This is a genomic window from Rhodococcus sp. IEGM 1372 (assembly GCF_030056835.1).
GTDB lineage: Bacteria > Actinomycetota > Actinomycetes > Mycobacteriales > Mycobacteriaceae > Rhodococcoides.
The window spans coordinates 1-115,343 of the sequence record NZ_JASHKS010000003.1; the positions used below are offsets into that span (position 1 = coordinate 1).

The 115,343-nt window shown below is 64.6% G+C and carries 92 protein-coding genes, 1 tRNA gene, 1 rRNA gene, 1 pseudogene and 1 riboswitch (1 of these 96 running past the window's edge); of the genes and pseudogenes, 54 read left to right on the plus strand and 41 right to left on the minus strand.

The genetic code is table 11. The annotated features are described in order from the left end of the window. Positions 1-146 precede the first annotated feature (146 nt). From rrf to QM590_RS04770, 20 genes are all read left to right on the plus strand, one after another. Positions 147-263 (plus strand): 5S ribosomal RNA (rrf, locus tag QM590_RS04675). 72 nt (positions 264-335) lie between these two features. Continuing rightward, positions 336-1,217: a tetratricopeptide repeat protein gene (locus QM590_RS04680; RefSeq protein WP_094641563.1), complete on the plus strand. Its 882-nt coding sequence runs from the start codon at positions 336-338 to the stop codon at positions 1,215-1,217. Continuing rightward, entirely contained in the window at positions 1,214-2,203 is a 990-nt protein-coding gene (locus QM590_RS04685) for an HAD-IIA family hydrolase (RefSeq protein ID WP_269594005.1), read from the plus strand. The genes QM590_RS04680 and QM590_RS04685 overlap by 4 nt, the downstream gene beginning before the upstream one ends. A 77-nt stretch (positions 2,204-2,280) precedes the next feature. Next, positions 2,281-2,523, plus strand: a complete 243-nt coding sequence (locus tag QM590_RS04690; RefSeq protein WP_269594006.1) for a hypothetical protein — start codon at positions 2,281-2,283, stop codon at positions 2,521-2,523. 1 nt (position 2,524) lies between these two features. Next, on the plus strand, positions 2,525-3,346 hold the full coding sequence (locus QM590_RS04695; protein WP_269594007.1) for a TlyA family RNA methyltransferase: 822 nt from the start codon (positions 2,525-2,527) through the stop codon (positions 3,344-3,346). Continuing rightward, positions 3,343-4,308: an NAD kinase gene (locus tag QM590_RS04700; RefSeq protein WP_149405664.1), complete on the plus strand. Its 966-nt coding sequence runs from the start codon at positions 3,343-3,345 to the stop codon at positions 4,306-4,308. The genes QM590_RS04695 and QM590_RS04700 overlap by 4 nt, the downstream gene beginning before the upstream one ends. Before the next feature lie 2 nt (positions 4,309-4,310). Further along, positions 4,311-6,080, plus strand: a complete 1,770-nt coding sequence (recN, locus tag QM590_RS04705; RefSeq protein WP_269594008.1) for a DNA repair protein RecN — start codon at positions 4,311-4,313, stop codon at positions 6,078-6,080. Positions 6,081-6,164: 84 nt separating this feature from the next. Further along, entirely contained in the window at positions 6,165-7,349 is a 1,185-nt protein-coding gene (steA, locus tag QM590_RS04710) for a putative cytokinetic ring protein SteA (RefSeq protein WP_149405666.1), read from the plus strand. After that, positions 7,346-8,293, plus strand: coding sequence for a copper transporter (locus QM590_RS04715; protein ID WP_269594009.1), 948 nt, complete (start codon positions 7,346-7,348; stop codon positions 8,291-8,293). Before steA ends, QM590_RS04715 begins: the two co-directional genes overlap by 4 nt. Before the next feature lie 150 nt (positions 8,294-8,443). Next, entirely contained in the window at positions 8,444-10,174 is a 1,731-nt protein-coding gene (gene pyrG / locus QM590_RS04720; protein ID WP_094688575.1) for a CTP synthase, read from the plus strand. Continuing rightward, entirely contained in the window at positions 10,171-10,803 is a 633-nt protein-coding gene (locus QM590_RS04725; RefSeq protein WP_269594010.1) for an NUDIX domain-containing protein, read from the plus strand. The genes pyrG and QM590_RS04725 overlap by 4 nt, the downstream gene beginning before the upstream one ends. 5 nt (positions 10,804-10,808) lie before the next feature. Beyond that, positions 10,809-11,723, plus strand: a complete 915-nt coding sequence (xerD, locus tag QM590_RS04730; protein ID WP_094641577.1) for a site-specific tyrosine recombinase XerD — start codon at positions 10,809-10,811, stop codon at positions 11,721-11,723. Between the two features lie 109 nt (positions 11,724-11,832). Beyond that, positions 11,833-12,795 carry a ParA family protein gene (locus QM590_RS04735; RefSeq protein ID WP_269594011.1) on the plus strand — a complete coding sequence of 321 codons (963 nt, stop codon included), beginning with the start codon at positions 11,833-11,835 and terminating at the stop codon, positions 12,793-12,795. Continuing rightward, positions 12,792-13,628 (plus strand): segregation and condensation protein A, encoded by an 837-nt coding sequence (locus QM590_RS04740; RefSeq protein WP_094668763.1) that lies wholly within the window; start codon positions 12,792-12,794, stop codon positions 13,626-13,628. The genes QM590_RS04735 and QM590_RS04740 overlap by 4 nt, the downstream gene beginning before the upstream one ends. Continuing rightward, positions 13,625-14,308, plus strand: coding sequence for an SMC-Scp complex subunit ScpB (gene scpB / locus QM590_RS04745; protein ID WP_269594012.1), 684 nt, complete (start codon positions 13,625-13,627; stop codon positions 14,306-14,308). The genes QM590_RS04740 and scpB overlap by 4 nt, the downstream gene beginning before the upstream one ends. A gap of 12 nt (positions 14,309-14,320) precedes the next feature. After that, positions 14,321-15,487: a pseudouridine synthase gene (locus tag QM590_RS04750; RefSeq protein WP_269594013.1), complete on the plus strand. Its 1,167-nt coding sequence runs from the start codon at positions 14,321-14,323 to the stop codon at positions 15,485-15,487. After that, complete coding sequence (cmk, locus tag QM590_RS04755) at positions 15,487-16,170, plus strand: (d)CMP kinase (RefSeq protein ID WP_094668760.1); 684 nt, start codon at positions 15,487-15,489, stop codon at positions 16,168-16,170. Before QM590_RS04750 ends, cmk begins: the two co-directional genes overlap by 1 nt. Then, a complete protein-coding gene (der, locus tag QM590_RS04760; protein WP_037189204.1) occupies positions 16,167-17,615 on the plus strand; it encodes a ribosome biogenesis GTPase Der in 1,449 nt (482 codons plus the stop codon). Before cmk ends, der begins: the two co-directional genes overlap by 4 nt. A gap of 85 nt (positions 17,616-17,700) precedes the next feature. Beyond that, a tRNA-Pro gene (locus tag QM590_RS04765) sits at positions 17,701-17,774 on the plus strand. 542 nt (positions 17,775-18,316) lie between these two features. Beyond that, on the plus strand, positions 18,317-18,739 hold the full coding sequence (locus QM590_RS04770; protein ID WP_269594014.1) for a phosphate acetyltransferase: 423 nt from the start codon (positions 18,317-18,319) through the stop codon (positions 18,737-18,739). A gap of 56 nt (positions 18,740-18,795) precedes the next feature. On the opposite strand, the gene hydA is transcribed toward QM590_RS04770, so the two are convergent. Genes hydA through QM590_RS04790 form a run of 4 tightly spaced genes read right to left on the minus strand, consistent with a single transcriptional unit; the run spans position 18,796 to position 22,681 of the window. Beyond that, positions 18,796-20,211: a dihydropyrimidinase gene (hydA, locus tag QM590_RS04775; RefSeq protein WP_269594015.1), complete on the minus strand. Its 1,416-nt coding sequence runs from the start codon at positions 20,209-20,211 to the stop codon at positions 18,796-18,798. Continuing rightward, positions 20,181-20,567 carry an allophanate hydrolase-related protein gene (locus QM590_RS04780; RefSeq protein ID WP_269594016.1) on the minus strand — a complete coding sequence of 129 codons (387 nt, stop codon included), beginning with the start codon at positions 20,565-20,567 and terminating at the stop codon, positions 20,181-20,183. The genes hydA and QM590_RS04780 overlap by 31 nt, the downstream gene beginning before the upstream one ends. 13 nt (positions 20,568-20,580) lie before the next feature. Continuing rightward, positions 20,581-21,729, minus strand: coding sequence for an NAD(P)/FAD-dependent oxidoreductase (locus QM590_RS04785; RefSeq protein WP_269594017.1), 1,149 nt, complete (start codon positions 21,727-21,729; stop codon positions 20,581-20,583). Further along, complete coding sequence (locus tag QM590_RS04790) at positions 21,719-22,681, minus strand: dihydrodipicolinate synthase family protein (protein ID WP_269594018.1); 963 nt, start codon at positions 22,679-22,681, stop codon at positions 21,719-21,721. Before QM590_RS04790 ends, QM590_RS04785 begins: the two co-directional genes overlap by 11 nt. A gap of 172 nt (positions 22,682-22,853) precedes the next feature. On the opposite strand from QM590_RS04790, the gene QM590_RS04795 reads away from it, so the two are divergent. The 6 genes from QM590_RS04795 to QM590_RS04820 all read left to right on the plus strand — a co-directional run bounded on the left by QM590_RS04795 (position 22,854) and on the right by QM590_RS04820 (position 29,758). Continuing rightward, positions 22,854-23,858, plus strand: coding sequence for a LacI family DNA-binding transcriptional regulator (locus QM590_RS04795; protein WP_269594019.1), 1,005 nt, complete (start codon positions 22,854-22,856; stop codon positions 23,856-23,858). Between the two features lie 228 nt (positions 23,859-24,086). Beyond that, positions 24,087-24,947, plus strand: a complete 861-nt coding sequence (locus tag QM590_RS04800; RefSeq protein WP_269594020.1) for an ABC transporter substrate-binding protein — start codon at positions 24,087-24,089, stop codon at positions 24,945-24,947. Positions 24,948-24,977: 30 nt separating this feature from the next. Continuing rightward, positions 24,978-25,718, plus strand: a complete 741-nt coding sequence (locus QM590_RS04805) for an amino acid ABC transporter permease (protein ID WP_269594021.1) — start codon at positions 24,978-24,980, stop codon at positions 25,716-25,718. Next, a complete protein-coding gene (locus QM590_RS04810) occupies positions 25,715-26,503 on the plus strand; it encodes an amino acid ABC transporter ATP-binding protein (protein WP_269594022.1) in 789 nt (262 codons plus the stop codon). Before QM590_RS04805 ends, QM590_RS04810 begins: the two co-directional genes overlap by 4 nt. 132 nt (positions 26,504-26,635) lie before the next feature. Further along, positions 26,636-28,627 carry a TerD family protein gene (locus QM590_RS04815; protein ID WP_269594023.1) on the plus strand — a complete coding sequence of 664 codons (1,992 nt, stop codon included), beginning with the start codon at positions 26,636-26,638 and terminating at the stop codon, positions 28,625-28,627. A 165-nt stretch (positions 28,628-28,792) separates the two neighbouring features. Continuing rightward, entirely contained in the window at positions 28,793-29,758 is a 966-nt protein-coding gene (locus QM590_RS04820) for an ABC transporter substrate-binding protein (RefSeq protein WP_269594216.1), read from the plus strand. Between the two features lie 65 nt (positions 29,759-29,823). On the opposite strand, the gene QM590_RS04825 is transcribed toward QM590_RS04820, so the two are convergent. The 5 genes from QM590_RS04825 to QM590_RS04845 are packed head-to-tail and all read right to left on the minus strand — an operon-like array spanning position 29,824 to position 47,464. Beyond that, a complete protein-coding gene (locus QM590_RS04825; RefSeq protein ID WP_269594024.1) occupies positions 29,824-36,228 on the minus strand; it encodes a non-ribosomal peptide synthetase in 6,405 nt (2,134 codons plus the stop codon). Continuing rightward, positions 36,225-43,028, minus strand: a complete 6,804-nt coding sequence (locus QM590_RS04830) for a non-ribosomal peptide synthetase (protein ID WP_269594025.1) — start codon at positions 43,026-43,028, stop codon at positions 36,225-36,227. The genes QM590_RS04825 and QM590_RS04830 overlap by 4 nt, the downstream gene beginning before the upstream one ends. Before the next feature lie 25 nt (positions 43,029-43,053). After that, positions 43,054-44,814, minus strand: coding sequence for an ABC transporter ATP-binding protein (locus tag QM590_RS04835; protein WP_269594026.1), 1,761 nt, complete (start codon positions 44,812-44,814; stop codon positions 43,054-43,056). Continuing rightward, a complete protein-coding gene (locus tag QM590_RS04840; protein ID WP_411741288.1) occupies positions 44,811-46,523 on the minus strand; it encodes an ABC transporter ATP-binding protein in 1,713 nt (570 codons plus the stop codon). Before QM590_RS04840 ends, QM590_RS04835 begins: the two co-directional genes overlap by 4 nt. After that, positions 46,520-47,464, minus strand: coding sequence for a methionyl-tRNA formyltransferase (locus tag QM590_RS04845; protein ID WP_269594028.1), 945 nt, complete (start codon positions 47,462-47,464; stop codon positions 46,520-46,522). The genes QM590_RS04840 and QM590_RS04845 overlap by 4 nt, the downstream gene beginning before the upstream one ends. 274 nt (positions 47,465-47,738) lie before the next feature. On the opposite strand from QM590_RS04845, the gene QM590_RS04850 reads away from it, so the two are divergent. Next, the gene (locus QM590_RS04850; protein ID WP_068047344.1) at positions 47,739-48,203 is read left to right on the plus strand and encodes an SRPBCC family protein; all 465 of its coding nucleotides are present in this window, start codon (positions 47,739-47,741) and stop codon (positions 48,201-48,203) included. Between the two features lie 480 nt (positions 48,204-48,683). Here the strand turns inward: QM590_RS04850 and QM590_RS04855 are convergent, their stop codons facing one another. The 4 genes from QM590_RS04855 to QM590_RS04870 all read right to left on the minus strand — a co-directional run bounded on the left by QM590_RS04855 (position 48,684) and on the right by QM590_RS04870 (position 51,346). Continuing rightward, positions 48,684-49,316 carry a DNA-formamidopyrimidine glycosylase family protein gene (locus QM590_RS04855; RefSeq protein ID WP_269594029.1) on the minus strand — a complete coding sequence of 211 codons (633 nt, stop codon included), beginning with the start codon at positions 49,314-49,316 and terminating at the stop codon, positions 48,684-48,686. Positions 49,317-49,366: 50 nt separating this feature from the next. Further along, the gene (locus QM590_RS04860) at positions 49,367-49,810 is read right to left on the minus strand and encodes a carboxymuconolactone decarboxylase family protein (RefSeq protein WP_269594030.1); all 444 of its coding nucleotides are present in this window, start codon (positions 49,808-49,810) and stop codon (positions 49,367-49,369) included. 79 nt (positions 49,811-49,889) lie between these two features. Next, on the minus strand, positions 49,890-50,117 hold the full coding sequence (locus QM590_RS04865) for a hypothetical protein (RefSeq protein WP_269594031.1): 228 nt from the start codon (positions 50,115-50,117) through the stop codon (positions 49,890-49,892). A 401-nt stretch (positions 50,118-50,518) separates the two neighbouring features. After that, positions 50,519-51,346: a helix-turn-helix domain-containing protein gene (locus QM590_RS04870; protein WP_269594032.1), complete on the minus strand. Its 828-nt coding sequence runs from the start codon at positions 51,344-51,346 to the stop codon at positions 50,519-50,521. 135 nt (positions 51,347-51,481) lie between these two features. Between QM590_RS04870 and QM590_RS04875 the strand changes: the two genes are divergently transcribed. Then, positions 51,482-52,411, plus strand: coding sequence for an SDR family NAD(P)-dependent oxidoreductase (locus QM590_RS04875; protein WP_269594033.1), 930 nt, complete (start codon positions 51,482-51,484; stop codon positions 52,409-52,411). A gap of 3 nt (positions 52,412-52,414) precedes the next feature. Here QM590_RS04875 and QM590_RS04880 read toward each other — a convergent pair whose 3' ends face one another. From QM590_RS04880 to QM590_RS04905, 5 genes and pseudogenes are all read right to left on the minus strand, one after another. Then, positions 52,415-54,478: an AMP-binding protein gene (locus QM590_RS04880; RefSeq protein WP_269594034.1), complete on the minus strand. Its 2,064-nt coding sequence runs from the start codon at positions 54,476-54,478 to the stop codon at positions 52,415-52,417. Positions 54,479-54,664: 186 nt separating this feature from the next. After that, positions 54,665-56,269: an SLC13 family permease gene (locus tag QM590_RS04885; protein WP_269594035.1), complete on the minus strand. Its 1,605-nt coding sequence runs from the start codon at positions 56,267-56,269 to the stop codon at positions 54,665-54,667. Positions 56,270-56,356: 87 nt separating this feature from the next. Then, positions 56,357-57,822, minus strand: a pseudogene (locus QM590_RS04895) (alanine/glycine:cation symporter family protein). A 111-nt stretch (positions 57,823-57,933) separates the two neighbouring features. Further along, on the minus strand, positions 57,934-59,268 hold the full coding sequence (locus QM590_RS04900; RefSeq protein WP_269594038.1) for a flavin monoamine oxidase family protein: 1,335 nt from the start codon (positions 59,266-59,268) through the stop codon (positions 57,934-57,936). A 30-nt stretch (positions 59,269-59,298) separates the two neighbouring features. Continuing rightward, complete coding sequence (locus QM590_RS04905) at positions 59,299-60,657, minus strand: serine/threonine-protein kinase (protein ID WP_269594039.1); 1,359 nt, start codon at positions 60,655-60,657, stop codon at positions 59,299-59,301. Positions 60,658-60,800: 143 nt separating this feature from the next. Between QM590_RS04905 and QM590_RS04910 the strand changes: the two genes are divergently transcribed. Both QM590_RS04910 and QM590_RS04915 read left to right on the plus strand, forming a co-directional pair. Continuing rightward, positions 60,801-62,054: an EAL domain-containing protein gene (locus QM590_RS04910; RefSeq protein ID WP_269594040.1), complete on the plus strand. Its 1,254-nt coding sequence runs from the start codon at positions 60,801-60,803 to the stop codon at positions 62,052-62,054. Between the two features lie 92 nt (positions 62,055-62,146). Next, positions 62,147-63,691, plus strand: coding sequence for an alanine/glycine:cation symporter family protein (locus QM590_RS04915; RefSeq protein ID WP_269594041.1), 1,545 nt, complete (start codon positions 62,147-62,149; stop codon positions 63,689-63,691). A gap of 18 nt (positions 63,692-63,709) precedes the next feature. On the opposite strand, the gene QM590_RS04920 is transcribed toward QM590_RS04915, so the two are convergent. Then, positions 63,710-65,218, minus strand: a complete 1,509-nt coding sequence (locus QM590_RS04920) for a PucR family transcriptional regulator (protein ID WP_269594042.1) — start codon at positions 65,216-65,218, stop codon at positions 63,710-63,712. 128 nt (positions 65,219-65,346) lie between these two features. On the opposite strand from QM590_RS04920, the gene QM590_RS04925 reads away from it, so the two are divergent. The 4 genes from QM590_RS04925 to QM590_RS04940 are packed head-to-tail and all read left to right on the plus strand — an operon-like array spanning position 65,347 to position 70,306. Continuing rightward, a complete protein-coding gene (locus QM590_RS04925) occupies positions 65,347-66,804 on the plus strand; it encodes a purine-cytosine permease family protein (protein ID WP_269594043.1) in 1,458 nt (485 codons plus the stop codon). A gap of 40 nt (positions 66,805-66,844) precedes the next feature. Further along, positions 66,845-68,365, plus strand: coding sequence for an amidohydrolase family protein (locus QM590_RS04930; protein ID WP_269594044.1), 1,521 nt, complete (start codon positions 66,845-66,847; stop codon positions 68,363-68,365). Positions 68,366-68,388: 23 nt separating this feature from the next. Further along, positions 68,389-69,021 (plus strand): GyrI-like domain-containing protein, encoded by a 633-nt coding sequence (locus tag QM590_RS04935; protein ID WP_269594217.1) that lies wholly within the window; start codon positions 68,389-68,391, stop codon positions 69,019-69,021. 13 nt (positions 69,022-69,034) lie between these two features. After that, positions 69,035-70,306, plus strand: a complete 1,272-nt coding sequence (locus QM590_RS04940) for an MFS transporter (RefSeq protein ID WP_269594045.1) — start codon at positions 69,035-69,037, stop codon at positions 70,304-70,306. 18 nt (positions 70,307-70,324) lie between these two features. On the opposite strand, the gene QM590_RS04945 is transcribed toward QM590_RS04940, so the two are convergent. The 5 genes from QM590_RS04945 to QM590_RS04965 all read right to left on the minus strand — a co-directional run bounded on the left by QM590_RS04945 (position 70,325) and on the right by QM590_RS04965 (position 73,070). Further along, positions 70,325-70,747, minus strand: a complete 423-nt coding sequence (locus QM590_RS04945; protein WP_269594218.1) for a VOC family protein — start codon at positions 70,745-70,747, stop codon at positions 70,325-70,327. Between the two features lie 98 nt (positions 70,748-70,845). Then, positions 70,846-71,142, minus strand: a complete 297-nt coding sequence (locus tag QM590_RS04950; protein WP_149405706.1) for a transcriptional regulator — start codon at positions 71,140-71,142, stop codon at positions 70,846-70,848. Next, the gene (locus QM590_RS04955) at positions 71,139-71,558 is read right to left on the minus strand and encodes a hypothetical protein (protein ID WP_269594046.1); all 420 of its coding nucleotides are present in this window, start codon (positions 71,556-71,558) and stop codon (positions 71,139-71,141) included. The genes QM590_RS04950 and QM590_RS04955 overlap by 4 nt, the downstream gene beginning before the upstream one ends. A 50-nt stretch (positions 71,559-71,608) precedes the next feature. After that, positions 71,609-71,899 (minus strand): hypothetical protein, encoded by a 291-nt coding sequence (locus QM590_RS04960; RefSeq protein WP_068047475.1) that lies wholly within the window; start codon positions 71,897-71,899, stop codon positions 71,609-71,611. Positions 71,900-71,918: 19 nt separating this feature from the next. Continuing rightward, positions 71,919-73,070 carry an NAD(P)/FAD-dependent oxidoreductase gene (locus QM590_RS04965; protein ID WP_269594047.1) on the minus strand — a complete coding sequence of 384 codons (1,152 nt, stop codon included), beginning with the start codon at positions 73,068-73,070 and terminating at the stop codon, positions 71,919-71,921. Between the two features lie 81 nt (positions 73,071-73,151). On the opposite strand from QM590_RS04965, the gene QM590_RS04970 reads away from it, so the two are divergent. After that, the gene (locus QM590_RS04970; protein ID WP_269594048.1) at positions 73,152-73,715 is read left to right on the plus strand and encodes a dihydrofolate reductase family protein; all 564 of its coding nucleotides are present in this window, start codon (positions 73,152-73,154) and stop codon (positions 73,713-73,715) included. 16 nt (positions 73,716-73,731) lie between these two features. Here the strand turns inward: QM590_RS04970 and QM590_RS04975 are convergent, their stop codons facing one another. After that, positions 73,732-74,028: a DUF503 domain-containing protein gene (locus tag QM590_RS04975; protein ID WP_269594049.1), complete on the minus strand. Its 297-nt coding sequence runs from the start codon at positions 74,026-74,028 to the stop codon at positions 73,732-73,734. Positions 74,029-74,131: 103 nt separating this feature from the next. Between QM590_RS04975 and QM590_RS04980 the strand changes: the two genes are divergently transcribed. The 4 genes from QM590_RS04980 to QM590_RS04995 are packed head-to-tail and all read left to right on the plus strand — an operon-like array spanning position 74,132 to position 78,996. Continuing rightward, positions 74,132-74,806 (plus strand): GntR family transcriptional regulator, encoded by a 675-nt coding sequence (locus QM590_RS04980; protein ID WP_269594050.1) that lies wholly within the window; start codon positions 74,132-74,134, stop codon positions 74,804-74,806. Positions 74,807-74,863: 57 nt separating this feature from the next. Then, positions 74,864-76,696 carry an allophanate hydrolase gene (atzF, locus tag QM590_RS04985; protein WP_269594051.1) on the plus strand — a complete coding sequence of 611 codons (1,833 nt, stop codon included), beginning with the start codon at positions 74,864-74,866 and terminating at the stop codon, positions 76,694-76,696. Then, complete coding sequence (locus tag QM590_RS04990) at positions 76,693-77,406, plus strand: cysteine hydrolase family protein (RefSeq protein ID WP_269594052.1); 714 nt, start codon at positions 76,693-76,695, stop codon at positions 77,404-77,406. The genes atzF and QM590_RS04990 overlap by 4 nt, the downstream gene beginning before the upstream one ends. 9 nt (positions 77,407-77,415) lie before the next feature. After that, positions 77,416-78,996, plus strand: a complete 1,581-nt coding sequence (locus QM590_RS04995; RefSeq protein ID WP_269594053.1) for a regulator — start codon at positions 77,416-77,418, stop codon at positions 78,994-78,996. A gap of 42 nt (positions 78,997-79,038) precedes the next feature. Here QM590_RS04995 and car read toward each other — a convergent pair whose 3' ends face one another. Continuing rightward, positions 79,039-82,566, minus strand: coding sequence for a carboxylic acid reductase (gene car / locus QM590_RS05000; RefSeq protein WP_269594054.1), 3,528 nt, complete (start codon positions 82,564-82,566; stop codon positions 79,039-79,041). 316 nt (positions 82,567-82,882) lie between these two features. Here car and QM590_RS05005 point away from each other — a divergent pair, with 316 nt between their 5' ends. Continuing rightward, entirely contained in the window at positions 82,883-84,679 is a 1,797-nt protein-coding gene (locus QM590_RS05005; protein ID WP_269594055.1) for an acyl-CoA dehydrogenase, read from the plus strand. A 26-nt stretch (positions 84,680-84,705) separates the two neighbouring features. Continuing rightward, a complete protein-coding gene (locus QM590_RS05010; RefSeq protein WP_068047438.1) occupies positions 84,706-85,467 on the plus strand; it encodes an SDR family NAD(P)-dependent oxidoreductase in 762 nt (253 codons plus the stop codon). Between the two features lie 3 nt (positions 85,468-85,470). Here the strand turns inward: QM590_RS05010 and QM590_RS05015 are convergent, their stop codons facing one another. The 3 genes from QM590_RS05015 to QM590_RS05025 form a co-directional block, all read right to left on the minus strand. Continuing rightward, positions 85,471-86,733, minus strand: coding sequence for a cupin domain-containing protein (locus tag QM590_RS05015; RefSeq protein WP_269594056.1), 1,263 nt, complete (start codon positions 86,731-86,733; stop codon positions 85,471-85,473). Further along, positions 86,730-86,987, minus strand: coding sequence for a BatC protein (locus QM590_RS05020; protein ID WP_269594057.1), 258 nt, complete (start codon positions 86,985-86,987; stop codon positions 86,730-86,732). Before QM590_RS05020 ends, QM590_RS05015 begins: the two co-directional genes overlap by 4 nt. Positions 86,988-87,089: 102 nt before the next feature. Further along, the gene (locus QM590_RS05025; protein ID WP_176460520.1) at positions 87,090-87,248 is read right to left on the minus strand and encodes a hypothetical protein; all 159 of its coding nucleotides are present in this window, start codon (positions 87,246-87,248) and stop codon (positions 87,090-87,092) included. 44 nt (positions 87,249-87,292) lie between these two features. Between QM590_RS05025 and idi the strand changes: the two genes are divergently transcribed. The 12 genes from idi (at position 87,293) to gcvP (ending at position 97,878) form a co-directional block, all read left to right on the plus strand. Further along, complete coding sequence (gene idi / locus QM590_RS05030; RefSeq protein WP_269594058.1) at positions 87,293-87,901, plus strand: isopentenyl-diphosphate Delta-isomerase; 609 nt, start codon at positions 87,293-87,295, stop codon at positions 87,899-87,901. Between the two features lie 27 nt (positions 87,902-87,928). Further along, positions 87,929-88,564 (plus strand): NUDIX hydrolase, encoded by a 636-nt coding sequence (locus QM590_RS05035; RefSeq protein WP_269594059.1) that lies wholly within the window; start codon positions 87,929-87,931, stop codon positions 88,562-88,564. 61 nt (positions 88,565-88,625) lie between these two features. Continuing rightward, positions 88,626-89,228, plus strand: coding sequence for a CDP-alcohol phosphatidyltransferase family protein (locus QM590_RS05040; RefSeq protein ID WP_068047429.1), 603 nt, complete (start codon positions 88,626-88,628; stop codon positions 89,226-89,228). A gap of 35 nt (positions 89,229-89,263) precedes the next feature. Further along, a complete protein-coding gene (locus QM590_RS05045) occupies positions 89,264-90,133 on the plus strand; it encodes a DUF881 domain-containing protein (RefSeq protein WP_149405721.1) in 870 nt (289 codons plus the stop codon). Next, entirely contained in the window at positions 90,130-90,558 is a 429-nt protein-coding gene (locus QM590_RS05050) for a small basic family protein (protein WP_269594060.1), read from the plus strand. The genes QM590_RS05045 and QM590_RS05050 overlap by 4 nt, the downstream gene beginning before the upstream one ends. Positions 90,559-90,561: 3 nt before the next feature. Then, positions 90,562-91,311, plus strand: a complete 750-nt coding sequence (locus QM590_RS05055) for a DUF881 domain-containing protein (RefSeq protein WP_269594061.1) — start codon at positions 90,562-90,564, stop codon at positions 91,309-91,311. A gap of 41 nt (positions 91,312-91,352) precedes the next feature. Further along, positions 91,353-91,757, plus strand: a complete 405-nt coding sequence (gene gcvH, locus QM590_RS05060; protein WP_068047421.1) for a glycine cleavage system protein GcvH — start codon at positions 91,353-91,355, stop codon at positions 91,755-91,757. A gap of 213 nt (positions 91,758-91,970) precedes the next feature. Further along, positions 91,971-92,468, plus strand: a complete 498-nt coding sequence (gene odhI, locus QM590_RS05065; RefSeq protein WP_032377955.1) for an oxoglutarate dehydrogenase inhibitor Odhl — start codon at positions 91,971-91,973, stop codon at positions 92,466-92,468. Then, entirely contained in the window at positions 92,465-93,202 is a 738-nt protein-coding gene (gene ftsR, locus QM590_RS05070; protein WP_269594062.1) for a transcriptional regulator FtsR, read from the plus strand. Before odhI ends, ftsR begins: the two co-directional genes overlap by 4 nt. Before the next feature lie 100 nt (positions 93,203-93,302). Beyond that, positions 93,303-93,776: a bifunctional nuclease family protein gene (locus QM590_RS05075; RefSeq protein ID WP_149405724.1), complete on the plus strand. Its 474-nt coding sequence runs from the start codon at positions 93,303-93,305 to the stop codon at positions 93,774-93,776. 398 nt (positions 93,777-94,174) lie between these two features. Continuing rightward, the gene (locus tag QM590_RS05080; protein ID WP_269594219.1) at positions 94,175-94,732 is read left to right on the plus strand and encodes a MerR family transcriptional regulator; all 558 of its coding nucleotides are present in this window, start codon (positions 94,175-94,177) and stop codon (positions 94,730-94,732) included. A 12-nt stretch (positions 94,733-94,744) separates the two neighbouring features. Continuing rightward, positions 94,745-94,842, plus strand: a riboswitch (glycine riboswitch). 183 nt (positions 94,843-95,025) lie between these two features. Continuing rightward, positions 95,026-97,878: an aminomethyl-transferring glycine dehydrogenase gene (gcvP, locus tag QM590_RS05085; RefSeq protein WP_411741287.1), complete on the plus strand. Its 2,853-nt coding sequence runs from the start codon at positions 95,026-95,028 to the stop codon at positions 97,876-97,878. 61 nt (positions 97,879-97,939) lie between these two features. Here the strand turns inward: gcvP and QM590_RS05090 are convergent, their stop codons facing one another. The 9 genes from QM590_RS05090 to QM590_RS05130 form a co-directional block, all read right to left on the minus strand. Further along, positions 97,940-99,079: a metallophosphoesterase gene (locus tag QM590_RS05090; RefSeq protein ID WP_269594064.1), complete on the minus strand. Its 1,140-nt coding sequence runs from the start codon at positions 99,077-99,079 to the stop codon at positions 97,940-97,942. Between the two features lie 3 nt (positions 99,080-99,082). Next, entirely contained in the window at positions 99,083-100,741 is a 1,659-nt protein-coding gene (locus tag QM590_RS05095) for a substrate-binding and VWA domain-containing protein (RefSeq protein ID WP_269594065.1), read from the minus strand. A 67-nt stretch (positions 100,742-100,808) separates the two neighbouring features. Further along, positions 100,809-102,983 carry a malate synthase G gene (locus tag QM590_RS05100; protein WP_269594066.1) on the minus strand — a complete coding sequence of 725 codons (2,175 nt, stop codon included), beginning with the start codon at positions 102,981-102,983 and terminating at the stop codon, positions 100,809-100,811. A 65-nt stretch (positions 102,984-103,048) separates the two neighbouring features. Continuing rightward, positions 103,049-103,963, minus strand: a complete 915-nt coding sequence (locus QM590_RS05105) for a 3-methyladenine DNA glycosylase (protein WP_269594067.1) — start codon at positions 103,961-103,963, stop codon at positions 103,049-103,051. Further along, on the minus strand, positions 103,964-105,100 hold the full coding sequence (locus QM590_RS05110; RefSeq protein ID WP_149405728.1) for a hemolysin family protein: 1,137 nt from the start codon (positions 105,098-105,100) through the stop codon (positions 103,964-103,966). Further along, on the minus strand, positions 105,093-106,472 hold the full coding sequence (locus QM590_RS05115; RefSeq protein WP_068047389.1) for a hemolysin family protein: 1,380 nt from the start codon (positions 106,470-106,472) through the stop codon (positions 105,093-105,095). Before QM590_RS05115 ends, QM590_RS05110 begins: the two co-directional genes overlap by 8 nt. A 347-nt stretch (positions 106,473-106,819) precedes the next feature. Next, positions 106,820-108,256, minus strand: a complete 1,437-nt coding sequence (locus QM590_RS05120) for a GuaB1 family IMP dehydrogenase-related protein (protein ID WP_269594068.1) — start codon at positions 108,254-108,256, stop codon at positions 106,820-106,822. Positions 108,257-108,267: 11 nt separating this feature from the next. After that, a complete protein-coding gene (locus QM590_RS05125; RefSeq protein WP_094671513.1) occupies positions 108,268-109,167 on the minus strand; it encodes a DMT family transporter in 900 nt (299 codons plus the stop codon). Further along, complete coding sequence (locus QM590_RS05130) at positions 109,164-110,549, minus strand: DEAD/DEAH box helicase (RefSeq protein ID WP_269594069.1); 1,386 nt, start codon at positions 110,547-110,549, stop codon at positions 109,164-109,166. The genes QM590_RS05125 and QM590_RS05130 overlap by 4 nt, the downstream gene beginning before the upstream one ends. 73 nt (positions 110,550-110,622) lie before the next feature. On the opposite strand from QM590_RS05130, the gene QM590_RS05135 reads away from it, so the two are divergent. Next, positions 110,623-111,084 (plus strand): DUF4262 domain-containing protein, encoded by a 462-nt coding sequence (locus QM590_RS05135; RefSeq protein WP_262498327.1) that lies wholly within the window; start codon positions 110,623-110,625, stop codon positions 111,082-111,084. A 70-nt stretch (positions 111,085-111,154) separates the two neighbouring features. Here the strand turns inward: QM590_RS05135 and gnd are convergent, their stop codons facing one another. The 3 genes from gnd to QM590_RS05150 all read right to left on the minus strand — a co-directional run. After that, complete coding sequence (gene gnd / locus QM590_RS05140; RefSeq protein ID WP_094615060.1) at positions 111,155-112,606, minus strand: NADP-dependent phosphogluconate dehydrogenase; 1,452 nt, start codon at positions 112,604-112,606, stop codon at positions 111,155-111,157. Between the two features lie 166 nt (positions 112,607-112,772). Then, positions 112,773-114,485, minus strand: a complete 1,713-nt coding sequence (locus QM590_RS05145; protein ID WP_442972435.1) for a DEAD/DEAH box helicase — start codon at positions 114,483-114,485, stop codon at positions 112,773-112,775. A 277-nt stretch (positions 114,486-114,762) separates the two neighbouring features. After that, positions 114,763-115,343 carry the 3' portion of a M56 family metallopeptidase gene (locus tag QM590_RS05150; protein ID WP_094641731.1) on the minus strand. The gene runs 376 nt beyond the window's last position, so the window shows 581 of its 957 coding nt (coding positions 377-957); its start codon lies beyond the right edge, outside the window; it ends in the stop codon at positions 114,763-114,765.

Consider the following 115,343-nt stretch of genomic DNA (forward strand, 5'->3'; position numbering starts at 1 on the left):
GGACTTACCACAAAGAAGCTACGCGTCCACTGTGCAATATCTGAAACAACACACGTTTCAGCACAACACAACTGAATGAACCAGCACGTCACCGATCCAGATCAGGTGGCACCGCTGATGTTCCGTGTGACTTTGTTTCGCAGAGTTACGGCGGCCATAGCGGAGGGGAAACGCCCGGTCCCATTCCGAACCCGGAAGCTAAGCCCTCCAGCGCCGATGGTACTGCACTCGACAGGGTGTGGGAGAGTAGGACACCGCCGAACACCCGTTGTAAGAAGGGGACCCACTTGGTGGGTCCCCTTTTTGCGTTTGTACCGAAATCCGAAAGGACGCCCGTGTCGGAAGACAACAACGATCGTCGCCCGTCCCGTGGGGACGGCGGCAACCGCCCGAGCGAGTCCCGAGACCGCAATCCCCGCGCTCAGGATCGCCGCGGAGACCCGCGTCGTTCGGACGGTCCTCCCCGCAGACGTGGCGGTGAAGGTGGGTTCTCCGGCGATCGTCGCGGAAACAGCGCACCGTCCGACCGTCGACCACCACGTCCAGAAGAGCCGGATCTGCCCGACGAGGTCGAGGCCGGACAGCTCGAGCCAGCAGTGCGTCGAGACCTGTTGAGCTTGGACAAGAACAACGCAACCGCCGTCGCGCGTCACCTCGTGATGACCAGCAGGCTGCTCGACGACGATCCGCAGTTGGCGTTGCTGCATGCGCGCGCTGCTCGCCAGCGTGCCGGACGGATCGCCGTAGTGCGTGAGACCGCAGGTATCGCGGCGTACCACGCCGGTGAGTGGGCCGAAGCGTTGTCCGAGCTTCGCGCCGCCCGACGCATGGCTGGCGGACCGGGCCTGATCGCTGTGATGGCCGACTGCGAGCGCGGACTCGGACGCCCCGAGCGCGCCATCGAACTCGGTCGCAGTGACGAGGCTCGTGAGTTGACCGGAGAGGAAGCGTCGGAGCTTCGGATCGTCGTGGCAGGTGCCCGAATGGATCTGAACCAGTACGACCAGGCCGTCGTCACTCTGCAGACCCCTGATCTCGACGCGTCGCGCTCGGGCACGGCTGCCGCTCGCCTGTTCTACGTCTACGCAGATGCGCTGGTTGCGGCGGGTCGCGTCGACGAGGGTGTGAAGTGGTTCCTCAATGCCGCTGCAGCCGATGTCGATGGTGAGACCGACGCAGAAGAGCGGGTCGAGGAGTTGTCCGGGGGCGGTCAGTGACCGCGCTGCGCGACCTCCATGACGTTCTGCTGCTCGACCTCGACGGCACCGTGTACGCAGGCAAGGACCCCATTCCCGGTGCAGTGGAGGCGTTGTCGGGTGGTACGGAAAAGCAGTACTTCGTCACCAACAATGCCAGTCGTGCCCCCGAGGACGTTGCCGAACATCTGCGTGGTCTCGGGTTCGACACCACGGCAGAGTTCGTCGTCACCAGTTCCGAAGCCGGCGCCCGTGTGTTGGCGGACAAGTTGGACCCAGGTTCCCGCGTGCTCGTCGTCGGTACCGACGCGTTGGCGAACGAGATCACCAAGGTAGGTCTCGAGCCGGTCAGATCTGCCGACGACCATCCGGTCGCGGTGGTGCAGGGGCATTCGGTCGATACAGGCTGGAAGATTCTTGCCGAGGCTGTCCTCGCCATCCGTGCAGGTGCTCTGTGGGTGGCAACGAACATCGACGCAACCCTGCCGACCGAGCGGGGACTCGTTCTGGGGAACGGCTCGATGGTCGCAGCGGTTCGCAACGCCACCGAGATCGAGCCGATCGTGGCAGGCAAGCCCGCCGCCCCGATCATGCACGACGCCATCGAGCGCAGCGGAGCACGTTCGGCACTGGTCGTCGGAGACAGACTCGACACCGACATCGCCGGAGCGAACGAAATCGATCTGCCGTCGCTGCTGGTATTGACCGGCGTGAGTACCGCTGCGGAGTTGTTGCATGCTCCTCGGCATTTGCGCCCCACTCACATCGGCCCCGATCTCGGAGTCCTCAACAAGGACGAGATGTCGTCGAGCGTCGGCAGCAAGACCGATTGGACGGTCGGCATCGAGAACGAGGTGCTGTCCGTGCAGTACAGCGGGGACGGTGAGCCTGATGCGTTCGAGGGGGCGCTCGCCACACTGCATGTCGCCTGGTCCGGTTCGACGTTCTCGGATGTTCGCTTCGAGGGAGATCGACTCGGCGATCTGCGTTCGCTCCTCGGCTGTTGACGCTTCGTTCGACAGCAGCGTTCGGCGAGCGGCGGCGATCGGGCGTTCGTCGGACCCATCCGATAGCGTGAGAGGCGATGAGCGCGCCTATTCCACTACCAGGACAGCACCGGCCGAGCGGTGTTGTCGACGAGTCGTCGGCAGATCCGGACACTGTTCGCACCGAGGTCGGTTCGCTGTTGAATCAGCTCACCATCGAGTCGGCGGACGACGAGGGATCCGAGGCCGTGGACTCCGAGGCCTTGGCGCGCGACGCGAATCTGCTCGACCGAGCGCACGAGGTACTCGTTCGTGCCCTGAACACCGTCGACAAGACCTGACATGGCTCGTCGCGCACGTGTCGACGCCGAACTGGTTCGTCGTGGACTCGCCCGATCTCGCGAGCACGCTTCGGAGTTGATCGAAGCGGGTCGGGTGAAGATCGCCGGGACGGTGGCCTCGAAGCCCGCGACCGCGGTGGAGCCGGGCACACCGCTGTTGGTGGCCGAAGAAGACAACGAGATCTCGTGGGCCTCCCGCGGGGCGCACAAGTTGCTCGGTGCCCTCGACGCCTTCGAGCCGCTCGGGTTGACCGTCGAGCGGGCTCGTTGCCTGGACGCCGGTGCATCCACCGGCGGGTTCACCGACGTTCTTCTCAGTCGAGGAGTGCGTGAGGTGGTCGCCGTTGATGTGGGATACGGGCAGCTGGTGTGGCGTCTGCAGTCCGACGACCGCGTTCACGTCATCGACCGCACCAACGTCCGGTCGATCGACGCCGACACGATCGGTGGACCTGTCGACGTCATCGTCGCGGATCTGTCGTTCATCTCGTTGAAGCTGGTTCTTCCCGCGTTCGTCGCATGCTCGAAGCCGGGTACCGACATGGTGTTGATGGTCAAACCGCAGTTCGAGGTCGGCAAGGATCGCGTGGGTTCCGGTGGCGTGGTGCGAGATCCGGCACTGCGAGCCGAGGCCGTGGAGGATGTTGCGAACGCGGCCGTCGGCTTGGATCTGACTGTTCGCGCGGTGGCGGCGAGCCCGCTGCCGGGGCCGTCGGGCAACGTCGAGTACTTTTTGTGGCTGAGGGCAGGTGCAGACGAGGACTCGCCTCGCGCAGACATCACGGAACTCGTCCGGCTCGCGATCGAGGAAGGACCACAGTGACTCCGTCCCACGCAGCACCGGAACGGGAGTCGACTCGAGAGATTCTTCTCGTCGCCCATCCTGGTCGACCGGACATCGCCGAAACCGCGCGCCGCGTGGGCAAGGTGTTCGACGAAGCGGGCATCTGCCTTCGCGTGCTCGTGGACGAGGTCGAGCCGTCGAAGATCGAAGCCTCCGATACAGAGGAACACGATCACGTGTTCGTCGCTGACATGAAACTGAACGTCGTCGAGTTCGGACCGGACGCGGCCGCCGGTTGCGAAATGGTCCTGGTTCTCGGCGGTGACGGGACCTTCCTGCGCGCAGCCGAACTCGCGCGAGGAGCGTCCATACCGGTGCTCGGCATCAACCTCGGCCATGTCGGGTTCCTGGCGGAGGCCGAAGCCGACCATCTCGAAGATGCCCTGGCCCGCGTCATCGCCGGGGACTACCGCATCGAGCAACGCATGACACTGGACATTGCCATTCGCGTCGGCGACCAGGTGGTCGATCGTGGTTGGGCACTGAACGAGGCCAGCATCGAGAACGGGTCACGGCTCGGAGTGCTCGAGGTGGTCCTCGAAGTCGACGGTCGACCGGTGTCGGCTTTCGGGTGCGACGGCGTCCTGGTCTCCACACCTACGGGCTCGACGGCCTACGCGTTCTCGGCCGGAGGGCCTGTGGTCTGGCCCGAGCTCGAAGCGATATTGGTCATTCCGAGCAACGCACATGCTCTGTTCGCACGTCCACTGGTCACCAGTCCCGAGTCGATCGTTGCGATCGAGATCGATGCCGGCGGTCACGCGGGATTCGTATTCTGCGATGGCAGGCGCACATTGAGCCTGCCTGCCGGCGCTCGCGTCGAGGTGGTTCGGGGAGCGTCACCGATCAAGTGGGTTCGGCTCGATTCGGCACCGTTCGCCGATCGCATGGTCAAGAAATTCGAACTGCCCGTGACCGGGTGGCGGGGGAGAGCGAGGTAGGGATGCTCGAAGAGATTCGGATCGACAGCCTCGGAGTCATATCCGGTGCCAGCGCACAGTTTCACGAGGGGCTGACCGTACTCACCGGCGAAACGGGTGCCGGAAAGACCATGGTGGTCACCAGTCTGCACCTGTTGTCGGGTGCCCGCGCCGACGCAGGCCGGGTTCGGCTCGGCGCTCAGCGTGCTGTGGTCGAGGGGCGATTCAGTACCGACACCGCGTCGGAGCAGGTGATCGACGACGTCGACAAGGTGCTCGAGTCCTCGGGAGGTCAACGAGACGAGGACAATTCGATCATCGCCGTGCGTACCGTCAACTCGGACGGTCGTTCTCGTGCGCACCTCGGTGGGCGCAGTGTGCCGGCATCGGTGCTGTCGAACTTCACCGACTCCTTGTTGACGGTGCACGGTCAGAACGATCAGCTGCGTCTGCTGCGTCCCGATCAGCAACTCGGCGCGCTGGATAGATTCGCCGGGGATGCGGTGGCGTCCCTCGTCTCGAAGTACCGCACCGCGCGCAAGACGTGGCTCGACGCGCGCAACGAGCTGATCGACCGGACCGAACGCAGTCGCGAGCTGGCGCAGGAAGCCGATCGACTGCAGTTCGGCCTCCAGGAGATCGACTCCCTGGCCCCCGAGCCGGGTGAGGATCGCTCCGTGGCCGAGGATGTGCGTCGGCTGGGGGATCTCGATTCACTGCGTGAGACCGCGGAAGGTGCCTCGGCGGCGCTCGTCGGGAGTACCGAGGAGGCGTCGGACACGGCGTCCGCGCTGTATCTGCTGGGCGAGGCTCGCTCTCGCCTCGAACATGCCGAGGACGCGGCACTGACCGAGCTGCTGCCGCGTCTGAACGACGCGATGGCGATCGTGGGCGACATCGGGGCAGACCTCACCTCCTACCTGACGGGTCTGCCGTCCGATCCGGGCGCGCTCGACTCGATCCTGAACCGGCAGGCCGAGCTGAAGTCGTTGACACGCAAGTACGCCGCCGATGTCGACGGCGTCATCGCATGGGCGGAGGACGCCCGTGAGCGGCTCTCGCACATCGACACCTCGGCCGATGCGCTCGCCGAGTTGAGCGCCAAGGTCGACGCGGCTGCGGTCGACGTCGCGGCAGCTGCGTCGAAGCTCAGTGCGGCTCGGGCCAAGGCCGCTGTGAAGCTCTCGAAGGCGGTCAGCGTCGAGCTGGCGGGTTTGGCCATGGGAAAAGCCAAGCTGCAGATCGATGTTCGCGCACTTCCCGCCGGTCCGTCCGACACGGCTCCGATCGTCGTGGACGGGGCCGAACTGCATGCGGGCAGCAGTGGCGTCGACGAGGTCGAGTTCAGGCTGTCCGCGCACGACGGTGCCCAGGCTCTTCCGATCAGCAAGAGTGCGTCGGGCGGTGAGCTCTCGCGGGTGATGTTGGCACTCGAAGTGGTGCTGGCGGGTTCGGACAAGGGCGCGACGATGGTGTTCGACGAGGTCGACGCCGGAGTGGGTGGTCGCGCGGCCGTCGAGGTCGGGCGTCGACTCGGCCGGTTGGCGCGCACGCACCAGGTCATCGTGGTCACCCACTTGCCTCAGGTCGCAGCATTCGCCGACACACACCTGGTGGTCGACAAGACCGATGCGAAGAAGGGCGCGGCGAACAGTGGGGTTCGGACGCTGTCGTCGTCGGAACGCGTCGTCGAGCTCGCGAGAATGCTCGCGGGTCTGGACGACACGGAGACCGGTCGCGCGCATGCCGAGGAGCTGCTGGCCACCGCAAACGCCGATCGGGCAGCGTTGTAACTTTTGGTGCTGATGTGATCAGTGTGGTAGTTGTTTCGGCGCGCCTCCGTCGTCGGGCGTGTCGATCGGGTCATCATGGTTCTCATGAAGATGCCGGCTCTGCTGTCACGTAGTCAGGATTCGCTGCCCGGAATCACCGGGATCGCGCGAGTCGATCGCAACACGGCCAAGCTGCTTAAACGGGTCGGCCCCGGTGACATCGTCGTGCTCGACGAGCTCGACCTGGACCGCCTGACCGCTGATGCTCTCGTCGAGGCAGGGGTGCTCGCGGTCGTCAACGCGTCGCCCTCGATCTCCGGGCGCTACCCGAACCTGGGGCCCGAGGCCATCGTGGCCAACGGGATCACCTTGATCGACTCGGCCGGCACCGAGGTCTTCAAGAAGATCAAGGACGGAACCAAGGTTCGGCTCAACGACGGCGGTGTCTACACCGGTGATCGGCGCCTCGCGAAGGGCGACGAGCAGAGCGAAGCCGAGATCTCGGACAAGATGATCGAGGCCAAGACGGGTCTGGTCGACCATCTGGAAGCGTTCTCGGGCAACACGATCGAGTTCATCCGAACCGAAAGTCCGCTGCTCATCGACGGCGTCGGTGTGCCGGACATCGACATCGATCTCAAGGGTCGCCATGTCGTGATCGTCGCCGACGGTCCCGGGCACGCCGAGGATCTGAAGAACCTCAAGCCGTTCATCAAGGAGTACTCGCCCGTCATCATCGGTGTCGGCGCGGGTGCCGACACCGCCATGAAGGCAGGTCATCGCCCCGATCTGATCGTCGGCGATCCCGAGGACGTCACAGCGCAGACGCTCAAATGCGGTGCAGAGGTAGTGCTTCCGGCGGATTCCGACGGCCACGCGCAAGGACTCGAGCGCATTCAGGATCTCGGTATCGGTGCCATGACGTTCCCGGCCACCGGTGCCGCTGCCGATCTCGCGCTGTTGTTGGCCGATCATCACGGGGCCTCACTCATCGTGTCGGTCGGTAGCCCGGCCAGCCTGGACGAGTTCTTCGATCGCGGTCGACGCAACACCAATCCGGCCGCGTTCATGACGCGTCTGAAGGTCGGGGCCAAGCTTGTCGACGCCAAAGCTGTTGCGACGCTGTACCGCAGCCGTGTATCCGGCGGTGCGATCGCGCTGTTGATTCTGGCTGCGCTCGTTGCCGTGATCGTGGCGCTCGCCGTGTCCAACATCGGCGGTGAAGCGTTGGATTGGGCAATCGATCTGTGGAACCGGTTCGCTCTGTGGTTCCAGGGGTTGCTTTCGTGATTTCGCTTCGCCAACATGCCATTTCGCTGGCCGCGGTCTTCGTGGCGCTGGCCATCGGCATCGTGCTCGGTTCTGGTCTGCTCTCGAGCGGGCTGGTATCGGGCCTCCGAGACGACAAGACCGGTCTCGAAACTCAGGTGGACGATCTGCAGGCGACCAACAACCAGCTCGGTGAGCAGCTCAACTCGGCCGACGGATTCGACGCTGCGGTATCGGGCCGGGTGTTGCGAGACACGTTGGTCGATCGCAGCGTCGTGGTCATCACCACTCCGGATGCAGATCCCGGTGACGTGGACGGAGTCACGCGGTCGATCGGGGCTTCGGGTGCCACCGTCACCGGCCGGGTGTCGCTGACCGATTCCTTCGTCTCTGCTGCGAACGGCGACGATCTTCGTACCCGCCTGACCAATGTCATTCCCGCCGGTGTGCAGTTGCGCACCGGAGCAGTGGACCAGGGCAGCCTGGCAGGAGACCTGCTGGGTTCGGTACTGCTGCTCAACGCGGAGACCGCCCAGCCGCAGTCGACTCCCGAGGAGCTCTCACTGGCGCTGGAGACGCTGCGCAGTGGCGGCTTCATCGCATACGACAACGGTGCCGTCGCGCCCGCTCAGTTGGCAGTGGTCGTCACCGGTTCCGGCACCTCGGACGTGGAGGACGGTAACCGCGGTGCCATCGTTGCGCGGTTCGCAGGCGCTCTGGATTCACGTGGTGCAGGGGCGGTACTGGCCGGCCGATCCGGCGCGGCAGAGGGCAACGGTTCCATGGCCGTCGTGCGAGCAGATTCGGCGCTGTCGTCCGCTCTCAGCACAGTCGACAACGTCGACTGTGAAGCAGGGCGAATCACCACGGTTCTCGCTCTGGCGGAGCAACTGGACGGTGCCTCGGGCCGCTACGGCACCGGAGCGAACGCGAACGCCGTGACCGTCGGAGCGCCGGCGAGCTGATCGTCGTCGGAACGAGCGTGTCGTTGGCGGTGAGGTAGGTACTGGTGTTACCGTGAAGTCCCGTGGGTAGCAGGCCCAATTTCCACGCTTCACCTCTCTTATCAGCCCCCTGATAGGAGCAAGCCCTGCAGACTCGTCACGGGAGCCTCATTGTCACGCCTTCAGTCGCGTTCCGACACCAAGCACATTTTCGTCAGTGGGGGCGTCGCGTCCTCACTCGGAAAAGGCCTGACGGCATCCAGCCTCGGCCAGCTACTGACCGCACGCGGATTGCGCGTGACCATGCAGAAGCTCGATCCGTACCTCAATGTCGATCCCGGCACGATGAACCCGTTCCAGCACGGTGAGGTCTTCGTCACCGAGGACGGCTCCGAGACCGACCTCGACGTCGGACACTACGAGCGATTCCTCGACCGCGATCTGTCCGGGTTCGCCAACGTCACCACCGGCCAGGTCTACTCGACGGTCATCGCCAAGGAACGCCGCGGTGAATACCTGGGCGACACCGTTCAGGTCATCCCGCACATCACCGACGAGATCAAGCGTCGCATTCTCGCGATGAACGGTCCGGACCTACAGGGTCATCAGCCGGACGTCGTGATCACCGAAATCGGCGGCACCGTCGGCGATATCGAGTCGCAGCCGTTCCTCGAAGCAGCGCGTCAGGTGCGCCACGACGTCGGCCGCAACAACGTGTTCTTCCTGCACGTGTCGTTGGTTCCGTTCCTGGCTCCGTCCGGTGAACTCAAGACCAAGCCCACCCAGCACTCCGTCGCAGCACTGCGCAGCATCGGTATCCAGCCCGACGCGTTGATCCTCCGTTGCGATCGCGATGTGCCGCCGGGGCTCAAGAACAAGATCGCGCTCATGTGCGACGTCGACGTCGACGGCTGCATCTCCACGCCCGACGCGCCGTCGATCTACGACATTCCCAAGGTGCTGCACAAGGAAGGCCTGGACGCGTATGTCGTCCGTCAGCTCGGTCTCCCGTTCCGCGATGTCGACTGGACCATCTGGGGTGGCCTGCTCGAGCGCGTCCACCAGCCGCGCGAAACCGTGCGCGTCGGCCTGGTCGGCAAGTACGTGGACCTGCCCGACGCGTATCTCTCGGTCACCGAGGCGCTGCGTGCCGGAGGATTCGCCCATCGCGCGAAGGTCGAGATCAAGTGGGTTCCATCCGACGAGTGCTCTACGCCTGCGGGGGCGCAGGCCGCGTTGGGCGACGTCGATGCCGTGCTCATCCCCGGTGGTTTCGGCATCCGCGGTATCGAGGGCAAGCTCGGGGCCATCGAGTTCGCACGTACGCGCAAGATTCCGTTGCTGGGGTTGTGCCTCGGCTTGCAGTGTGTGGTCATCGAGGCGGCTCGTTCGGTCGGTCTGACCGATGCCAATTCCGCCGAGTTCGACCCGGAGACCAAGGATCCGGTGATCTCCACGATGGCCGATCAGGAAGACGCCGTCGCCGGTGACGCCGATCTCGGCGGCACGATGCGCCTCGGTGCCTACCCGGCCACCCTGCAGAAGGGTTCGGTCGTCGCGGCGTCGTACGGCACCGAGAACGTCTCGGAGCGCCACCGTCACCGTTACGAGGTCAACAACGACTACCGGGATCGAATTGCCAAGAGCGGCTTGGTCTTCAGCGGTACTTCTCCGGACGGCCACCTGGTCGAGTTCGTCGAACTGCCTGCGTCGGTGCACCCGTTCTTCGTCGCCACTCAGGCGCATCCGGAGCTCAAGAGCCGGCCGACCCGTCCGCACCCGCTGTTCGCGTCGTTGATCAATGCGGCGCTGAAGTACAAGGCCGCGGAGCGTCTGCCGGTCGACATTCACGGTGACACCGTGGCGGCAGAGGAATCGGACGCGGCCGAGACCGTCGGATGAGCGAGCCTCGGCACGAGTTCACCACTCTCGAATCGTCGGTGCCGTACTCGGGTGCCATTCTCGCCCTCCGGCTCGATCAGGTCGCTATGCCCAACGGCCGCAAGGCCGAGCGTGAGGTGATCGAGCATCACGGCGCGGTCGGGATTCTGGCCGTCGACGAACAGGACCGTGTGGCGATGATCGAGCAGTACCGGCATCCCGTCGGTCGTCGACTGTGGGAGTTGCCCGCCGGTCTGCTGGACGAGCCGGGGGAGCCGCCGGTGCTGGCAGCTCAGCGTGAGCTCGCCGAGGAAACCGGGCTTGCCGCCGGCACATGGTCGGTGCTGGTCGACGTGTTGGCCTCGCCCGGGTTCACCGACGAAGCCGTACGGATCTTTCTGGCACAGGACCTGACGGAAGTGGATCGGCCGGAGGCACACGACGAGGAAGCAGACATCGAACTCTCCTTCGTGCCGATGGACGAGGCCGTCCGGCGGGCGCTGTCGGGTGAGATCGTCAATGCGTCGGCTGTGGCCGGCGTGCTCGCGTTCGCCGCGGCGCGCGCTGCCGGCACCGAACTGCGACCCGCCGATGCCCCGTGGCCCGATCTGCCGACAGCATTCGAGAAGCGGAAGAGTTCACGAAAGTAGTCACCGTGATCGGCCAGCAGATTCAGACCTACCTCGACCATCTGGTGGTCGAACGTGGGTCGGCGCCGAACACGGTGTCGTCCTACCGTCGCGACCTGGTGCGGTACGAGCGGTTCCTCGGCGGCTACGGCATCACCGATCTGGCGAAGGTCTCGGAGAACGACATCACCGAGTTCGTGCTCTATCTGCGGCGCGGTGACGACGAATTCCCTGCTCTCGCAGCAAGTTCGGCGGCTCGGACGCTGATTGCTGTGCGCGGTCTGCACCGGTTCGCGCTCGCGGAAGGGATGGTCGAGCGCAACGTCGCGAGCGAGGTCAAGCCGCCCCAGCCGGCGAAGCGGTTGCCGAAGTCGCTGCCCGTCGATCAGGTGGTGGCGCTACTCGAATCGGCCTCGGTTGCCGGTCCCGATGCCCCGCGCGGACTACGGGATCGAGCCCTGTTGGAGCTGCTGTATTCCACCGGGGCTCGAATTTCCGAGGCAGTGGGGCTCGACGTCGACGACATCGACACCGAAGCTCGCTCGGTGCTGCTGCGCGGCAAAGGCGGCAAGCATCGCATCGTCCCGGTCGGGCGACCCGCGATCGAGGCAGTCGACGCCTACCTGGTGCGTGGACGGCCGGGGCTGGTCTCGCGTTCGAATCCTGCGCTGTTCCTCAACGTCCGAGGCGGCAGGTTGTCTCGGCAGAGTGCGTGGCAGGTGTTGCAGGATTCGGCCGTGCGGGCCGGGATCACCGCGGGGGTCTCACCGCACGTTCTTCGGCATTCTTTCGCTACGCATCTGCTGGACGGTGGTGCCGACGTTCGCGTCGTGCAGGAGCTGTTGGGACATGCGTCGGTGACGACGACGCAGATCTACACCCTCGTCACCGTGAACACGATGCGCGAAGTGTGGGCCGGCGCGCATCCGCGGGCGAGATAGCACGAGGCCGGCGGCCGTGCGTCAGCGTGTCCGATGACGCTGCCGGCGCACCAAGCGGTAGCGTTCTCAGAACTACTCGAAGACGAACGGGACAGGGGAGCGCTGGAACGTGTCGACACCGCAGCCGCCAGCGGCGGAGTCAGCTTTGGATCATCCACATCTCGACGGTGGCCTGTTCCAGACGCGTCAACCGGAATCCAGTCGGGAGACACGCGACATCATTCCTGCTCCGAACGAGCTCGGGCCCACCGGTCGGATGACTCGGACCGTCCCGGATCCGCAACCGTTGGCCAATCACGGCCCGGCCAAGATCATCGCGATGTGCAACCAGAAGGGTGGCGTCGGCAAGACGACGTCGACCATCAATCTCGGTGCCTCGTTGGCCGGCTACGGCCGTCGCGTGCTGCTCGTGGACCTCGACCCACAGGGCGCACTGTCCGCGGGATTGGGCGTTGCACATCACGAGCTCGATCTGACGGTCTACAACCTCCTCGTCGAGGCGAATGTCTCCGCCGACGACATCATCATGCGGACTCGTGTCGAGAATCTCGATCTGATGCCCAGCAACATCGACCTCTCGGCCGCTGAGATTCAGCTGGTCACCGAGGTGGGCCGCGAGCAGACGCTCGGTCGAGTGCTGCATCCGATTCTGGATCGCTACGACTACGTGCTCATCGACTGCCAGCCGTCCCTCGGTCTGTTGACGGTCAATGCGCTCACGTGTGCCGACGAAGTGTTGATCCCGATGGAGTGCGAGTACTTCAGCCTTCGTGGCCTGGCATTGCTCAACGACACCGTCGAGAAGGTGCGCGATCGTCTCAATCCGCGGCTGAAGTTGGCCGGCATCGTGGTGACGATGTTCGACGCCCGCACACTGCACTCGCGTGAGGTGATGACGCGAGTGGTCGAGGTGTTCGGCGACGTCGTCTACGACACGGTGATCACACGCACGGTTCGGTTCCCCGAGACCAGCGTTGCCGGTGAGCCGATCACCACGTGGGCTCCGAAATCCGGCGGCGCACAGGCGTACCGCGCCCTGGCGCGCGAGGTGATCTACCGGTCGGGTCCGTGACCGTCGACGCTGCCGACGAAGCCCCGATCGAGGTTCCCGCCGACGCGGATCCGTCGAAATTCAGGGTGCGTCTGCTCAACTTCGAGGGACCGTTCGATCTGCTGCTGTCACTGATCAGTCAACACCGCATGGACGTCACCGAAGTGGCGTTGCACACCGTCACCGACGATTTCATCTCGTTCACCAAGTCACTCGGTGCCGATGTCGGCCTCGACCAGACGACGGAATTCCTCGTCGTCGCCGCGACTCTGCTCGATCTCAAGGCGGCGCGGTTGCTGCCCTCGGGTGATGTGGAGGACGCCGAGGACCTGGCGCTGCTCGAAGTGCGAGATCTCCTCTTCGCTCGACTCCTCCAGTACCGCGCATACAAGCAGGTCGCTCTGCTGTTCGGTGAGCTGGAAGCTGCTGCGCTGCGGCGTTATCCGCGATCGGTGTCGGTGGAGGACAGGTACGCCGACCTGATTCCCGAGGTGCTGCTCGGCGTCGACCCGGCCACGTTCGCAGACATCGCCGCAGCGGCGTTCAGGCCCAAGCCGATTCCCCAGGTGGGACTCGATCACATTCATCAGCACGCTGTCTCGATTCCCGAGCAGGCGGAATGGCTGCTCGAGAATCTGCAGGGGCGAGGCCTGAACGAGTGGGCCTCGTTCTCGGAGTTGGTGCAGGACTGCGAGGTGCAGGTGGAAATAATCGCGCGATTCCTGGCGTTGCTGGAGCTGTTCCGGCAACAGGTGATCGCGTTCGAGCAGCCCGAGCCACTCGGCGATCTTCGAGTGAGTTGGACCGGTAAGGACGAAGGACCCATCGTGGTCACGGAAGAGGACTACGCATGAGTGCCGACCCCGAACTGGAGCTCGAGGACGTCGACGATTCCGAGGATCTCGACGACACCACTCTCGCGTCGGCTCTCGAAGCTGTGTTGCTGATCGTCGATACACCGGCCTCGGACGAGCAGCTCGCCTCGGCCGTGGGTGCCTCGGTGGCCCGCGTGCGCGCGACCTTGACGGCGATGGCCGCCGAACTGACCGAACGAACCAGCGGAATCGACCTTCGCTACGCCGGCGACGGATGGCGTTTCTACACCCGAACCGCCTATGCGCCGTACGTCGAACGGCTGCTTCTGGACGGCGCTCGGTCCAAGCTCACACGCGCGGCATTGGAAACCCTGGCCGTGATCGCATATCGTCAACCGTTGACCCGCGCACGAGTCAGCGCCGTGCGAGGAGTCAACGTCGATGGAGTGATGCGTACGTTGCTCGCCCGTGGACTGATCTCCGAAGCAGGAACGGACCCGGAGACGAACGGCACGATGTACTGCACCACCGAGCTGTTCCTCGAACGGCTCGGGCTCGCATCGCTCGGTGATCTACCCGAACTGGCACCGCTGTTGCCGGGTGTGGACCTGATCGACGAGATCAGTGACAGCATGGACACCGACCCGAGAATGACCCGCTCCACCAAGAACCGCGGATCGAAACCCGATCCGGCAGCCGAGCTCGACTCGGACGACTGATAGGTAAGACAAGTGAACAAGCCCGCTCGCCGTGATGGCACACCGGACCGTAACAAGAGACAAGACCCACGCAGGAAGCCGACCGCAGGTAGGTCGGACACTCCGCGTGACGCGCGCCGCGGAGATCGCACCCGCGACGCTGCGCCTCGTGACGGCGCTCCCCGCACCGGAGGACCTCGCGCAGGCGCGCCCCGTACCGGAGCTCCTCGCACAGGAGCCCGACCTGCCCCTCGCCGTGGCGTCGAGCAGGACGAATCGACCGATTACACGCCCGTCGAGACCGGCGTCAACGACCGCAGCAACGACGCCGTTCCTCGCAAGAAGCCCTCGCGTCCCAAGCCGCCGAAGCCGCAGAAGAAGCAGGTTCCGTCGACCACGATCAGCAACGCCAAGCCGGCGAAGCATCAGCACACCGATTCCTCACCGCGCAAGCACGTACCCGCCGGTGAAGGTGTTCGGTTGCAGAAGGTGCTCGCACAGGCCGGCGTCGCATCGCGTCGCGCCGCCGAGGAACTGATCGCCGACGGCCGCGTCGAGGTCGACGGACGCATCGTCACCGAACAGGGAATCCGCATCGATCCCAACATCGCCGTGGTCCGTGTCGACGGCACCCGCGTTGTGGTGAAGGAAGAGCTGGTTCATCTCGCGATGAACAAGCCGCGTGGATGGCAGTGCACCATGTCCGACGATCTGGGACGCCCGTGTGTCGGCGACATCGTCTCCGAGCGGGTCCAGGCGGGGCAGCGACTGTTCCACGTCGGCCGTCTCGATGCCGACACCGAGGGACTGTTGCTCTTCACCAACGACGGTGATCTTGCTCACCGCCTGATGCACCCGTCGTTCGAGGTTTCGAAGACCTACCTCGCGACGTTGTCGGGCACCATTCCCCGCACGCTCGGCAAGCAGCTGCGTGAGGGCGTCACCCTCGACGACGGCCCGGTGAAGGTCGACGGCTTCCAGCTGCTCGACATCTCGGACGGCAAGTCGCTCGTCAAGGTGACCCTGCACGAGGGCCGCAAGCACATCGTGCGTCGGTTGTTCGACAAGGTCGGATTCCCGGTCGGGCGCCTCGTGCGAACCGATGTCGGCAATATCGTGCTCGGCGATCAGCGTCCAGGAACACTGCGTGTTCTCGGTCGCGGCGAGATCGGCAAGCTCTACGAATCCGTAGGCCTGTGATGAGTGCGCTCGTCGTGGCGATGGATGGTCCCTCGGGCACCGGTAAGTCGTCGGTATCGCGCAGACTCGCGTCGGCACTGGAAGCCAGCTACCTGGACACCGGTGCGATGTACCGCGTCGCGACGGTATGGGTTCTCCGTTCGGGCGTCGAGCCCACCGATGCGGATGCAGTTGCGAAAGCTGTTGCTGCGCTTCCCCTCGAGATCGGCAAGGACCCGCTGTCCGAGACCGTGTTGCTCGACGGTGAAGACGTCAGCGGCGAAATCCGCGGCGACGCAGTCACCAAGGCCGTCTCGGCCGTGTCCGCAGTGCCTGCGGTGCGCGAGTTGTTGGTGCAGATGCAGCGCGACCTCGCGAGCTCGTCGACGCGAATCGTGGTGGAGGGCCGCGACATCGGCACCGTCGTTCTTCCCGACGCCGACGTGAAGGTGTTCCTGACTGCCTCACCGGAGGCGCGGGCAGAGCGTCGCAACAAACAGAACATCGAACAGGGTCGCGACGACGACTACGAATCCGTGCTCGCGGATGTGCAACGCCGCGATCATGCAGATTCGACGAGAGCAGTGTCACCGCTTCGTCCCGCCGAGGATTCGGTGATCGTCGATACCAGCGAGCTGGATCTCGACGGCGTGATCGAGCGTTTGCTGCTCGTGGTGAACGACAGAAGTGGAGCAGTGCAGTGAGTGAAGAATTCTTCTCCGGCGCAGCGGAAACCGCGGGCGACGGAATATGGAGTGACGAGGGCGAGTGGGAGTACGTCGACCTCAACGAGGGCGAAGACGGCGAAGATGCCGTTGCCGTGCCGACTCTCGCCGTGGTGGGGCGTCCGAACGTCGGTAAGTCGACGCTCGTCAACCGCATCATCGGACGACGCGAAGCCGTCGTCGAGGACGTCCCAGGCGTCACCCGCGACCGGGTGTCGTACGAGGCCAACTGGAGTGGTCGACGCTTCCTGGTGCAGGACACCGGCGGTTGGGAGCCCGACGCCAAGGGCCTGCAGGCATCCGTTGCGCGCCAAGCCGAGTTGGCCATGCACACCGCCGACGCGATCCTGTTGGTCGTCGACGCGCGAGTCGGCTCGACGACGACGGACGAGGCTGTCGCACGAGTACTGCGCCGGTCGAAGACTCCGGTTCTGTTGGTGGCCAACAAGGTCGACGACGGACGCACCGAGTCCGAGGTAGCCGCACTGTGGTCGCTGGGGCTGGGGGAGCCGCTGTCGGTGTCCGCCACCCACGGCCGCGGTACCGGAGATCTGCTGGACCGGGTGCTCGAGGCCTTACCCGAGACCCCGCGCGAAGGAATCCCCGGTGGGGGACCCAGGCGTGTCGCTCTGGTCGGTAAGCCGAACGTGGGCAAATCCTCGCTGATCAACAAGCTCTCGGGTGACGAGCGCTCGGTGGTGCACGATGTTGCCGGAACCACCGTCGATCCCGTCGACTCGTTGGTCGAATTGGGCGGCAAGACATGGCGATTCGTCGACACCGCAGGACTGCGCAAGCGCGTCAGTCATGCCAGTGGTGCCGAGTTCTACGCGTCGCTGCGCACCAAGTCCGCGATCGAGGCCGCCGAGGTCGCGATTCTGCTTCTCGATGCTTCCGAGGTGATCTCGGAACAGGACATGCGTGTGCTCAGCATGGTTGCCGATGCGGGCCGCGCGTTGGTGTTGGCGTTCAACAAGTGGGATCTGGTGGACGACGATCGTCGTCAGCAGCTCGAGAAGGAGATCGATCGCGATCTCGCTCGGGTGCCGTGGGCACAGCGAGTGAACATCTCGGCGCAGACGGGCCGTGCGGTCCAGAAGCTCGTGCCCGCTCTGGAGACGGCTCTGGAGTCGTGGGACAAGCGTGTCCCCACCGGCAGGCTGAACACGTGGCTCAAGGAGGTCGTGGCGGCCACTCCGCCGCCGATGCGAGGCGGACGACTGCCGCGCATCATGTTCGCGACGCAGGCCAGCACCCGGCCGCCGACATTCGTGCTGTTCACCACCGGCTTCCTCGAGGCCGGCTACCGCCGATTCATCGAGCGGCGTCTGCGTGAAGAGTTCAACTTCGACGGCAGCCCCGTCCGTGTTTCGGTACGTATCCGCGAGAAGCGGGAACGGCCGGGCAAGGGCAACAACCGCTGATGTAGCCCGACCCCGCCCCTGAGCAGGCGATTTCCTCTCAGGGGTAGGGCTGGGGTAATCTCAGCAAGCGCCTTTCGAGGCGCGGCGGGCTGTGGCGCAGCTTGGTAGCGCACTTGACTGGGGGTCAAGTGGTCGCAGGTTCAAATCCTGTCAGCCCGACACATTGCAGGTCGAAGACGGTTTCGGAGAAATCCGGGGCCGTCTTTTTAGTCTGCGTTGCCGAGGCGTAGCGACGCGTGAACTCCGGAAAATTCTGATGTCGGTGCCCTGTGCGATTCTCCACGGCATGGCGATCTGCATGGCGTGTGAACTGGAAATGCTCGATTCGGTGGGTTGCACATGGCGGCCCAGTCGAATACCCAATGGACGGAAAAAGTGCCACGACTGCGCTGCACCGCCGGGAGCACTTCACCACCCTGGCTGTGACGGTGAGCGGTGCCGATGTGGCCAGATGCTCTCGTGCGGCAGCGGATGCGCAGTCGACGAGTGCGAACGTGAAGACGGCCACGACTACGTCGGTGGAAGCTGCAGGTGGTGCGGGCAACCGTTCGGACAGCTCCGCCTCGTCAGTGGCCCATGACATTGCCGGCAGGCATCCGGACTGTGCGGTCGGTCAGGTCGATCCCCGAGCTGTACAGGTGTCGATATCTTCCGGTCGGGTGCTGGTTCGCGAGATCACTGCTCTAGGGCATCATGGGCCTATGAGCGATCCCGAATACCTCGCCACTTTGCTTTCTGCGATCGATGGGGAGATCGCGCGAATCTCTGCCGCCGAATCGGGCTCCGACGAATACGCATCGGCGATCGACGATGCCGCCGATGCCGTCTTCCGGTTGCGCGAGAAGGTCAAGGCCGGCTACTCCGGCAAGAAGGCCTACTACCTCGCGGCGTCGACCGATCCGAAGGGGATCAGGGTCGAGGGTATTTCTGCCCTGCACGGTAAGCGTGCCCACGAACTGGTCCGAGACGGTGGTTGGATGCACGCGGATTCCACCACCGTCCTCGAGGCTCTCGATGACGACCGAATCAGTCGGTACCACGCCATCGCGGGGCGCGGGGTCGCACAGACGTTTCGCGACTCACGTGAATACCTGGCGGCGGCAGTAGCTCTCGCCGGTAAGTAGTCCGAAGTAGCACCACGTCGAGGCAGCCGAAGCCGTCGACGGTAGAAGTCCGGGCCTCACATGCTGAATGCCCCGCTGAAGTCGAGGGGTGCCGCTTCGAGATGTCGGCCGCGGGGAGTGGCGTCGACGAGTTCGCCGTCGTGGACGACAATCTCGCCGCCCACGATCACGGTGACCGGCTTTCCTCGAAGTCGGTGTCCCTCGTAGGGGGTGTAGTCGGTCGCCATGTGCAGTGTTTCGGTGGTTACCGTCCATTCCAGTTCGGGATCCCAGATCGCGATGTCGGCGTCGGACCCCGGCATCAGTGATCCCTTGCGGGGATACAAGCCGTTGGTGCGCGCTGGATTCGACGAGGTCAACTCCACGAATCTGCTTGCAGTCAGACCCAATCCGTCGACGTAGTGCGAGTAGATCACGGGAAGACGCGTCTCGACTCCGGGCAGTCCGTTGGGCATGTGCCGCACGTCGTGGCTGTGCACCTGCTTCTGTGCGGTGTCGTAGCAGCAATGGTCGGAACCGATGGTGGTGATGTGCCCGGTGAACAGGTGTCGCCCGAGTTCCTCGACCACCTCGGCCGAGCGCAGCGGTGGGCAGCAGACGAAACGTTCGGGTTGTTCACCCTTGTAGGCCGAGTCGTCGAGGATCAGATGGTGGGCGACCGATTCGGTGAAGGCGACGAGCCCTCGCTTACGAGCGTCCGCGACCAGTTCGACGGCAGCCGGAGTCGACTGATGCACGAAATAGACCGGCGCACTCTGTGATTCGGCGATCGCGAGAATGGCGGCGACCGAGGCAGTCTCGGCGAGCTCCGGCCGCGTCTGCGACATGTGTGCGGCATCGACTCCGTCGGATGCGGCTGCGAGGTTTTGCGCGTCGGTGACGATCGCGTCGGACTCGCAGTGGATGATGACCATTCCGCCGAGATCGCGAGTGCTCTGCATCGTGTTGAGGATGGTGTGTTCGTTCGCCATCGTCTCACCGGCATAGGTGGTGAACATCTTGACCGTCCGAATACCGCCGTCCGCCAGTGTTTTCAGTTGGTCGGCGGTGGTGTCGGTCCACTCGACGACGCAGGCGTGCAGAGCCGAATCGCACAGTCCGCTCGACGCTTTCGCTCGTTGCACCTCGGCGGCGTCCAGCGGCTGTCGACCGGGACGGGGGATAGCGAAGTCAATGATCGTGGTGGTGCCGCCGAACACGGCCGCCGTCGTGCACTCGAGATACGAGTCGAGAGAGGTGAATTCACCGGAGGTGAATCCGACGTGGCAGTGCGGATCGACTCCACCCGGCATGACGAGCTTGCCGGTTGCATCGATGACCTCCGCTGCCGCGTCGACCTCGCTCCCTGGGGTGAGCACCGCAACGACTCTGCCGTCGTCGATGAGCAGGTCTGCCGGAGCGGCCCAATGGGATTCGACAACCGTTCCGCCGCGCACGACCTTCATCGTGTGCTCGCGAGGTAGGTCAGCCATCCGCCGCGGTCACTGATGTCGGTGACGCCCGTGGCGGTCAGATAGCTCTCACGCATTCGCATCGACAGGGAGCCCGAGCCGTCCGCCAACTCGATGACCCCGAGTTCGAGTTCCTTCGGTTCCCTGGGAAGGAGCTCGTCGCGTAGTACGTCGTACTCGACCTCGTACGGCTCGCCCGGTACTACGAATCCATCGGTTGGGACCGGGTGCAAACCGGGGAATTCGTCACGCACGGAAAAGAATCGGTATTTCGGTGCGGTATCGACTTTCCCCACGAATCGCGCCTTGTGCAAGGCGTCGTTCAAAGCGCCGCCGGACATCGCCTGTCCGTTGACGAACATCGTGACCAGTGCCATGCGAAGCCTTCTTTCAGTGGGTAGGGAGGTGGACGAGGCGGTCGGGGGAGAACGCCGAGATATCGAGTTCTGGTTTTCTACCGTGCACCAGCTCGGTGAGGATGTGTCCCCACAACGGTGCGAAGGTGAACGAGTACGTGCCGCCTGCCACGAAGAGTCCCGGGGCTCCGGCGAGTTCGCCGATGACCGGCATTTCGTCGGGCGTGGTGACCACGGGCCCGGTCCAGGTATCGAGAAGCGCATTGTGGCCCAGCGCAGGCAGAAGTCGTCGGACCTGCTCCAGGTTTCCTGTGGTGCTGTCGGATCTGCTCGGGGCCGTCTCGCTGTCGTGGAACGCACCTGCTGGCCAACCGCCGCCGAGGACGAGGCGTCCCGTTCGGTTCTGCTTGATCGACATTCCCTCGCCGACGTGCTGCACCAGCACTTCGAGCGTCCGAGGTGCGGCATCGAGCGAGTGCATCTGCAACGAGGTCGGAACGAGATCGAGCGATACCCCTGCCATAGCCGCGATCGGAGCCATCCACGGACCGGCAACGTCCATCACTACGGGTGCAATCCACGTTCCACCGTTGGTGCGCACTGTCCAGACATCACCGTCGCGGGCCAATCCGGTGACCGGTGTCGACGGATGTACAGACGCTCCTTCGGACACGGCCTGACGTAACAGGGCAGGACCGGCGAGGTCGGGTTCTGCGAATCCGTCCCACGGACACCAGGTTGCGGCCTGAACGCTCGGGCCGAACAGAGGCAGCGCCTGCCGAGCGTCTTCGCCGCTCAGTACCTCCGTCGGGATCCCCGCAGCTCGTTCCCATCGGTGCTTCGCGATGAGGGCGTGGACCTGCTCCTCGGTTTCGGCCACCATGAACCCGCCGCATCGGTTCAGCCCGAGACCGGGCACCGTCTCGTCCAGTGTGTTCCACAGCGAGCTCGTCGACTTCTGCAATGGAAGCAGTTGTTCGACGTCGACGGCTGTGCCCTGCCCGGGCCTGCGCCTATGAATGGTCTGGATGTGCAGGTTGCCCGCAGTCGTACCGGAGCCGGCGGTGTTGGGTAGGGTGCGATCGAGCACAGCAACGCGAGATCCCGCGCGGGTGAGGGCGAGAGCCGTTGCTGCACCGACGATTCCGGCTCCGATGACAACGACGTCGACCTCAGACCGCATGAACAGCTCCAACGGTCGCGTAGGCATCGTCGATACCCGATTCGACGATGGCCGATTGCAGCGCGGCAAGCGTGTCGGCGTCGGTGACCGGCAACAGCGGTTCGCGCACGGTGCCTCCCGGTTGGCCGAGAAGGTTCATCACGGCCTTCAACTGGGGGATGGGGGAGGCGTACACGCCGCTGTAGTCGGACGCGATGAGCCGGCCCGAGAACGCGCGATAGCGATCGACCCACATGCGTGCGGTGTCGGCGTCACGTGCAGCGACCGCCTCGTAGAACGGCACCGCGAAGGGCGCGCCCACCCCACCGCCGTCGATGTTGCCGTCCCCACCCAGTTCGAGCAGCGTGGCAAGGCCGCGTCGATGCAGGAAACTCCCGAAGACACGGACGCGGTCGGACACGGCCTCGACGGTATCGAGCATGGCGAGCCAATCACCGGTGCTGTCCTTGATCGCGACGACGTTCTCCAGGTCGGCCAGTCGAGAGAACAGGTCGGGTGCGGTGCCCATGTCGACCGCAACGCCACGAGGCCAGTTGTAGGCCATGAACGGCAACGATGTTGCGGCACTGACGCTTCGGTAGTACTGGAATGTCTCTTCCGCCGAGGTGTGCACGTACGGCGGAGGTGTCGCCAGTATGCCGTCTGCGCCGACGGAAGCAGCGTGCTTCGCGAGCGCGGAGGACTGCGCAGCTGTGTACGCACTGACACCGATCACGACAGGGAAGCGGCCTGCGACTGCATCGATCGACGCTTCCGCGACGGTCTTTCGTTCGTTGTCGCTCTGACTGAACCATTCGCCTGTGCTGCCGTTCACGAGCACACCGTGAACACCCGTCTGCGCGTAGAGATTCATCAGGTCGAAAATTGCCTCGGTGTCGACGTCACCCGACTGCGTGAACGGTGTGGGAGCAGCGGGCCAGTAACCGGACCACGCGACATCATCGCGATTCATGGGAGTGCCTTTCGGGCTCGGGACGATCGACGACGCGTCGTACCCGCATTTGTGGGATCGATTGCATACACTGCCTTCGGGGTGGTCGAGTCGTCAAGCCGGAAACGTACTTGTAACGCGACCGCGGTCGAATATGTCTGTCCGAGGCGTGAAGCAAGAGAACGGAGAACCGATGGCGGTCACCTTGATCGACGTTGCGAGCGCTGCAGGGGTTTCGCGGAGCACGGCATCACGCGCATTGAGTGGATCGTCACTGATCTCCGCGGAGACCCGCGCAGCGGTCGAGGATGCGGCCCGGGTTCTCGGATACCGACCGAACAGGGCTGCGAGTGCGCTGCGCTCCAACAGATCGCACTTGATCGGTCTGGTCATGAACAACCTGCTCAATGCAACCTTTCACACTGTCGCCGAGGTGGTCCAGAAGAGGGCGGCAGCCAGCGGATTTCAAGTCCTGCTCTGCATCACCGATGCCGATCCGGCGCGTGAGAACGACGTCCTGGCCATGCTCGGCGAACACGGCGTGGACGGCACGATCGTGATCGGCAGTGGACGGAGTGCGGCGGCATCGAATGCGCTCCTGGAACAGGGCCGCGCGGTGGTCAACCTGATCCGTTCGGTCAAGGGGAGTTCGGCGTCGACGGTGCTGGCAGACGACGTCACGGGTGCTCGCGACGCGACGGCGCACCTGGTCGAGCTCGGGCACAGCCGGATCGGCTATATCGGTGGAAACGAGGATGCGACGTCCGGACGTGAGCGCTACGAGGGCTATCGACTGGCGTTGGCCGACGCAGGTATTCCGGTCGTCGAGACGATCGTCCGAAAAGGGCCGTTCACCACCGAATTCGGCGCCGAAGCGATCAACTCGCTACTGGATGCACCCCAGGCGATGACTGCTCTGTACGCAGCCAATCACGAGGCTGTCTTCGGCATCCTGCCCACGCTCGTCGGCAGGGGTGTCTCGGTGCCGGACGAGTTGTCGCTGATCTGCCACGAGGACATGCCGTGGCTCGCGATGTGGCAGCCGGCAATCACAGTCGTCGACAACGGCGCGGCCCAATTGGCCAACGTGGCCATGGACCTGTTGTTCCAGCAGATCAAGGACTCGGTCGAACCCGACGGGCGTACGTATCGAATCGGCGCTCGTCTGGTGGAGCGGGCGTCGTGTGCCGAATTGTGATCGACGTTCTCGGATCGCAGGAATGGGGAGCGCGATCACGTGCGAACGGTTAACAGTTGATGTACCGCGTGTCGGCAGTGTTAACCGCGTTGACGCCTCCGAATTCGTCTGCGACGCTTGATGCAATCGATCCCAAAGGATTGACTCTTCTCGAACCACTCCATCATCGTCGCTGCCGCCCCGTCCTCGAACGTGTAGTGCTGCAGTCGATATCGAAAGGCTCGCTCAATGCGCAAGTTAACAGGACTCGCCGCTATCACTGTTGTGGTAGCCGGCCTCACTGCCTGTAGTTCCTCGGACGATTCCGCAGCCGCGCCGACGGACTGCACACCCACGCTCGGTGCTTCGGACCTCGCCGAAGAAGGCGTACTGACGATGGCCACCAACGCAACTCTTCCGCCCATGCAGTACGTCGATCCGAACGGGGACGTGATCGGCATGCGCGTCGACCTCGGTAAGGAGATCGCCAAGCGCCTGTGTCTGACGCCGAAGTTCGTCAACATAGAGTTCGAGGCGCAGATTCCCGGTGTGCAGGCTGGCCGCTGGGACATGATCGACACCGGCATGTTCTACACGCCCGCACGCGCCGAGACCATCGATCTCGTTCCGTACGAGGTGCAGGCAGTCTCGATCTCGGTGCCCTCGGGCAACCCCGAATCGATCTCGAGCGTGGACGATCTGGCGGGCAAGACCATCGGGGTCGAAGCGCCCGGATACGAGTTCGACACGTTGACCGCCATGGCCGAGGAATTTGCGGCCGAAGGAAAGCCGGCGCTGACGGTGCAGACGTTCAAGACCAATGCTGATGCCTATCAAGCGCTTTCGGCGGGACAGCTCGACGGCACCTCCATCGTCGAGTCGGTCACGTCGTTCTACCAGGAAGACGGACGCTTCGAGACAGCCGTCGGTGGAATCAACGAGGCACCCCTTGCCATGGGATTCGCCAAGGGCAGCAAATCCTCCGCTGAGGTGGCGCGTGTGCTCTCGGAGATGAGGAGCGATGGATATCTGCCCGATCTGTTCGAGCAGTACGACGTCACCGGATACGAGGGCGATATCGCCGTCAGCACCGGTCCTCTCGACAGCTGATCCGACCAACGCAAGTCGAAAGGCACCCCCATGTGGTCCTGGGACGCATTCTTCTCCATCCTGACGAGCACCCAGCTGCTCGAAGGCGCGTGGGTCACTATCTGGCTCACCGTAGTCAGCATGATCCTCGGACTCGCTCTCGCAGTGGTGGTGGCCTCCGCGCGATCGTCCAAGCTCGTACCCCTGCGGATAGTCGCCGGGTTCTACGTGTGGCTGATGCGTGGCACGCCTCTACTGGTGCAGTTGGTGATCATCTACACCGGACTGCCTCAGGTCGGTATCAAACTGGGTGTGATCGAGGCGGCACTCGTCGGCCTGGTTCTCAACGAAGCCGCATACCTGTCGGAAATAGTCCGATCCGGATTGCTGTCGGTTCCCACCGGACAAACGGAAGCAGCACGGGCCCTCGGTATGTCACCCACGAAGGTCTTCCGCGTGGTGGTTCTTCCACAGGCGCTGCGGGTGATGATTCCTCCACTCGGCAACAGCTTCAACGGATTGCTCAAGACCACAACGCTGGTATCGGTCATCTCGGTGCAGGAACTGCTGCGTCGGACACAGTTCTTGGTGCAGGTGAATTTCCGAGTGCTGGAAGGGCTCTGCGCGGCAGCGTTGTACTTCCTGGTGCTGACAACTCTGTGGGGGTTGATTCAGAAGATGATCGAAGTACGAGTAGGGCGTGGACACGACCGCAATTACCGCCGTAAGGGCGGCCCGTCGAGTCCGAAGCTCGACGACAGCGCGATGAAAGCCGAGGCTGTGAACCGATGACGAGTGCGACGTCTGCGACCACGAAGGCCACGACGATGGTCGAGGTCAGGAACATGACGAAGGCCTACAACGATCTCGTCGTCCTCGACGACATCGATTTCACGGTGGACAAAGGGGAAGTTGTGCTGCTCCTCGGGCCGTCGGGAAGTGGAAAGAGCACCCTGCTGCGCACGCTCAACTGCCTCGAGACGATCGAATCCGGGACCGTCCGAGTATGCGGCGAGATGATGGGCTTCTCGGAAGGCGCCAAGCGAACGCCGCTGTCGGAGGCGCAGATCGCCAAGCAGCGGCACCACACAGGAATGGTGTTCCAGAGCTTCAACCTGTTTCCCATGATGACAGCGCTGGACAACGTCGCATCGGGTCCACGTCATGTCCTCGGCACGCAGAAGGACAAGGCGCGCAAACAAGCTCAGGAACTGCTCGACCTCGTCGGCCTGTCGGACAAGGGGGAGAACTACCCGTCACAACTGTCCGGTGGTCAGCAGCAACGCGTGGCGATCGCCCGAGCGTTGGCGATGAAGCCCGAAGTGATGCTGTTCGACGAGCCCACGTCTGCCCTCGATCCCGAGATGGTCAACGAGGTCCTCGACGTCATGCTTCGACTGCGCGACGAGGGCATGACGATGGTGGTGGTCAGCCACGAAATGGGCTTCGCGAAAGCGGCCGCAGACAGGGTCGTCTTCATGAGCGACGGGAAGATCGTGGAAGAGGCACCTCCCGGTGAGTTCTTCGACAATCCCAAAAGCGCTCGTACACAACAATTCTTGAGTCGTATTCTCTGACGGGCGTGGGTGGCGCCGACCACGCGTGCCGTAGGTCGAATGAATGAATGTAGAGCGAGGACGACTCACATTGCCGACCGGTGCATAGGGTGAGCAGTCGGAGTCCGATTTGTCCGACAGGAGCGTGTCAGCGTGAGTTCACCCATCCTCGCCAAGGGCCAGAACATTTCCCTGCCGGACGAGGTGACCGAGCTGGATGTCATCGTGTCCTGGGTCGACCCGGAGCGAGATCTCGATGCGTCTGCGCTGCTGGTGAATTCGAGCGGGCACGTTCGGTCCGATGCAGACTTCGTCTTCTACAACCAGCCGGAGTCCGAGGACGCAACCGTACGCTACCGCGGGAGCAGTAGCACCGACGAAGGCAAACAGGAACGAGTGTCGATTCACCTCGATTCTCTCGCAGCCGAAGTCGACAAGGTGGTCATCGCGGGTAGCTCCGACGACGTTCCGTTGGGTGAGTTCGGGAAACTGTCGATGCAGGTGCGGGATCAAACCGGTTCTGTGCTCGGGGAGTTCCTCACCGCCGATGCGTCGTCGGAACGTGCGTTGGTGTTCGGCGAGGTGTATCGGCGGAACGGCGCATGGAAACTACGGGCGGTCGGACAGGGCTGGGAAACCGGTCTCGGCGGTCTTGCGCAGGACTTCGGAGTCGACGTCGACGACAGCGAGCCCGAAACCTCGGAGAACGACGTGGTCGTGGTCGAGGTCGCTGACTCGCATGTTCAGGCAGTCGACACGACCGGTGAGATCGTCGACGTCTCGGTCGTCGATGTCGAGCCGCCGAAACGTGGCGTTCGCACCAAGAAGCCCATTGCCAAGAAGGTCACGCCGCCTCGGTTCACCCTCGCCGGGGGAGAAGCGTGGCAGACGGCTCGCCTGTTCTCCGTTTCCGGTGTCGGATCCGGTGAGGAGCAGGAGAAGAGGGCCACCTCGGCACTGATCGCGACGATGCAGGCGGTTCGTCCGTTCGCTCGCGCAATCTGCGCACATGCCGGAGCGCCATCCGGTCCCTTCGAGGGCTATCTCGAAGTGCAGTTCGCCAAGGGCGAGGGCAAAGTCATCCCCGACGGTGTGTTCCGCGTATCGCGCGCGGGCCAAGTGTGGACCGCGTTGCTGGAAGTGAAGACCGGTACCGGCAAGCTGCAGAAAGAGCAGCTCGAGAATTACCTCGATGTCGCGAAAAGGCACAGGTACGAGACCGTTCTGAGTTTGTCCAACGACATACCTGCCTCCGCCGGTGAGCTTCCTGTGCAGGTGAACAAGACCAAGCTGAACAAGGTAGCGCTGCGGCATATTTCATGGTCCGAGGTCATTCACGAGGCTCGCATGTTGTTGTCACACGGCGACCTTGCCGATTCTCTTCAGGTATGGATTCTGAGCGAATTCGTCCGGTACCTGACGCACCCGAAGTCCGGCGCGACGGAGTTCGTCGACATGGGTCGCCATTGGGTGGCAGTTCGTGACTCCGTCACCGCCGGGACCCTCCGCGCGAGTGATGTCAAAGCGTTGTCGGTCGCGAACACGTGGGCGTCGCTGTCCAGGCACCTGGCTCTGCGGATGACCGCCGATCTCGGCGTTCCGGTGAAGCACCACCTCCCGAGAAAATTCAGCGGAGATCCCCAGGCGCGCAACGAGTACATCGTCGAGCAGCTCGTTGTCTCCGGGTGTCTCTCGGCCACATTGCGCATTCCGGATGCCGCCGGGGATGTCACTGTCGAAGCGGATATGCGTACCAACAAGATTCAGTGCAGTACCGCAGTCGACGCGCCGACCGACGGAACCGCGCTCCGGCGAGCGTCGTGGCTACTCAAGCAACTGAAGAACGCTCCCGCCGATATCTTGGTCGAAGCCGTGTTCGCAGACGCAAGCGAAATATCGTGCGAGAACCTGGCGACCGTGCGAGCGGATGCCAAATCGTTGACCGCAGGCCGATCCAGCGAATTGCAGTACTTCACGCTGACGTCACCGACCAAGATGGGCAGCAAGCGCTCGGGATCCGCGGCCGGCTTCATCGGTAGCGTGACCGACGGTCTCGACGCCTTCTATCGCGATGTCGTCCAACCTCTGAAGCCATGGGTCCCGTCGGCACCGGGAACGTCCCCGGTCGACACCGTGGTCGACTGACCGGACCAACTGCACCGAACCCCCGTCGTGTTGGTTAGTCTATCCCAACATAGGCAACGTTTGCCTAACTTGGATGATGGGGAAAGAATGCGGACCTTCAGAATTTCAACGACTCGAACGCGGGGATCTCGACGCACACTGGCGACGACATTCGCAGTGCTCTCGATGGTGGGCGTCACCGCGTTGAGCGGATGTTCCTCTTCGGACAACGAGCCGGGGGAGTCGAACACGACCACTTCGGAGTCCGGTTTCAGCTACGTGGACGGCCGCGGCGAAACCGTCGAACTCGACGCGGTGCCGTCACGCATCGTGGCCAGCGAACAGGCTGCCGCAGCGTTGATCCCGCTGGGCATCAAGCCGGTCGGCATCTGGGGAGGGAGCTCCTTCGAGTCGTCGATCCCGCTGCGCGGACTCGATCTCGACGGCATCGAAAGCGTGGGACAGGCATACGGCGACATCGACGTCGAACAGGTCGCGGCCCTCGACCCCGATGTGCTCATCACCGGCTGGTACGCCGGGGACGCCTACGGCGGCCTCGGTCTGGAAACATCCGACCTCGCCAACCAACTCGAGCAGGTCGCACCGTTCCTTGCTGTCTCCGCGCAGAAGCCCTCCTCCGAGACCCTGCAGGACTACGAGACACTGGCCACCGAACTCGGTGCCGACGTCGATACCGACGCAAACCGGGCCGACCGTGAGGCCTACGACTCCGCTGTCGCCGACCTGAAGGAAGCAATTGCTGCCAAGCCGGGTCTGACCGCGATGGCCATCTCCCCGTCGGACCAGTACTACGTCGCGATCAACGACGAGTTCCCCGAACTGCGTGACTACCAGAACTGGGGTCTGACGCTTCTCGAGTCCGACGTTCCCCGCGCCGCCGACTCGGGATCCTTCACGCCCGTGAGTTGGGAGAATGTCGGTCAGTATCAGCCGAATCTCATTCTGCTGGACACCCGTTCGTACTCGACCCCGCTGGCGGAACTGGAAGCCGACCGTCCGACCTGGGCCCTGGTCAACGCTGCGGAGGCCGGAAACATCGCCGACTGGACCACCGATGCGACCAACAACTACGCGAGCTACACCGCGCAGATCGTCGACCTGACGGCGGCGATCGACAAGACGACCGTCTAGATCCACAACTTTGGATCGAAGACCGAGTCGCTGCCCCCACCTCGGCACACCGAGGTGGGGGTACGTCATTCGATGCGAGCCCAGATGTAGTCGGCCACTCGTTGCCCGAACACAGACCAGTTGTGCGCCTGACCTAGCTGTGTATGCTCGAGGTCGACGGAGTGCACGTGCACGGTCCCGGTGATTCTGTCCTGCCACTGGCGGTCTCGGCGACGCTGCATCTCCAGGGGCGTTCCACGAGAAGCTCCGATCAGCAGCGCGTCGCCCGCATGGCGACCGACCGTCGGGGGAATCGACAGAGCGAGGTGCCGACCGAGGGTGCGCACCAACCGCTCCTGTACCTCGGAAGCGAAGCTCGACAGCAGCGGATCTGTCTGCATGTGGCGCCGAAAATTGTTCTGCGCCTCCTCTATGCCGTTCTGGGACAGATCCTCACGTTCGGCCGTGTCTGCGCCGGCGACGTCTGCGTAGGAATCGAGCAATACCAGCGACGCCACTTCTTCGCCCCGCTCGTGCAGACGCGCCGCGATCGCGTGTGCGAGCTGCCCTCCGAAAGACCATCCGAGCAGGTGATACGGACCGTGTGGTCGGACGGCTCGGATCCGCTCGACATGGTCGTCGACCAATGCCTCGATCGACGTCAACTCGATTGCGTCGTCGCCGCTCTGCAGCGCCGGATCCTGGATGGCGTACACCGATATCGAGGGATCGAGGAACCGCAAGGCTCCGATGTAGGACCAACTGAGACCGCCGGCAGGCTGCAGACAGAACACAGCGGGATCGCCGGCTCGACGCAACTCCACCAACGGTGCGAGCATGCCGTCTCCGCCACCGTCGATGACCGCACGTGCCAGACCCGCGACTGTCGGTTGCGCGTAGATGTCGCGCACACCGAGCTCGAGATCCACCGCGCGCAGACGAGACGCCAACCGGACAGCAGCCAGTGAATGCCCACCCAACGCGAAGAAGTCGTCGTCTCTACCGATCTCGGTCACGCCCAACACGTCGCGGACCGCATCGGCGATCAACGATTCGACATCGCCTCGCGGACGGTCCACCGGCTCGGCACTCTCCGACGGTGCAGGCAGCGCCGCGACGTCGAGCTTGCCGTTGACCGTCAGCGGCAGGCTGTCGACCACCTGGACCGATGCCGGGACCATGTAGCTCGGAATCAGTTCCCGTAGCCCGTCTTTGACCGATGACGCGGTGATATCCGACGCTTCCGGGCCGTCGACGAGGACGTACGCGGCCAGTTCCGTACTGCCGGCCCGCTCGAACACGGTCACCGCGGCGCGCACGATGCCGGGGAGCCGCTGCAGCGCGTCCTGTATCTCCCCGGTCTCGACACGGTGGCCCCTGATCTTCACCTGATTGTCGGCGCGGCCGTGATAGGAGATCAACCCGTCCGGGTCGCGCGATACCAGGTCACCGGTTCGATACATTCGAGAACCGTTGTTCGCGAACGGGTTTGCCACGAAACGTTCCGCAGTCAACCCGGGCCGCGCGTCGTATCCACGCGCGAGGCCTGCACCCGACAGATAGAGCTCGCCGATGACGCCGGGTGCCGACAGCCGCAATGCGGTGTCGAGCACATGCGCGGTGGTGTTCAGAATGGGCCGACCCAGTGTCGGCGTCGATCGGTCCTGCACGTCGGCACCGAGCGCGTTGATCGTGTACTCGGTGGGCCCGTAGAGGTTGTACCCTCCCGTTCCTGGTGCGTCTCGTAGGTCGGACCACAGGCGGTCTCCGACCGCTTCGCCGCCGAGCGAGACGAACACCAGACCCGCGGAGTCGTCGTCCCGCAGGGGCCTGTTCAGGCACCGCGGGCGGGCCAACAGGCCGGCATCGACGAGATGTTCACCGTAGGTCGGTGTGACGTCGAAGGCATCGATTCTCTCCGCATCGAAGTAGTCGAGGAGAATCGCCGGATCGCGTCGCGTCTGCTCGTCGATCACGTGCACCGTGTGGCCCTCCAACAGCCAGAACAATTGCTCCCACGATGCGTCGAACGAGAACGACGTGGTGTGCGCGATCGCCAACTGTCTGTGCCCGGCCCGGGCGACGACGGGCCCGAAGATTTCCTTGCGGTGGTTGACGAACATGTTCGTCAACCCGCTGTACGGGACTGCAACCCCTTTGGGACGCCCGGTCGATCCCGACGTGTAGATGATGTAGGCAAGCTGGTCGAGTCGCCGCGCGACATCGCCGGGTGCCGGCAGTCCGTTTGCGACACCGTCGACGTCGAGTTCGATGACGGCAGCGGACTGTTCGGTCGTGATGCTCTGCAGCTGTTCCGCCAGCGTGCTTGTCGTCAGAACGACGTGCGGGCGCGATTCGCGCACGATGTACTCGATGCGGTCGACGGGCATCTCGGTATCGACCGGAACGTAGGCAGCTCCTGCGGCGAAGACACCGAACAGCGCCTCGACCATGAGCTCGGTGCGGGGGAGGAAGAGCATGACCCGCGATTCCCCGACGACACCGTTCGATCGCAGCAGCGCACCGAGATTCAGCGCGCGTGAATGCAGATCGGCAAAGCTCCACCGAACATCCCCGGCCACCAGTGCCAGGTCGTTCGGTCGGTCTGCAGCGCGTGCGGCGAACAGATCCCACACCGTGTGCTCGGGTACAGCCGAGCCGAGTGCGCCCGAGTGTTGCCGCGTCCACGCGAGCTCACGCGGAGTGAGTAGAGCGATGCTCGCCGCCGCCTCGTCCGGTGCCGCAGTCAGCGCGGCCAACGCCGCCCGATAGGTGTCGGCAATCGCTGCTGCCCGGGCATCGTCGAGAGCGTCCCGTCGATGCATCATTCGTACCCGGGCACCGGACTCCACCGGCGCGACCACCACGGTCAGTGCGTAATGCGTTGCATCACTGAGCTTCTGGTCGATCACCCGAAGTGCGCCATCGGGACCCAGACGCTCGTCGGGCGGAACGACCGGGATGTTCTGGAAGACGAACAACGTATCGAACAATCCACGGTGCCCGGCGCACTCCTCCAGGTCGGACAGCGCGAGATACGGATGGGTCAGCAGGGGACGTCGCTTGTCCTGAATACGGGCCAGATGGTCACGAACGGCGAGAGCGGGATCGATGCGCACCCGCAGCGGGACCGTGTTGAACAGCAACCCCAGAAGCTCGTCGATACCGGGGATCTCGGCCGGCCGGCCGGACACCACAGTACCGAACACCACATCGTCCTGGCCGGTGAACTTCTGCAGAGTCAGTGCCCACGCAAGTTCGTACACGATGCTCGTCGTGACGCCGGTCTGCGCAGCGAGGTCCTTCACCTCTCGGGTGAGTGAGCGATCGAGATGGAAGACCGTCTCCGCCGAACCGGCCGGATCGACCGATGCCGCGCTGCGCCGGGGAGCGAGCAGAGTCGGCCCCGGCGTGCCTGCGAGCTGGCGTCGCCACATCTGCAGGCCGGCATCACGATCACGAGTTCTCAGCCACACCACGTAGTCGTCGTACGACGCACGGTGACCCGACTCGGTACTGCCGGGTCGGGTGTACTCGTCGAGGACGGCCCGTAGGAATCTCCAGATGGACCACCCGTCGAGGACGAGATGTTCGATGGTGAACACCAGTGCACTCCGGCCCTCGGGGAGCAGCGCCACGCCCAGTCGGACGAGCGGCGGCTGCACAGGGTCGAATCCCTGTGCAGCCTCGCGCCTTTCGAAGCGTGACAGCTCCACCTGAGCCGCATCGGCGTCGAGATGTCGCAGATCCGTCGTCGCCCAGGGCATCCGAACCGTCCTCGGCACTGCGGCAACGGTGCGCTCACCGAGCTGGACGTATCCAGCACCGACCTGCGGGTGCGCGGCGAGCACGGCGTCCGCGGCACGTCGCAACAGATCCGTGTCGAGTGAGCCGGAGAGTCGCATCACCGTCTGCGACAGGTAGATCCCCTCGCCCTGTCCGCCCAGCTGCTGATGGAAGAGAAGCCCGTCCTGCAACGACGTCGTCGGGTAAATCGCTCGCAGTGGGCCGAGAATCGACTCCACTGATCGACGCTCCCGCGGGTCGAGTCCGGCCATGTCGGTACTGCGATCGACGCCGTCCGCAAACGCGCTGTCCACCACCGGATTGACTCCGGAACCCATTGCGTTCACCCTGGTCGCGACGGCCGTCGCCAGGCGTGCGGCGACGTGGGCGACGTCGATATCGGCGAGGGCGGACACCGAACACGCGCACGACCACGATCCGGTCTCGGTTCGGAGGAACCTGACGTTTATCGCGGGTTCGGTGTCACTCTGTACGAGGTGATGTCCTTCGGCACTCGAAATGTGGATGCGGACCTGCAGATCGGCAGTCGGTAGGTCGTCGAACACGCCGGGGGTGTGTTCGCTGAGGTGCGCGGCCACTCCGAAGGATGCGGCGTGCTCGGGGTCGGCATCTGCGCCGAGCAGTGTGCCCGCGTCGATCACGACGGGTAGCCCGCGGCGCAGGCAACCCACTGTTCGGGAACCGTGTTCGACGTTTCGGTCTCGGTCGGATTCGTCGACCCACACCACCATCGACTCGTGTCCGGCGACCTCCGTGATCACCTCGCGCACCGACTCGAGGACAGCCGTCCGAGTCTCGACGATGCCGGGAAGTCCGGTCGTGGTCAGTGGTGCATAACTCTCGGCACCACCACTCGCGGGTGCTGTCGGGACGGAGAAGAGGGGCGTCGCTGTTTCTCGCCGGTCGATCACATTCACGGCCGCATCCACGACGTCGAGCCACGTCTCGGCGTGGTCGACGATCGAGAGGTCCTCTGCCAGGTCCTGATCGAGGCGTGCCCATCGTGCCGAGGAGCCGACCGCCACGTCGAACATCGATCGATCACTCGTCAATGCATCGAGAACGGACGGCCATGACTCCTCGTCGACCGCCGCGTGCGTCATCTCCACTCGCAGGGCACCTTCGCCCGTCCAACCGGCTCGAAGACCCCCGTTCGCGATAGCCCCGAATTCCGCTTCTGCACTGTGGATTCGAGACCGCTCGAGAATCTCCGTTGCCGTCAGAGAAGTACGCACCGGCATGTCACCGTCGGTGTCGAGTCCGGTGGAGAGCATGTCGTGCCGAAGGTGGAGGCCGATGAGCGTTGCCTGGGCACGGCGGATCTGCCTCTCGGACAGGGGGAGTGTGCGTGACCACCGGCCGGGGCGCGGCCGAGCGGGTATCGGGATCCGTTGCGGGGCCGAGTCGTTCGGACTGGTGGCCAGTTCGGAGATCCGCCGGTTCGGATCTGCGACGGCCTGAGCTGCGATCAGTGTCATGTCGTCCAGAATCGTTCGAATGGTTCTGTCCTCGAACAGTTCCCGGCGGTAGAGGATGTCGAATCCGAGTCGACCCGATTCACCTCGTGGACCGATGGCGGCGATCAGATCGAACTTTGCCGACGCGTCGTCCGGTGGGCGGAGGACTCCGTCTACGGGCCCCAGCGACACCGGTTTCGGTCGCGTGTCCACCTCGGCGATCATCACCTGGAACAGTGGATGCACTCCCGGCGTCCTCGCGGGCCGGAGCCACTCGACGACCTCGTGGAACGGGGTGGCGCGACGGTCGACACAGTCGAGCATCGAACTCCTGGTCCGCGCGATCAATTCGGTCACGGTGGGGTCGCCGGTGAGGTCGGTGGGCAGCACGATGGTGTTGACATAGAGCCCCACCGCATCGGTCAGCGCGTCCGGTGGTCGAGTATCGACGGCCGTGCCCATCGGGATCAGGTCGCCGCCGCCGTGGGCACGCAGTGCGAGAGCAGTGACGATCTGGAGAAAGATCAGTCGGCTGATGCGGTTCGTCGTGCAGAACTTCTCGATGTCGTCGGCGAGGAACGTGGGCAGCACCGTTTCGATCATCCGCCCCGCGGTGGACGGCACCTCGCTACGGGCGTGATCGAGCGGGAGATCGACGGGCTCGACGTACGGTGCAAGAGTGGACGTCCAGAACGGTCGATCTGCCGTGACGTCGATGGAGCCTTCGTCCTGCGCATACTGCGCGTAGTCCACCGCCGACGCGGGCCAGATCGGTTCCTCGCCTCGCGCACGCGCGTCGTACGCGATCCGGATGTCTTCCAACAGGATCGGCACCGAACCGCCGTCGGCGGCGATATGGTGCACCGTCAGGACCAATCGAGACCGGTCGTAGAGATCTGCGGCGAAGGGGATCTCGGCACCGAGGTCGAATGTGCGGGGGCTGTACGGCTCACCTCGACGGTCCGCTACCTCCACTGCGGCAGCGGGTTTCAGGTGGCGCAGCACCCTGCCGTCGTCGTTCGAGTGCACACTGCGCAGCGACGCATGGCGTGTCGCCACATCTGCCAGGGCATCGGCCAGGACGTCCAGATCCGGATCCGACGTCAGATCGAGGTGGATCGGCATGGTGTACGCATGGCGGTCCGTTTCCATCTGATCGAGGAACAGCATCCGCTGCTGTGCAGTCGACGCCGGCCCGGTACGTGCGGACGCGTGGGTGTTCGTCATCGGTGAACTCCTGATGCGAGGGTGCCGAGAAAGTGTTCCGCCACTGTCGACGCGGGAAGAGTGTCCGAGAGCGCGAGGTGATGCACGGACAGTTGGGCGGACCATCCGTCGCTCTCGTGTTTTTCGACATGGATGTGGAGCAACGGGCCGGTGTCGACATCGATCCCGTTCGCGACGCTCGCCGAATTCTCTTCACCTGCAACGTGCACGACGGTCTCGAGGTTCACCGCGTCGGGATGTATCTCGAAGGCTTTCCACAACCTGCGCCGGGAGCGGTCGATGCGGATGCGCAGTGCCGGGAACGTCTCCATCAGCGCTGTTGTCGACCGGCGCACCTCCCTGTCGAGGTCTACTGCGGTCAGATCGGAGCGGACGTCGAGCTCGACCCGAACCGTCTCGATGCGGGCGTCGATGTCCAGGCCCGACTTCACCGCGGTCCTGGCGAGATCGGGCAGCGGCACAGCGACATCGGCACGCGAAACATGCTCGTGGGAGGCATCTTTCGTCGCCCCGTCGTGCACCGCGGCCTCGGCGAGTGCGGCTACCGTGCGGAGATCGAAGATCTGCATCTCGGTGATACGCCAGCCGCGTCTGCGCGCGAGGGTGACCGTGCGAATCGCACTGATGCTGTCGCCGCCGACTCGAAAGAAGTCGTCGTCGATTCCCATGTCGTCGGCCTCGAGTCCCAGGGCTTCGGCGATGGAGGCACGGATCGCGATCTCGCTGTCGGTCGTCGGTACTCGATCACTCGATGGCGAGACCTGGAATTCGATGGGGGGAAGGCCGTTGCGGTCGAGCTTGCCGCTCGAGGTCAGCGGGAGCTCGTCCAGGATTGCGATACGAGCCGGAATCCACGACGCGGGGAGGATCCGGGTGACCGTGAGGCCAATATCGTTCTCGAGCAGGGTCGTTCCGGCATCTGCGACGACGTATCCGACGAGTCGCGGCCCGGCTGCCGTGCTCTGTTGGGCCGCGGCGCTCGACCGGACGCCCGGATGGGCGCGAAGCGCGGCCTCGACCTCGGCCAATTCGATACGTTGGCCGGCCAGCTTGATCTGGCCGTCGGTGCGGCCGAGATACTCGATACTGCCGTCACGTCGTTGCCGCGCACGGTCGCCGGAGTGGTACAGGCGGGCACCGGGGACGTCGGCCCGGGGGTCGGCCACGAACCTGCTCGCGGTCAGCGCGGTCTTGTTGTGGTACCCGCGGGCCAGTTGCGTTCCCCCGAGGTAGAGATCTCCCTCGGCACCGGGCAGCACCTCGGCGAGCGTGTGATCGAGTATGCGGCAGTAGGTGTTCCACACCGGCGTGCCGATCGCGACGGACAGCCCTGCGACCGGTCCGCCCGCCGAGACGTTCTCGGCGGTCACGTCGATCGCCGCTTCGGTGGGGCCGTACAGGTTCAGCAGGGTCGCCCGCGGGAAGACGGTGGCCACCGACTGCGCATGCTGCGCTGTCAACGGCTCGCCGCTGCAGACGATCAGCCGCAGCGCACTGGCGTCGAGGACAGGGTTCGCGGGTTCGGACGTCGCCGTGGTGAGGAATTCGCCGAGCATCGAGGGAACGAAGTGGACGATGCTCACTCCGTGCGTCGTGATGAGGTCCGCCAGCCGCCGTGGATCTCGGTGGCCGCCGTCTTCCACCACGACGACCGACGTTCCGGTGACGAACGGCAGAAAGATCTCCCAGCCCGAGACGTCGAACGACGCGGGGGTCTTCTGCAGGAATACGTCCGTATCGGTGATCTCGTGATGTTCTGCGGCCCAGAGGACGCGGTTCACGATGGCCGAATGGGACACCGCGACGCCCTTCGGTCGTCCGGTCGAACCCGAGGTGTAGAGAACGTACGCCGGATGATCACCGCGCAGCGGGCGTCGGCGTTCGTTCTCGACGACCGGATGTGTAGGAAGTTCGGCCAGACGAGTGGCCACCGCTGGGTCGGCGAGGTCGATCAGGGGCACATCCGAATCGGAGAAACGTGCAGCGATATCGGCGGTGGTGACGATCGCGGCGGCGCCGGAGTCTTCGAGCAGGTAGCGAAGCCGTGATTGGGGCAGCGCTGGATCGAGTGGCACGTAGGCGGCTCCCGAGAAGGTCACGGCGAGGATCGTGACGATCAGCTCGGGTGACCGATCGAGTGCGACCGCCACGACGTCCTCGGGTCCATGACCGGAGTCGATGATCAACCGTGCCAATGCGGCCGCCTCGCCGAGGACTGTTCTCAGGTCTCGGCGACAATTTTCGAATATCAGCGCCGCGCCGTCCACCGGGGATGCGCGAGTGATGATTCGGTCGAGCGTCAGGCCGGGTTCGATGTCTCGTCGAGCGCCGGAGAGTCGCGACAGCGTGGTGTGATCCTGGGCGTCGAGCAGATCCACCGCGTCGACCTGCAGGTCCAGCGAGGCCGGCATACGCTGCAACACCGTTTCGAGTCGCCGCATCAGTGCGTCGGCGGCGTCGGTGTCGACGACGTCGGTTGCGTACTCGACAGCAAGACCGACGGCCGAATCGTTCTCGTACAGAGTGATACTCACGTCGTACTTGGCCGTACCGGTGTCGACGGGCAGCCGTTCGGTGACCAGGTCGCCGAGAGCCAGCGTGCCCCCGCCGTCCCGGTGTGGTTGGTGGACCACCATCACGCGCACCGGAGGCTGCTCGCGCAGCGCCGGCACCGCAGCCACGACCTCCTCGTACGGTGCCCTCGAATGCGCGAGCGCGTGCAGCGTCTGGTCCCTGGTACGCGCGAACACTTCTCGTAGCGTGGGGTTTCCGCGTAGATCTGCTCGCAGCAGCACGGTGTTCAGGTGGAAACCCACTTCGTCGCTCGTGTCGTCGCGGCCTGTTTGAGGGGACCTGATCGACATCGGCGACGCCGTGAGGAACTGCTCACCCGATCCGCACGCGCGCAGTGCGATCGCCGTCGCAACCTGAGTGGCCATGTACATGCTCGCCCCGCACTCGCGCGCCGTGGACCGCACGGCCGCTGCGACGTCGTCGGCAACGACGCGCCTGATCGTCCGCCCGGTCCGTGCGCCGGTATGGCGGGCAGCGCGCCAGCCCGGTACGTCCAGGACCGGCGGTAATGGAGTCAGATGTGCTCGCCACGAGGCGATCTCGGACTCGTGATCCTCCTCGAACACCGCCGTCGGGGGCGGTGCTGTGCCCAGGTCGCGCGGTGTTCGGCCGGCCTCGCGCGCAGCGTAGGCGCGCGAGAGGGTGCGCAGCAAAGCCGGCTCCGACCATTCGTCCGTCGCGATGTGATGCACGGCGAGAACGAGTGTTGCGCAGTCCTGCTCGTCGTCGTGAACGAACACGCCGGCGCGCAGCGCAATCGACTCCGAGGGATCGAATCGTTCCTGCAGGAACTGCTCGATCGCCTGCGCCACCTTCGATGACGACACGGCGTGACGTCGCAGGGCAGGGGCCGAGCGTTCGTCACTCGGGTCGAGGATCTCGACCGTCAGTGCTCCGTCGTTCTCGACGTACAACGACCGCAGAGATCGATGACGTGCGGTGACGTCGGCGAGTGCCTGTTCGAGAGCGGAGAGGTCGAGTGAACCGGCGACCCGGAACACCAGCGGTACCGTGTAAGTTCCGCCGTGTCCACTGAGTCTGTCCGCCAACCACATTCGACGCTCACCGGCGTTCATCGGCCGGGTGCGCGTGTCGATGTCGACCGTCTCGTCGATGTTCGGTTCACTGTCGGCGCACGGCGGCTGGTCCGCTGCGTCCAAGTAGGCGGACAGAGTCGCGACCGTCGGGTGATCGAACACCGCTCGCACCGATATCCGTAGGTTCAGATCCCGATTGACCCGGGTCACCAGACGCATCGCGGCCAGCGAATCTCCGCCGAGGGCAAAGAAGTCGCTGTCGGGTCCGATGGAATCCATGAGTGCCTGCGAGCCGGCTTCGCGACCGAGCAAGGCCGCGATGTGTTCGGCCAATCGCCGTTGACCGTCGGTCAGCGGGCCCGCCGGCGCACCTCCGACATCCGGGACGGGCAGGGCGCGGCGGTCGACCTTACCGTTGACGGTCGTGGGAAACGCCTCGAGCACCATCAGATGTGCGGGAATCATGTGCTGGGGCAGCAACGTCGTCAGATGCGCGAGAACACTGCGAGAAAGGTTGTCCGAGTTCGGGTTCGCGTCGTCCGTGGGGACCATGTAGCCGCACAGAACGGGTGTTGCCGCTGCGTGCACGAGCACGACGGCAGCGCGAACCTGGGGATGAGTGGCCGCGGCGGCTTCGATCTCTTCGAGTTCCACCCGCATCCCGCGGATCTTGACCTGGTTGTCCGCTCGGCCGAGGAAGTCGAGTGTTCCACCTTCCGTCCATCGAGCGCGGTCACCCGTTCGATAGGCGCGGCCGCCGGCCTCGAGGGCGAAGGGGTCTGCGACGAATCTCGCGGCAGTCATGTCCGATGCGCCGACGTAGCCGCGCCCGAGCAGGTCACCCGCCGCGTAGAGCTCGCCGCCCATGCCCACGGGGAGTGGTCGCAGGCGGTCGTCGAGCACATACAACCGGCAACCCGGATTCGGTTGTCCGATCGAGGTGGAGATTCGGTCCGATCCGGTCCCGTCGTACACCACGTGCGAGACCCCGATCGTCGCCTCGGCCGGCCCGTACCCGTGGTACAGGGTCCCGGTCATGCGAGACCGGAACCGCGAGAACAACTCCGGAGTGAGAACTTCGCCGCCGCACCAGACGTGACGAACCCCTGCCATCGCGTCGGTCCCAGCGCTGGTCTCGAGGAGCACGTCGAGCATGGAGGCGACGAGATACACGAAGGTCACGCGCTCACGGGATATCAACTCCAGCAACCGCTGCGGGTCCCGATCCTCTCCCGGTCCCGCTACGACGACGGTTCCTCCCGAGCACAGCGGGAGCAGTAGCTCGTTGATCGAAATATCGAATGCGAGTGGAGCTTTGAAGAGGCTGGCATCACCCGGGCCCACCTTCAGGATGTGCTCGATCTGCCACTTCATCCGGCTGGCGATGGCCTCGTGCCGGATCATGGCCCCTTTCGGCCGACCCGTCGAGCCCGAGGTGAAGATGACGTATGCCAGGCCGGCTCCGTGACGGACCACTCCCGACGGCGGGGTGACCGGTCGGCTCTCGTGCTCCCATCGGTCGAGGGCCACCGCTATCGACAGCACCCCCGTGTCCTCGTTCGACTCCGAGCTTCCTGGACCGCGCAATGCCACGCCGATGTTCGCGTCACGGACCACCGCAGCCCTGCGGGCCTGGGGCCATTGCGGGTCGAATGGGACGAACGCTGCTCCTGCCGCGAGAACGGCCATGACGGAGACGACCATCTCGGCGGACCGAGTCATGTCGATGGCCACACGTGCTTCCGGTCCGATTCCCGCCACCACCAACGAGTGCGCGAGTTGGCTCGAGCGGTGACTCAACTCGGCGTAGGTCAGACGGGTTGGGCCGGCAACGACGGCGGTCGCGTCACCTGTCCGCGCCGCCCACTTCTCGAACATCTGCACGACGTCTTGCTCGGCGAGGCAGTGACCGGTCTGGTTGACGTCGGTGACGAGCGTCTGCAGCTGCTGCGAGGATGCGAGGGGCAACGAGTCGATCGGAGCATCGGGTGCGGTGGTCGCGGCATCGAGAAAGACCGCCAGCGCGTGCGCATGGGCTCGGATCTCCGTCTCTGCGCCGGCACCTCGTAGTTCCATTGCCAGCCACGAACTTCGAGGGTTCGCACGGTCGATGGTGCCCTCGACCACGAACTCGAGGTCCGTCACAGGCCCGAGCCAGTTCTGACGCAGTCGCGCGCGCTCGCCTCCGAACATCGAGTCACGTTCGGCCACAAGAACATTGATTCCCGGAGCGATCAGCGCAGAGTCTCCTCGCCGCAGCCGGAGCAGCTCGGTCACCACATCGGGTGCGACCGCGGTGTGAGGTCGCATCCGCGTCAAGGTGGAATCGACGTCCGTCAGCACGTCGACGACGGTCCAGCCCTCGTGTTCGAGCACGAACGGCACGACGGTCGAGGTCATTGCGATCGGAGATTCCGCCGGGGCACGGCCGGCGATTGCCAAGCGAATGGGTTGCCGCCCTGCGGGTCTCGTCGTTGCGGCGTATGCGCCGAGGAGACCGACGAGCGTGCGGCGCGGCGACGTGCGCGAGCGATCGGTCAACGCGAGCACGCGGTCGACGAAGTTCTCCGGTAACTCGACTGCGATGTGCGACACCGTCAGTCCTGTGTGCTCGAGCAGACCCTGATCTTCGGGCAGACTCGTGACCACCGCATCCCAGTAGTCGCGGTCGTCGTTCGGTGAGGCGGTGTCGGTGCGAGGACGCGTGGATCGGTCCGTCCGAACATCGTTGTAGACGTCGGCGACCCGTTCTGTGAGTGCGGTGACCGAAAGGCCGTCGATCACGATGTGGTGGTAGGCCTGGATCCACCACAGCCGCCCGTCTTCTGCGGCGGCGACGATGTGGTGATGCATCGGGCCGGTGTCCGACGACCCGATCCTGGACCGAGCCTCGGTGACGAGGGAATCGATGTGCGTGTCCGATCCGGACGTTGCACGTGTCTCGATGCGTCCGGGCGCCGCGTCGACGATGTCGAGGTCACCGTCCGGGGACGGCGCGAATGCGCGATCGAGATGCGGCAACCCGGCGAGCGTGGCTGACACCGCACTGTGAAGACGCACGGGGTCGGTGGTCGTGGGAAGCTCGAGTCGCCACGCCAGCGAGTACGTGCCCTCGCCGGCGTCGATCTGCGCGGCGGTCCAGACGGCTCTCTGTGCGGGGGTGATTCGAGGTGCGTCGAGCATGGTCATCCGGGTCTCCTCGTCGTGGGTGCGTCTACTCGACATCTGTTCTGCCCGACCATGCCGACCAGAGACGCGCATATCGGCCGTCTGCTGTCACGAGATCGGAGTGGGTGCCGGATTCAACGACACGGCCGTGCTCGAGCACCACGACCGTGTCTGCTGCCACGGCCTGCGTCAGCCGGTGCGCCACGATCACCGTGGTCCGGCCCTCGGTCGCTGCCGATGCGGCGTCTTCGAGCAGGCGGGCTCCGCTACTGCCGGCCTCCGCGGTCGCTTCGTCGAGTATTGCGACCGGGGGATCGGACAGGATCAGTCTCGCCAGTGCGAGCTGCTGCCCTTGGGATGCACTGAGCGGATGCCCGTTCTCCCCGATGCGTGTGTCGAGGCCCTCCGGAAGAGCCCGGACCCAGTCGGCAGCTCGGACCCGAGTGAGGGCGTCCCACAGAGCGGAGTCGTCGGCATCCGCGTCCGCGAGCCTCAGATCGTCGGCGAGAGGGCCGGCACTGACGTGGACGTCCTGCGAAAGGATCGCGATGTGCCGCCTGAGTCGGTCGGTACCGAGATCACGTAACGGGATGCCGCCCAACGTGATCGAGCCGCGGTCGGGCTCGAGGGACCCTGCTGCGAGAAGCGCGGCAGTCGTCTTTCCGGCACCGGTCGAGCCGACCACTGCCACCGTACTTCCGGCGGGAACGCTGAGCGAAATGCCGTGCAGAACGTCGCCCCCGGTGGAGTAGGCGTACGTGACGTCGGATAGTTCCAACGTCGCGTCGACAGGTTCGGCGTCGATCCCTGTCGTTCGTGTCGATGCCATGTCGACCACGCCGACGAGACGATCGAGGCTGGCACCGGCGGATTGGATATCGTCGAACAGGAACAGCACGGTACCGAGCGGGTTGAACAGTCGATGGAACATCAACGTTGCAGCGGTGACTGCGCCCAGAGTCACGAGATCGCCTCTGAACAAAAAGAACCCGGTATTCAGGATGATGGTGAGACCCACCAGTTCCGCGCGGTTCTCCTTGCCGACGAAGCGAGTCAGCAGTGTGAACGTCGCGATGGAAAAGTCCCTGGCCCGTTCGGATTCCGTCTCCACGGACGCGACAGCAGTGTCTTCGCGGCGGTACGCGCGCACCGTGCGCGCGCCTTGGATGTTGCTGATGAGCGCCTGCGAACGGTCGCCCATCGCGGCCCGTTCGGCTGCGTAGAGAGGCCCGCTGCGCGGCAGATACCACCGAAGAGCGGTGACGTACAACGGTAGTGCCAAACTGCCGGCCAGCCCGAGACGCCAGTCGATGCCGTACATCGTCACGACGGACACCCCGATCAACAACACCGCGTTCACCACGGCGGGGAGTACGCCGTTGACGGCGCGGGTCACCTGGGACACGTCATCGCTGATGCGCGAGAGCACATCTCCGCGTCCCGCTCGTTCCACCGTGCGAGTGGGGAGCGCGAGAACTCGGGTCACCACCTGCTCGCGCAGCTGTGCCACCACGCCTTCGCCCAGTTTCGCCACGAGGTAAGCCATCAGCCCGGCGAACACCCCGTTGACGCCTGCGGCGATCATGACCAGAACCACCACCATCACGATCCGGCCCGGCGGCGCGCCCGCGACGACCTCGTCGACGAGCCGACCGAGAATCAGGATCGGTGCCAGAGCCGATACGGCGGAGACGACGCCGACGAACGGAGTGAGTGCAACGAGCCCTGGTCTGGCCGCGAGTTGTCCGCGTAGCCACGACCACGATCGTCCGGCGGTTGCGATGGGCAGACGGGTGTCGTCGGTCATCGCAGCACCGCCTCCGAATAGCCCTCGGCCCGTTCGAGAAGAACGGAATGGGGTGCGTCCGCCGCGATTCGCCCGTCACGTATCACCACCACCCGGTGAGCCACGGACAGCAATGCAGGACTGCTGGTCACGATGATCGTCGTTTTCGGGGTCCGTACGTTGGGCCCGTGACGAAGAGTCGCGATACCCCGAGCGATGGTGTGTTCGGTGACCGAGTCGACTGCGGTGGTCGGTTCGTGCAACACCAGTACGGGAGGCTCGGCGAACAGGGCCCGTGCCAGCGCGATGCGTTGTCGTTGTCCCCCGGACAGATTGGCGCCCCTCTCGGTCAGCCGCTGTTCGAGACCGTCGGTGTGACTGTCGACGATCTGGTCTGCGCCCGAGGCGCGAAGCGCTCCGTCGAGCTGTCGGTCGGTGTATCCGCGTCCGGCGGTGATGTTGTTCTTCACCGTGTCGGCGAACAGGTCGGAGACGTGTGGTTCGACCACGATTGCCGCTCGGACCTGCGCGAGTTCGATGTCGCGGGTGGGCGTGCCTGCGAGCAGAACCTCGCCGCTGACGTCGGCAGCCGAAACCTGCCCGGACAGAACGGCCACGATCGACTCGGCGTCCTCGGACCCGTACGCCAGGATTCCGACTGTCTCCCCAGCCGCGATGTCGAGGTCGATCTTCTGCAAGGACCGGTGCGTGACGCCGCGGAGGCCGAGATCGAGCCGCTTGCCGGTGATGTTTTGGTTGCCGTGGTGCAGAATTCGATCCGCTCCCAGTACCAGGGCGACGCGATCGGCGGACGCCCGCGCCCGCGCGATGATCGCCGGGGTGGAGGACAACACACCCAGTGGTTCGATGAGGAATTGCGCCAGACCGACGACGGCAATCAATTCTCCGACGGTGATGCGTCCGATGAGAGCGAAGTAGCCGGCAAGCCCCGCGACGGATGCAGCAACCACCGCGCTCACGCCGGTGGTGATCCCCGATTGCGTCGCCAGCGATCTCGCCGTGAGCAGTGCTGCGCCGAGGGCTTTCGCGCTCGCTTGTCGATAGCGCGTCGCCGCTACGGTTTCCGCGCCGATACCTTCGATCGACCGATGCCCGCTGACGAGGTCGGTGGCCAGCGCAGTCGCCTCGGCGACCGTTCGCTGCTGCTCGGCCGCCCGCCTGGTCACCCGCGGTGCGACGAGCTGAAGCACGGCGACGAAGATCGGGGTGCCGATGAAGATGGCGAGTCCCAACGGCACGTCGATGACCATCAACGCAATGGCCGTGGCGACGACGGCGGTGGCAGCGGCCGCGATGCGCGGGAACAGATCCAGGAACCATGCCGACTGTTCGGCGTCGGTACTGGAAATGGTCAGTAGCTCACCACCCCGCAGAGTTGTGTCCAGGCCGCGCGGATCGAGAATTCGACCGGTGACCTCCATTCGTATGCGGTGCGCCTCGTGCTGCAGAGCGACGTTGAGGAACCGCATACCGAACTGGTAAGCCGTTGTCAGACAGAGAAACAACGCTGCAAGTCCGACGATCGAGAGGACGAACCAGGGGACGTCGCCCGAGGAGATCGCCGAGTCGATGATCCACCCCAACGCGATCGGAACTGCAGTCTCGGCAAGCTGGTGGATGCAGATGAGCAGTGTTCCGATGCTCACTCTGCGCTTGTTGCGCGTCAGTGTTCGACGGATGATTTGCCCGCCTGTCACGTCGTCCTTCATGCCGTGGGCGTGAGGTAGCCGCCGCCGGTCACGAAATAGTCGAGCGCATCGACATCGTCCCCATTTTCCGTGCGCACGCGATCTATGACGAGTCCGTGGTTGGTGCCGCGGTGGGCGTCGGGGCCGGACACGATCACCATTCCCGCGCCCTCCCTGATGAATATCCGACCGGGTGTTCCGCCGTAGATACCGTCCGAGACGTGAGCGGTGATGATTCGAAGCTTTCGGCCTTTGTGGAAGGTGTAGGCGTTGGGATAAGGATCGGACATCGCACGAACCAATCTGTCCAGGTCCTCGGCGGGCCAAGTCCAGTCGATGCAGCTGTCCGACTCGTGTCGTTTGTGGAAGAACGTTCGTTTCGTCAGATCCTGCGGAGTCCATGTGGCGGTGCCGTTCTCGATACTCTCGAGTGCGTCCAGCAGTACCTCGGGGATCAAGTCGATCGTCGCCTCGACGAGATCGGTGGAGGTGTCCCTCGGTCCGATCGGAACCGCCCGTTGGGTGATGACATCGCCGGTGTCGAGTTCGCCGTCCATTCGGTGCGCCGTCAGTCCGGTCTCGGCGGCACCACTGATCAGCGCCCAGATCACCGGAGAAAATCCGGTGAAGGCGGGAAGCAGTGAGTCGTGCAGGTTGACCGTGCCGTGCGGAGGCATCGCGAAGATCTCGGGAGGCAACCAGGTCCGCCAGTTGTTCGCAACGATGATGTCCGGTGCCCACAGCTGCAGACGTTCCTCCAGCGCTTTGTCGGGACGCTTCGCCAAGTACACCTCGATGCCGTGATTGCGTGCGAGATCTTCGACGGAATCGGACCAAATGCTCTCGTACGCTTGCTCGCTGACCGGATGCGTCACTACCGCGACGACGTCGTGGCGTGAATCCACGAGCGTCTGCAACGTCTTGTGACCCCAAGTCTGGAAACCGAACAGCACTACCCGCATTGGCTCATCTCCATGTCTCTGCTCCGACGAAGTGGCACAGTGCCTCGCCTTGTACGTGGCCACCGAGGATTCACGTCGTACGCGATCGATCACCCCGAGCCGATAGTTAGGCTAGCCTACCATCAACTACAGGTTCGGGTGGGTTGGCGAAGTGGCCCCGAGCTGCAGAGACGTCGACGAAAAAGCCCAGTTGGGACGCGGTGTGACGACGGTTCGATCGAATCTTCCGGCGGTGCCGCGATTGAACGTGTCGAACTCTGGGCACAGAGGAAGAATGACAGACAACACGAAAGTCACAGTCGAACGAACCATAGAAGCTCCCGTCGACGCTGTATTCGACGTGCTGACCAACCCCGAGCGGCATCAGGCGCTCGATGGATCAGGCTTCGTACGAAGTGTCGACCACGCCGACCGGATTCAGAAGGTCGGCGAGAAGTTCACGATGAACATGCAGGGCGATCACATGGGCGGCGAGTACCAGACCGACAACCATGTGACGGGCTACATCAAGGACAAGCTGGTCGCATGGACGACGGCACCCGCAGGCAACGAGCCTCCCGGCTGGGAGTGGCTGTGGGAGCTCGAGTCTCAGGGCCCGAACGAGACGCTGGTCCGTCATACCTACGACTGGTCCAAGGTCACGGACAAGAAGTTGCTCGAGCAGATCAAGTTCCCTCTGGTCACCGAGGATCAGCTGAACGACACACTGGGTCGCCTCGCGGTCGAAGCGACGTCCTGATCAGACTGTAACGCTGAGTCGCAGCTCTCGACTCAGCCGTAAAACGTTGTGGCGTCGACACTCTCTATCGGCATCCAACGCCGCGGGGAGTCCGTCGACGTGGAAGTGGCCGTGCGGTCGACTCCACGGCGAAGCTCGCGGGAACCTTCGGCAGCTTGTTCGCTACGAGTTCGGTGCGCGCCTCGTCGGGGAGGTCGGCGTCCGGTGAGGCTTCGCTGCATGCGATCTCGTTTGACAATTTCGAAAAATGCTGTCCTACAGCATTATCGAGCTCGTCCCGCACGATGGATCGGATCAAGATTGTTCACGAGAACACCACCAGGTTGTGCGGCCGCCCACCGTTCCGCGTGCCATCGGGGCACCACATCGTGGGCACGCCGCATCGGTTTTTCGGAACGGAATGATCTCCCCGGTGTGCACTCCACCTTTCTTCGTGGCCGATCGAACCGCGCGACGCAGAACAACGCGAAGCTCGTCGAGCTACTCCGTCGTGAGCGTGTTTGCCCGCCTGGACGGGGATTGCTCGCTCTGCCACAGCACCTCGTCGGCCAGTAGATTGCCGACCCCCGCTATCGCCGCTTGATCGAGCAGTCGTGCCTTGAGAGGTGCACCGCTGGAACCGATTCGGTGGCGGAAATCGTCGCGCGTGATCTCCGCGGCATCCGGACCGAGAGCGTCGATGTCGGGTTCGAGTCGAACCCGGCCGAGGCGGCGCTTGTCGAAGAGCCGGAGCTGTCCACCGTCGTCGAACGTCATGGAGAACCGAGTCCACTCCGGCTTGTCGGTCGGGCGCTCGCCGACATGGGGATCGCCGCCTCCGTACTGCGACGTCCGCTCGCCGTCGGGAGCGGTGACGATGACGCGTCCGCCCATGCCCAGGTGTATGCCGAGGGTCGGCCCGCTCGAGCCGTCGGCCGTGACGGTCTCGCACCACATCGCCTTACCGCGTCGACGAGCCTCGGTGAGTTTCCCGCCGATCAGTGCGCCGGCAATATCGCCCGGCATATGAGGTCGGCACTCGAACGTGTCGGTGTCATCGATGTCGACGATGACGCGACCGAGAGCTTTCTCGACGACCTGTCGGGCGTTTTCGACTTCGGGTAGTTCCGGCATGCATCCGGTGTACCCACTTCGTCGACACTATGCGCGGGTGCCGCCATCGGTCATTCGGCTCGTTCGTCTTCCTTCGCGGGCACCAGCGGACCCAGTTCGGCATCGAGCACCTTCTGCACGACGCGCATCGCAGCCAGCGCCGCAGGCGCACCGCAGTACCCCGCCGTGTGGACGACAGTTTCGGTGATTTCAGTTCGGGTGAGGCCGTTGCGGAGAGCTCCGCGTACGTGTCCTGCGAGTTCCTCGTGGGCGCGTAGCGCGATGAGGATGCCGAGGTTGAGCAGGCTCCGACTGCGGTTGTCGAGGCCGGGCCGCGTCCACACGCCGCCCCACACGGTGTCGGTGACGAAGTCCTGCAGGGCAGCGGAGTCGGTGTCGGCGGCACTGGCAAACGCCTTCTCGACGTACTCGTGGCCCATCACGTTTCGACGGACCTCGAGCCCGTCCTCGAAGCGCGGACCCCTGTTCCGGCTCGTGGCCTCGTCGTCGATCATGGTGGTTTCTCTCCTTCGTCTGCGTGTCGACAGATCGTGGCCGGGGTTCCAGCGGAACCTCAGGCCGAAGCGAAGTCGGTCACGGCTCGCTCTGTTCGGTGTGCGTTCGTGGATCACCGTGATCACGGGGAGTGATGCCACGCTCGCGCGGCGAGCCCATGAAGGCCGATCCTCCGACAGCGCTTTCGATTCCGTGAAAACGGCCGCGCCGCATGCGCGAGCGAAGTAAGCGTGCGATCAATACGAAGGCACCCAGAACGACTGCGAAGCCTGCGACCACGGCAAAGACTGCCAACGATGTGTCCATGATGTCTCCGATCCTCATCCTCGAATCCCGACCGGCCTCTGTCGATTATGAGACCTGGGACCTGCTCGGGTGGTGGAACCGGGACGTAGGTGTCTTTCGCTCCGCTCAGCGCAGAGACACTGTCCCTCCGTCACGGTCGTCGCGCGCAGGTTGTGTGTCGTCGGAGACTTGTTCTGTACGAGTTGCTTCGAGGAACAGCTGAAGAAAGGAAGAATGCTCGCCCCGTTCCTGCGAGGGCCTTCCCACTCGGGGGCCTTCCGATGCCTTCGACATATCGATTCGCGTTCCTCCCGTGTCTGCGATCAACAATCTCAGATTCTGAATAGTCAAGCAACTGAGATAGTAGATACAAAGCGCGGTACTAAGTGAAAGATCGGCGACATGCGGCGACCGAGCGACTCCTAACGGTGTGCGTGGGCGGCGAGGGTGCCCAAGAGCTGCAACGCATCGGCCGAGGGGGTGTTCGGTTCGGCGTGATAAGCAACCAGGGTCTGGCCATCGGTACCCGCAACGGTCAGTTTCTCGTGCCGAAGGTCGAGGGGGCCGACCTCGGGGTGATCTAGAAGGCTGGTGCCGCCCGTTCTCAGGTGTACGTCATGGCGCGCCCACAGCTGCCTGAACACCGCGCTCGCGATCGACAGTTCGCCGACCAGTGCGGTGAGAACCTCGTCGTCGAGATGCGTCGCCGAGACAGCCCGAATTCCAGCCACGGCGTCGGTGGTGACGCGGCTCCAGTCGCGGTGCAACTCTCGCTCGTCGGCATCGAGAAATACCGCACGGAGCAGGTTGACCCCGGGGGAGTTGTTGGGAGACAACGCCGTTGCCATTCGATTCGCGGCCAGCACCGTGAAGCGGCGATCGTGAATCAACGCCGGCATCGGCAACGCGTCGAGAAACCGAAGAGTTCCGGCCGACACTCGCTCCCTCCTCCTCGCTGGACGGCGAGCCGATGTAGGGGGAGTGCCCAGAGCGTGCAGGTATGCAGTGCTGTCGGCGTCGAGACGCAACACCGCGGCCAGGGCGTCGAGCACCTGCGTCGACGGAGTCTGGTTGCGGCCTTGCTCGAGCCGAACGTAGTAATCGGTGCTGATTCCCGCGAGCATCGCGACCTCCTCGCGGCGCAGTCCGCGAACGCGACGCCTCCCACCACCGATGAGGCCCACATCCTCGGGTTCGAGCTGCTCGCGGCGCGCTCGAAGGTACCCACCGAGCGCCTCGTGGTTGTCCATCGCTCCACCGTAGATCCGGAACCCGGGTGATGAGTAGCCCGCAGAAACCCAGGATGCCGCGGGCTCGTGATGGTCCCCGGGAGCACCTCACTCTGAGAGTGCCGCACACAGCGGCTTCACGAGAAGGAGTTCGATATGACGAGAGTCGTCACACCGTTCGGTGCCGGCGCCACCGCCGACGAGGTCAGCGAAGGCATCGATCTGTCAGGCAATCGCGCCATCGTCACCGGGGGCGCGTCGGGCATCGGGATCGAGACCGCTCGGACGCTCGCTCGCCGCGGAGCACGGGTCACCCTCGCTGTCCGCGACGTCGTCGCCGCCAGGAGAGTTGCCGCGGAGATCGTCGCCGACACCGAATATTCCGAGATAGACGTACGCGAGCTCGACCTCACCGACACCGCATCGGTGAGAGCATTCGTCGACGCGTGGGACGAGCCCCTGGATCTGCTCGTCAACAACGCGGGTGTCATGGCCATCCAAGAGCTGACCCTGGTCGAGAACACGTGGGAAAGGCAGTTCGCGACCAATTTCCTCGGCCACTTCGCCCTCACGACAGGCCTTCACGACGCCCTGCGGCTCGCCGACGGCGCGCGGGTGGTGTCGGTGTCTTCCTCGGCTCACCTGTTCTCGCCGGTAGTGTTCGACGACATCGACTTTCGCTTCCGGCCCTACGACCCGCTGCAGGCCTACGGACAGTCCAAGACTGCCGTCGTTCTGTTCGGAGTGGCCGCGACCTCACGGTGGGCGGACGACGGAATCACGGTCAACTCCGTGAACCCGGGAGTAATCGCGACCTCTCTGCAACGCCATGTCGGTGGCACGCTCGCCACTCCCATCGAACTACAGAAGACGCCAGCGCAAGGCGCGTCGACATCTGTGATGGTCGCTACCAGTGGACAACTGGATGGCATCGGTGGCCGCTACTTCAACGACAATCAGGAAGCGATCGCCGTCGATCACAGACCTACCGACATCACTCAACTGGCGAACTCCGTGGCCTCGTACGCCCTCGATCTCGATGTCGCCGAACGGCTCTGGGCCATTGCGGCCCGTGCCGTCGAATGACGATTACATCCCAGCGGCGGTAGGCGGCTCGATCAGCATCCTCTTCATCACCTTGCCGGTCGCGGTTCGGGGCAGTTCGTCGAGGAATGTGATGTCACGGGGAACGCAGAAGCGGCTCAAACGGTTTCGGATGTAGGCGCGCACCATGTCCGCATCGAGGCCTGCTGATCCGCGGCCGACGACGAATGCGGCCAAACGCTGTCCGTATTCGCTGTCGGGCACACCGACGACCGCGACCTCGCCGACCTGAGGAAGATTGGCGATGGCATCCTCGACGGGGCCGGGAAAGACGTTCTCGCCTCCGGAAATGATCATCTCGTCGTCCCTGCCGCAGACGAACAGCCGCCCGTTGCAGTCGATGTACCCCAGGTCGCCGGTATCCATCAGCGCAGCTCCGCGGGCGGACGCCGTCGACGGCGGTTGGGCGTTGGTGTACCCGTCGAAGAGCATGTCGTTGCCGACGAATATTCGACCGAGGGTTCCCACCGGAACGGCAGTACCGTCCGCGTCGAGTACCGCGACCGTCGTACCAAGAGGAGGGCGCCCGGCAGTGGCGGGGGCGGCGCGTAGGTCTTCGGGGGTGGCGATCGTTGCCCACGAGACCTCGGTGGAACCGTAGAAGTTGTAGAGGACGTCACCGAAGACGTCCATGAAGCGGCTCACGGTCGATCCGGTCAATGCCGACCCACTGCATGCGACGACTCGCAGGCTCGAAGTGTCGTAGCGTGATCGGATCTCGTCGGGCAGGTCGAGTATCCGCTGCAGCATGATCGGAACTGCGATCAGCGAGGTACAACGGTGCGCCTCGATAGCCCGCAAGCAGTCCTCCGGATCGAATCGATCCTGAAGAACCACCGTGGCGCGCAGCGGCGTACTGATCTGCAGTGCCGCCAACCCCCAGCTGTGGAACATCGGTGCCGCGATCAACATCGTCTCGTTCATCCGGAGGGGCATCCAAGACAGCATGGCTGCAACAGTTCCGAAGCCCTTCGGTGTGGGACGAACCGCACCCTTCGGTGACCCGCTGGTTCCCGAGGTCAACACGACCACCGAACCGGGTCTGTCCGGCCTCGTGAACGCCGCGGACGGTGCTGCGACGAAGTGTTCGAGGGTGCGTCGACGCGGAACGGCAGTGTGGGAAGAAAGGCTCACACGAGTGACGTCGTCGGGCAGGTAGCGAACCATCGAGTCGAACTCGTCGTCGACGAACAGCACTCGGAGCTGGTGTCGGGCGGAAATGGTCTCGATCTGGCGGGCAGCGAGACCGGTGTTGAGAAGGACCACCTCGACCCCGAGCATGCCGCACGCGACGGTGCACTCGATCATCCCGGAGTGGTTTCGAGCCAGAATGCCGACGGTGCTACCAGGACTGATTCCGGCCGCATCGAGACCTGCGGCGATGCGGTGCGATCGCTGGTGGATCTCTGCGAAAGTACGGGTCCCTCGATCGTCGATCAAGGCAATCGCGTTCGGCGACTTCGCTGCTGCGGCCGCGAAGCCTCCGCCCAGAGTGAAGCCCCATTTCGCCAGTGAGTTCAGCTGCTTGTACGCGCGGTCGGGACGTGCAGCACGAATGACGCCGGTTCCCACCATCGTCTTCATGATTGCCAACGGGAGTGACCGAGAATCCCCGGTATTGGACACGATCGACGTCGAGGTGCCGGAGAGGCAGTTGTCCAGTCGGCGCAGACCACCCATCACCCAGTCGACCACCGCGCGGTTGTGCTCGGGTTGGGGCGAGTACGACCCGCCGAGGCCAGCTCTGAACACGGTGACATCGATCTTCGTCTCGCCTGCCGAGCGCGCAGTGAGGGTGAATCTGATGAATCCGCCGGACTCGACGTGCTCGATGGTGATGATCGGCCGGTTTCGTCTGTTCACCACCAGGTCGAGGGCGTGCTCGACACCGCCGACTCCGCACCGGTAGCCGGCCGTGGATTCACGGAGCACGCAGTAGTCGAGCCCGGGGAAGTAGCGTGGGAACAGCTCGACCGCGCTCAAGACCCCGCAGACCTGCTCGATGTCGTGTGCGAAGACCGTGCTGCAGTCGATGACGTCCGAGACCATGCCCCACCCCCCGTACCTTGCCGAGCCGGCAGGTACGCCGACTCAGCACCGACCAGGGGATGGCGGCGCGCACCTGGAACGGGTCATCCGCCTGGATGAAGTCGTCATCGTAAACCCGAAGCAAGCTTGTCTGGGCGAAATCAGCCGAAGTCGGTCTTCGATCGTGGATTTTTCCTGTCCAGCGCGTCAGAACTGGATGCCCAGCGACCATGCGAACACCGTGTACGCGGCGATGGTGATCAACGAGATGGCGATCAGATTGAGCCAGAAACCACCACGCATCATCTGACCGATCGTGATGTATCCACTGGCATAGGACACCGCATTCGGTGGAGTCGCGACCGGCAGCATGAACGCACAGGTCGCGGCCAGCGCTACGGGGACGGTCAGGACCAGAATATCGATGTTCATGCCCATCGCGACGCCCCCTGCTACCGGGAGGAAAGTCGCCGCTGTCGCGGTATTGCTGGTGATCTCGGTCAGGAAGATGATCGCGGCCGTGGCGACGACGACCAACATGACCACCGGAATCGTGTCGAGACCGCCTGCGACGCTACCTATCCACTCCGTCAGGCCGCTGGACTCGAACTGTGCCGACAGGGCGAGCCCGCCGCCGAACAGCAACAACACGCCCCACGGGAGTTTGACGGCGGTCTCCCAATCGATCAGACGCACACCCTTCTTGCTGCCGCTGGGAAGCAGGAACAGCAGGAGAGCTGCGGTCATGGCGATGCCGGTGTCGGATATCGGCGGGCTGTCGAAGAGCAACGGAACCCCCACCCAGGAAGCGGCCGCCAGGCAGAAGATGATCGCGACCCGAATCTCTCCCTGCGACATCCTGCCCAGGGCGTCCAGTTCACCTCTGATCAGCTGTTTACCGCCGGGTATGTCGTCGATCTCGGGCTTGAACATCACGTGGGTCAACAGGAACCAGGCGATCACGAGCAGGATCACCGCGAGCGGAACGCCGGCGATCATCCACTGGAGGAATCCGATGGTGATTCCCTGCCCCTCCAGGTAACCGACCAGCAAGGTGTTGGGCGGGGTGCCGATGATCGTTCCGAGTGAGCCGATCGATGCCGCATAGGCGATACCGAGCATCAGTGCGGTGCCGAAGTTGCTCTTGATGACGGCCTGCGTGATGGTCTCGGCGTCCGGGCTCGTTCCACCGTCGGAGCCGGGTACAGCTCCGGCCTTCCTGCCGATGTCGAGAACCAGAACGAGGACCGAGACACCGATCGGAATCATCATCACAGCGGTGGCCGTGTTGGAAACCCACATCGACAGAAAGCCGGTCGCGATCATGAACCCGGCGATCACCATGGTCGGTTTGGTGCCCATGGCGTTGACCGTCAGCAGCGCGATACGGCGATGCAGATTCCACCGTTGCATGGCCAGCGCCAGGAGGAAGCCGCCCATGAACAGAAAGATGATGTTGTTTCCGTACGAGGCACCCACGTCGTTGACGACGACGCCGGAATCGAATACCGGAAAGATGACGAGGGGTAGCAGTGCGGTCGCCGGGATGGGCACCGCCTCGGTCATCCACCAGATGCCCATCAAAACCGCGGTGGCTGCCGTCAGCCGTGCCGGGTGCGCCACGTCCTCCGGGAGAACCAGATAGACGACAAGTGCCAACAGAACGCCTGCGCCGAGTCCGACCCATTGCCGCTTGCGGCGACCGGGCTGCACTTCGTCTTCGCGTTCTCCGGCCGATCTCCGATCCACTTCGTCGAAGTCGTGGCCTTCGGATGCGCGACCGGCCTTCTCGTCGTCGCCGACCTGCGTCATGGAACCTCCTCGGTGTGGACGTTTCATCACCCTAACGTGTGAATTGTCCGGAAGGTCCGAATCGAACAGTGTCGACGCTTGCCTCGACTACCGCGCGACGTCGGGCTTGTTCGCCGCCGGATCGTTGTCGAGCACCGGATCCCACACGTCGCCGGGTAGGTCGCCCGGCAGATGACTGTTTCCGCGTCCGACGAATTTGTCGTCGCGACCTTCGCGCCGCATCGCCTCGAAGTCCGCCAGCGCACCGAAGGCCCATTTGCCCAGCAGCGCAATGGCTACCAGGTTCACGGTTGCCATCGCCGCCATGGCGACGTCCGCGAGTGCCATACCGTCGTCAGCGCGGACAGGGAGCCGAAGCCGATGGCTGCAAGGACGATGGTGCGCAACAGGTTCAGCAGTTTGCCCTCGACTCCGAGGAAATTGAGGTTGATCTCGGCATACGAATAGTTGCCCAGGATCGAGGAGAACGCGAACGTGAAGATCAACAGTGTCATCGGAATCGTGGTCCACGTGCCCAGCTGAGCTGAGATCGAGTCCTGAGTCAGAACCGCGCCCGCCACTCCGCTCGGGTTGCTGATGTCGTACACGCCCGAGACCAGGATGATGAACGCTGTCGCACTGCAGATGACGATGGTGTCGAAGAAGACTCCGAGCGACTGGATCAGACCCTGCTTCACCGGATGGGACACCGTCGCGGTCGCTGCGGCGTTGGGCGCGCTGCCCATGCCTGCCTCGTTGGAGAACAGTCCGCGCTTGACGCCGTTGAGCATGGCGGCCAGGATTCCGCCCGTCGTGCCGCCGATCGCCTCGTTCAAACCGAATGCGCTGGAGACGATCTGACCGAAGACCGTCGGGATCTCGCCGATGTTCATCGCCACGATCACCAGTGCGAGCAGGACATACACCAAAGCCATGACGGGGAGCAGGTACTCGGCCACCCGCGCGATTCGCCGGACACCACCGAAGAGGATCGGAGCAGACAGCACCACCAGGAACACCGCGATCCACCCGGCATCGATGTTCATCGTGGACGAGAACGATTCGGTGATGGTGTTCGCCTGAACCATGTTGAATGCGAAGCCGAAAGCGAAGATCAGCAGGCACGCGAAGACGATTCCCCATCGACGCGAACCCAGACCCAATTGGATGTAGTAGGCAGGACCGCCCCGGAAGCTGCCGTCGGGATTGCGCACCTTGTACATCTGCGCCAGAGTCGCCTCGATGAACGCCGTCGCCATGCCGACCACCGCGACCAGCCACATCCAGAAGATTGCACCCGGTCCGCCGAGAGTGATCGCGATGGCAACACCTGCGATGTTTCCCGTACCCACCCGGGACGCCAGGCCGACACAGAAGGCCTGGAACGCCGAGATGCCGCCCTCGGCATTCGACCGAGATCCGCCGATTGCCTTGAACATCGACGGAAGAAGTCGAATCTGAACGAATTTGGTGCGAACGGTGAAGTACAGTCCGACGCCGATCAACAAGTAGATCAGGAAGACGCTGTAGAGACGATCTGCCAAGAAGTCGATTATCGAACTGACGGTATCCACGGTGCCATCCTGGAGTGCTCGGTGTGTGGGTGCGTCGACAGCACATTACTCGCAGATGGTCGAAAGTTTGCACCGAACAAAGACGCGCGTGGTGGGGTTCGGCGCGTGCTGTCAGCGCTTCGTAGGACTCCAGATGTCGCCGAACGGTATCGAACGCCCCAGAATACGTTCTGCTGCACGGTGTCCCGACTTCAACGCCGCTGTGACCGTTGCCGGATCATCGGTCCAGGTCGCTTCACCGGCGAGATGAAGTACATCGCCGATCGGAGTGGCCAGGTCGTCGTGATCGCGCGTACGTGAACCCACCGTCATGTACGAGTACGAACCGTACGAGAACGGATCGTCCTGCCAGCGAGTGACATACACGCGGTCCGGTGCAACGACCCGGTCGCCGTACAGGCCACGCAGCGCCTCGAGAACCGAGTCCGCGATGCGCGCGTCCGACCAGTGCCGAGTCTGCTGCGCACAGGTACCCGCTGCGAACGTCAGAAGCGTCGGACGTCCCTGGGGCATGGTCACGTCGTACCAGGAGTGCCACCAGCGCCCGGCTTCGCCCTGCTGCCGAACGGCATAGACGTTCTCGTCCCAGAACTTGGTGGGGAACCGAAGGAAGACCTTCTCGAAGGCATTCATCTCGAGTCGTTCCAGTGCACCCGAAACAGGTTCCGGTAGAGGCGGTTCCACGGTGAACGTCGGCGACTTCAGTACTCCGATCGGCACCGTCACCACAGCGCGCTCGGCCGAGAACGTCCCGGATCCGGTGTCGACCCCAACTCCGTCTCGACCCCAACGGACCTGCCTCACCACGTGTTCGAGCCGGACGTCGAGCCCCACGGCCAATCGAACCGCCAGCTCGTCGTAACCGTCGGGGAACACGACTTCGTCGCCCTCGATGGCGTCGTCGTCCAAACCGTGCGCGTCGAGGAGGTCTTTTCCTACTCCCAACTGTTCCTCGGCTCGATGTCCGAGGAACTCGCGAACTCGTTCGAGTCGGTCGATGTTCCAATCCAGTTGCGTCAGAGTTGCTTCCACTGCGTCTCCGAACGATGTCCCCGGGGACGACTTTGCAACTGTCGCGGCGAACAGTTCGTCGAAGTGGTGAACGTCGGCGCCGAACTGCGCGGCGGACTCGTCGCTCAACCTGGTCCCGGTGGGGGAGTAGTACGCGATGGGCCTGCCGTCGGGCTGGTAGCTACCGACGGTGAACTCGACGGTCCGCATTCCGAAGGCGTGTACGGCATCGGCGAGAGGGTTGTCGTCCGTTCCGTGAATCCAGGACGCTCCGACGTCGAGGATGCCGTCGGCGGTGCGCATCGTCCAGACCCGACCGCCCACGCGGTCTCTGGCCTCGAGAACGACGACTCGCTGACCGGCACGATGGAGGAGTCTCGCAACGACCAAGCCGGAAATACCTGCTCCGACCACGAGGGTATCGACGTGTGTCACCGTCACTCCTGTCCGCCGACGGCCGTGGGGTCAGTTCCCTCGGCCGGAATTGCCGTTTCCATTCCCGCTGTTGCCGTTTCCTGAATTGCCGTTCCCGCTGGTGCCGTTGCCGTTTCCCGAATTGCCGTTCCCCGGATTTCCGTTGCCGTTTCCCGGCGGTAGCGGTGCAGGCGCGGCCGGTTCGATCGGATCCGGATTCGACGTGGGGACGGGTGCAGGCTCGGGCGGGTTCGAGAAGACCGGGATCGAGGTCGCAGGTGCGGGCTCAGGTGCAGGTGTTGTGGCCGCAACGGTCGGCGACTCCACGACTGTCGGAGTCGGTGTCGCAGGTGACATGGGCTCCGGCTCATCACCCGTGCCGACTGCGACCCAGACGATCGCCGCGCCCAGCGAAACGAACAGAGCCGCTGCCGCCGGGATCATCCATCGGCGGCGGGGAGATTCGGCCGTAGCCGACGCTGGAAATGCTGAGGGCGCAGCCCTGTCGATGGGTTCGACTGGCATCACGGCAGTGTGAGCAAGAGGTGTTGTGCTGCGCGAGAGCCCGCGCAGTCGGTGGGCAACTGCAGCTGCGTCCGGTCGATCCTCCGGGCGTCTGGCTGTCATCTCCGTCAACAGCGCGTGCCAGTCCGGTCCGAGCCCCTCGGGCACGTCGGGATCGCGGTGCAGGCGCGCCACCGCTGCTGCCACGGCGCTTCCCTCGAATACCATTGTGCCGCTCAGGCATTCGATGAGAACGAGACCAAGCGTATAGATGTCCGTCGGCGGGCCGGCAGACGTACCCGTCGCCTGCTCCGGGCTGAGGTAGTGCGCAGTACCGACTGTGGTGCCGTGCTCGGTGAGTCGTTCGGCGTCGACGATACGGGCGATGCCGAAATCGGCAAGTTTGGCGCATTGCCCCACGCCCACCTCCGGTGCCTGCGCGACGAGAATGTTGGCCGGCTTGATGTCCCGATGGACCACACCCCGGTCGTGAATGTAGGCGAGAGCTTCCGCCAACTCGTAACCGATCCGCGCGACGTGTGCGGCGTTCATCGATCGGCTCCGGCGATACGCACTCAGAGTCGGACCGTCGATCAGCTCCATCACCAGGTACGGAACCGGCACCCCGCTGTCGTCGAGTGCAGTGCCCGCGTCGTACAGCGTCACCAGACCCGGGTGCGACAGCGACGCGAGAGTACGAATTTCTGCATCGATGCGCTGTGCAGAGTCCGGCGGCTCACCGTGGCGAAATATCTTCACCGCTACGGACCGGCCGAGAACGTCGTCGTCGGCGTGCACGACGTCGGCCATTGCGCCGCGTCCCAACACGGTGCCCAGTCGGTATCGATCCGCGAAGAGGCGGTCGTGAGGGGCACGAGGACGAGAGTCCGCTCCCACTGTCGTCACCGCCGTTCGTCGAGTCCTTCGAGCACCTTATAACCAGTCGATCGACGTGCAGACCGCAGTCGGCTGTGGACATCACGGTGCAGTCGGGCAAGATGATGACCCGGGTGGGGACCGATCGATCAGTATCGAGGGAGGGTCCACCCATGCGTCGAGGCTCGACGAGTGCCGCAATTTCGCCGGTGTCGATCGACATCACGTCGGTCTATCAGCCGATCGTCTTGCTCGACGGGCGCGCCGTCGTAGGGTACGAAGCGTTGGTGCGGACCTGCGGAGAAGGTCCGCCGATCCCGCCACCGGAACTGTTGGGGGTGGCACGCGCGCAGGGCGTCACCGCCGATTTCGATTGGCGGTGCAGACTCAGCGCGCTCCGCGGTGCCGTCGAGTCCGGCTATCCCGATCAGCTCGCGCTGTTCGTCAATGCCGAACCTGTTGCCCTCGATGCACCTCCTCCTCGGGACTACCTACCGATGCTCGCCGACGCGTCGCGGCTGTCGATCATCGTCGAGATCACCGAGCGTGATCTGATGGGTGATCCGGCGGGTCTGCTGAGGGCGGCCGAGCACGCCAGAAACCTGGGGTGGCGAGTCGCCATCGACGATGTCGGGGCAGATTCCTCCAGCCTGGCGCTGATCCCGCTGCTGCGTCCCGACGTGATCAAGCTCGACATGGCTCTGGTGCAGGGGCGTTCGAGCAACGAGACCGCCGCCATCGTCGCTGCCGTTGCCGCCGAGGCAGAACGTACCGGTGCCCTGGTCCTGGCCGAGGGGATCGAAACCGAGCGGCACGAGAGCTATGCGCGCGCGATGGGGGCCGTTCTGGGGCAAGGATACCTCTACGGCACACCGGCCCCTCTCCCGGATTTCGGTGCGGTACCCGAACCCGTCCGTTCGCTCGACCTGGATGGAACGGTCACCGTGCGCGCCCCGGTGGCGGTCACGCCGTACGGGCTCACCCATTCGCTCGGCGCCCGCAGGCACGCGGATTCCACACTGCTCGACGCCATCGAGAACAGTTTGCTGCACAGTGCATACGGCACCGGTTCCTCGACCGTCGTACTGGCGACGGTGAGCGCGTCCACCGGCCTGACGCCTGCACGCGAGGCGATGTTCGAGGACCTCGCCACCCGGACCGCGCTGACGGCTGTCTTCGACTCGCATGCCGCGCCGCCTGCGCCCAGCTTCCGTGCTGTGGTGGTGGGCGCGGACGAACCGTTGGCGCTGGAGCGTTCGATCGTGATTCTGGCTCCGATGTCGAGTGTGGCGCTCATTGCGGTGGAGCGAGGCACGGCCGAGGACGGCACCCCGATGTACGACTACCGCCTCACCTACGACCGTCATGTCGTACTGGATGCTGCAACAGTGCTTTTGAGACGAATACCGGCCAGATCTGCGGTCTGAGCCCGCGAGCGTCTCGTCAAGATCGCGTAAATTATTGCTCGAAATTCGGTAAATGGCGTCTTCTGCGGTCAACGTGCTGTTCACTCGAAGCCATGAGCTCTCACCCCCTCGCAACCGATGTACTGGCCGCGGACGGAGGCACGATCAGCTCCATCGAGACGGCGATCAACAATGCCTTCGATCCGATCTCCGCTGCCGTGTCGAATCTCGTCTTCTTCACCGTGAACATCGGCGGAGCCGCTGTTCCACTGATCGTCCTCTGGCTCATCGTCGGTGCCGTCGTCTTCACGGTGGCGTTCAAGTTCATCCAGGTCCGCGGAATCAAGCGTGCGTTGATTCTCGTCAGCGGCAAGGAGGACGAGGCGGACGCGCCCGGTGAAGTCAGCCACTTCAGAGCACTCACCGCCGCGGTGTCCGGAACCGTCGGGCTCGGCAACATTGCCGGTGTCGCCGTCGCCGTGACGCTCGGTGGACCCGGTGCCACACTCTGGATGATCCTCGCAGGCTTGCTGGGCATGGCGTCGAAGTTCGTCGAGTGCACGCTCGGCGTGAAGTACCGAGACATCAACGAGGACGGCACAGTCTCCGGTGGACCCATGAAATACCTGACCAAGGGTCTGGCAGAGCGGGGACTCGCCAAGGTCGGCAAGGTCATGGCCGTCTTCTACGCCATCGTCATCACGTTTTTCGCCATCAGCGGCGGCAACATGTTCCAGGCCAATCAGACGTACGCACAGGTCCGTTCGGTCACCGGCGGTGACGATGGATTCCTCGCTTCCGACGGAGCCAAAGCAGTGTTCGGCATCGTCGTCGCGCTGATCATCGGTCTGGTCATCATCGGCGGCATGAAGTCGATCTCGGCGGTGACCGCCAAGCTCGTACCGTCCATGGCGCTGATCTACATCGTCGCGTGCGGCGTCGTCATCGCCGTCAACTTCCGTTCGGTCCCCACGGCGTTCACCGCGATCTTCGAAGGTGCGTTCTCGCCCGAGGGTGTGGCCGGCGGCGTACTCGGAGTCATGATCATCGGATTCCAGCGCGCCGCATTCTCGAACGAGGCCGGATTGGGTTCGGCAGCCATCGCGCACTCGGCCGTCAAGACCAGGCATCCGGTCACCGAGGGCTTCGTGGCCATGCTCGAGCCCTTCATCGACACGGTCGTCATCTGTACCGCGACCGCACTGACCATCGTGATCGCCAACACCGTCACCTGGCAGGATCAGCGCGCGATCGTCGCCGAAACCGGTGAGCTTCCCGCCGGCGGTGTCACCCTCACCTCCGACGCCTTCGAGACCGTGCTCCCGTGGTTCCCGTACGTGTTGACTCTCGCGGTGGCTCTGTTCGCGCTCTCGACCGCAATCACCTGGGCCTACTACGGACTGCAAGCGTGGACGTCGTTGTTCGGACGCAGCCGCTTCTCGCGGACCTTCTTCAACGTGATGTTCTGCATGTTCACCGTCATCGGAACCGTACTGTCCCTCGGCTCGGTGCTCGATTTCGCCGACGCCACCTTGTTCCTGCTGGCATTGGTGAACATCACCGGCCTGTACCTGCTGCTGCCCGTGGTCAAACGCGAACTCTCCGAGTACCTGGCGATGCGTCGAGGCGAGCCGGACAAGGTCGACGCCGAGGTGTGAGAAGGATCTGTCGACGGGTCAGCCGCCGGGGACGGTACAGCCCTGGCGGCGGGCCTGTTCGAGAAACACCGCAGTGGCGATCCCCGGGAATCGAGGGGAGCCTGCCGGTAGTGGACCGAGAACGTCGAACAGCCTGTCGAGCCGTTGATAGAGCGTCTGCCTCTGTATCCGAAGGCTTTTCGCGGTCTCGGTCTTGCTACCCCAATGGGTGAGGTAGGCCAGCAGGGTCACGTACAACTCTCCGTGCCGCTCCCGATCGTGGGCGAGCAACGGTCCGATCTGATCGTGGACGAACTTCTCGACCGTGGATTTTCCCGACATCGACTCCACCAGTAGGGCAAGTGCGAAATTGCGGGCATCGCGGATGCGGTCGTGAGGGCCGAGGTCCAGCGCGAGCACTGCTGTGGCGGTGTCGAAACACCGGCGCAGACCGTGGCGATCGGAGGCTCCCGGACCGACACCGGCTCGCCTGATACGCAACTGCGTCGCCTGCAACATCGACAGCAGAACCGGCCGTCGGGCATCGAGCATCTCCTGGTCGGCGAAACCGAGAACAGCGACGTGTCGGTCGCCGATCTTCTCGCACCAGTTGTGCGGCGACACCGACCCCACTGTGCGCTGCCACGTGCCGGCGGCCGGCTCGTGGTCGAATTCGACCGACACCGTCAGGTAGGCGTCGTGTTCGGGCATGCCCATGCGCTCGGCGACGCCGTCGAGGTGATCGGTGACATCGGAGGCGGGGTAATTCGTCGCCGACAACAGTGAGAAGAAGCGGGTACGCAGTCGGTCTTCCACCCTGGCCGGGCGTGAACTGAGCAACGCAATCGACAGGATTTCCGGAGCTCTCTCCAGTCCGGCGTTTATCGAATAGATGTCGGCATCCGGTCCAGGAGCCACGGTCAACACCGCGACGTCCCGACCACCACTGGTGACGGGCACCTCGAACGACGTGAAATCCGATGGCTCGGTGACGAGTCCGGATTGCCCGATCAGATCTCCCGACGCCGAATGCAGCGTCACCGACGACCGAGTCTCGGCACCGAGCACATCGAGAACGGCGTCCACCGCCCCGTCCGTTTCGATCGAGGCCGACAACAACCGAGACATACGGTTTGCCATCTGCAGCCGACGCAGAGCGGAGTCGGCAAGTTGACTGTTGATGCTCTCGCATACCTGTACGAACGGCACACGGCGTCGGAGATGCACCACCGGAAAGCCGATCCGTTCGGCATGCTCGACCAGAAGCGGCGGAACGACGTCGAGGATTCCCCCCGTCTCCACCGCGATACCGACGACTCCCGCGGCATTCATCGACTCGAGGTACGTCACCAGATCGGCGTCGGAACACCCGCCGAAGTACACACCCTCCATCAGAATCAGCTCCCCACCGCGCAAGAGCGGTGCGATGTCGAGTTGCTCGCTGGCATGAACCCACCGCAGAGACCGCGTCGCAGAACGCCTTCCCGCGACGAGCTCGGGTCGCGCCGCGGAAAGATAGACGTCATCGAAGGCGTCGAGCACATTCATAGGTGACATTCTGTCCACTCGCTGTTACGAGTGGCTTACATTGCGTAAGGGTTCGGGAAACACACGGGCAGCAGGCTTCTCACGAGGCCGACCGAACCGCCGGTCGACCGCATACCGAGGAGTTCACGGTGACCACACATTCCCACGACGTCGAGGATTCGCTCCAGCCGATTCCCGAGAGCCAGAGAACCACTGCGCTGTCCGGTCAGTTCTGGATATGGGCGGGTGCGAACATCGCGCCGATCAACTGGGTGCTCGGCGCGCTCGGCATCAGCATGGGCCTCGGCCTGGCGGATACCCTGACGGTGCTCGTCCTCGGAAATGTCATCGGAATGGCGATCTTCGGATTTTTCGTTCTACTCGGACAACGAACGGGAACGACCGGAATGCTGTTGGGCCGTTCGGTCTTCGGTCGTCGAGGCAACTACGTTCCCTCCGCCGTCCAGGCCGTGGTGGTCGTCGGCTGGTGCGCGGTGAACACCTGGATCGTCCTCGACCTGGTGATGGCCCTGTTCGGCGAACTCAGCTGGGTCGACCCGGACGCCGCGAACGTCGGATGGAAGGTCGCGGTGGCCACAGTCATCATGGCGATTCAGGTCGGTATCTCCATGGCCGGATACCGGGCGATCGCGGCATTCGAGCGCTGGACCGTTCCGCCGACCGTCGTGGTGCTGGTTCTGATGTCGATCGTGGCCTGGTTCCACCTGGACATCGACTGGAGTTACTCCGGTCCGGACGGAGTTGCGCTGGCCGGCACCGAGCGCATCGTCGCCATGTCGGCCGTGATGACGGCCATCGGAATCGGCTGGGGACTGACGTGGTTGACCTACGCCGCCGACTACTCCCGCTTCGTGAGTACGCGTGTTCCGCGACGCAAGCTGTACCTGGTCAGTGCCCTGGGACAGTTGATCCCCGTCGTGTGGCTCGGTGTGCTCGGCGCGACGTTGGCCACCACCAACGGTTCCGTCGATCCGGGCAAGCTCATCGTGGAGAACTTCGGTGCGCTCGCCATCCCGGTGCTGCTGTTGGTTCTGCACGGCCCCATCGCCACGAACGTCCTCAACGTCTACAGCTTCGGTGTGACGGCGCAGGCCCTCGATATCAAGTTGAGTCGGCGCACTTTGAACCTTGTCGTCGGCGTTCTCGCACTGGCCGCGAGCGTGTTCTTCGTCTTCCAGGAAGATGCGGCGCAGACCCTCGACGCCTGGCTCGTGGGTGTGGTGGGCTGGGTGGCGACGTGGGGCGCGATCATGCTGGTGCACTACTACGTCTTCGAGCGCGCCAGCACCCGCTACGGCCATCTGTTCGACGACGTGGGCTCGACGAGGATGCAGGACGTCAACTGGCGTGCGCTCGTGGCGTTCGCCGTGGGAATTTTCGGCACCTGGATGTTTCTCAACGGCATGGTCCCGGCATTGCAGGGGTTCGGTTCGCAGGCGCTCGGCGGTCTCGACATCTCGTGGCTCGTCGGCGGTAGTGCTGCAGCATCGACCTACTACTTTCTCGCACGAAAATCTCATCGGCAGTGGACGATTCGTCAGCAACAGCCCGAAGAGCAGGCTCCGACACCACAGCCGGTCGAATAGCTCCTCGCCGTCATCGCACCGCGCAGTCAAGGAAGGAAACATGGGAATCTTCATCAGGAACGCACACGTCATCACCATGGACGCATCCACCGGATCTGAACCGATCGTTCGCAGTATCCGGATCGAGAACGACGTCGTCACTGCAATCGCCGCCGATCTCGAACCCGGCGACGGCGATACGATCATCGACGGCCGCGACAGGCTGGTGACACCGGGATTCGTGAACGCACACACCCATTCCTGGGAGACGTTCTACAAGGGGAGATACGACAACATGCCCCTCGAGATGTGGATGGCCATGGCGTATCCGATCCTCGGCGACAGTCGCGTCGAACCCGATCTGGTTCGTCTGCGCAGCACGTTGTTCGCAATCGAGTCCCTCGAAGCGGGTGTGACGACGATCGTCGACGACGTTCTCGAGAACCCGACTCAGGATTGGGCGCAACTGTCGGCGGTGTTCGACGCCTACGAAGAGATCGGCATCCGAGCGAACATTTCCGGACACGTGATCAGCAAACCGTTCGTCGATACCGTGCCGTTCATCGCCGATCATCTGTCGCCGGAGGTCGCGGCCGAGATTCGGTCGCATCCGGTTCCCACCACGCAGGAGTACCTCGCATTCAGCAGGAAAGCATTCGAGCAGTATCACGGTCGAGGCAACGGGCGCCTGCGATACATGGTCGCGCCGTCCGCACCGCAACGGTGCGGTGCGGAGCTTCTGGTCGGTGCCACGCAGTTGGCGACCGAATTCGACGCCGAATGCCATATTCACGTCCTCGAGACCAAGACTCAGTTGGTCACGGGAACGGAGATGTACGGCGGCTCCCTGGTGGAATACATGGGTCGGATCGGCGCACTGTCACCCAATACGACCCTGGCGCATGGCATTTGGCTGACCGAAGACGATATGTCGATGATCGCCGCGGCGGGTACGTCGATTTCGCACAATCCGATCTCGAATCTCAAGCTCGGATCGGGAATCGCCCCGTGGCATGCCCTGCGTACCGCGGGCGTGAACCTCGGACTGGGAACCGACGGATGCTCGAGCAGTGATTCTCCCCGGATGCTCGACGTCGTGAAAGCTGCTGCGCTGCTGCACAAGGTGACCAACCCGGACTTCACCACCTGGCCCACGGTGGACGAGGTACTACACGCAGGCACCGTCGGCGGGGCCCGCAGTGCGCTCCTCCAGGACACAGTGGGCACCGTGGAGGTAGGGATGCAGGCCGACCTGGTGATCTTCGACCTCGACTCCATGGCTTTCACGCCTCGGCAGAAGCTCGACCGGCAACTGGTGTACTCCGAGAACGGCTCCTCGATCGATGTCGTGATCGTGGCGGGCCGGATCGTCGTCCAGGGCGGACGCGTCATCACGGTCGACCGGTCGGCGGTGCTGGCCGAACTTGCCGAGCGCCTCGACGAGATCGTGGCACGCCAGAATGCACTCGATTCGCTGAACAAGCCCCTACTGGATGCGCTGGCGGCCATGTACGACAGGGCGGTTGCGACCCGCGGCACCGTCAACCGATTCAGCGACGACGAACGCGCGTGGCTCGTCTGAACGGCGGTGCCGGAGCGGGTGTCATGAAGGTCGATTTCAAGAAGACGCTCGACGCATATTCGGCACGGCACAACATCTTTCGTACCCTCGTCGTTCCGCCGCTGACTTACCTGATGCTCGACGGACACGGCGATCCGAACACCGCGCCGGAGTATGCCGAAGCAATCGGGGCGCTCTACCCCGTGGCCTATGCCCTCAAGTTCGCGAGCAAGAACGATCTCGAACGGGACTACGTCGTCCCGCCGCTCGAGGCTCTGTGGTGGGCCGAGAACATGAACTCGTTCACCACCGAGAGGGACAAGAGCGAGTGGAACTGGACCGCCATGATCATGGTGCCGGACTGGATCGACCGTCCGATGTTCGAGGCGGCAGCGGCGACCGCCGCCTCGAAGAGCAACTCGGATGCGTCGAGCAGGGTTCGGTTGGAGACTCTCGACGAGGGACTGTGCGTACAGACGCTGCACATCGGGTCCTACGACGACGAGACGTCGGTACTCGACGAGCTCCATCATCGATACATCCCCAGTTCTGGATTGACGATGACGGGCAGACATCACGAGATCTATCTGAGCGATCCGCGCCGGGTCGAACCTGCGAAGCTGCGCACCATCCTTCGCCAGCCGGTAGCGCATTCAGCGGAGTCGGCGTCGCTCTGACACGATGGCCGTCATGACCAACGCGGTGCGCCCGGCGTCGTTCACCGCCGGGACCCTCACTCTCCTGGGGGCGCTCTACTTCGCGCAGGGAGTGCCGTTCGGATTCTTCACCCAGGCTCTGCCGGTGGTGCTCCGGGAGTCGGGGTTCTCCTTGGTGAAGATCAGCGCAACCGGTGTGTTGTTCCTGCCGTGGGCGCTCAAGTTTCTCTGGGCACCGTACGTCGATCGGTACGGATCCAGGAGGCGGTGGCTGCTGTCGCTGCAGTGTCCGGCCGCAGCTGTGGCACTGGCGTTGTCGTTCCTCGATCTGTCCTCGACGTTGCGCTGGCTGTTCGTCGGCATCTTCGTCATGAATGCTCTGTCGGCGACGCAGGACATCGCGACCGACGGCATCGCGGTGCGGACGCTCACCGCGGCGCAGCGCGGGCTCGGCAACGGTCTTCAGGTCGGTGCCTACCGCATCGGCATGGTGTGCGGTGGCGGACTGCTGTTGTGGCTGTTGGCCTTCGCCGGATGGCGGGCTTTGTTCGTCGCGATGGCACTGCTGATCGTGCTGACGACGCTCCCCGTGTGGTGGATGCGCAGACAACTCGACGCGGCCGACGCGGACTCCGATCCGCACGCCGATCGACCGAGGCCGGGGCGGTTGGCCGGCGCCTGGTGGTCGCGGCTTCGCAGGCCCGGAATGGTGGCATTCATTCTGTTGATCATCGGGTTCAAGTTCGGCAACTCGATGGGATCGGCACTGGTGGGTCCGTTCCTGTCGGACAGCGGTCTGTCGCTGCCCCAGATAGCGCTGGTCGAGGGCGGTCTGTCTTCGGCGGCCGCGGTCGGGGGAGCCGTACTCGGGGCCTGGCTGGCGTTTCGGTACGGACGTCGTCGGGCCCTGCTGGTGGGCGGAGTGAGCCAAACGCTGAGCCTTGCCCTGTATGTCGTCGCGTCGCTGGGCGTAGGCGGCTTTCCGCTTCTGGTCACCGCCAACATCACCGAACATGTGCTCGGTGGTGCGGCCACCGTGGCGGTGTTCGCGCTGATGATGGACGCGTCCGAGAAGCGCTTCGCGGGAAGCGATTACACGCTGATGGCGTGCGCGATCGTCTTCGCGCAGGGTGCTGCCGGGATCGCCGCCGGTGTGGTCGGCGATCTGTTCGGATACACGGCGATGTTCGGTTCCGCGCTCGTCCTGTCCGGTCTCGGCTGTGCGTTGCTGCTGGTGGCACTCGATCGGGGCTGGGGGCCCGAAGGTCTCCGGCAGGTGATTCCGCCGAAGACCGTCGTCGGGTAGGAGCGGCCGCGTGGGCGCTCAGCTCCCAGTGCTGGATCCTGCGATGTTGACCATCCACTGAACACCGAACTTGTCGGTCAACATTCCGAACGTGTCGCCCCACGGAGCTTTCTCGAGACCCATGGTGAACTGCGCGTCGACGGCCAACTTGTTCCAGTAACCCGTCAGTTCGTCCTCCTCGTCGCCGCTGAGCGAGACGCTCATGGTGTTGCCCGGGGTGTGCTCCATCGACGACGGCGTGTCGGCTCCCATCAGAGTGAGGCCGTTCGAGGTGGTCAGCTGGCCGTGCATGACCTTGTCCTGATCGGCGGGATCCTCGCTGGCATTGGCCTCGCCGAGCGTGGTGACGGTGAGCTCGCCACCGAAGACCGACCGATAGAACTCCATGGCCTCGCGGGCATTGTCTCGGAACGACAGGTAGGGATTGAGAATGGACATGATCGAAGTCTCCTTCTTCGCTGAACGAGCGGGCTGAACTACGTCGACGGCATCCGTCGAAACAGTAGACACGCACCACGACGGAAAGTCACCGCAGAAGATCAGATGGAGGCGTCGGTATCGGCCAGAATCGTGCGGAGTGCAGCCACATGGCGTCGATACGCCGTTCTACCGTCCTTCGTCAACGACAACCACAGTCGACGCGAGTCCGTGCGTGATCGCTGCTGCTCGACGTATCCCGCATCGACCAGAGCGGCGACCTGCTTGCTCAGCGCCGATGCGCTCAACCCGCTGTGTTCCTTGACGATCGAGAGTTCCACCGTCGTGGCCGCGGCCAGAAGGGCACAGATTCGGAGCCGGTGTGCGGGATGAATGATGGGATCGAGATCGCTCGTCATCGACGTGTGCTGCGGTAGTGCAAGATCGATCCGATCGAGTAGATCGACGCAGATGCGATGGCGAGCAGAAGCACAGGCCGGGCCGGTCCGCCGGGATTCCCGACAGCCTGCGCCAGTGCGACGCAGAGCGCCGAGAGTGCCACGCAGGTGAGGAAGCCTCTGTTGGTGGGTAGGGCCCACGGCGTCCCCATCCGATATCCGGTGATGACGTTGACCGCGATGATCACCGCGGCGACCCCCAGGGGCGCGGCCTGGCTGTCGAGAAGGGCGGTCAGTGCGAAAACGGCAAGCAGCACCGCGTTGACCGGGTACAGCCATATCGGCCACGGAGTGTCTCGTACCGCGCGCTGAACTCGGTCGATGTCGTCGAGAGCTGTTCGTGCTTCGGCAGGTGTGGGTCTTCCGATGCTTTCCATGGTGGAAACTGTATTGGATAGTTTCCATCATGGCAACCATCTGGCGAGGGTCAGGTGTCGGCAGGCCGCGATACTTCCGATTCCCAGCGGGCTCGTCGTTCGTCGTCGGACTGTTCCCACCACGGCGTTCCTCGCTCGCCGAGGGCGACTTTGGTGGCGTGCACCCCTGCCCGAGATTCCGGTGCGCCCGACGTCCGTTTGACCTCCCTGCGCCACGCCATCAGGATCGACCGCAGTTCGGCATTGCGATCCTCGGGGATGTCAGGATCCGTTGCGCGCCAACGTCTACCCTTGATGACGATGTAGCGACCGTCCTCGGTGCGTTCCGGTTCTTCGGCCATGGGTCCACACTGCCATGCGTCAGCTGCTCAGATACTGCGGCACTGCAATTCCGTCGAGTCCGAGTGCCACCGCGGCACGAGCGGCGACCGGTCCGACCAGATTGCCTGTCCCGTTGTAGCCGCCGAATGCGATCACGGTGTCGTCCACGACTGTGCACAGCGGGCGCCCGTCCGTGGTGAATCCTACCGATGCAGCCCATCGCGCACGAACCGAGACCGGTTCTCCTGCAAACGATGTCGCGACGGATTCGATGTAATCCTGCACCTGGGCGGTCGGTTCGTCGGACGGTGTCCACTCGTCGTCTACGAAGAGGTCACGACCGCCCCCGACATACAGCCGTCCCGACGCGTCCTGCTGCGCGTAGTCGTATCCCCATCGTCCGTATACGGGGCAGGGTAGTCGTCTCGGCGTGACGGGCGAGGTGGCGAGCATCTGCAGACGCGCGGTCCGAACCCGGCCGTCGAGCTGGGGGAGTACCTGTTCGAGCCGACCGTCGACGGCAACGAGAACCAGGCCGCACCGAATCACCCCACTCGGCGTCGTGACTGCTCCTGGCCCGATGGCGGTTGCGGGCGTGTGCTCGTACAACCGGGCGCGGCCCGCGAGGATCGACGCCAACCCCAGCGCGCGACGCGCAGGATTCATCACCGCGTCGTCCGGTAGGAAGATCCCGCGCCCCAACTCGCCGGAATACTGCTCGACGGCAACGTCGTTCTCGCGCAGGCACTGTGCCAGCGCATCGCAATCCTCCGAATCGGCGAGCTCGACCGGCGCGCCGGGCACTCCCGCGAGCCTGATGGATCCGGTACGGCGGACGACGTCGGATCCGAGAATCTCTTCCAGAGAGTCGATCTCGGCCAGAGTCGCTCGATACAGATCCACCGCACACGGCCCCCAGGTTGCGAGCGCAGTGTGAAGAAAAGTCGCCGGACCACCGAGCAGGAATCCGCCGTTGCGGCCCGCGGCACCGGCAGCGATCCGTCCTGCGTCGATACCGACCACATCGAGACCACGGTCTACGAGGTCGGCTACCGCGGCCAGACCCGAGCCTCCCAGGCCGACGACGCAGACGTCCGCGGTGCCGTCACGCTCCAGTGCGGGCAGGCCCGGCCAGCCGGACACGACCGGGTCGTCGTCCCATGCCGGGCGGGACGTCGCGCTGACATTCATCGGTCGATCGTATCGACGGATTCGGCGGCCGGATGGTTTACGATTCCGGCACCCGCATCCCAGCACCGGTAAGGACCGTCCATGCGCACTGTGATCGTGACCGCGTTCGTTTCGCTCGACGGCGTCATGGAAGGACCCGGCGGCGAGGTGGGTTATCGCAACTCGGGGTGGACGTTTCAGGGCATCGAATTCGACCCGGCAGCGTACGAGATCAAGGGGCGCGAGCAGGAAGAGGCCACGGCGCTGCTGTTGGGCCGCACCTCGTACGAGGCATTTGCGCCGATCTGGCCCACCATGGACGATTTCGCCGGGTACAACGCGATGCCGAGGTACGTGGTGTCGACAACGCTCGAAAAGGACGACTCACGGTGGCCGGCAACCATTCTGCGTGGAATCGACGACGTCGCAGAGCTCAGGGACTCCGATGGTGGGCCGATCTCGATCCACGGCAGCGCCACTCTGGGGCGAAGTCTCGCCGACGCCGGACTCGTCGATCGGTACCACCTGCTCGTCTTTCCACTCCTGCTCGGGGCGGGAAAGCGACTGTTCAGTGAGGCCGACAAGGACACCACGCATCTCGAACTGGTCGAACACGAGGTCTACGGCAACGGAATTCAGAAGCAGGTGTTCGACGTACGTCGATGACCAGGCGGGGCAGGCCTCAGACGTCGTCGCTTCGGATGGTGCGCCGCCGCACGGAGACGAGTTGCAGCTCGGGACGTGAGGCCGCCACGCGCTCGATTCGGTCGAGAACATCGGTGACATGGTCGCGATCGCCTGCTACGACGGACGCGCCGACACCTGCTCGTCGGTGCAACTCGCGATGATCGGTCTCCGCGGCCGACACCGCGAACTTACGTTGCATTTCGGAGATCACCGGCCGGATCACTGAGCGCTTCTCTTTGAGTGAGTGAACATCTCCGAGAAGGAAGTCGAATTCTATCCATCCAATCCACATATGCCGACCATCCTAACGCTGGGGGATACCCGAGCACTCGGGATTCGACTCGGCGATGCTTCGGATGCGCACCATTCGCCGAACATGTTCGTACACTGGCGGCATGGCTGCACCGGCGGAACACGGCTCGTTGCCGCCCAGCCTTGTCGAAATGGCGACCCGTCAGGTCCGATCCGAGGTGCTCAGCGGTGCGCTCGAGCCCGGATCCCGAGTGGTCGAGGAAACCCTGTGCGCGCGCCTCGGGATCAGCCGAGCACCGGTACGTGAGGCGTTGCGCCTGTTGGCTCAGCAGGGTCTGGTCGAACATCTTCCACGTCGCGGGTTCCGAGTGACGGTGTGGTCGGCAGTGGACATTCTCGAACTCTTCGAGCTGCGTCAGGTTCTCGAACGGCATGCGCTCGAGCGAGCGCTCCCGCTCGCGTCGTCTCGCGACGGTGCGTTCGCGCCGGTACGAACGGCGCTCGACGAGATGCGTGACGCCGATGCGCGGGGCGACACCCTCGGCAAGGACGACGCCCACCGGCGTTTCCACGAAGCCATCGTGGCGTTGGCAGGCAGTCGCCAACTCGATGTGGCGTATGCACCGATCCTGCTGAAGTTGCAGCTACCGATGGCCCGCAATCTCAGGGAAGAAGCCCGAGTGGCCAATCCGGTCGACGGGATCCGGCGTCACGAGTGGTTGCTCGACGCCATCGAATCGAATGATCTGTCGGTGGCGCTCGCTGCGTTGAAGCAGCACGGCGAGCTGACCTACCTGCATCTCGAGAGTACTTCCTAACAGACTCGAAACACGGCAACAACCTGCAGTAACAGAAAACTGTCGACAATCGACGGTATGAATTCAGACCTTGGACCGGTACTCGGCCCGACCGTTGCCGAGATGCTCGCGGCGTACCGAACCGGTGCGTCGACTCCCACGGCAACGGTGGAGGCCTTCTCGACCGCCGTGGCTGCGCGCGGCGACGACGGAACGTGGATCACCGTCGTGGCCCGCGCCGAACTGCTCGCGGCCGCCGCGGCTCTGGAAGCGCGACCCGATGCGGTGTCGCTACCCCTGTACGGAATTCCCTTCGGCGTCAAGGACAGCATCGACGTGGCCGGATACCCGACCACTCTCGCCTGTCCCGACTACGCGTACACGCCGGATTCGACGGCCCCTGCAGTGCAGGCGTTGGTCGACGCCGGAGCCATCTTCGTCGGCAAGACCAGCCTCGACCAGTTCGCGACCGGGCTGAACGGAACGCGCACGCCGCACCCGATTCCGCGGAGCGTTTACGGCAACGACATGATCTCGGGCGGGTCCAGCTCCGGTTCGGCACTGGCCGTCGCCCTCGGACAGGTGCCGTTCTGCGTGGCCACCGACACCGCAGGATCGGGGCGAGTGCCCGCAGCGCTCAACGGCATCGTCGGGTACAAGCCGTCACGCGGCTTGATCAGCACCGTCGGACTCGTCCCCGCGTGCAAGTCGCTGGACTGCATCACCCTGATGGCGACCACGGTCGAGGATCTCGATCTCGTCTTCGACATCATGTGCGCCGAGGATCCAGCGGACGGCTGGTCGCGTCGCCGCGGAGAGAAGTTCGACGGGCGCGAGGTCACTGTGGGTCTACCGGACCTGCAGCAGTTGGATTTTTTCGGCGACGCAGCCATGTTCGATGCACATTCGGTCGCGCGCCGGTCGCTTCCCGAGCATGGATTACGGACCACCGCAGTCGATCTCACTCCGTTTCTCGATGCCGGATCGCTGCTGTATCAGGGACCGTGGGTCGCCGAGCGGCTGGTCGAGTTCGACGAATTCCTCACCGACAAGCCCGATTCCATCGTTCCGGTCGTCCGCGAGATATTCCTGGGTGGACGGCGGTACAACGCCGTCGATGCCTTCCGTGCCCTGCAGACGCTACAAGACCTTCGCGCTCGCGTCGCGCAGCTCTGGACCTCGATGGACGTGATGATCGTGCCGACCATCGGTACCACCTTCACCGTGCCCGAGGTACTCGCGGACCCCATCGCGTGCAACACGAAGCTCGGCCACTACACCCACTTCGGGAACCTTCTCGACCTGACCGCCGTAGCGGTTCCCGCCGGGCTCACCGAGGACGGTCGACCGGTCAGCCTCATGGTGATCGGGCCTGCGCTGGCCGACGATACGATTCTCGCGGTCGCGGCCCGGTTGCTCGGAGAGGGGCGCGCCGTCTCACCGCCTCTCGCCGTCGAAGGGTCGGCGGTCGAGACCATCGACATCGTCGTTGCCGGGCACCATCTGTCAGGAGAGCGCGCCAACCCGCAGCTCGTCGAGCTGGGCGGGTCCCTGGTCGAGGCCACGTGCACCGCGCCGACGTACACACTGCTTCGGATCGGAACCGCCGATCCGACTCCCGGCCTGCTGCGAGTTCCATTCGGCGGCAGCGCAATCGACGTGGAGAGGTGGCGACTGCCCGCTACTTCTCTTGCGGTACTCGCGGGCAGAATGCCAACGGTGCTCGCTCTGGGACGAGTGCTGCTGGCCGACGGTTCCGACGTTCTCGGCTACGTCTGCGATGCCACTGTGCAGACCGGCGCGGAGGGACACACCGTCGACGACATCAGCGAGTTCGGTGGCTGGCGGGCATATTCCCGGGCGATCAATTCTGCTCACGATACTTCCATTGCAGCACAGGAGATCTCATGACCTCAGCACATACACCGGTAGCGTCGATACCGTCGGCGTCGCCATCGGAGTTCACCCTCGACGCGTCGACGACGGCACTGCTCGTCATCGACATGCAGAGGGACTTTCTGCTTCCAGGGGGATTCGGTGAGAGCCTCGGCAACGATGTAGCCCAGCTCCGAACCGTGATCGAGCCACTCGCGGGTCTCATCGCGGTGGCCAGGGACGCCGGGATACCGGTGATCCACACCAGGGAGGGGCATCTGCCGGACCTGTCGGACTGCCCGCCGGCGAAGCTGCGCCGCGGCGCGCCCTCTCAGCGCATCGGTGATCGGGGAGCGTTCGGCCGCATACTCGTTCGCGGTGAGTACGGCCACGACATCGTCGACGAATTGGCACCGCTCGAAGGCGAGACCGTCATCGACAAGCCCGGCAAAGGGGCGTTCTACGCCACCGAGCTCTCCGAGGTTCTCACGAGCGCCGGAATCACCACCCTGCTCGTCACCGGTGTGACGACGGAGGTGTGTGTGCACACCACGGTGCGGGAGGCCAACGATCGAGGATACGAATGCCTCGTGGTGACGGACTGTGTCGGTTCGTATTTCCCGGAGTTCCAGCGAGTGGGCCTCGAGATGATCTCGGCTCAAGGCGGGATTTTCGGGTGGACCGCGCCGTCGGAGGACGTCGCCGCCGCGTTGCTTGCGTTCGTTCCCACTTCTGCGAGCCGATAGGACCAGAACATGACCATGGACGTCAAAGACTCACCCGCTGCAGGCTCGTCGCCCTCGTTCACCCTCTCGTGGTGGACGAAGGGCGACACCAACGCATTCTTCGGACTCGGCTTCAACATCCTCGTCAACGTTCTCACACTGACCACCTTGAGCATCGCGGTGGTCGGGATTCCGGGAAGCGACGTCCTCGGGACGCTGCTGCCTGCTCTCGGAATCGCACTGATCCTGGGAAACTTGTACTACATGGTTCTCGCTCGTCGACTTGCCAAGCGCGAGAATCGAACCGATGTGACGGCGCTACCCTACGGTCCGAGCGTGCCGCACATGTTCATCGTCGTGTTCGTGGTCATGCTCCCGGTCTACCTGGCGACGGGCGACGCGGTTCAGGCGTGGGCGGCGGGACTCGCCTGGGCCTTCATGATCGGCATCATCGTCATGATCGGAGCGTTCGTCGGGCCCTACATTCGCAGGATCACCCCGCGCGCGGCGATGCTCGGTACGTTGGCCGGCATCTCCATCACGTTCATCGCGATGCGCCCGGCCGCGCAGATGTGGGAGGCCGCGTGGATCGGGTTGCCCGTTCTCGCAATCATTCTCATCGGCTTCTTCACAGACGTGAAGTTGCCCGGCAACATTCCGGTGGGTCTCGCGGCGCTTCTGGTGGGCACGGCGATCGGCTGGATCGGCGGATACATGTCCGTGCCGGACGTGACCGAGGCGGCGAGCAATATCGCGCTCGGCCTTCCGGATCTGCGCCTCGATCTCCTGCTCGACGGTCTCGGTAACCTGGCACCGCTGCTCGCCACCGCAATTCCGTTGGGGGTCTACAACTTCACCGAGGCGATGAGCAACGTCGAAAGCGCGTCCGCTGCCGGAGACAACTACAACCTGCGCAGTGTGCTGCTTGCGGACGGCTTCGGTGCGGTCGTCGGCTCGGCGTTCGGATCGCCGTTCCCGCCCGCGGTCTACATCGGCCATCCCGGCTGGAAGGACGCAGGTGGCCGGACCGGATACTCGGTCGCATCGGGCGTCGCGATCGGGTTGATGTGTTTTCTCGGGTTGTTCGGATTGCTGGCGACGTTGCTGCCGATCCCCGCGATCGTTCCGATTCTGCTGTACATAGGACTGCTGATCGGTGCCCAGGCATTCCAATCGGTGCCGAAGCTGCACGCCATCGCGGTGGTGGTGGCACTGCTACCCAACCTTGCGGAGTGGGCGGTGGGTCTGATCGACAACGCACTCAGTGCGGCAGGCACATCGGCTACCGAAGTGGGCAGCGAGGCACTGGGTCAGGCGGGTGTCGTCTACGACGGGCTGAAGACGTTCGGGTCGGGAGCGGTACTCGCCGGACTGATGTTGGGCACCATCGTCACGTTCGTTCTCGACAAACGGTTTCTCGCCGCCGCAGCAGCCGGTGGGGTGGCCGCAGCACTGTCGTGGGTCGGTCTGATCCATTCACACGAGGTGGGGTGGGCAGCCAACCCCCAAGTGGCCCTGGGTTATCTGTTCTTCGGGCTCGTGTGTCTGGCGTACTCGCGGCTGACTCCCGCCGCGAAGCAGACGAGCGAACCACAACCGGTCGGGGAGTAGGGCTTCCCGATGCGGGCCGTACGGCCCGCATCGGGAACTGCTCTAGCGCGTGCTCACGAGCTCGAGCGCCACGAGATCGGAGAGATACTTCTCGATCAACTCGCGCCCGAGGTGCGGAATGTCCCCGACGGCCGAGGCGAACTCGTCGGCGGGCAGCATCGCCCCGGACGACGGGTGTTGCGGGTGTGCGTACGAGTCGATCAGGGGGAGCAGCGAGTGCGAACGCTGCTTCTCCGGCAACGCCTCGACTGCGGCACCGAACCGTTCGAACCACTCGTCGTAGTTCTCGACGATCTCGATGTCGCGACCTGCGTCACGGATCCAATCGACGAACGTGTCCAGCGAGATGTTGTCGTCGTGTGGGTTGAGGATGTCGAACGTTCGGTAGCCAGAGGTATCCCCGCCCGCGATCGACGTGATGGCCGAAGCACTGAAATCGGCAGGCAGACCGTCGTAGTGGGCCAGCGGTCGCCCCTTGTCGTCGGTCGGTGCCCCGGCGTCGGTGGCGTAGAACGTGTGCGGAGCCAGGCCGGTTGCGACGACCGAGAGGATCAGGCGCGTGAACACGTCCGGAACGTTGAGCTGACCGGTCCATCTGCTGTGCGCCAGGATCATGTCCGAGCGAAAGACCGACACCGGTAGGTCGAACTCGTCGAACGCGTTGCGCAACAGCACTTCACCGGCCCACTTGGAGTTTCCGTAGCCGTTGGCGTAGGAATCGTCCACAGCTCGCGACGGGCTGTCCACACGGATGTCGCCGTTCTCCCGGAAATTCTCGACGCCCGCTGCGACGGCCACCGTCGACAGGTAGGTCACCGGCTTGACGTGGTCGGTGAGAGCCAGCCGAATCACCTCGGCGGTGCCGACGACGTTGGGGCCGAAGAGGTGCTCGTACGGCAGCGCGTGGTTGACCAGCGCTGCGGGATGGACGATGCGATCGACCCGTTGGGCCAGCGCCTCGAACACGTCCTGGTCCACGCCGAACCCAGGTGACCCGAGATCGCCTGCCACGACCTCGAGCGCAGCGTCGGCCAAGGTTCGATAGCGCTCCGACAGGTCTGCATCGCCGCTGTCGAAGGCCGCATCGAGTCGAGCTCGCGCATCGGAATCGGAGCGTCCGCGCACCAGGCAGATCACCTTTCCGCCGACCTCGGCCATGCGCTCCAACCATTCCAGGCAGAGGAAGCGACCGAGGTATCCGTTGGCCCCGGTCAACAAGACCGTGCTGGTCTGTTCCCGCGGGCCCGGAATGCGGTGCGCGGCGTCGAGGAGGGTGTCGTCCAGAAATGCCGACAGTTGCAGGTCGGACGCCTCGGCGACCGTTGCGCCGCGGCCGTGGATCGATTCGAAAGTGGCCGTGTCGGAATCGTTGTCGCGGGCAGACGTGATGTACTCGGCCAGCGCTGCCAGGTCCATGGCGGGCCCGGTGATCACACCGACCGGAACATCGACGTCGTAGATCTCACGGAGCAGCGTCGAGAACGTCAACGCCGACAACGAATCTCCGCCCAGGTCGCTGAAGTGGGCATCGGGGCGAACATCGGACCCGGCGCATCCGAGCAGGGCTTGGGCGGCATCGCCGACCGTGGTCAGGACAGGGGCATCGGCACCACTGCGCCTGAGCTCGCGCAGCCGGTCGTTCTGACCCGATTCGAGTTCTGCGTAGCGACGCTCGAGTTCGTCTCGGTAACGTTCGACGAGTTTGGGCCGCAGTTGTTTGCCCGCACCGGACAGCAGTCCGTTCTCCTGTGTGAACGGCTCGTGTTCGATGATGACCTCACGTGGAATCTCGTACGAGTTCAGCGCTTCCGTGCGTGCGATCCGTTGCAGAGATTCGATGACCGAACCCGCGGTGGTATCCGGGTGGGCCGGAACGACGACCGCCAACAGATACGCCCGTTGGCCGTTGCCGTAGAGAAATATCTGATCGACCAGCTCACTGGTACCGAACAGGGATTCGAGGCGCGCCAGTGCGACGAACTCGCCCTGAGCCAGTTTCAGAACGTTCTTGCGTCGATCGACGTAGGCGAGTCGGTCGGGCTCGATCTCGGCGACGACGTCACCGGTGCGATAGAAGCCCTCGGAGTCGAAGACCTCGGCCGTGACGTCCGGGCGCTTGTAGTAACCGGGAATGATGGACGCCGTCTTGAGCAGGAGCTCACCGCGTGGATGCGGTGTGTCGGTGGAGAAGTAACCGAGTTCGGGCACATCGTCGAGCTTGTATTCGATCACCGGTGGACGTTGCACGACGCCGTCGTGCAACACCATCCCGGCTTCGGTGGAGCCGTAGTTGTCGCGGACCTCGATATCGAGCAGCTCCGTGACGAAGTCCTTGACCTCGGGAGCGATCGGTGCGGTGCCGACCATTGCGGCCAGGACACGACCGCCGAACTGTTCGATCCTGGTGCGTTCCAGAACCTCTCGACGTGTCCTGTCGGCATCGCCACCGGTAGAGCGTTCGACCTCTCGGTCGATCTCGGCGAGGACGTTGTGTCGAATCATCTCGCACACCCGCGGGATCAACAGGGCCATCGTGGGCCGAGCGAGCGCGAAATCCTCGAACAGGGTGGACAGGTCGCTCGCCGCTGCGAAGTGGACGGTGCCGCCGGCCGCCAGCGTCGAGAAGACAAGACCACGCCCGGCCAGGTGACTCATCGGGAGATAGTCGACAGTGATGACAGGGAAAGCCGGCTGGTCCGTGGATTCGGAGGAAGCTCCGGTGTGGTGCCAGGCACCGGTCCAGGCTCCGCACACGATTCGTTCGGTGTGCATCGCTCCCTTGGGAGTTCCGGTGCTGCCGGAGGTGTAGATCAGCGTCGCGAGTCGTTCGGGATCCTCGTCGTCGGGGAGCGGGATCTCCGGCAGTTGCGCGCCGTCGCGAACCAGCTCGGTGAGTGGCCGAATGACGACTCCCACCGGTTCGGCGTCGACCAGCGCGGATTTCATGGTCCGTGCATGCGCGTCGATCGCACCGTCGTAGTCGAGAACGACGATTCGACGAATGGACCGACAGTGCGTGGCAACCTGCACCGCGACGGACAGGTTGTCGACATCGGCTGCCAGGACGACGGGTTCGGCCTCGTCGGCGATGGCCGAGAGCTGGCCTGCGGTGGCACCGGCCTGCAGCGGAACGGCAATCGCGCCGAGTCGGATCGTGGCCAGTTCCGCAACGACATAGTCGGCACTCGCGAATCCCAGGGTTGCGAAGAAGTCTCCCGAAGAGATGCCGATCGCGTCGTGGGTCAGCGCCGAGGCCAGTGCGCCGGCGTCGCGCCATGCCTGGCCGTAGGTGATGGTGTCGAACCGGGGGAGAAGGTGAAACGTGTCGACGTCGTCGATCTTCACGATCTCTCGAGCTCGGCGGCCGAGGGCCGGCCGATCGGAGTAACGCGTCATGATCTCGGCAACCACTCGGGCCAGGTTGGGCGACAACTCCTGGGCGGCATCGGCCACTGCGCTGTCCGGTTCTGCGGCTCGAAACTCCCGGTCGGTCTCGTGCAGTTCCTGAAATCGACTGCGTTGCCTGCTCTGTCGATCCTGTCGGCTGTCGACGTCCAGTGTGTGCGTCATGCTCGACTCCCTCCGACGAAGCGCGCCGATCGTTCGGGCACCTCGCGATCGTCCGCACAATATCGTTATCAAAGGTAAGTATATGCCGTCGGGGATCTCGCCAATCGTGACGCTCCTCATAGTCCGATAAGTCGTAAAAGTCTGGCTGACTGCACTTTTGGGGCCCGGATCGCGGATGCTGATCTGGGGTGGCAGCTCCCGTGGGTACTCGGTGAAAGCGGGAGATCGAGACTTGTATGGTGAAACCACAGTCATGTGCGTCACAGTGCTCGTCACCGTCGCGCGCACGTGTCACCCCTCGCGATCGGAGAAGTGAATGTCGGACGTCCTCTCGCGACGCGACCTGGATTTTCTGCTGTACGAATGGCTGGACGTGGCGGCACTGACAGCTCGACCGCGCTTCGCGGAGCACTCGAAGGAGACCTTCGACGCGGTCCTCGACCTCAGTGCGGACATCGCCCGCAAGCACTTCGCGCCGCACAACAAGAAGGCGGACGCGCAGGAGCCGACGATGAATGCGGACGGTTCGGTCGAGCTGATACCCGAAGTCAAGGAAGCGCTCGATGTCTATGCGTCCGCGGGTCTGATCGCCGGGCAGTTCGACGAGTCGATAGGCGGGATGCAACTGCCTGCGACCGTCTCTCGGGCAGCGATGGCGTTCTTCCAGGCCGCCAACGCCGGGACGTCCTCGTACCCGTTCCTCACCATGGCCAACGCCAACCTGATCGCGACGTACGGCACGCCGGATCAAGTCCGTGATTACGTCCGGCCGATGCTGGACGGGCGCTGGTTCGGAACCATGTGTCTGTCGGAACCGCAGGCCGGATCGTCACTGGCGGACATCACGACGAAGGCAGTGCCGCAGGACGACGGTAGCTTCCGCATCACCGGTACCAAGATGTGGATTTCGGGTGGAGATCACGAACTCACCGAGAACATCGTCCATCTGGTGCTCGCCAAGACCCCGGGAGGACCGCCAGGAGTCAAGGGAATCTCCCTGTTCATCGTTCCCAAATTCCTCCCGAACGGCGACGGCGGTTCGGGCGAGCGCAACGACATCGTGTTGACCGGCCTCAATCACAAGATGGGCAACCGCGGTACCACCAATACCCTGCTGGCGTTCGGCGACGGAACCCACTCTCCCGGTGGGCAATCCGGAGCTGTCGGCTACCTCGTCGCCGAGGAGAACCGTGGTTTGTCGTACATGTTCCACATGATGAACGAGGCCCGTATCGGCGTCGGATTCCTGGCCATCGCGCTCGGGTACGTCGGTTACCTGAAGTCGGTCGAGTACGCGAAGACGCGTACTCAGGGACGACCGCTCGGTGCGAAAGATCCGGCAGCACCCCCTGTCGCGCTCATCGAACACGCCGACGTTCGTCGAATGTTGTTGGCGCAGAAGTCGTACGTCGAAGGCGCGCTGGCCCTGGGACTCTATTGTTCGCGTCTGGTCGACCATCAGGATTCGGCATCCGACGATGCCGAAGCAGCACGATCGACACTGTTGCTCGACGTACTGACGCCCATCGCCAAGAGTTGGCCGTCTCAGTGGTGCCTCGAAGCCAACAGCCTGGCCATTCAGGTGCACGGCGGCTACGGATACACCCGCGACTACGACGTCGAGCAGCACTACCGCGACAATCGCCTCAACCCGATTCACGAAGGCACACACGGCATTCAGGGATTGGATCTGCTCGGGCGCAAGGTGATCATGCAGGGCGGCGCGGGATTGGCTCTGCTGGCCGAACACGTCGCCGAGACAGTGGAGCGGGCCCACGCAGCAGGCGGTGACGCTGCTAGGTACGCCGCCGAACTGCACGCGCGCTTCGACAGGATCGTCGAGGTCACTGCGGCAGTGTGGGGTACCGGCGACGCCGCCGTGGCGTTGGCGAACTCCACGGCCTACCTCGAAGCGATGGGGCACACCGTCATCGCCTGGATGTGGCTCGAGCAGTTGCTGGCGGTCGGCACGAAGTCCGGAGATTTCTACGACGGAAAGCGTTCTGCAGCAAAATACTTCTACGTCTACGAATTGCCGAAGGTGGACGTGCAGCTCGATCTGTTGGCGAGACTGGACCGCACCACCCTCGATATGTCACCCGCTTGGTTCTGAGTCGAAAACAAGGAGATTCATCGAACATGTCGATCTTGGACAAATTTCGCCTGGACGGACGCGTCGTCATCGTCACAGGTGCCTCCTCCGGACTGGGCGTGGCATTCGCCAAGGCAGCCGCCGAGGCAGGAGCGGACGTGGTGCTCGCCGCACGACGAGTGGACAAGTTGGCGCAGACCGCAGAGTTGATCGACAGCGTCGGAGGGCGTTCGATCACGGTCGCCACCGACGTGGTGGACCCGGACCAGTGCACCGCGATGGTCGAGGCCGCGGTGAAGGAGTTCGGAAAGGTCGACATTCTCATCAACAATGCCGGGGTAGGCACGGCCTACCCCGCAACCCGTGAGACACCCGAGCAGTTCCGCTCGGTGATCGACATCAACTTGAACGGGTCGTACTGGGCAGCGCAGGCCTGCGGACGGGTGATGGCACCCGGCAGTTCGATTGTGAACATCTCCAGCATTCTGGGGCTGACCACCGCAGGCCTTCCGCAGGCGGCCTACAGCGCGAGCAAGGCAGCGATCATCGGCCTCACCCGCGATCTGGCGCAGCAGTGGGGCGCGCGAAAAGGCATCAGAGTCAACGCTATTGCGCCAGGTTTCTTCCAGAGCGAGATGACGGACTCGTACCAGCCGGGATACCTCGACTCGATGGCTCCGCGAATGATCCTCGGACGCAAGGGCGATGCCGAAGAACTGGCCGCAACCGCGATCTGGCTCGCCTCGGACGCCGGAGGATACGTGACGGGTCAGACCATCGCGGTCGACGGTGGAATCACGATCACCTGACGGCTATCGTTCGGCCGGCACGGCGATGCCCTCGCGGATCAGTCTGCGCGCAACCACCAACGCGTCGTCGGTGTCGAGTCCGGGCAGGGCATCGAGGCGGCACGGTGCTCCCTGGTTCAGCAGGTCGAGAGCGTCTGCGCACTGGGGCGGCATCGTCACGGTCTTGGTGCGCACGACCACCGACACTGCATCGGCCGATCGCACGACACGCGCGAACACGCCGGGCCGTAGCCGGATCGAATCCTCGCCCCGCAACGCTCCCATCGCAGCGACGCTTGCCAGTGGGCGCACCGGTTCCGGTCGGACGAGCTCGTCGTGACGATCAGCGACGCGTTCGGCCAGTCGACGTATCGCGTCGGGGTCTCGGTCGATCTCGTCGAGCGCGGCGCGCATGGCGTCCACGACTCGGTGTACATGCGGAGCGATGGATTCCGGGTCGGAGTGGTCGAGGCCGGCGGGAAGGGGAGCGCGCAGACTCTCGACGTCGCCCAGCGACTTCAGCACGTGGTGGGCGACGTCGTAGTCGTTGTACGACGCCACGCCGATGGTCAGGTGCACGGTTGTGTCACCGAGCGCTTGCGCCGAGTGGATCCACCCGCGCGGCAGGTAGAGCACATCGCCGGGCTCGAGGACAACGTCCAGTTCGGGAGTGTTCGATGCGTGGTCCTCGACGGCCGACCGTCGGTCCGACCACGGTTGATTGTTGAGCGGATGCACGTGCACCGGGGAGTGAATGCTCCACCGCTTGGTGCCCGCGATCTGCACGACGAACACATCGTGTACGTCGTAATGCGGTGAAAAGCCTTGCGATGCAGCCGGTGTCACATACGAGTTCACCTGCACGGGGTGGCCCAGCTCGCGAACGAGATCACCGACGAAATGAATCAGCGGCGGCCACAGCCGATGCAGGCCCTGAAGTACCATCGTGTTTCCGGCCGCGAAGGCTGCCAGCACCGCTGCGGAGTCGACCTGGTCCGTTACCTCGGCACCGAACCCGCCGGACGACGTGAACTGCGACTTGTCCAGCAATCGACCGTCTTTGGCCATCCGCACGAAGGGAGTGCGTACTCCGCGTTCCGAGATCAGCTCGTCGACCGCGTCGAGTGTCATCAGATCGTCGAACGAGTCCGACAGCTCGGCGGATCGGGTCAGTTTGGGAGCTGTACCCCAGAACCGGTTTGCGAACGTTCCGAAGTCGGTACCGGTGAGACGACGGAGCGCGGACCGATGATCCGATCCGCGCTCGCCGCTCGACTCAGTGCTCAAGCGGTACCGTCCGCACCGCCGTCGTGTCCGTTGGGGTTCGATCCACCGTCGGCCGGGCCCTCGCCCGCTCCGGCGGGGCCGTCTGCTCCGCCGTCGTGACCGTCGGGGTTGGATCCGCCGTCGGCGGGTCCTTCACCGGCTGCGGCGGGGCCGTCTGCTCCGCCGTCATGGCCACCGGGGTTCGATCCGCCGTCGGCGGGTCCTTCGCCTGCGGCTCCGCCCGTGGTGGTGATGTCGTCGTCGTTGATGCTCATCGAGGTCCTTCCGGTCGTGGAGGTTCGTGTGCCCGCGCAGCGCGAGAACATCGGAGGTATTGACGCAAACTCTGTTTCTCAAACAGCGGTGGTGTGACGAATTCAGGCAGAGTCGTCGGCGATCTCGGGCGCGTTCTCCCGCGTCGCCATTCCGCCTCCGCCGCCGCCGTCCACGGGTCCTGGTCGGCCGCCCTTCGGCGTGTCCGATGCCTTCTCGGCGTCTGTCGGGTTCTCGTTGTCGGTGTTCTCGTCACGTCCCATGGTTCGACAGTAGACCGCCGCGCAGGCCGTGGGACGATGGAACGATGGATCGATCCCGAGCGCAGCACGTGGTGCTGCTGGACGACGAAGGCCGCGCCGTCGGCACGCACGACAAGACCACCGTCCACACGCTGGACACGCCACTGCACCTGGCATTTTCCAGCTACGTGGTGAGATCGGACGGCGCAGTTCTTCTCACACGCAGAGCGTCGAGCAAGACGACGTGGCCAGGGGTGCTGACCAACACGTGCTGTGGCCACCCGGCACCCGGTGAGAAACTCGACGACGCCGTACTGCGCCGAATCGGTGAAGAATTGGGCCTGCGTGCGGAATCCGCCGAGTTGGTACTGCCGCACTTCCGGTACCGGGCCGTCATGGACAACGGAATCGTGGAGAACGAGATCTGTCCGGTGTACCGCGTGAGAGTCGACGAGCACGCGACACTCGATCCCGATCCGGCCGAGGTGGAGGAGACTCGATGGGTGTCGTGGCGTGAGTTCTCCGCGGGGGTGCGGGGCGGCACCATCGACGTATCACCCTGGTGCAGAACGCAGGTGGAGCAGTTGACCGCTCTGGCCGACGAGCCACTCGGCTGGCCGGCATCGCCGGACGACATGCTTCCCCCCGCTGCCCGTCCTGCCGACACCCGCTGATCCTGCCCGGCCTCTAGGGTTCGTGCTGTGACCGTCGACAATTCCGACAGGCCGAACGAGGACCTGCTCGATCGTGCCTCCGTCGCGCGCGAACTCGCCCGCTTCTCCCACCGCACCGCCGAAACGGACGGACTCCGCGTCGCCGCCGTTGCCGTTGCGGTCGGTGGACCGCCGGGGGACAGGCGCATGCTTCTGACGAGGAGGCCGGATCGGTTGCGCGCACATCCGGGCCAATACGCGTTGCCCGGCGGAGGTGTGGACCCGGGCGAGTCCCGGATGCAGGCCTGTCTGCGGGAATTGGCCGAGGAGTTGGGGATTCGCGCCTACGAGACCGACGTGCTCGGTAGGTTGGACGACTACGTCACCCGATCCGGGTACGTCATCACTCCGTTCGTGGTGTGGGTCGGCGACTACTCGTCCACGTTGCTGCCCAGCGAGGACGAGGTGGCCGAAGTGTTCGAGGTGACAGTCGACGAACTCGACGTCGACGCCCAATTCGTGTCGATACCCGAATCGACGCGTCCGGTCATTCGGTGGCCGTACCGAACGGGTGCCATCCATGCTCCGACCGGCGCGATCGTCCATCAGTTCCGTGAAGTGGCACTGCATGGTCGACACACCCGAGTCGCGGACTTCGAGCAGCCGGTGTTCGCGTGGCGCTAACGTGGCCGCAAGCCCGAGCGGGCAGGCCGCGACGAGCAGCACGAGAAGGAGGTGATCGCCGATGACGAACGACCGTGAGCTCGAGGTATCGGACCGCATCGCGACCGTTCCCAACCTTCTCAGCGCAATCCGGCTGTTGGGTGTTCCGCTGTTTCTCTATCTCATGCTCGGCCCCGAGGCCGACGGGTGGGCGCTGGTGCTCCTGCTGGTCAGCGGTGGAACCGATTGGCTCGACGGCAAACTCGCTCGCATGCTCGGTCAGGCATCGAAGCTGGGTGCAGTTCTCGATCCGTTGGTCGATCGGCTCTACGTGGTCAGCACCCTGGTGGCGTTCGTGCTGCGCGGCATCATTCCGTGGTGGGTTGCCGCGATACTCATCGGTCGCGATGCCGTACTCGGATTGACGATGTTCGTCTATCGCCGCAGGTCCCTCCCGCCTCCGGACGTCATCTATCTCGGTAAGGCCGCGACCTTCGTGGTGATGATCGCGCTGCCGGTCCTCCTGGTCTCTGCCGGCAGCAATTCGGTGGCCGATGCCGCAGGACCGCTCGGATACGCGTTGCTGATCTGGGGCACCGCGTTGTACATCTGGACCGGTCTGCTGTACCTCGGCAAGGCGATCGCTGTCGCCAGGGCAGTCGATCCGACAGTGGCCGGCACCTGACGGTGGAGCCTGGGGAACGACCGGGACGGTCAGGAGTGGAGCCTGCGGAACGACCGGAGAAACAGGTCAAGAGGAATCCCGTCCCGTCGTTGCTGACGTCCTTGTTGACCGACCATCTGGACCCGGGATACGGGGCGGCGGCTGCCGAACGTACGGCGCAGCACACTCGCAAGCCGCGGGTACCTGCGGCGCTCTGGTTGTTGGGCGGTGCGGTCGTAGTCGGGGTGATTTTCGGTATCGCGTTCTCGCAGCTGGCTTCCGGCGGTGCCGATGTGGACCGTGCGGGCTCCGACGCGTCGGCTGCTGTGCGCGCCGCGCAGGATCGCAGCGCCGAATTGGAAGCGACACAACAGGCACTGGTCGAGCAGGTGTCCTCGGAGCGTGACAGAGCTCTGCAGTCCGATGTCTCGGGCAGTGCCCTGCTGGACCGGTTGAGTGCTGTCGAATCCGCCGCCGGCATCGATTCGGTGACCGGCCCCGGGCTCTCGGTCGTCGTCACCGAGCCGGTGGCCGAGGACGCCACGTCGGATCGGTCGATTCGTGGGGGTTCGGGCGCAGCCGTGCTGGATCGAGACATCGCTGCAATCGTCAATTCGTTGTGGGCGAGCGGTGCCGAGGCGGTGTCGGTCGACGGTATTCGCGTCGGACCCAACGTGACCATCCGGCAGGCAGGCGGGGCAATGCTGCTGGACAATCGCCCGATCGACTCGCCCTACGCCATCGACGCGATAGGGCCGCCCCAACGCATCCAGGTCCAGTTCGTGGTCAGCGACGCCTATCTGCGAATGAGCACGGTGGCGCAGTTGTACGGCGTCGGATTCACGGTACGCCCGGCAACCGATCTCGAACTCGGTCCCGCCGCTGTGAGAGAGTCGTTCGTGGCAGAGGAGGTAGGCCGACGATGACGGAGCACGATCCACCGAGTGCCCACCCGGCGGAGTCCGACGTGCACGAACCGTCCGATTCGCCGATCACCCCCACCCACGGGGTCTACGCTCTTGCCGCGATCGCCGCTCTGATCGTCGGAGTCGTCATCGGGACGGTTGCAGGGCCGCAGGTTCCCGCCGTGGTTGCGCCCTATCTGCCGATTGCCGTAGTCGCGGCGATCGACGCGGTGTTCGGCGGTGTACGGGCTTTCCTCGACGGAATCTTCAACGCCAAGGTGTTCGTGATCTCGTTCGTCTTCAACGTCCTCGTCGCGGCTCTGATCGTGTGGCTCGGCGATCAGCTCGGAGTGGGAACTCAGCTGTCCACGGCAATCGTCGTCGTCCTCGGAATCCGTATCTTCGGCAACGCCGCCGCCCTGCGCAGGCGTCTGTTCGGTGCCTAGATCATGACGGCAGGCGGCGGTCGGCACGGATGGCGCGCGCGACGTCCCGGTGCACAGGGACGAAGGCGCGGAGCGGCATTCGGTGTTCTCGCGCTCGCGCTGTTGTGCGTCCTGGGAATCGGCCTGGCCACGCAGGTACGAGAGACGAGCACCACCGACGGCCTGGAGAACTCTCGGCCCGAGGACCTGCTGGTCGTGCTGGACACCCTGACCCGACGCGAGGCGTCGATCCGGGACGAGATCAGCACCCTGCAGGCCACTCTGGCGACGCTGCGTCAGTCCGGATCGGGATCGGAGGCGGCGGTGGCGGAAGCGCAGGAACGATTGTCCGCGTTGTCGATTCAAGTCGGTACCGTCGCGGCACAGGGGCCGGGGGTGACATTGGTGATCGAGGACCCGAACTCGGGCGTGGGATCGGAGGTGCTGCTCGACGCCATGCAGGAGTTGCGTGCAGCAGGTGCCGAAGCGCTCCAGCTCGAGGGCGGCGGAAATGCCGTGCGCATCGGCGTCGATTCGTGGATCGCCGGTTCCGCGGGTCGGATCGTGGTCGACGGTAGAGAACTGCGTGCCCCGTACACCTTCACTGCCATCGGGGATTCGCCGACTCTCGCGTCGGCACTGAACATTCCCGGCGGGGTCGTCGACACGGTGACTCGCAACGGTGCGACGTCGAACATCGCGCAGTCGGACCAGGTCACGGTGTCCGCCTTGCGGGACCCGCGCCCGCGTCAATACGCTCAGCCCGGTAACTGACCGCCCGCTCGCCCCGGGCCACGATCGAAGGGAATGCCGCGTTGAGCGACATCGACACACCAGCTGATCTGTACTACACCCCCGAGCACGAGTGGGTGCAGCGGACGGGGCCTGCAACGGTGCGAATCGGTATCACCGATTTCGCGCAGGCGCAGTTGGGCGACGTGGTGTTCGTTCAGCTTCCCTCGATCGGCGACACCGTGACCGCGGGCGCGTCTCTCGGCGAGGTCGAATCCACCAAGAGCGTGTCCGACGTGTTCAGCCCTCTGACCGCGAAAGTGGTTGCCGTGAACGAGGATCTGGACGGCGAACCGGAGAAGGTGAACTCGGGACCCTACACCGGAGGCTGGCTGATCGACCTCGAGGTTTCGACACCGGAGGAGTTGGACGCGGCACTGGCGCAGATGCTCGACGCCGCCGGATATGCTCTCATCACGGCCGAGTGATCGGCCGGCTGTCGACACCAGCCAACAGGCCACACGGCCACCACTGCGCAGGGTACGGTCGACACCGAGCGAATACCCTGTCGGGGCGAAGGTCCAGCAAGCTGTACGAAGCTACGCAACACCGAACGCCAAGCAACACCTGATGTGAAGACCATGTACTGCGTTACCCGCGGCGTTCTCAGCCCCGGGTGAACGGACTGAGAAGGAGTAACGGTGAGCCAGAACGACAACGACAGCAACTACGGGGAGTCACCGGCAGAGACCACCTCGGTCTTCCGTGCAGATTTCCTGCAGGAGCTGGACAACTCCGCGGCCGCCCAGAGCACCGAAGCTCCGGTATCGGGTGTCGAGGGGTTGCCTGTCGGTGCCGCGCTGCTCGTCGTCAAGCGAGGACCCAACGCCGGATCACGGTTCCTGCTCGACCAGCCCACCACCTCGGCCGGTCGGCACCCCGACAGTGACATCTTCCTCGACGATGTCACCGTCAGCCGTCGGCATGCCGAGTTCCGGCAGGACGAGGACGACTTCCAGGTCGTCGACGTCGGCAGCCTCAACGGCACGTACGTCAACCGGGAGCCGGTCGACTCCGCTGTGCTGGCCAACGGCGACGAGGTCCAGATCGGCAAGTTCCGGCTGGTGTTCCTCACCGGACCGCGGGGCGGCAACGGATCTCAGGTCGGCGACGCGTCTGCGGGTGCAGGAAGCCAGTGACCGCCGTCGGGCAGCAGTCCAACGGGGGGATGTCGATTGGCTCCGTCCTCGATCGACTTCGGCCCGACTTTCCTGATGTCACCATCTCGAAGATCAGATTTCTCGAAGCCGAGGGGCTGATCTCGCCGGAACGCACACCGTCGGGGTACCGGCGGTTCTCCATCGCCGATTGCGAGCGTCTGCGCTTCGTGCTGACCGCGCAGCGCGATCAGTACCTGCCGCTCAAGGTGATCAAGGAACAACTCGAAGCCATCGACCACGGGGTCGCGACCGTCGAACGGGCCGATGCGTCGGTCAAGCGTCCGCGGTCGCTGACAGTTGCCGCGGGTGAGGTCTCTCCGGAGGAGTTCCTGCCCGATCGTGAGGTTCGCATCGCCAAGGCAGATCTACTCGCTCAGGCGGGGATCGACGATGCGTTTCTGACCGAGCTGTTGCGAGCCGGCCTGATCACCCCGGGGCAGGCCGGTTTCTACGACGACAGAGCGGTGACGCTCGCCCGGACGGCGCACGCGATGTTGCAGTTCGGTCTCGAGGTGCGCCACCTCCGCGCCTTCAAGCTCGCGGCGGACCGCGAGGCCGGTCTGGTAGCGCAGATTGCCGGACCTGTGGCCAAGGGCCGAGACGCCGGTGCACGCGATCGCGCAGAAGAAATGATTCGCGAATTGGCTGCACTGTCCTTGACCTTGCACACCTGCCTGGTCAAAGCCGCGGTGCGCGGTGCACTCGACCGGTGACGCTCGCTCGCGTCGTTTCGACTTCCAATAGACTCGGCAGCGACGAGCTGAGCAAGTTTTCAGTGCAGCCCGGAATTTCTCGAGGTGAGAGGCAGACACGATGAGTGAGATGCGTGTGGTCGGTATTCGTGTCGAACAGCCGCAGAACCAGCCCGTGTTGCTGCTGCGTGAGGCTGACGGCGACCGGTACCTCCCGATCTGGATCGGCCAAACCGAGGCTGCCGCAATTGCTTTGGAGCAGCAGGGTGTGCAGCCGGCCCGTCCGCTCACCCACGATCTCGTCAAGAATCTGATCTCGGCGCTCGGGCACCAGCTCAAGGAGGTGCGCATCGTCGACCTGCAGGAGGGCACCTTCTACGCCGATCTGGTGTTCGACAAGGACATCAGGGTCTCCGCTCGGCCGTCGGACTCCGTTGCCATCGCGCTTCGGGCCGGGGTGCCGATCTTCGCCGAGGAGCCCGTGCTCGCCGAAGCCGGATTGATCATGCCCGACGAGCGCGAGGACGAGGTCGAGAAGTTCAAGGAGTTCCTCGACTCGGTATCTCCGGACGACTTCAAAGCCACCGACGGGTAACAGAAGAGTCTCAACCTCAACTTTAGGTTCAGGTTTACGGCGCGTTGCGTTGAATCTGCACGAACGTCCCCATAACGTTCGTGCCAGTGAAGTTCACCGCCGTCGCTGGACCGATCCGGGTTCGGTTCACGCCTCTTCGATACCTGCCGAGGCGTACTCTGGCCTGGTACACGGTATGACTTCACGCGAGTACACCGAGGCATTTCCAGTGTCCCGGACGGATCGCAGTACTGACTCGATCCGAACGCAGTGAGACATCCGAGAGGGAGCAGTCAGTGGGAGATCAGCCGCAGCAGCATCACGGCCGTCGAGAGTCCGAAGCCGCAGGCCGGACCGAGGACACGCCGGTCGGTGCCGATGCTCGGGTCGACACCCCCGATCAGGCGTCGAGCGCCCGAATCGAATCGCCCCAGGAAATTCAACCGGGATTGTTCCCCGACGACTCGGTGCCCGACGAACTCGTGGGCTACCGCGTGCCGAGTGCGTGCCAGATCGCCGGCATCACCTACCGTCAGCTCGATTACTGGGCCCGCACCGGGCTCGTCGTCCCGTCCATCCGCGGCGCAGCGGGATCGGGAAGCCAGCGGCTGTACTCGTTCAAGGACATGCTCGTCCTCAAGATCGTCAAGCGGCTGCTCGATACCGGTATCTCACTGCAGAACATCCGCGTCGCCGTCGATCACCTACGCCAGCGCGGGGTGGGCGATCTCGCCAACATCACGCTGTTCTCCGACGGCACCACCGTCTACGAGTGCACGTCGGCAGAAGAGGTGGTCGACCTGCTCCAGGGTGGGCAGGGTGTGTTCGGCATTGCCGTGAACGGTGCGATGCGCGAGCTCACCGGCACCATCGCCGACTTCCCGGCCGAACGAGCCGACGGCGGTGAAAGCCAGCCGAGCCCGGAGGACGAGTTGGCGTCGCGCCGCAAGAATCGCGCGAGCCGCAAGACCGGCTAGACTTTCTTTCGTCGCGCCCGCGCGGGAGAGTTCCGAGGCATCCAGTCTCGGACGCCGAAGGAGCAATACCTCCCCGTCAATCTCTCAGGCACACGGACCGTGTGGGCTTCGACAACTCTGGAAAGTGGTGGGAGCACCCACCCGCCCAAGGGGAAAGGTGCCGGCGCGCTTCACTGGCGCGCCGTGTCCGACCGAATCTCTCAGGCGCACGCGTCAGCGGGCACACGACAGAGGGGGAGGAGCGGCCGGAGCGCATGCCTCGGCCGTCCGACGCCTCGTCTTGGGAGTACATCGTGACCGACCGAACCGGCTCGCCCGCACACACTTTCGTCGATCGTCACATCGGCCCCGACGCCACCGAGTTGGTCCGCATCCTCGACACCATCGGCGTCGACAGTCTCGACGAGCTGGCCCGCAAGGCCGTTCCTTCGTCGATCCTCGATACCGTGGTCGACGGCGTTCCCGACGGGTTGGCGACGCTACCGCCCGCGCTGAGCGAGCACGAGGTGCTCGCCGCACTGGCCGACCTCGCCGGGCAGAACACCGTGGCGACGTCGATGATCGGCCTGGGCTACTACGACACGCTCACCCCGCCGGTGCTGACCCGAGGCATTCTGGAGAACCCGGCCTGGTACACCGCGTACACGCCGTATCAGCCGGAGATCAGCCAGGGGCGACTCGAAGCGTTGCTCAACTTCCAGACCATGGTTGCCGACCTCACCGGCATGGACGTGGCCAATGCGTCGATGCTCGACGAGTCGACGGCGGCCGCCGAATCCATGACCTTGATGCGGCGCGCGAACAGGGCGTCGAAGTCGCCTCGGCTACTGGTCGATTCCGATATCTTCCCGCAAACCGAGGCCGTGTTGGCCACTCGCGCCGAGCCGCTGGGCATCGAGTTGGTCTACGCCGATCTGACCGACGGCCTGCCCGACGGAGAATTCTTCGGTGTGCTCGCGCAGCTGCCCGGAGCATCGGGCCGTCTTGTCGATCACACGGCGATCATCGAGGCCGCGCACGACCGCGGGGCTCTGGTTGCAGTGGGAGTGGACCTGCTGGCTGCCACCGTGGTGACCCCGCCCGGTGAAATCGGCGCAGACGTCTGCTTCGGAACCACCCAGCGGTTCGGTGTTCCGATGGGATACGGCGGACCGCACGCCGGCTACCTCGCAGTGCGGTCGGGTCATTCCCGTCAGCTGCCCGGTCGATTGGTCGGGGTCTCGCTCGATGCCGACGGCCACCGCGCCTACCGGCTGGCGCTGCAGACCCGTGAGCAGCACATCCGCCGTGAGAAGGCGACCTCCAACATCTGCACCGCTCAGGTCCTGCTGGCCATCGTCGCTGCGATGTATGCCAGCTACCACGGCGCGGACGGATTGCGTGCCATAGCAACTCGGGTGAATGCGCATGCTCGAACCGTGGCGGCAGGTCTGCGGGAGGCAGGTGTCGAGGTGGTGCACACGGACTTCTTCGACACCGTCCTGGCGTCCGTCCCGGGTATGGCTCAGGCCGTCGTCGACGCTGCCAAGCAGCGCGGGATCAATCTGCGGCTCGTCGACGCCGACCACGTGGCCGTCGCGTGCGACGAGGCGACGACGCCCGAGCACATCGCGAACGTGCTCGCCGCGTTCGGTGCAGAAACCGCAGGTTCCGGAGCCGAGTCGTTGCCGGCGAACATGACTCGAACCTCGGAGTACCTCACGCACCCGGCATTCACCAGGTATCGCACCGAGACGGCCATGCTGCGGTACCTGCGCGCGTTGTCCGACAAGGACATTGCGCTCGATCGCAGCATGATTCCGCTGGGTTCGTGCACGATGAAGCTGAACGCCACCGCGGAGATGGAGTCCATCACCTGGCCGCAGTTCGCCCGTCAGCACCCCTTCGCTCCGGCCTCGGACGTGCCCGGTCTGCTGAAGGTGATCGCAGACCTGGAACGGTGGCTCGTCGACATCACCGGCTACGACGCGGTCAGCCTGCAGCCCAATGCGGGAAGCCAGGGCGAGTACGCGGGACTGCTCGCCATTCGCCGCTACCATCTCGGCAACGGCGATTCCGAACGCACCGTCTGCTTGATCCCGTCGAGCGCCCACGGCACCAACGCAGCCTCGGCCGTGATGGTCGGGATGCGCGTGGTGGTGGTGGCCTGCCGTCCCAACGGTGACGTCGACGTCGACGACCTGCGCGCCAAGATCGCCGAGCACGCCGACACCCTCGCGGCGATCATGATCACCTATCCCTCCACCCATGGCGTCTACGAGCACGAGATCTCCGAGATCTGTGCAGCGGTCCACGACGCGGGCGGTCAGGTGTACGTCGACGGTGCCAACCTCAACGCTCTCGTCGGTCTGGCGCGCCCGGGCCGATTCGGCGGCGATGTCAGCCACCTGAACCTGCACAAGACGTTCTGCATCCCGCACGGAGGCGGCGGGCCCGGCGTCGGACCCATCGGTGTGCGGTCGCACCTGCAGCCGTACCTGCCGGGTCACCCGCTGGCCCCGCAGCTCGGTTCGGGACCGACGGTGTCCGGTGCCCCCTACGGCAGCGCCTCGATCCTGACGATCACGTGGGCCTACATCGCGATGATGGGTGCGACGGGGCTCCGGCAGGCGACGTTGACGGCGATCGCGTCGGCCAACTACATCGCCCGTCGCCTCGACGAGTACTTCCCGGTTCTGTACACCGGCGACAACGGCATGGTTGCCCACGAGTGCATTCTCGATCTTCGGGGCCTGACCAAGGACACCGGAGTCACCGTCGACGACGTCGCGAAAAGGTTGGCGGACTACGGCTTCCACGCGCCCACGATGAGCTTCCCGGTGCCGGGAACTCTGATGGTCGAGCCGACCGAGAGTGAGAACATCGAGGAGATCGACGCGTTCTGCGATGCGATGATCGCCATCAGGGGAGAGATCGATCGCGTCGGATCGGGCGAATGGACGGTCGACGACAACCCACTTCGAGGTGCACCGCACACCGCTCGGAGTCTGGTTGCCGAATGGGATCACCCGTACTCACGGGAACTCGCTGCCTACCCGTCGGGCTACGACCGTCCGAAGGTGTGGCCGGCGGTGCGTCGCATCGACGGTGCCCACGGGGACCGCAATCTGGTGTGCTCGTGCCCACCGATCGAGGCCTTCGCCTGAGCAGAGAACAGAGCCCGCCACGGCGACGTGGCGGGCTCTGGCGTGGTGGTGTCGGAGGCTTCTAGCCCCGAGTCAGTTCGAGCATCGCGATCTCGGGCGGAGCGGCCACCCGCACCGGTGGACCCCACGCGCCGGCACCGCGGGTGGTGTAGAGCGTGGTGTTGCCGATCGTGTCCAGCCCTTGGACACTGGGCTGCTGCAGCGGCACCAGATAACGGATCGGCCAGATCTGACCCCCATGCGTGTGACCGGACACCTGCATGTCCACTCCGAAGTCCGATGCCTCCACCGCCTGCAACGGCTGATGTGCCATCAGTAGTACGAAGCGATCAGGGTCGATCCCGTCCAATGCCGCGGCCAGATCGGGTTCGTACGGAGCCGGTGCGGTGGCGTCGTTGATGCCGGCGATATCGATGGCAGCGTCGCCACGAGTGATCGTCGTACGCTCGTTTCGCAGCACGTCGATGCCGAGCGTCGACCAGAAGTCGAGCCATTCGCCGCCGTCGCCCGCGTAGAACTCGTGATTGCCGCTGACGGCGAACACACCCAGCGGCGCTTCGAGATCGCGCAGCGGCTCGAGATCTTCTCCCACCAGAGCAACCGTCCCATCGATGAGATCACCGTCGAGGAGCACGACATCGGGATTCTGGGCGTTGATCGAATCGACGACCTTCTGCACGAAATCCGCGCCGCGGGAGGGGCCGACATGGAGATCCGACACCAACGCCACTCGGACGCCGTCGAATTCGGCCGGTAGCCTGTCGAGCACGACGTCGGTGTTCGTCGCACGCGGAGTCGCCGCCTCGACGAGTCCGTATCCCACTGCAACCACGCTGACGAGTGCCACCGCCGCCGAGCCGATCCGCGACACCCGCAGTCGAACAGCGGACGAATCGCGTTCACGAGCCGCGAACACCACTCTCACGACGGTGCAGACCACGGCCACCAGAATCGTTCCCAGGAACAGGTACAGCACCACGGCGAGCCAACTGAGGCCGACGAAGGCGGGTCCTCGTGCCCAGGACGGATCGAACTCCACGCCGCTGCCGAAACCGATCACCGCACCCAGCCACAGCAGTGCCAGTGCAGCATCGACAGCTCGTTTGGGACGTGTCGGCATCCTGGTCACGGAGAGAAACCGCCAGTGCAGGAACAGGGTGATGAGGAGTAGAAAAACGCCGACAAAAATTACACGAGACATGTTCTAGTACAGCAACTTTCCGAGTAGATCGATGAATTCCGGTGAATCGGACGTCGGTACGGTCGTGGCAGTGCCGCCGGTACGGGCCGCGATGTCGGTGAACGCAGTCGCGTCGGGGTTGTCGCCGATCATCACCACGTTCACTGCGACCGGACGCGCGGCATCGGACGCCGAGTTCAGGTCGGTGAGCAGTTCCTCGGGGGACAGGGGCGAATCGTCCGATCCATCGGTGACGAGGACCACCGAATTCACCCGGCCCGGAACGTATCCGGCCACAGCATCGGCGTACGCGACCAGCACGGATGCGAACGTGAACGACGCGCCCGCGGGCGTCGCCGCGGCCGCGCTGGATTCCAGAGCAGCCCGCCTGGACGTCGGCCCGATCGCAGCCGACATCGGCCCGGTCGGAACGTCGACCCGGAAGGGGAGTGAATTGTCCAGATCCTCGCCGAAGCTCCACAGCCCCAGCTCGGTGGCGTCGGGCACTCGCTGGAACTGCTCGCCGAGAGCGCGAACCGTGTTCTGCAGCCGAGTCGCGCTGCCTTCGGACGTGCCCATCGACTCGGATACGTCGAGCAGCACCGTGGCGCGGCGCGGCAGGACCGGGCTTCGCAGCACGGCCAGCAGTGCGTCGGCCACCGATCCGGAGGGCGCAGCGAGGGCATCGGCGTCCTGGGTCTCGCCGACGCCGAAGCCCGCATCCGTGAGCAATTGCGCACCGTCCGGCTGCCGGACGAAATCGACGAACGCGGCGGCCGCCCGAGTCGATGTCTCGTCGCCGGAGAGTACGGCCGCGGGATGATCGGCAACGGGAGTGGGGCCCTGAGGTTCGACGGCGGTCAACGTCGACGAATCGGTCGATGCCAGTTGCTGCTCGGTGACCGGGACCGCGTGGACGGGGGCATCGGAGCCGGGCGCGTTCTCCAGTGCCGCGAGCGCGTCGTAGGTGGTGGATTCGGACGTCGCGGAGGCTCCGGTGTCGGTAACGGCCAGCTCCGACACGGCCGAGACCACTTCTCTGGACGAGGCCTGTTCCAGGGTCAATTCGCTGGTCGGATCTTCGCGTATCCCGGCAGCGATTGCGGCGAGCGCCAGTGTGGTTGCGCCGGAATCGGATCCGGTCGGTAGTGCGAGACGGAGTGCGCCCCACTCGCCGAGGCCGAATGCCTGCGGATCACGTTGCAGGCGGACCAGGTCGGCCCAACTTGCCGTTGCCAGAGCGTCGGCCACGGCAGACGGCACTGCGAGCACTACCGGACTCGACGCCAGTGGCCGCGGGGTGCCGTCGACTGCTCCGCGGTCGGTCACGGCCTCCACGTCACCCGACGATTGAGGTATCCACAGGCCCGGCCGAGCACCGAGTGCGCCGACGTCCCAGTTGTCGATACCGGCGTTCAATGCCGTCCGCACGGCATCGGAGGCGGTAGCTCGAACCTGCACCGTCACACAGTGATCTCGCACCACCGGTGCGGTGTCGTTGAACCGGGAAGCCAGTTGTTCGACAGGTCCGGAGATGTCGGGATCGGCGGCGACAGTGAGCACCGCCGATCCCTCCACACATGTGTCGGCCGCTTCGACCCCTTGGTCGAAGATGCGATCCCGCAGTTGAAACCATCCGAAGACGGCCGCGACCAGCACCGCGATCGTGATCACGACGATCACGGGTCCGGCGGCTATCGAACGCCCGCGCCCTGTGTTCCGATGTTCACCCACGTGATCGACAAGTCCGTCAGGCGTTGACGGCCTTGTACTCCCGTCGGCGACGATGCAGGATCGGCTCGGTGTAGCCGTTGGGCTGGCTGGTGCCCTGGAAGATCAGGTCACTGGCAGCCTGGAAAGCGATGTTGGTGTCGAAGTCGGGAGCCAACGGCTTGTACGTCGGATCGGCTTCGTTCTGGCGGTCCACCACCGGTGCCATCCGCTTCAGCGACTCGCGCACCTGGTCTTCGGTGACGATGCCGTGGCGCAGCCAGTTCGCGATGAACTGACTCGAAATACGAAGCGTCGCACGGTCTTCCATGAGTGCGATGTCGTTGATGTCGGGCACCTTCGAGCAGCCGACGCCGTGGTCGATCCACCGCACCACGTAGCCCAGGATCGACTGCGAGTTGTTGTCGAGCTCGTTCTGCTTCTCCTCGTCGGTCCAGTCCGTGGACGGCGCGAGAGGAATTTCGAGAATGTCGTCGACGGTGGCGCGCTTGGCCTGTGCGATCTCGTGCTGGCGGGCGAAGACATCGACCTTGTGATAGTGCAGGGCGTGCAAGGTCGCTGCGGTAGGCGAGGGAACCCACGCGGTGTTGGCTCCGGCCTTGGGGTGGCCGATCTTCTGCTCGAGCATGTCGTGCATCAGATCGGGCATGGCCCACATGCCCTTACCGATCTGCGCCTTGCCTTCGAGGCCTGCAGCCAGACCGGTGTCGACGTTGAAGTCCTCGTAGGCCGCGATCCACTTCTCGCCCTTCATCGCACCCTTGCGCACGACGGGACCCGCCTCCATCGAGGTGTGGATCTCGTCGCCGGTGCGGTCGAGGAAGCCGGTGTTGATGAACACGACCCGCTCGGATGCGGCCTGGATGCACGCTTTGAGGTTGACCGTCGTGCGGCGTTCCTCGTCCATGATGCCGACCTTGAGTGTGTTGGTCGGAAGGCCGAGGACCTGCTCGACACGGCCGAACAGCTCCGCGGTGAACGCGACCTCGTCCGGTCCGTGCATCTTGGGCTTGACGATGTACAGCGAACCGGTGCGTGAGTTGGACAGCACGTTGTCCGAGGTCAGCGAGTGCATACCGGCGAGCGAGGTGAACAGCGCGTCGAGGATGCCCTCGGGCACCTCGTTGCCGTCGGCATCGAGGATCGCATCCGAGGTCATCAGGTGACCGACGTTGCGGACGAACAGCAGCGAGCGACCGTGCAGTGTCAGTTCGGAACCGTCGACCGAGGTGTAGGTGCGGTCCTTGTTCATCGCACGAGTGAAGCTCTTGCCGCCCTTGGAGACTTCCTCGGTCAAGTCGCCCTTCATCAGGCCGAGCCAGTTGCGGTAGCCGAGGACCTTGTCGTCCGCATCGACGGCAGCGACGGAGTCCTCGAAGTCCATGATGGTGGTGACAGCGGACTCGAGCAGAACGTCCTTGACTCCCGCGCCGTCGGTCTTGCCGATCGGGCTCTCGGGGTCGATCTGGATCTCGAAGTGCAAGCCGTTGTGGACGAACAGGATCGCCGACGGCGCATCCGGGGTGCCCTGGTAGCCGAGCAGCTGTGACGGATCCTTCAGCCCGACGGTGCTTCCGTCGGCGAGAGTCACCGTCAGAGACGCTGCGTCGACGACGTATCCGGTGGTACCGACGTGCGAACCGGAGCTCAGGGGCAGCGCTTCGTCGAGGAAGTCCCGCGCGAAGGCGATGACCTTGTCGCCGCGGACCCTGTTGTAGCTGGTGCCCTTCTCGGCACCGTCGGTCTCGGGAATGGCATCGGTTCCGTAGAGAGCGTCGTACAGCGAGCCCCACCGTGCGTTGGACGCGTTGATCGCGAACCGGGCATTGAGCACCGGCACCACGAGCTGCGGCCCGGCCGTGGTGGTGATCTCGGTGTCGACACCGGAGGTGCTGATCTGGAAGTCGGCCGGCTCGTCGAGCAGGTAGCCGATCTCCTTCAGGAATGCCTTGTACGCGGCGCGGTCGTAGTTCGGCCCCGCGTGCTCACCGTGCCAGGCGTCGACCTTGCCCTGGATCTCGTCGCGGACAGCGAGCAACGACTTGTTCTTGGGAGCGAGATCGGCGATCAGCGACGCGGCACCGGCCCAGAAGGCATCCGAATCCACGTCGGTACCCGGCAGCGCCTCCTTCTCGACGAAATCGAATAGGACCTTGGCGACCTGAAGTCCACCAGCCTGCACACGATCGGTCATGAATTCCTCACTCTTTCCGGTCATGGACACCGGTGACCGGTGTCCCCACGACAACGCTGTCGATGTTACTCGGCGGTAGGTCCGACGCCGAACTCGCCGCCGATCAGTAAATTCTGGCATCGAGCGATCAACGCCGAGCGTAGAGGTGCCGCTTCGCTCGACAACTCTCCCTGCGCACGCACGTATTCCGCTCGTCCGGCCGCGGTCTCTATTCGAATGGGTTCGAGATCGTAGTCGCTCAGGTCGTACGGGCTCGCGCGCATGTCGATCGTTCGCGCGTGCAGAGCCAGCTCGAAGCAGTCGGTGAGAAACTCGGAATCGATCAGCGGTCCCAGCTTGTAGCACCACTTGTACAGATCCATCGAGGCGTGAATGCACCCGGGTTGCTCGGATGTCAGACGCGACTCCGGGGACAGGGCACGAGCGTTGCGCGGCGCGGCCTCGGGGGTGAAGAACCGGAAGGCGTCGTAGTGGGTGCAGCGCAACGTCATCGAATCGACCACGGCATCGGTTCCGTCGTGTCCGAGACGCAGTGGCACCTGCTCGTGACGCTGCGCCGACGTTCCCCCGCGGTAGACCATCGCCCACTCGTGCAGTCCGAAACAGCCGAGCACCGGTGGCCTGTCTCGGGTGGCGGAGAGCAGGCCGAGGGTGAATTCGATGCTCGATCGTCGACGCTGGACCAGATCCGACCGCACCCGAAAACCCGGGCCGTCGGTGGTGTCCACCTGCTCGTAGGACGCGAACTCCGCGTAGTCACGCGCACGATCGCCGGTGAGTACGACGCCATGACCTGGATTCCATCGGCGTAGCTGACCCGGGCGGTGGCTGTAGTAGGTGAACAGAAAATCGAGCACCGGATGGACGCCGCCGTGGCCCCGGTCGGTCAGATAGTCACCGACGAGGTTCTCCACCCGCGCCGTATGCGCAGCACGACGAGCGGTCCACTGCCCTTCGCTCACCAACGTCGAATTGGGCATTCACGCGTTCCGTGGGGGAGTAGTCGCAGGCTTGAAGTTGGACGACGATTGACCCGGACGGGGACCCGCCACCCGGTGTGTGCCGTCCCGAACCGTACCGACGAACTCCTCGACCAGGTCCTCGAGCGCGACGATACCGACCGTGGCACCGGTCGCGTCGTGCACGGCGCCGAGGTGGCTGCTGGCCCGACGCAACTTGGTCAACGCGTCGTCGAGCACCGTGTCGATGGAGACCACCGGCAGTGCTCGCACATCACTGCGGGGAATGACCGTGTCCGGTCCTGCCGACTCGTCGGCCATGTCGTCGAGTACGTCCTTGAGGTGCAGGTAGCCCACAAGTGCCCCCGAGGCGTCGCGAACCGGATAGCGCGAGAATCCCGTTTCGATGACGGCTCGTTCGACCGAGCCCAGCGTGGGTCCGAGGGTGTGATCGGGACCGGACAACTCGATACTGCGAACCTGGTGCGAGGGAATCAGAACCTCACCCACCGTCCGGCCGGACGTTTCCAGGGCCTGCCGCAATCGTCGATGCTCCTCGGCGTCGATCAGTCCCTCGGATCGTGATTCGCCGATCATCTGCGACAACTCGACCGCCGATACCGAGGAACTCAGCTCGTCCTTCGGCTCGATCCGCAGCAGTCGAAGGGTGAGGTTGGCGCACATGTTGTAGAACGAGATCAGCGGCAGTGCCACCTTGATGAACAGCAGATGGATGGGCACCAGAACCATGGCGGTGCTCTCCGGGCCCGCGATCGCGATGTTCTTGGGCACCATCTCACCGATGAGAATGTGCAGAACGACCACGAGCGTCAACGCGATGGCGAAGGCGATCGGGTGCAGGAAGGACTCGGGAATGCCGACTGCCTCGAGCGGAACCTCGATCAGGTGTGCCACTGCAGGCTCTGCCACACGACCGAGAAGAATAGAACAGATCGTGATGCCGAGCTGTGCAGCGGCGAGCATCTGCGACAGGTTCTGACCGGCCTCGATCACGCTCTGAGCGCGCTTCTTGCCCTGTGCGAGCAGCGCTTCGAGGCGATCCCGCCGGGCCGAGATCAGTGCGAACTCGGCTCCGACGAAGAATGCGTTGCCGGCGAGCAGTAGAACGGCGAGACCGACTCCGAGGAAATCACCCATCGATCTCACCGTCCGATCTCATCCGAGCCACCGCTGCCGCGTCGACGGGCAGGAGCACCACCCGGTCGATGCGACGGCCGTCCATCCGAATCACCCGTGCCACCCAACCGCCGTCTCGTTCGAGCGGATCCTCGTTCGCCGGCGGAGGCAACAGAACTGCGTCCCCCTCGGTCGGAATGCGACCCAACTCGGTCAGAACCAGACCGCCGATGGTCTCGTACTCGCCCTCCGGTGCGGAATATCCCGTGGCCGACGCGACCTCGTCGATGCGCAGCAAGCCTGCGCAATCCCAACCGTCGCCCGATCTGGAGACGTCGAGTTCGGGTTCGTCGTGTTCGTCGCGCACGTCACCGACGATTTCCTCGATCAGATCCTCCATCGTGACCATGCCCGCGGTTCCGCCGTACTCGTCGACGACGAGAGCGACCTGCATACCGTCGGCGCGTACCCGTTCCATCACCGCGTCGCCGTCGAGGCTGGACGGTACGACAGGAACGTCGCGTGCCAGGGACTCGACGGTCGTCGACCGGCGATGCGCTCCGGCAACGGTGAACGCATGCTTGATGTGAACGACGCCGATGGTGTCGTCCAGATCGCCGTCGACCACCGGAAAGCGCGAGAAGCCGGTCCGCGCCGCCGTTTCGATCAAATCGGCCACTGTGGCGTCGGTGGCGAGCGTTTCGATCTTGACTCGTGGCGTCATCAGTTCCTCGGCCGTGCGATCACCGAACTGCAACGACCGATCGACCAGTCGTGCAGTGTTCTCGTCGATCGATCCCTGCCGCGCCGACGTGCGGACCAGCGAACCCAGTTCCTGCGGCGACCGCGCGGATCTCAGTTCTTCCGCCGGTTCGATGCCGAGCCGGCGTACCAGCCAGTTCGCCGAGCCGTTGAGCCCGTTGATGGCCCACTTGAAGACCAGCGAGAACCCGGCCATCGCACCGGCGGTGACACGAGCGGTCGACATCGGTTTCGCAATGGCGATGTTCTTGGGAACCAGCTCACCGAAGATCATCGAGAACGACGTGGCCAGGATCAGCGCCACGGCGAGCGAGATTCCTGCGGAGAGGGTCTCGGATGCGCCCAGCGCGTCGGCCAGCGGCCGAATGAAGCCGGCCAGCACAGGTTCGGCCAGGTAACCGGTGATCAGTGTCGTGATGGTGATGCCGAGTTGGGCACCGGACAGCTGAAACGACAGTGTCTTGTGGGCGTGCAGCACCTGGCGTGAGCGCAGGTCGCCGTTGTCGGCCTGTGACTCGACCGCACTGCGTTCGAGAGCAGTCAGAGAGAACTCGGCCGCAACGAACAGTGCGGTGCCGGCCGTCAGAGCGACGAAACCGAGCAGGCTGACGATGGTCAGAAGAAGTGCCACGCGTCAGCTCCGCCTGAGCCGGGACCGTCGAAGCTGGGACAGGAGCATCGCGCCGCCGGAGTGCACGTGGTTGCCGAAATCTGTGTCGCCGGGTTTCTCTCCCGGCTCGATAGAGGATCCCTCCGAAGTGGAACCGTCGTCGTGTTGTTCCGCAGTTGCCGCTACGGCAACCGAGATAGTGGGTGCCTCGGGCACCTGATTCCCTTCTGTTCGGTTCGCGATGTGGTCCCACCTCGTGAGGAGCCGACCGTTCCGCCACACGTCGGGAATCGAATGCTCGAATGTCCGACGAGTGACGAGCGCGAACAACTGTGTTTGCTGTGGGTGAGTCTAACCGTGCCCGACCGTCACCACCCGGAGGGCAGGGGCCGTCCTTCGGCGAATCCGGCTGCGGACTGGACTCCCAGAACTGCTCGTTCGGCCAACTCCGGCAGCGAACGGGCACCCGCATACGTGCAGGTACTGCGAACTCCGGCACAGATGTGATCGATCAGGTCCTCGACACCGGGGCGATCGGGATCGAGGCGCATCCGCGAACTGGAAATGCCCTCCTCGAACAAGGCCTTGCGAGCCCGGTCGAACGCCCCATCGGTGGCGGTACGGGCGGCAACTGCTCGCTTCGACGCCATACCGAAGCTCTCCTTGTACCGATTGCCGGATGCGTCCACCCGCAGGTCGCCCGGCGACTCGTACGTGCCGGCGAACCACGAGCCGATCATGACGTTCGCAGCGCCGGCAGCCAGTGCGAGAGCAACGTCACGTGGGTGGCGTACACCGCCGTCGGCCCACACCGAAGCCCCGAGTTCGGCTGCCGCAGCCGAACAATCGGCGACAGCCGAGAACTGGGGGCGTCCGACGCCGGTCATCATGCGTGTCGTGCACATCGCTCCCGGCCCGACACCGACCTTGACGATGTCCGCGCCCGCCTCCACCAGATCGCGCGTCCCCTGCGCGGACACCACATTGCCGGCCGCCAGGGGAACGCCGAGATCGAGGGAGCGCACGGCAGCGAGGGCTTCGAGCATCTTCTGCTGATGCCCGTGAGCGGTGTCCATCACGAGCACATCGGCCCCGGCCTCGGCCAGTGCAGTCGCCTTCTCGGCCACGTTGCCGTTGATGCCGACCGCGGCAGCGATACGGAGGCGACCCGACGCGTCGACTGCAGGCGCGTAGATGCCGGTTCTGATCGCGCCGGTCCTGGTGACCACACCTGCCAGGGAGCCGTCGTTCTCGACGACGACGGCGAGGTGGGCATGTGCCGCCTCCATCAGCTCGAAAACTTCCTTGGGTGACGCATGGCGAGGGGCTCGCACGAAATCGGCCGACGCCACGGAGCTGAGCCGCGCGAATCGGTCGACGTCGGCGCAGGCACCCTCGGACACGACTCCGATCGGCTTGCCGTGTTCGACGATCACGACCGAGCCGTGTGCACGCTTGTGCATCAGCGCCAAGGCGTCGGACACGGATGCGTTGGGGCCGAGGACGACCGGTGTGTCCGCAATCAGGTCGCGACTCTTGACGAATGCGACGGTTTCGGCGACGGCCTCGGTGGGGAGATCCTGCGGGATCACTGCGATCGCTCCGCGACGTGCGACGGTTTCGGCCATACGCCGACCCGACACCGCGGTCATGTTCGACACGACGATCGGAATGGTCGTTCCCGAGCCGTCGACCGTACTGAGGTCGACATCGAATCGCGACGTGACGTCGGTTCGGTTGGGGACGAGGAAGACATCGTCGTAGGTGAGATCGTAGGGCGGCTGATGACCATCGAGGAACTGCACGTTGATCGAGACTACCGGTCGGGCGCGATCGGCGGGGTCGACGCCCCGTCCACCGTCTCCCTTTCGATGCGAGTCGACGCCTGGGTCTGCGACAGTCGAATCGTCGCGGCGATCATGACGGACACCGCTACGGCGATGACGGCGAGGGAAGCCCCGTCGGTTCTGATTCGCTCGTCCAGGACCGTGATGCCGATGAACGCAGCGCCGAGGGGCTCGCCGATCGTGACGGCAGGCATGGACGCGGACAGCGGACCGACTTGAAACGCGCGTTGTTGGAGGTAGAAGCCGAGAACTCCCGATCCGACGAGGGCGTAGGTCTGCCAGGCCGTCAACGCGCCGAACCTCTCGTTCTCCACGAGGTCGGTGACCAACTTCGTCAGAGCCGCGGCCAGACCGAACAGCAACCCTCCGGCGGCTCCGAGCAACAGGGCCCGCACACCGGGGGCGGTCAGGAGCAGACCTCCCACTGCTGCGCCGCCGATCACGACCGCGGCGACGATCAGAGGAACGATCCAGTCGGACAGAGGGGCGTCGGTGTCACCTTCGCTGGGGTCGCCGACCACGATGAACACCGCGAGGGCGGCGGCAAGCAGGAATGCGAGCACCCACGTCGAAGCAGGGAGAACCCGGCCCGCCAATTTCGCCGACATCGGGAGTGCGAACAGCAGGGCGGTGACGAGCAACGGCTGCACGACCAGGACCGAACCGACCCACAGTGCAGCGATCTGAACGGCGTAGCCACCCCCGTCGCCGAGTACGCCCACCCACCATCTGGGGCTTCGGATCAGAGCCGAGAGCAGTGACGTTCCCTCGGGGACCGACGCCGCGGCGCTCTGCTGTGCCACCGACGCACAGGCGAACAGGAATGCCGAAACCAGGGCGAGCGCGATCGACAACCACGACGCGGTCACCCGCGTCGTCCTCTGTTGCCGCCCCGCCTGCCCCCGGCCCGCCCGCCTCGCTCGTGTCGGACGGGCGCAGCACCGCGCCGCGAGCCACGTTGTGCCGGTGCTTCGACCGCCTCGGCCGGGAGCGGCCTGCCGATGGGTGTACGCGCCCCGGTCAATCGACGCCACGAGGTGGGATCGCTCTCGGTGTCGACCACCGTTGCCGAGACACCGGCATCGCCCGCCATCGCGCACACGTGATCCACCTGTTCGGCCGTAGCCAACGTCACGACGGTTCCGCTGGAGCCGGCGCGGGCAGTGCGACCTGCGCGATGCACGTAGTCCTTGGAATCCAGTGGTGGGTCCACGTGGACCACGAGGCTGACGTCGTCGACGTGAACCCCACGTGCCGCGACATCGGTCGCGATCAGCGCGGTCGATGCGCCGTCGCCGAAAGCGGCCAGCGAACGTGTGCGGTGCGCCTGAGTCTTGTTGCCGTGCAACGACGATACCGGTACGCCCAGCCGGCGACAGTCGTCGGTGAGCCGGTCGACCGCGTGAGTGGTGCGGACGAACAGCAACGTGCGCCCGTCCCTGTTGGCAAGTGCGGCAGCTACTTCTGTCTTGCGGCCGGCATCGACCCTGAACACGTAATGCGCGATGTCCGGTTCGCTCACCGACTCCGCGGTGGAATGTTCGGCCGGATCGCTGAGGAACTTCTCGACCAGGCGGTCGACGTCTCCGTCCAGGGTCGCCGAGAACAGCAGCCGCTGGCCGCCGGTCGGTGTCGCAGCGAGAAGCGAATCGACCTGGGGCAGAAATCCCATGTCCACCATGCGATCTGCCTCGTCTATCACGGTGACCTCCACTCGATTCAACGTGATCGAACGACGCTCGAGGAGATCGTTGAGGCGACCGGGGGTGGCCACCACGATGTCGATTCCGCGCTGGATCTCTCTGACATTGCGCTCGAGCGGAACGCCGCCGACCACGCCGACGCTGCGCAGGCCGAACGTCGCACCGTGGACGTCGAGCACTTCCTGGATCTGGAGCGCGAGTTCGCGAGTGGGAGCCAGCACGAGTCCACGCGGTGCACCGGGCTCGCTGCGTCGGCCGGCAAGCCGCACGAGCAGCGGAAGCCCGAACGCGAGAGTCTTGCCGGATCCGGTCGGAGCACGGCCCAGCACATCGCGACCCGCGAGCGCATCGGGCAGGGCGGCGGACTGGATCGGAAACGGCTCGGAGACACCCGCTTTCCTGAGCGAGTGCACGAGAACCACGGGCAGTCCCAGTTCTGCGAACGATCGAACGGATTGACCCGGCATGGCTGTGACCATACCGCTGCGTCGGCCGTGCGTCGGAATCTTCTTGTCGGTGCCCCGCGCCATACTCGGGGCAGAACGCATGTTCGATCGGCGTTCGACACCGTGATTGCCGAGGGGGCGATCGCACGCAGAGTGTGGGGGAGCTATGTGCAAGATGTGTCAGGGCCACAGCGTCGACGAGTACATCGAGGGCGTGATACGCACCATCGACAGGTGTGGCTGGGCCCTGCAGTACGTCGAATCGGAAGTCGATCCCGACGGTATCCATCCGGCGTTCTGCTACACGGTCGGTCTCACGAATTTCGGCAGCCCGGAAATCGTCCTGACGGGGCGCGGGCCGCACGAGTCCTCGAGAATTCTCAATTCGCTCGGCGCATCGGTGGTCTCGGGAATGCTGGAGCTCGAGTCCGGAATCGGTTGCACTGCAGCCGGATTCGATCTGTTCACCATCGACGTACCGGACTGTGCGGATATTCTGTACACCGCATCCGACGTGTACGGCCAAGGGTGCTTCAGTGCGGTGCAGGCGGTGTGGAAGGACCTGGAAGGTGCACTGCCGTGGGAGGGCATCCCGTCGACGGTGGTCCAACCGATACTCGGGCCGGTGCCCGTCTGACCTTGTTCTCGGTACGTACCACCGGTGGCGCTGCGTGATGCACGCAGCGCCACCGGCGGGCGGTCGTCGGTCAGGCTTCGATCTCGGAACGATCGCCGCTCCACAGAGTGTGGAACTTTCCTTCCGAGTCGGTTCGCTCGTAGGTGTGTGCCCCGAAGAAATCTCGCTGTCCCTGTGTCAGAGCGGCAGGTAGACGCTCTGCCCGCAACGCGTCGTAGTAGGAGAGCGAGGACGCGAACGCGGGGACCGGAATACCCAACGAGGCCGCGGTGATGACGACCCGACGCCAGCTGTCGATGGCGTTCTCGATGGCATCACGGAAGTACGGGGCCAGGATCAAGCTCGGCAGTTCGGCGTTGTCGTCGTACGCGTCCTTGATGCGGTCGAGGAACCGCGCGCGAATGATGCAGCCACCGCGCCAGATCGTGGCGAGGTCACCGGGATGCAGATTCCAGTCGTATTCGGCACTGCCCGCGGCGATCTGGTCGAAGCCCTGTGCGTAGGCGACGATCTTCGACGCGTACAGAGCCCGACTGATGTCGTGTGTGAACTGCTCCGCGTCGGTCGGCTTGTCGGCCAGTGTTCCCGAGGCGAGTCCGACGGCTGCCTTGCGCTGAGCGCGTGACCCCGACAGAGCCCGAGCGAACACCGCCTCGGCGATACCGGTGACAGGAACCCCGAGGTCCAGGGCCGCCTTGACCGTCCAGCGACCGGTGCCCTTCTGTTCGGCAGCATCGACGATCACGTCGACGAGAGGCTGACCGGTCTTGGCGTCGACCTGTCGAAGAACCTCGGCGGTGATCTCGACGAGGTAGCTCTCCAGATCACCGTTGTTCCATTCGGTGAACACGTCCGCTACCTGAGCAGGCGTGTAGCCGAGAGCGTCGCGGAACAGGTTGTACGCCTCACCGATGAGCTGCATATCGGCGTATTCGATGCCGTTGTGGACCATCTTGACGAAGTGTCCGGAGCCGTCGGGTCCGATGTGGGTGCAGCACGGCGTGCCGTCGACCTGAGCTGCGATCGATTCCAGTAGCGGACCCAGGGCCTTGTAGGACTCGGCCGGACCACCCGGCATGATCGACGGTCCGTTGAGCGCGCCTTCTTCGCCGCCGGAGATGCCGGCACCGACGAAGAGCAGTCCGCGCTCCTTCATGGCCGCCTCGCGACGAATGGTGTCGGTGTAGAGGGCATTACCACCGTCGATGATGATGTCGCCCTCCTCCATCGCGCCTGCAAGCTCCTCGATCACAGCGTCGGTCGGGTCGCCTGCCTTGACCATGATGAGCACTCGGCGCGGCTTCGCGAGAGCGGCGACGAACTCCTCGATGGTTTCGGTGCGAACGAAGTTGCCCTCGGTGCCGTGCTCGGCGATCAGGGCATCGGTCTTGGCGACACTGCGGTTGTGCAATGCGACGGTGTGGCCGTGATGGGCGAAGTTGCGGGCGATGTTGGAGCCCATGACGGCGAGTCCGGTGACTCCGATCTGAGCCAGTTCTGTCGGTTCTGCTGCTGAGGTCATACAGACAGCTTTCCCTGCCGAGCGGCGTCGCGCGAGCTAACCCCCCCAGCAGAACTCAAACCTGGCCGTAGACAACGACAAGAGGTGCCGCATTCGCGAAGAATGCGACACCTCATGTCGTCGAAATATGCTCCGGTCGAGTTACGACCGCACGGTTACGAACCGATCAGTGGCTGCGAGCCGGACCGTCGAAACCGTCGTACGAACGGCGTTCCGTGCGGCTGCGGAAGCCTCCGGAGCGGTGCTCGTCCTGGCGGGGGCCGGACGCGGGACGACGGTTGTCGGAGCCACGGTTGTCGGATCCACGACCCTCGTAGCCGCGACCCTCGGAGCGACGCGGGCGGTCGCCCTGGTAGCCCTCGTTGCTGCGGTGGTTGGAGCCCTGGTATCCGCCGCTGCTGCGCGGGTTGGACCCCTGGTAGCCCTCGCTGCTGCGCGGGTTCGAACCCTGGTAGCCGGTGCGGGGACGGTCGCCCTGGTAGCCCTCGCTGCTGCGCGGGTTGGAGCCCTGGTATCCGCCGCCGCTGCGCGGGTTGGAGCCCTGGTATCCGCCGCCGCTACGGGGGTTGGAGCCCTGGTAGCCGGGACGGCTGTTCCGGTCACGAGGAGCGGACTCGGCGCGCAGAGGCTCACCGGTCGGCTTCTTCGCCCCGGTGATGCTGTTCAGCTCGGCCGAACCGGGCGAGACGTTGACGGCAGTGGCCTTGACGCCGGCCATACCGGTCAGACGCAGAACCTGACGACGCTGGTTGGGGAGCACGATCGCGACGACGGTGCCCTTCTCGCCTGCGCGTGCCGTGCGTCCTGCGCGGTGCAGGTAGTCCTTGTGGTCTGCGGGCGGATCGACGTGGACGACCAGGTCGATACCGTCGACGTGGATTCCGCGAGCAGCAACGTCTGTAGCGACGAGGACGGGGGTGCGGCCGTTCTTGAAGCGCTCGAGAACGCGGGTGCGCTGGTTCTGAGCCTTACCGCCGTGCAGCGACTCCGCGGCGATACCGAGCGCACGGAGGCGATCGGTGATCCCGTCGCAGCCCAGCTTGGTACGCGCGAACATGATGGTGCGACCGCCTTCGCGAGCACCGATCTCGGAGAGAACGAGATCCTTCTGACCCCGGTCGACCATGAGGACGTAGTGATCCATGGTCCGGACACTGGCTTTGCCGTCCTGGGTGGAGTGCTCGACGTGATCGGGCAGGAACTGGCGAACCAGCGACTGGACCTCACGGTCGAGGGTGGCAGAGAACAGCATGCGCTGTCCGTCTGCCGGGGTGTCGGCGAGGACTGCACGCACCTCGGGCAGGAAGCCCATGTCGGCCATCTGATCGGCCTCGTCGAGCGCGGTGATCTCGATGGAGTCCAGGATGCAGGTGCCCTGGCGGAGGTGATCGGCGAGGCGGCCGGGAGTGGCGACGAGGACGTCGACTCCGCGTCGGAGCTGCTCGACCTGCTTGTTGAACGGGGTACCGCCGACGGCTGGCATGACTCGCAGGCCCTGAGCATTGGCGTAGGGAGCGAGGGACTCGACGACCTGGAAGGCGAGCTCGCGGGTGGGGACCAGCACGAGCGAACGCGGGCGCTTGGCGGCCGGGCGATCGGTGTGCAGCGACAGGCGCTGCAGGATCGGCAGGCCGAAGGCCAGGGTCTTGCCCGAGCCGGTCTGCGCGCGACCGAGGACGTTCTTACCGGCGATCGCGTCGGGAAGCGCCTTCTCCTGGATGGGGGAGGGCACGGTGATCGAGTTGCGCGCCAATGCGGCGACGACAGCCTCGGGCAGTCCGAGATCGGCGAAGGTGAAGGCCGGTGCCGCTACGGGCGTCGGGACTGCCGTGGTGTCGGAAGTGGTGGAAACGGGTGTGTTGGAAACAGCGTGGGTCACGCAGTAAAGCCTCTCCGGATTACGGGCACGCCAATAAGCCCGAAGCTGAGAGCACCCGAAGAACCGGGAAACACGAAAAACAGCCAGAACACATTGATACGAGCCAGGGCACTGTCACCTGGCCATCAGAATGCAGATGAGAACTGCATAAAGTGGGGCTGTTTGTGCCATTTCGATTGCTAGGTCGCGATGGCGACCGGTCTCTACTGTACGGGACGTACCGCCAATTGTTCGACTCGAGTCGATGTGACCTGTGCGACCCCGATCGCGCGCGAGCTCACCCGATGAGCTTGCTCAGCTCCTCCAGCCACGGCATGGCAACGTAGATCGTCGGAAGAACCAGGATCACCACGGCCGCCGCGTAGGCCGCCGCGGCGATGCGCACATCGCTGCCCGGGCCGCTCAAGCGCTGCACACGGATGAGGGTGTGCGGCCCTCCGGCGGCCATCGCGCCACGCGGTGCGGTGGACCCGGCGCACGTGACCAGTGCCCTGGCCAACGGAGTGGGTCCGGTGACCTTGACCGCCGAGTCGTCTGCGAGCAGCTCGACCAGCAGCTGCACGCTGCCGAGCGCCGACTTGCTACGGACGATCCGCGGGAAGGCTTCGTTGACGGCGGTGAACGCTTCGAGAACCAGATCGTGGCGGGCGCGTAGATGTGACCGCTCGTGGCTGAGGATCGCAGTGACCTCGGCCTCGGACAGGCTGGCCAACGTTCCCCGACTCAGGACCACCCGCTGACGCAGACCGGGTAGGCAGTACGCGATCGGTTCGGCCGCGTCGAGTACCCGGATGTCTGCGTCGCGAAGGCCGCGAAAAGGGTTCTCTCCCAAGTCGGTTCGATCCAGCAGATCGACGA

Excerpts from the sequence above, each read along its gene's own strand:
- steA (WP_149405666.1), top strand. The coding sequence starts at position 6,165 with ATGAAGATGCCGGCTCTGCTGTCACGTAGTCAGGATTCGCTGCCCGGA.
- QM590_RS04810 (WP_269594022.1), top strand. The coding sequence starts at position 25,715 with ATGACGAGTGCGACGTCTGCGACCACGAAGGCCACGACGATGGTCGAG.
- QM590_RS04825 (WP_269594024.1), bottom strand. The coding sequence starts at position 36,228 with ATGACGAACACCCACGCGTCCGCACGTACCGGGCCGGCGTCGACTGCA.
- QM590_RS04785 (WP_269594017.1), bottom strand. The coding sequence starts at position 21,729 with ATGCGGTCTGAGGTCGACGTCGTTGTCATCGGAGCCGGAATCGTCGGT.
- QM590_RS04880 (WP_269594034.1), bottom strand. The coding sequence starts at position 54,478 with ATGGTCTCGGACGTCATCGACTGCAGCACGGTCTTCGCACACGACATC.
- QM590_RS04865 (WP_269594031.1), bottom strand. The coding sequence starts at position 50,117 with ATGGACACATCGTTGGCAGTCTTTGCCGTGGTCGCAGGCTTCGCAGTC.
- QM590_RS04960 (WP_068047475.1), bottom strand. The coding sequence starts at position 71,899 with ATGGCCGAAGAACCGGAACGCACCGAGGACGGTCGCTACATCGTCATC.
- QM590_RS04840 (WP_411741288.1), bottom strand. The coding sequence starts at position 46,523 with ATGAAGGACGACGTGACAGGCGGGCAAATCATCCGTCGAACACTGACG.
- QM590_RS04915 (WP_269594041.1), top strand. The coding sequence starts at position 62,147 with ATGAGCTCTCACCCCCTCGCAACCGATGTACTGGCCGCGGACGGAGGC.
- QM590_RS05005 (WP_269594055.1), top strand. The coding sequence starts at position 82,883 with ATGTCGGACGTCCTCTCGCGACGCGACCTGGATTTTCTGCTGTACGAA.
- QM590_RS05050 (WP_269594060.1), top strand. The coding sequence starts at position 90,130 with ATGACGGAGCACGATCCACCGAGTGCCCACCCGGCGGAGTCCGACGTG.
- QM590_RS04770 (WP_269594014.1), top strand. The coding sequence starts at position 18,317 with ATGAGCGATCCCGAATACCTCGCCACTTTGCTTTCTGCGATCGATGGG.
- QM590_RS04780 (WP_269594016.1), bottom strand. The coding sequence starts at position 20,567 with ATGGCACTGGTCACGATGTTCGTCAACGGACAGGCGATGTCCGGCGGC.
- car (WP_269594054.1), bottom strand. The coding sequence starts at position 82,566 with ATGACGCACACACTGGACGTCGACAGCCGACAGGATCGACAGAGCAGG.
- QM590_RS04935 (WP_269594217.1), top strand. The coding sequence starts at position 68,389 with ATGAAGGTCGATTTCAAGAAGACGCTCGACGCATATTCGGCACGGCAC.
- QM590_RS04795 (WP_269594019.1), top strand. The coding sequence starts at position 22,854 with ATGGCGGTCACCTTGATCGACGTTGCGAGCGCTGCAGGGGTTTCGCGG.
- QM590_RS05130 (WP_269594069.1), bottom strand. The coding sequence starts at position 110,549 with ATGCGTTCTGCCCCGAGTATGGCGCGGGGCACCGACAAGAAGATTCCG.
- QM590_RS04690 (WP_269594006.1), top strand. The coding sequence starts at position 2,281 with ATGAGCGCGCCTATTCCACTACCAGGACAGCACCGGCCGAGCGGTGTT.
- QM590_RS04695 (WP_269594007.1), top strand. The coding sequence starts at position 2,525 with ATGGCTCGTCGCGCACGTGTCGACGCCGAACTGGTTCGTCGTGGACTC.
- QM590_RS04725 (WP_269594010.1), top strand. The coding sequence starts at position 10,171 with ATGAGCGAGCCTCGGCACGAGTTCACCACTCTCGAATCGTCGGTGCCG.
- QM590_RS04955 (WP_269594046.1), bottom strand. The coding sequence starts at position 71,558 with ATGGAAAGCATCGGAAGACCCACACCTGCCGAAGCACGAACAGCTCTC.
- QM590_RS04910 (WP_269594040.1), top strand. The coding sequence starts at position 60,801 with ATGCGTCGAGGCTCGACGAGTGCCGCAATTTCGCCGGTGTCGATCGAC.
- QM590_RS04990 (WP_269594052.1), top strand. The coding sequence starts at position 76,693 with ATGACCTCAGCACATACACCGGTAGCGTCGATACCGTCGGCGTCGCCA.
- QM590_RS04835 (WP_269594026.1), bottom strand. The coding sequence starts at position 44,814 with ATGACCGACGACACCCGTCTGCCCATCGCAACCGCCGGACGATCGTGG.
- QM590_RS05020 (WP_269594057.1), bottom strand. The coding sequence starts at position 86,987 with ATGAGCATCAACGACGACGACATCACCACCACGGGCGGAGCCGCAGGC.
- QM590_RS04805 (WP_269594021.1), top strand. The coding sequence starts at position 24,978 with ATGTGGTCCTGGGACGCATTCTTCTCCATCCTGACGAGCACCCAGCTG.
- QM590_RS04940 (WP_269594045.1), top strand. The coding sequence starts at position 69,035 with ATGACCAACGCGGTGCGCCCGGCGTCGTTCACCGCCGGGACCCTCACT.
- QM590_RS05105 (WP_269594067.1), bottom strand. The coding sequence starts at position 103,963 with ATGCCCAATTCGACGTTGGTGAGCGAAGGGCAGTGGACCGCTCGTCGT.
- QM590_RS04800 (WP_269594020.1), top strand. The coding sequence starts at position 24,087 with ATGCGCAAGTTAACAGGACTCGCCGCTATCACTGTTGTGGTAGCCGGC.
- QM590_RS04970 (WP_269594048.1), top strand. The coding sequence starts at position 73,152 with ATGCGCACTGTGATCGTGACCGCGTTCGTTTCGCTCGACGGCGTCATG.
- QM590_RS04820 (WP_269594216.1), top strand. The coding sequence starts at position 28,793 with ATGGTGGGCGTCACCGCGTTGAGCGGATGTTCCTCTTCGGACAACGAG.
- QM590_RS04870 (WP_269594032.1), bottom strand. The coding sequence starts at position 51,346 with ATGGACAACCACGAGGCGCTCGGTGGGTACCTTCGAGCGCGCCGCGAG.
- QM590_RS04920 (WP_269594042.1), bottom strand. The coding sequence starts at position 65,218 with ATGAATGTGCTCGACGCCTTCGATGACGTCTATCTTTCCGCGGCGCGA.
- QM590_RS04965 (WP_269594047.1), bottom strand. The coding sequence starts at position 73,070 with ATGAATGTCAGCGCGACGTCCCGCCCGGCATGGGACGACGACCCGGTC.
- idi (WP_269594058.1), top strand. The coding sequence starts at position 87,293 with ATGGATCGATCCCGAGCGCAGCACGTGGTGCTGCTGGACGACGAAGGC.
- QM590_RS04830 (WP_269594025.1), bottom strand. The coding sequence starts at position 43,028 with ATGACCATGCTCGACGCACCTCGAATCACCCCCGCACAGAGAGCCGTC.
- QM590_RS04860 (WP_269594030.1), bottom strand. The coding sequence starts at position 49,810 with ATGATCGACGACGAGGCCACGAGCCGGAACAGGGGTCCGCGCTTCGAG.
- QM590_RS04975 (WP_269594049.1), bottom strand. The coding sequence starts at position 74,028 with ATGTGGATTGGATGGATAGAATTCGACTTCCTTCTCGGAGATGTTCAC.
- cmk (WP_094668760.1), top strand. The coding sequence starts at position 15,487 with ATGAGTGCGCTCGTCGTGGCGATGGATGGTCCCTCGGGCACCGGTAAG.
- QM590_RS04885 (WP_269594035.1), bottom strand. The coding sequence starts at position 56,269 with ATGACGCAGGTCGGCGACGACGAGAAGGCCGGTCGCGCATCCGAAGGC.
- QM590_RS04875 (WP_269594033.1), top strand. The coding sequence starts at position 51,482 with ATGACGAGAGTCGTCACACCGTTCGGTGCCGGCGCCACCGCCGACGAG.
- QM590_RS05090 (WP_269594064.1), bottom strand. The coding sequence starts at position 99,079 with ATGTCTCGTGTAATTTTTGTCGGCGTTTTTCTACTCCTCATCACCCTG.
- QM590_RS04930 (WP_269594044.1), top strand. The coding sequence starts at position 66,845 with ATGGGAATCTTCATCAGGAACGCACACGTCATCACCATGGACGCATCC.
- QM590_RS04950 (WP_149405706.1), bottom strand. The coding sequence starts at position 71,142 with ATGACGAGCGATCTCGATCCCATCATTCATCCCGCACACCGGCTCCGA.
- QM590_RS04980 (WP_269594050.1), top strand. The coding sequence starts at position 74,132 with ATGGCTGCACCGGCGGAACACGGCTCGTTGCCGCCCAGCCTTGTCGAA.
- QM590_RS05040 (WP_068047429.1), top strand. The coding sequence starts at position 88,626 with ATGACGAACGACCGTGAGCTCGAGGTATCGGACCGCATCGCGACCGTT.
- hydA (WP_269594015.1), bottom strand. The coding sequence starts at position 20,211 with ATGGCTGACCTACCTCGCGAGCACACGATGAAGGTCGTGCGCGGCGGA.
- QM590_RS05075 (WP_149405724.1), top strand. The coding sequence starts at position 93,303 with ATGAGTGAGATGCGTGTGGTCGGTATTCGTGTCGAACAGCCGCAGAAC.
- QM590_RS05025 (WP_176460520.1), bottom strand. The coding sequence starts at position 87,248 with ATGGGACGTGACGAGAACACCGACAACGAGAACCCGACAGACGCCGAG.
- QM590_RS05110 (WP_149405728.1), bottom strand. The coding sequence starts at position 105,100 with ATGGGTGATTTCCTCGGAGTCGGTCTCGCCGTTCTACTGCTCGCCGGC.
- QM590_RS04790 (WP_269594018.1), bottom strand. The coding sequence starts at position 22,681 with ATGAATCGCGATGATGTCGCGTGGTCCGGTTACTGGCCCGCTGCTCCC.
- scpB (WP_269594012.1), top strand. The coding sequence starts at position 13,625 with ATGAGTGCCGACCCCGAACTGGAGCTCGAGGACGTCGACGATTCCGAG.
- atzF (WP_269594051.1), top strand. The coding sequence starts at position 74,864 with ATGAATTCAGACCTTGGACCGGTACTCGGCCCGACCGTTGCCGAGATG.
- QM590_RS04850 (WP_068047344.1), top strand. The coding sequence starts at position 47,739 with ATGACAGACAACACGAAAGTCACAGTCGAACGAACCATAGAAGCTCCC.
- recN (WP_269594008.1), top strand. The coding sequence starts at position 4,311 with ATGCTCGAAGAGATTCGGATCGACAGCCTCGGAGTCATATCCGGTGCC.
- QM590_RS04845 (WP_269594028.1), bottom strand. The coding sequence starts at position 47,464 with ATGCGGGTAGTGCTGTTCGGTTTCCAGACTTGGGGTCACAAGACGTTG.
- gnd (WP_094615060.1), bottom strand. The coding sequence starts at position 112,606 with ATGACCTCAGCAGCAGAACCGACAGAACTGGCTCAGATCGGAGTCACC.
- QM590_RS04995 (WP_269594053.1), top strand. The coding sequence starts at position 77,416 with ATGACCATGGACGTCAAAGACTCACCCGCTGCAGGCTCGTCGCCCTCG.
- QM590_RS05010 (WP_068047438.1), top strand. The coding sequence starts at position 84,706 with ATGTCGATCTTGGACAAATTTCGCCTGGACGGACGCGTCGTCATCGTC.
- QM590_RS04855 (WP_269594029.1), bottom strand. The coding sequence starts at position 49,316 with ATGCCGGAACTACCCGAAGTCGAAAACGCCCGACAGGTCGTCGAGAAA.
- QM590_RS05055 (WP_269594061.1), top strand. The coding sequence starts at position 90,562 with ATGACGGCAGGCGGCGGTCGGCACGGATGGCGCGCGCGACGTCCCGGT.
- QM590_RS05100 (WP_269594066.1), bottom strand. The coding sequence starts at position 102,983 with ATGACCGATCGTGTGCAGGCTGGTGGACTTCAGGTCGCCAAGGTCCTA.
- QM590_RS05135 (WP_262498327.1), top strand. The coding sequence starts at position 110,623 with ATGTGTCAGGGCCACAGCGTCGACGAGTACATCGAGGGCGTGATACGC.